105 protein-coding genes and 1 pseudogene (1 of these 106 only partly in view) are annotated in these 112203 nt (G+C 66.8%); 62 read left to right on the forward strand and 44 right to left on the reverse strand.

The window, feature by feature from the left end; all coding sequences use genetic code 11:
* A partial coding sequence (locus EDC31_RS04485; protein ID WP_132126929.1) for an autotransporter strand-loop-strand O-heptosyltransferase occupies positions 1-1147 on the forward strand: 1147 nt, incomplete at its 5' end.
* Between the two features lie 34 nt (positions 1148-1181).
* A complete protein-coding gene (locus EDC31_RS04490; protein ID WP_132126930.1) occupies positions 1182-4427 on the forward strand; it encodes a Hint domain-containing protein in 3246 nt (1081 codons plus the stop codon).
* Between the two features lie 80 nt (positions 4428-4507).
* Here EDC31_RS04490 and mtnK read toward each other — a convergent pair whose 3' ends face one another.
* Positions 4508-5695: an S-methyl-5-thioribose kinase gene (gene mtnK / locus EDC31_RS04495; protein WP_042062066.1), complete on the reverse strand. Its 1188-nt coding sequence runs from the start codon at positions 5693-5695 to the stop codon at positions 4508-4510.
* Positions 5692-6411 (reverse strand): NUDIX hydrolase, encoded by a 720-nt coding sequence (locus tag EDC31_RS04500; protein WP_042062064.1) that lies wholly within the window; start codon positions 6409-6411, stop codon positions 5692-5694. The genes mtnK and EDC31_RS04500 overlap by 4 nt, the downstream gene beginning before the upstream one ends.
* A gap of 304 nt (positions 6412-6715) precedes the next feature.
* Here EDC31_RS04500 and EDC31_RS04505 point away from each other — a divergent pair, with 304 nt between their 5' ends.
* On the forward strand, positions 6716-7774 hold the full coding sequence (locus tag EDC31_RS04505; protein WP_042062061.1) for a zinc-binding metallopeptidase family protein: 1059 nt from the start codon (positions 6716-6718) through the stop codon (positions 7772-7774).
* 18 nt (positions 7775-7792) lie between these two features.
* Here EDC31_RS04505 and EDC31_RS04510 read toward each other — a convergent pair whose 3' ends face one another.
* The 9 genes and pseudogenes from EDC31_RS04510 to aroB form a co-directional block, all read right to left on the reverse strand.
* Positions 7793-8689, reverse strand: coding sequence for an energy transducer TonB (locus EDC31_RS04510; RefSeq protein ID WP_042062060.1), 897 nt, complete (start codon positions 8687-8689; stop codon positions 7793-7795).
* A pseudogene (gene exbD, locus EDC31_RS04515) lies at positions 8686-9139 on the reverse strand (TonB system transport protein ExbD). Before exbD ends, EDC31_RS04510 begins: the two are co-directional and overlap by 4 nt.
* A 22-nt stretch (positions 9140-9161) precedes the next feature.
* Complete coding sequence (exbB, locus tag EDC31_RS04520; protein WP_052512629.1) at positions 9162-9881, reverse strand: tonB-system energizer ExbB; 720 nt, start codon at positions 9879-9881, stop codon at positions 9162-9164.
* A gap of 117 nt (positions 9882-9998) precedes the next feature.
* Positions 9999-10985 carry an endonuclease/exonuclease/phosphatase family protein gene (locus tag EDC31_RS04525; RefSeq protein ID WP_081797924.1) on the reverse strand — a complete coding sequence of 329 codons (987 nt, stop codon included), beginning with the start codon at positions 10983-10985 and terminating at the stop codon, positions 9999-10001.
* Positions 10885-11565, reverse strand: a complete 681-nt coding sequence (locus EDC31_RS04530) for a carbonic anhydrase (RefSeq protein WP_042062056.1) — start codon at positions 11563-11565, stop codon at positions 10885-10887. The genes EDC31_RS04525 and EDC31_RS04530 overlap by 101 nt, the downstream gene beginning before the upstream one ends.
* A gap of 86 nt (positions 11566-11651) precedes the next feature.
* A complete protein-coding gene (gene alaS, locus EDC31_RS04535) occupies positions 11652-14312 on the reverse strand; it encodes an alanine--tRNA ligase (RefSeq protein ID WP_042062085.1) in 2661 nt (886 codons plus the stop codon).
* A gap of 75 nt (positions 14313-14387) precedes the next feature.
* Positions 14388-14792: a GtrA family protein gene (locus tag EDC31_RS04540; RefSeq protein ID WP_052512628.1), complete on the reverse strand. Its 405-nt coding sequence runs from the start codon at positions 14790-14792 to the stop codon at positions 14388-14390.
* Positions 14793-14937: 145 nt separating this feature from the next.
* Entirely contained in the window at positions 14938-16077 is a 1140-nt protein-coding gene (locus EDC31_RS04545) for an OmpA family protein (protein WP_042062054.1), read from the reverse strand.
* 282 nt (positions 16078-16359) lie between these two features.
* Positions 16360-18063, reverse strand: coding sequence for a 3-dehydroquinate synthase (gene aroB / locus EDC31_RS04550; protein ID WP_052512627.1), 1704 nt, complete (start codon positions 18061-18063; stop codon positions 16360-16362).
* Between the two features lie 97 nt (positions 18064-18160).
* Here aroB and EDC31_RS04555 point away from each other — a divergent pair, with 97 nt between their 5' ends.
* From EDC31_RS04555 to EDC31_RS04565, 3 genes are all read left to right on the forward strand, one after another.
* Positions 18161-18412: a hypothetical protein gene (locus EDC31_RS04555; protein ID WP_052512626.1), complete on the forward strand. Its 252-nt coding sequence runs from the start codon at positions 18161-18163 to the stop codon at positions 18410-18412.
* A 21-nt stretch (positions 18413-18433) separates the two neighbouring features.
* Entirely contained in the window at positions 18434-19336 is a 903-nt protein-coding gene (locus EDC31_RS04560; RefSeq protein ID WP_042062053.1) for a tyrosine recombinase, read from the forward strand.
* 85 nt (positions 19337-19421) lie between these two features.
* The gene (locus EDC31_RS04565; protein ID WP_042062051.1) at positions 19422-20381 is read left to right on the forward strand and encodes an acetyl-CoA carboxylase carboxyltransferase subunit alpha; all 960 of its coding nucleotides are present in this window, start codon (positions 19422-19424) and stop codon (positions 20379-20381) included.
* Positions 20382-20406: 25 nt separating this feature from the next.
* On the opposite strand, the gene EDC31_RS04570 is transcribed toward EDC31_RS04565, so the two are convergent.
* Both EDC31_RS04570 and EDC31_RS04575 read right to left on the reverse strand, forming a co-directional pair.
* Entirely contained in the window at positions 20407-21570 is a 1164-nt protein-coding gene (locus EDC31_RS04570) for a serine hydrolase domain-containing protein (protein WP_052512625.1), read from the reverse strand.
* A gap of 139 nt (positions 21571-21709) precedes the next feature.
* Positions 21710-22471, reverse strand: coding sequence for a competence/damage-inducible protein A (locus tag EDC31_RS04575; RefSeq protein WP_042062049.1), 762 nt, complete (start codon positions 22469-22471; stop codon positions 21710-21712).
* Between the two features lie 125 nt (positions 22472-22596).
* On the opposite strand from EDC31_RS04575, the gene EDC31_RS04580 reads away from it, so the two are divergent.
* Positions 22597-23526 (forward strand): SMP-30/gluconolactonase/LRE family protein, encoded by a 930-nt coding sequence (locus EDC31_RS04580; RefSeq protein WP_042062047.1) that lies wholly within the window; start codon positions 22597-22599, stop codon positions 23524-23526.
* A 60-nt stretch (positions 23527-23586) separates the two neighbouring features.
* On the opposite strand, the gene EDC31_RS04585 is transcribed toward EDC31_RS04580, so the two are convergent.
* The 3 genes from EDC31_RS04585 to EDC31_RS04595 all read right to left on the reverse strand — a co-directional run bounded on the left by EDC31_RS04585 (position 23587) and on the right by EDC31_RS04595 (position 26733).
* Positions 23587-24549, reverse strand: a complete 963-nt coding sequence (locus EDC31_RS04585) for a bifunctional GNAT family N-acetyltransferase/(deoxy)nucleoside triphosphate pyrophosphohydrolase (RefSeq protein ID WP_042062046.1) — start codon at positions 24547-24549, stop codon at positions 23587-23589.
* Positions 24546-25682, reverse strand: a complete 1137-nt coding sequence (locus tag EDC31_RS04590) for an aromatic ring-hydroxylating oxygenase subunit alpha (RefSeq protein WP_081797923.1) — start codon at positions 25680-25682, stop codon at positions 24546-24548. Before EDC31_RS04590 ends, EDC31_RS04585 begins: the two co-directional genes overlap by 4 nt.
* Before the next feature lie 178 nt (positions 25683-25860).
* Positions 25861-26733 (reverse strand): ATP-binding protein, encoded by an 873-nt coding sequence (locus EDC31_RS04595; RefSeq protein WP_239641761.1) that lies wholly within the window; start codon positions 26731-26733, stop codon positions 25861-25863.
* A 111-nt stretch (positions 26734-26844) separates the two neighbouring features.
* Here EDC31_RS04595 and yajC point away from each other — a divergent pair, with 111 nt between their 5' ends.
* On the forward strand, positions 26845-27147 hold the full coding sequence (yajC, locus tag EDC31_RS04600; RefSeq protein ID WP_042062045.1) for a preprotein translocase subunit YajC: 303 nt from the start codon (positions 26845-26847) through the stop codon (positions 27145-27147).
* Positions 27148-27223: 76 nt separating this feature from the next.
* On the opposite strand, the gene EDC31_RS04605 is transcribed toward yajC, so the two are convergent.
* The 3 genes from EDC31_RS04605 to EDC31_RS04615 form a co-directional block, all read right to left on the reverse strand.
* Positions 27224-27832 carry a superoxide dismutase gene (locus EDC31_RS04605; RefSeq protein WP_042062044.1) on the reverse strand — a complete coding sequence of 203 codons (609 nt, stop codon included), beginning with the start codon at positions 27830-27832 and terminating at the stop codon, positions 27224-27226.
* 176 nt (positions 27833-28008) lie between these two features.
* Entirely contained in the window at positions 28009-28596 is a 588-nt protein-coding gene (locus EDC31_RS04610) for a uracil-DNA glycosylase family protein (protein WP_132126931.1), read from the reverse strand.
* Positions 28597-28598: 2 nt separating this feature from the next.
* Complete coding sequence (locus EDC31_RS04615; RefSeq protein WP_042062041.1) at positions 28599-29192, reverse strand: LabA-like NYN domain-containing protein; 594 nt, start codon at positions 29190-29192, stop codon at positions 28599-28601.
* A 221-nt stretch (positions 29193-29413) separates the two neighbouring features.
* Between EDC31_RS04615 and rpoZ the strand changes: the two genes are divergently transcribed.
* From rpoZ to gloA, 19 genes are all read left to right on the forward strand, one after another.
* The gene (rpoZ, locus tag EDC31_RS04620; RefSeq protein WP_042062038.1) at positions 29414-29803 is read left to right on the forward strand and encodes a DNA-directed RNA polymerase subunit omega; all 390 of its coding nucleotides are present in this window, start codon (positions 29414-29416) and stop codon (positions 29801-29803) included.
* A 78-nt stretch (positions 29804-29881) separates the two neighbouring features.
* A complete protein-coding gene (locus EDC31_RS04625) occupies positions 29882-32134 on the forward strand; it encodes a RelA/SpoT family protein (protein WP_042062036.1) in 2253 nt (750 codons plus the stop codon).
* Between the two features lie 2 nt (positions 32135-32136).
* On the forward strand, positions 32137-32571 hold the full coding sequence (acpS, locus tag EDC31_RS04630) for a holo-ACP synthase (RefSeq protein ID WP_042062035.1): 435 nt from the start codon (positions 32137-32139) through the stop codon (positions 32569-32571).
* Between the two features lie 34 nt (positions 32572-32605).
* On the forward strand, positions 32606-33418 hold the full coding sequence (gene lepB, locus EDC31_RS04635) for a signal peptidase I (RefSeq protein WP_042062033.1): 813 nt from the start codon (positions 32606-32608) through the stop codon (positions 33416-33418).
* A gap of 16 nt (positions 33419-33434) precedes the next feature.
* A complete protein-coding gene (rnc, locus tag EDC31_RS04640) occupies positions 33435-34244 on the forward strand; it encodes a ribonuclease III (RefSeq protein WP_081797922.1) in 810 nt (269 codons plus the stop codon).
* Positions 34241-35134 (forward strand): GTPase Era, encoded by an 894-nt coding sequence (era, locus tag EDC31_RS04645; protein WP_042062030.1) that lies wholly within the window; start codon positions 34241-34243, stop codon positions 35132-35134. The genes rnc and era overlap by 4 nt, the downstream gene beginning before the upstream one ends.
* Positions 35135-35217: 83 nt before the next feature.
* Complete coding sequence (gene pyrH / locus EDC31_RS04650) at positions 35218-35967, forward strand: UMP kinase (protein WP_042062029.1); 750 nt, start codon at positions 35218-35220, stop codon at positions 35965-35967.
* A 38-nt stretch (positions 35968-36005) separates the two neighbouring features.
* Positions 36006-36572, forward strand: a complete 567-nt coding sequence (gene frr, locus EDC31_RS04655) for a ribosome recycling factor (protein WP_042062027.1) — start codon at positions 36006-36008, stop codon at positions 36570-36572.
* 126 nt (positions 36573-36698) lie between these two features.
* Positions 36699-37367: a polyprenyl diphosphate synthase gene (gene uppS / locus EDC31_RS04660; RefSeq protein ID WP_239641762.1), complete on the forward strand. Its 669-nt coding sequence runs from the start codon at positions 36699-36701 to the stop codon at positions 37365-37367.
* Positions 37368-37392: 25 nt separating this feature from the next.
* Complete coding sequence (locus tag EDC31_RS04665) at positions 37393-38229, forward strand: phosphatidate cytidylyltransferase (protein ID WP_042062023.1); 837 nt, start codon at positions 37393-37395, stop codon at positions 38227-38229.
* A 53-nt stretch (positions 38230-38282) separates the two neighbouring features.
* Positions 38283-39515 carry a 1-deoxy-D-xylulose-5-phosphate reductoisomerase gene (dxr, locus tag EDC31_RS04670; protein ID WP_042062021.1) on the forward strand — a complete coding sequence of 411 codons (1233 nt, stop codon included), beginning with the start codon at positions 38283-38285 and terminating at the stop codon, positions 39513-39515.
* A complete protein-coding gene (gene rseP, locus EDC31_RS04675) occupies positions 39508-40617 on the forward strand; it encodes an RIP metalloprotease RseP (RefSeq protein WP_042062019.1) in 1110 nt (369 codons plus the stop codon). The genes dxr and rseP overlap by 8 nt, the downstream gene beginning before the upstream one ends.
* Before the next feature lie 140 nt (positions 40618-40757).
* Positions 40758-43214 (forward strand): outer membrane protein assembly factor BamA, encoded by a 2457-nt coding sequence (gene bamA, locus EDC31_RS04680; RefSeq protein ID WP_042062017.1) that lies wholly within the window; start codon positions 40758-40760, stop codon positions 43212-43214.
* Positions 43215-43252: 38 nt separating this feature from the next.
* A complete protein-coding gene (locus EDC31_RS04685) occupies positions 43253-44191 on the forward strand; it encodes an OmpH family outer membrane protein (RefSeq protein ID WP_052512624.1) in 939 nt (312 codons plus the stop codon).
* 5 nt (positions 44192-44196) lie between these two features.
* A complete protein-coding gene (lpxD, locus tag EDC31_RS04690; RefSeq protein ID WP_042062014.1) occupies positions 44197-45252 on the forward strand; it encodes a UDP-3-O-(3-hydroxymyristoyl)glucosamine N-acyltransferase in 1056 nt (351 codons plus the stop codon).
* A 153-nt stretch (positions 45253-45405) separates the two neighbouring features.
* Positions 45406-45900, forward strand: coding sequence for a 3-hydroxyacyl-ACP dehydratase FabZ (gene fabZ / locus EDC31_RS04695; RefSeq protein WP_042062012.1), 495 nt, complete (start codon positions 45406-45408; stop codon positions 45898-45900).
* A gap of 12 nt (positions 45901-45912) precedes the next feature.
* Positions 45913-46761, forward strand: coding sequence for an acyl-ACP--UDP-N-acetylglucosamine O-acyltransferase (gene lpxA, locus EDC31_RS04700; RefSeq protein WP_239641760.1), 849 nt, complete (start codon positions 45913-45915; stop codon positions 46759-46761).
* Positions 46762-46784: 23 nt separating this feature from the next.
* Positions 46785-47627: an LpxI family protein gene (locus EDC31_RS04705; protein ID WP_132126938.1), complete on the forward strand. Its 843-nt coding sequence runs from the start codon at positions 46785-46787 to the stop codon at positions 47625-47627.
* Positions 47628-47629: 2 nt separating this feature from the next.
* A complete protein-coding gene (gene gloA / locus EDC31_RS04710) occupies positions 47630-48028 on the forward strand; it encodes a lactoylglutathione lyase (protein WP_042055108.1) in 399 nt (132 codons plus the stop codon).
* Here gloA and EDC31_RS04715 read toward each other — a convergent pair.
* Positions 48022-48225 (reverse strand): hypothetical protein, encoded by a 204-nt coding sequence (locus tag EDC31_RS04715; protein ID WP_042055105.1) that lies wholly within the window; start codon positions 48223-48225, stop codon positions 48022-48024. The two genes, gloA and EDC31_RS04715, sit on opposite strands and share 7 nt — an antisense overlap.
* Positions 48226-48358: 133 nt before the next feature.
* Between EDC31_RS04715 and rpmH the strand changes: the two genes are divergently transcribed.
* From rpmH to argB, 6 genes are all read left to right on the forward strand, one after another.
* A complete protein-coding gene (gene rpmH / locus EDC31_RS04720) occupies positions 48359-48493 on the forward strand; it encodes a 50S ribosomal protein L34 (protein WP_042055104.1) in 135 nt (44 codons plus the stop codon).
* Positions 48494-48519: 26 nt separating this feature from the next.
* The gene (gene rnpA, locus EDC31_RS04725; protein ID WP_042055102.1) at positions 48520-48867 is read left to right on the forward strand and encodes a ribonuclease P protein component; all 348 of its coding nucleotides are present in this window, start codon (positions 48520-48522) and stop codon (positions 48865-48867) included.
* Entirely contained in the window at positions 48864-49091 is a 228-nt protein-coding gene (gene yidD / locus EDC31_RS04730) for a membrane protein insertion efficiency factor YidD (protein ID WP_042055100.1), read from the forward strand. The genes rnpA and yidD overlap by 4 nt, the downstream gene beginning before the upstream one ends.
* 144 nt (positions 49092-49235) lie before the next feature.
* Complete coding sequence (gene yidC / locus EDC31_RS04735; RefSeq protein WP_042055097.1) at positions 49236-50981, forward strand: membrane protein insertase YidC; 1746 nt, start codon at positions 49236-49238, stop codon at positions 50979-50981.
* Positions 50978-51652 carry a ribosome biogenesis GTP-binding protein YihA/YsxC gene (yihA, locus tag EDC31_RS04740; protein WP_042055094.1) on the forward strand — a complete coding sequence of 225 codons (675 nt, stop codon included), beginning with the start codon at positions 50978-50980 and terminating at the stop codon, positions 51650-51652. The genes yidC and yihA overlap by 4 nt, the downstream gene beginning before the upstream one ends.
* Positions 51649-52557, forward strand: a complete 909-nt coding sequence (gene argB / locus EDC31_RS04745; protein WP_042055092.1) for an acetylglutamate kinase — start codon at positions 51649-51651, stop codon at positions 52555-52557. Before yihA ends, argB begins: the two co-directional genes overlap by 4 nt.
* 6 nt (positions 52558-52563) lie before the next feature.
* Here the strand turns inward: argB and EDC31_RS04750 are convergent, their stop codons facing one another.
* A complete protein-coding gene (locus tag EDC31_RS04750) occupies positions 52564-53589 on the reverse strand; it encodes a GGDEF domain-containing protein (protein WP_042055091.1) in 1026 nt (341 codons plus the stop codon).
* 154 nt (positions 53590-53743) lie between these two features.
* On the opposite strand from EDC31_RS04750, the gene dapD reads away from it, so the two are divergent.
* From dapD to EDC31_RS04765, 3 genes are read left to right on the forward strand one after another with little or no spacing between them, the layout of a single operon-like run.
* Positions 53744-54574, forward strand: a complete 831-nt coding sequence (gene dapD / locus EDC31_RS04755) for a 2,3,4,5-tetrahydropyridine-2,6-dicarboxylate N-succinyltransferase (RefSeq protein ID WP_042055089.1) — start codon at positions 53744-53746, stop codon at positions 54572-54574.
* Between the two features lie 8 nt (positions 54575-54582).
* A complete protein-coding gene (gene dapE / locus EDC31_RS04760; RefSeq protein WP_042055088.1) occupies positions 54583-55713 on the forward strand; it encodes a succinyl-diaminopimelate desuccinylase in 1131 nt (376 codons plus the stop codon).
* Positions 55713-56336 (forward strand): hypothetical protein, encoded by a 624-nt coding sequence (locus EDC31_RS04765; RefSeq protein ID WP_052511508.1) that lies wholly within the window; start codon positions 55713-55715, stop codon positions 56334-56336. Before dapE ends, EDC31_RS04765 begins: the two co-directional genes overlap by 1 nt.
* 50 nt (positions 56337-56386) lie before the next feature.
* On the opposite strand, the gene EDC31_RS04770 is transcribed toward EDC31_RS04765, so the two are convergent.
* The 4 genes from EDC31_RS04770 to def all read right to left on the reverse strand — a co-directional run bounded on the left by EDC31_RS04770 (position 56387) and on the right by def (position 59114).
* On the reverse strand, positions 56387-56719 hold the full coding sequence (locus EDC31_RS04770) for a c-type cytochrome (RefSeq protein WP_081797349.1): 333 nt from the start codon (positions 56717-56719) through the stop codon (positions 56387-56389).
* Between the two features lie 126 nt (positions 56720-56845).
* Positions 56846-57640 (reverse strand): tRNA pseudouridine(38-40) synthase TruA, encoded by a 795-nt coding sequence (truA, locus tag EDC31_RS04775; protein WP_042055086.1) that lies wholly within the window; start codon positions 57638-57640, stop codon positions 56846-56848.
* Entirely contained in the window at positions 57630-58541 is a 912-nt protein-coding gene (gene fmt, locus EDC31_RS04780; protein WP_042055084.1) for a methionyl-tRNA formyltransferase, read from the reverse strand. The genes truA and fmt overlap by 11 nt, the downstream gene beginning before the upstream one ends.
* A gap of 24 nt (positions 58542-58565) precedes the next feature.
* On the reverse strand, positions 58566-59114 hold the full coding sequence (def, locus tag EDC31_RS04785; protein WP_042055118.1) for a peptide deformylase: 549 nt from the start codon (positions 59112-59114) through the stop codon (positions 58566-58568).
* A 192-nt stretch (positions 59115-59306) separates the two neighbouring features.
* On the opposite strand from def, the gene EDC31_RS04790 reads away from it, so the two are divergent.
* Positions 59307-59798, forward strand: coding sequence for an Hsp20 family protein (locus EDC31_RS04790; RefSeq protein ID WP_042055081.1), 492 nt, complete (start codon positions 59307-59309; stop codon positions 59796-59798).
* Between the two features lie 63 nt (positions 59799-59861).
* Entirely contained in the window at positions 59862-60104 is a 243-nt protein-coding gene (locus EDC31_RS04795; protein ID WP_042055078.1) for a DUF1150 family protein, read from the forward strand.
* A 42-nt stretch (positions 60105-60146) separates the two neighbouring features.
* Here the strand turns inward: EDC31_RS04795 and EDC31_RS04800 are convergent, their stop codons facing one another.
* From EDC31_RS04800 to EDC31_RS04825, 6 genes are all read right to left on the reverse strand, one after another.
* Entirely contained in the window at positions 60147-61088 is a 942-nt protein-coding gene (locus tag EDC31_RS04800; protein ID WP_042055075.1) for a hypothetical protein, read from the reverse strand.
* Between the two features lie 121 nt (positions 61089-61209).
* Positions 61210-62598 (reverse strand): RNA polymerase factor sigma-54, encoded by a 1389-nt coding sequence (gene rpoN, locus EDC31_RS04805; protein ID WP_042055074.1) that lies wholly within the window; start codon positions 62596-62598, stop codon positions 61210-61212.
* Between the two features lie 8 nt (positions 62599-62606).
* Complete coding sequence (gene lptB, locus EDC31_RS04810) at positions 62607-63395, reverse strand: LPS export ABC transporter ATP-binding protein (protein ID WP_042055071.1); 789 nt, start codon at positions 63393-63395, stop codon at positions 62607-62609.
* Positions 63392-64417, reverse strand: coding sequence for an LptA/OstA family protein (locus EDC31_RS04815; RefSeq protein WP_408735047.1), 1026 nt, complete (start codon positions 64415-64417; stop codon positions 63392-63394). The genes lptB and EDC31_RS04815 overlap by 4 nt, the downstream gene beginning before the upstream one ends.
* The gene (gene lptC, locus EDC31_RS04820; protein WP_042055068.1) at positions 64414-65169 is read right to left on the reverse strand and encodes an LPS export ABC transporter periplasmic protein LptC; all 756 of its coding nucleotides are present in this window, start codon (positions 65167-65169) and stop codon (positions 64414-64416) included. Before lptC ends, EDC31_RS04815 begins: the two co-directional genes overlap by 4 nt.
* The gene (locus EDC31_RS04825) at positions 65166-66200 is read right to left on the reverse strand and encodes a KpsF/GutQ family sugar-phosphate isomerase (RefSeq protein ID WP_042055114.1); all 1035 of its coding nucleotides are present in this window, start codon (positions 66198-66200) and stop codon (positions 65166-65168) included. The genes lptC and EDC31_RS04825 overlap by 4 nt, the downstream gene beginning before the upstream one ends.
* A gap of 483 nt (positions 66201-66683) precedes the next feature.
* Between EDC31_RS04825 and shc the strand changes: the two genes are divergently transcribed.
* From shc to EDC31_RS04840, 3 genes are read left to right on the forward strand one after another with little or no spacing between them, the layout of a single operon-like run.
* Complete coding sequence (shc, locus tag EDC31_RS04830) at positions 66684-68675, forward strand: squalene--hopene cyclase (protein WP_042055066.1); 1992 nt, start codon at positions 66684-66686, stop codon at positions 68673-68675.
* 1 nt (position 68676) lies between these two features.
* A complete protein-coding gene (locus EDC31_RS04835) occupies positions 68677-69336 on the forward strand; it encodes a phosphorylase family protein (RefSeq protein ID WP_042055064.1) in 660 nt (219 codons plus the stop codon).
* Entirely contained in the window at positions 69333-69743 is a 411-nt protein-coding gene (locus EDC31_RS04840; protein ID WP_207912113.1) for an acyl-CoA thioesterase, read from the forward strand. The genes EDC31_RS04835 and EDC31_RS04840 overlap by 4 nt, the downstream gene beginning before the upstream one ends.
* A 46-nt stretch (positions 69744-69789) precedes the next feature.
* On the opposite strand, the gene EDC31_RS04845 is transcribed toward EDC31_RS04840, so the two are convergent.
* A complete protein-coding gene (locus EDC31_RS04845) occupies positions 69790-71223 on the reverse strand; it encodes a sodium:solute symporter family transporter (RefSeq protein WP_042057630.1) in 1434 nt (477 codons plus the stop codon).
* A gap of 254 nt (positions 71224-71477) precedes the next feature.
* On the opposite strand from EDC31_RS04845, the gene EDC31_RS04850 reads away from it, so the two are divergent.
* From EDC31_RS04850 to EDC31_RS04865, 4 genes are all read left to right on the forward strand, one after another.
* On the forward strand, positions 71478-72671 hold the full coding sequence (locus EDC31_RS04850; protein WP_042057629.1) for a serine hydrolase domain-containing protein: 1194 nt from the start codon (positions 71478-71480) through the stop codon (positions 72669-72671).
* A gap of 141 nt (positions 72672-72812) precedes the next feature.
* Positions 72813-73340, forward strand: a complete 528-nt coding sequence (locus EDC31_RS04855; RefSeq protein WP_042057606.1) for a P-loop NTPase family protein — start codon at positions 72813-72815, stop codon at positions 73338-73340.
* Positions 73341-73524: 184 nt separating this feature from the next.
* Positions 73525-73875, forward strand: a complete 351-nt coding sequence (locus tag EDC31_RS04860) for a hypothetical protein (RefSeq protein ID WP_042057604.1) — start codon at positions 73525-73527, stop codon at positions 73873-73875.
* Complete coding sequence (locus tag EDC31_RS04865; protein ID WP_042057602.1) at positions 73875-74354, forward strand: hypothetical protein; 480 nt, start codon at positions 73875-73877, stop codon at positions 74352-74354. Before EDC31_RS04860 ends, EDC31_RS04865 begins: the two co-directional genes overlap by 1 nt.
* A 161-nt stretch (positions 74355-74515) precedes the next feature.
* Here EDC31_RS04865 and EDC31_RS04870 read toward each other — a convergent pair whose 3' ends face one another.
* Complete coding sequence (locus EDC31_RS04870) at positions 74516-76768, reverse strand: primosomal protein N' (RefSeq protein ID WP_042057600.1); 2253 nt, start codon at positions 76766-76768, stop codon at positions 74516-74518.
* Between the two features lie 51 nt (positions 76769-76819).
* Here EDC31_RS04870 and EDC31_RS04875 point away from each other — a divergent pair, with 51 nt between their 5' ends.
* Positions 76820-77773, forward strand: a complete 954-nt coding sequence (locus EDC31_RS04875) for a tyrosine recombinase XerC (protein WP_042057627.1) — start codon at positions 76820-76822, stop codon at positions 77771-77773.
* A complete protein-coding gene (locus tag EDC31_RS04880; RefSeq protein ID WP_052511807.1) occupies positions 77770-78657 on the forward strand; it encodes a pepsin/retropepsin-like aspartic protease family protein in 888 nt (295 codons plus the stop codon). Before EDC31_RS04875 ends, EDC31_RS04880 begins: the two co-directional genes overlap by 4 nt.
* A gap of 134 nt (positions 78658-78791) precedes the next feature.
* Here the strand turns inward: EDC31_RS04880 and EDC31_RS04885 are convergent, their stop codons facing one another.
* The gene (locus EDC31_RS04885; RefSeq protein ID WP_239641611.1) at positions 78792-81677 is read right to left on the reverse strand and encodes a glycosyltransferase; all 2886 of its coding nucleotides are present in this window, start codon (positions 81675-81677) and stop codon (positions 78792-78794) included.
* A 432-nt stretch (positions 81678-82109) separates the two neighbouring features.
* Here EDC31_RS04885 and EDC31_RS04890 point away from each other — a divergent pair, with 432 nt between their 5' ends.
* Positions 82110-83438 (forward strand): beta strand repeat-containing protein, encoded by a 1329-nt coding sequence (locus tag EDC31_RS04890; protein ID WP_042057598.1) that lies wholly within the window; start codon positions 82110-82112, stop codon positions 83436-83438.
* Positions 83439-83462: 24 nt separating this feature from the next.
* On the opposite strand, the gene EDC31_RS18040 is transcribed toward EDC31_RS04890, so the two are convergent.
* Positions 83463-83732, reverse strand: coding sequence for a hypothetical protein (locus EDC31_RS18040; RefSeq protein ID WP_239641610.1), 270 nt, complete (start codon positions 83730-83732; stop codon positions 83463-83465).
* Between the two features lie 3 nt (positions 83733-83735).
* Between EDC31_RS18040 and EDC31_RS04895 the strand changes: the two genes are divergently transcribed.
* Positions 83736-86300 (forward strand): glycosyltransferase, encoded by a 2565-nt coding sequence (locus tag EDC31_RS04895; protein ID WP_239641609.1) that lies wholly within the window; start codon positions 83736-83738, stop codon positions 86298-86300.
* On the opposite strand, the gene EDC31_RS04900 is transcribed toward EDC31_RS04895, so the two are convergent.
* A complete protein-coding gene (locus EDC31_RS04900; RefSeq protein WP_239641608.1) occupies positions 86279-87178 on the reverse strand; it encodes a rhamnan synthesis F family protein in 900 nt (299 codons plus the stop codon). The two genes, EDC31_RS04895 and EDC31_RS04900, sit on opposite strands and share 22 nt — an antisense overlap.
* Positions 87179-87292: 114 nt before the next feature.
* Here EDC31_RS04900 and EDC31_RS04905 point away from each other — a divergent pair, with 114 nt between their 5' ends.
* Entirely contained in the window at positions 87293-87562 is a 270-nt protein-coding gene (locus EDC31_RS04905; RefSeq protein ID WP_042057592.1) for an HU family DNA-binding protein, read from the forward strand.
* Between the two features lie 67 nt (positions 87563-87629).
* On the opposite strand, the gene EDC31_RS04910 is transcribed toward EDC31_RS04905, so the two are convergent.
* Positions 87630-89144 carry a replicative DNA helicase gene (locus EDC31_RS04910; protein ID WP_042057590.1) on the reverse strand — a complete coding sequence of 505 codons (1515 nt, stop codon included), beginning with the start codon at positions 89142-89144 and terminating at the stop codon, positions 87630-87632.
* A 226-nt stretch (positions 89145-89370) separates the two neighbouring features.
* Between EDC31_RS04910 and EDC31_RS04915 the strand changes: the two genes are divergently transcribed.
* The 3 genes from EDC31_RS04915 (at position 89371) to EDC31_RS04925 (ending at position 92201) form a co-directional block, all read left to right on the forward strand.
* Entirely contained in the window at positions 89371-90078 is a 708-nt protein-coding gene (locus EDC31_RS04915; protein WP_204366649.1) for an HAD family hydrolase, read from the forward strand.
* Between the two features lie 127 nt (positions 90079-90205).
* Positions 90206-91093: a UDP-2,3-diacylglucosamine diphosphatase gene (locus EDC31_RS04920; protein ID WP_042057588.1), complete on the forward strand. Its 888-nt coding sequence runs from the start codon at positions 90206-90208 to the stop codon at positions 91091-91093.
* Between the two features lie 25 nt (positions 91094-91118).
* A complete protein-coding gene (locus EDC31_RS04925) occupies positions 91119-92201 on the forward strand; it encodes a glycosyltransferase family 4 protein (RefSeq protein ID WP_081797509.1) in 1083 nt (360 codons plus the stop codon).
* Positions 92202-92208: 7 nt separating this feature from the next.
* Here EDC31_RS04925 and EDC31_RS04930 read toward each other — a convergent pair whose 3' ends face one another.
* Both EDC31_RS04930 and EDC31_RS04935 read right to left on the reverse strand, forming a co-directional pair.
* Complete coding sequence (locus EDC31_RS04930) at positions 92209-93504, reverse strand: NRAMP family divalent metal transporter (protein ID WP_042057586.1); 1296 nt, start codon at positions 93502-93504, stop codon at positions 92209-92211.
* Positions 93501-95177, reverse strand: coding sequence for a SulP family inorganic anion transporter (locus EDC31_RS04935; RefSeq protein WP_042057584.1), 1677 nt, complete (start codon positions 95175-95177; stop codon positions 93501-93503). The genes EDC31_RS04930 and EDC31_RS04935 overlap by 4 nt, the downstream gene beginning before the upstream one ends.
* A gap of 147 nt (positions 95178-95324) precedes the next feature.
* Between EDC31_RS04935 and EDC31_RS04940 the strand changes: the two genes are divergently transcribed.
* Positions 95325-95753: a hypothetical protein gene (locus EDC31_RS04940; RefSeq protein WP_042057582.1), complete on the forward strand. Its 429-nt coding sequence runs from the start codon at positions 95325-95327 to the stop codon at positions 95751-95753.
* A gap of 179 nt (positions 95754-95932) precedes the next feature.
* On the opposite strand, the gene EDC31_RS04945 is transcribed toward EDC31_RS04940, so the two are convergent.
* From EDC31_RS04945 to EDC31_RS04960, 4 genes are all read right to left on the reverse strand, one after another.
* Positions 95933-97156: a DUF1501 domain-containing protein gene (locus tag EDC31_RS04945; protein WP_042057579.1), complete on the reverse strand. Its 1224-nt coding sequence runs from the start codon at positions 97154-97156 to the stop codon at positions 95933-95935.
* 1 nt (position 97157) lies between these two features.
* Positions 97158-98465, reverse strand: a complete 1308-nt coding sequence (locus EDC31_RS04950; protein ID WP_081797508.1) for a DUF1800 domain-containing protein — start codon at positions 98463-98465, stop codon at positions 97158-97160.
* Between the two features lie 224 nt (positions 98466-98689).
* Positions 98690-99790 (reverse strand): glycerophosphodiester phosphodiesterase, encoded by a 1101-nt coding sequence (locus tag EDC31_RS04955; RefSeq protein ID WP_042057577.1) that lies wholly within the window; start codon positions 99788-99790, stop codon positions 98690-98692.
* A gap of 156 nt (positions 99791-99946) precedes the next feature.
* Positions 99947-102412: a TonB-dependent receptor gene (locus EDC31_RS04960; protein ID WP_042057575.1), complete on the reverse strand. Its 2466-nt coding sequence runs from the start codon at positions 102410-102412 to the stop codon at positions 99947-99949.
* A gap of 213 nt (positions 102413-102625) precedes the next feature.
* On the opposite strand from EDC31_RS04960, the gene EDC31_RS04965 reads away from it, so the two are divergent.
* The 6 genes from EDC31_RS04965 (at position 102626) to EDC31_RS04990 (ending at position 109488) form a co-directional block, all read left to right on the forward strand.
* On the forward strand, positions 102626-104173 hold the full coding sequence (locus EDC31_RS04965; RefSeq protein ID WP_042057573.1) for a D-aminopeptidase: 1548 nt from the start codon (positions 102626-102628) through the stop codon (positions 104171-104173).
* A gap of 165 nt (positions 104174-104338) precedes the next feature.
* A complete protein-coding gene (locus EDC31_RS04970; RefSeq protein WP_042057571.1) occupies positions 104339-105532 on the forward strand; it encodes an aspartate aminotransferase family protein in 1194 nt (397 codons plus the stop codon).
* Positions 105529-106536: an ornithine carbamoyltransferase gene (gene argF, locus EDC31_RS04975; RefSeq protein WP_042057569.1), complete on the forward strand. Its 1008-nt coding sequence runs from the start codon at positions 105529-105531 to the stop codon at positions 106534-106536. Before EDC31_RS04970 ends, argF begins: the two co-directional genes overlap by 4 nt.
* Positions 106536-107477 (forward strand): Hsp33 family molecular chaperone HslO, encoded by a 942-nt coding sequence (hslO, locus tag EDC31_RS04980; RefSeq protein WP_042057614.1) that lies wholly within the window; start codon positions 106536-106538, stop codon positions 107475-107477. Before argF ends, hslO begins: the two co-directional genes overlap by 1 nt.
* Before the next feature lie 27 nt (positions 107478-107504).
* Positions 107505-108560, forward strand: a complete 1056-nt coding sequence (locus tag EDC31_RS04985) for a hypothetical protein (protein ID WP_132126932.1) — start codon at positions 107505-107507, stop codon at positions 108558-108560.
* A 55-nt stretch (positions 108561-108615) separates the two neighbouring features.
* Entirely contained in the window at positions 108616-109488 is an 873-nt protein-coding gene (locus tag EDC31_RS04990; protein ID WP_052511803.1) for a hypothetical protein, read from the forward strand.
* Positions 109489-109495: 7 nt separating this feature from the next.
* Here EDC31_RS04990 and EDC31_RS04995 read toward each other — a convergent pair whose 3' ends face one another.
* Positions 109496-110212, reverse strand: a complete 717-nt coding sequence (locus tag EDC31_RS04995; protein ID WP_042057566.1) for an MgtC/SapB family protein — start codon at positions 110210-110212, stop codon at positions 109496-109498.
* 233 nt (positions 110213-110445) lie between these two features.
* Between EDC31_RS04995 and nadA the strand changes: the two genes are divergently transcribed.
* Both nadA and nadC read left to right on the forward strand, forming a co-directional pair.
* The gene (gene nadA, locus EDC31_RS05000; protein WP_042057564.1) at positions 110446-111450 is read left to right on the forward strand and encodes a quinolinate synthase NadA; all 1005 of its coding nucleotides are present in this window, start codon (positions 110446-110448) and stop codon (positions 111448-111450) included.
* Positions 111451-111602: 152 nt separating this feature from the next.
* On the forward strand, positions 111603-112203 hold the 5' portion of the coding sequence (gene nadC / locus EDC31_RS05005; RefSeq protein ID WP_042057563.1) for a carboxylating nicotinate-nucleotide diphosphorylase. It continues 260 nt past the right edge of the window; only the first 601 of its 861 coding nucleotides appear in the window; it begins with the start codon at positions 111603-111605; its stop codon lies off the right edge, out of view.

Here is a 112203-nt window from a genome sequence, read left to right on the forward strand (position 1 = left end):
ACCATGTTCGGAAGAGCAGGCTTCGAACTCCTCAGGGCGCGTGTCCTTCAGCCCGCATAATCAAAAAACATCATCACGAAAAGTGCGGAAGAACCGTGCTGAGGTCGATCAGGGACTGGTCGCTTCATCGAAGAAATATTTCGTCCGTTTTTCGTTGCGGGTCGAGGATGTCGTTCCAGGCGAGCCTGACCGCCTGGTCCATGCCCATGATTATGATCCTACTGGTCGGATTGTCTTGATCCAGCTTCCGGTAGGTACGCTGGGTGACGTGCTGGCGTGGTTTCCCTATGCGGCGAAATTCGCACGGGTCCATCCGGCGCGGGTTGTTTGTGTTTTGTCGGAAGTATTCATTCCGCTTTTTCAGAACGCTTATCCAGACATCACTTTTCGCACGCGTCAGCAGGCTGAAGCGGAAGGATTGCCCCGACGGGCCTATGCCAGTTACCGGCTGGGCTTATTTTTCAACGATACGGCTTGCGATCATCAGCCGACGGATTTTCGTTTCGTCGGTCTACACAAAACGGCGGCCTATATCCTTGGCGTCTCGCAGGACGAAGAACGTCCGCGATTGGTATTTGACGACGAGAGCCGTCCCATCGAGGAGCCTTATGTCTGCATTGCGGCGCAGGCGTCGTCGCAGTGCAAATATTGGAACAACCCGCATGGCTGGCGGGATGTTGTGGCCTTTCTCAAAGGGCGCGGCTACCGGGTGATCTGTATTGACAGGGAGGCGGTGTACGGCAGCGGGATCGTCTGGAATTACATGCCCTGGGGCGTGGAAGACCAGACAGGCAACCGCCCGCTGGCCGAGCGGGCGCGGTGGCTGAAGCACGCCGAGTTCTTCATCGGAGCAAGCTCGGGTCTGGCATGGCTGGCCTGGGCGGCCGGATGCCCGGTGGTGATGATCTCCGGCTTCACACACCCCACCAACGAGTTCCACACGCCGTGGCGGATCATCAACTGGCACACTTGCAATTCGTGCTGGAACGACCCGACGCACCAGTTTGATCATAAGGATTTTCTCTGGTGCCCGCGTCATGCTGGAACGTCACGGCAGTTCGAATGCTCGCGCCTCATCGCCAGCGAGCAAGTCACCCGAATGGTCGAAACCCTCATTCGGGTCAAAGCGGCGGAAGTCGCATCATAACTCATCAAACATCGCTCAGGCGGGAGAATAAGAGATGACGACGACACTTAATGGCGCGTGGAGTGCGGTGAGCACTGCGAGCGGGACTGTCTATGAGAGCGGTTCTGCGGTTGTTAACGGGCCTGTGGCTCTCGCGAACGGGGCGACTCTCAGCGTGATGTCGGGTGCGACGGCTTCCGGCGTCAACACGATTTCTGGCGGGGTTGCCACGGTCATTGTCAGCGGCGGCGGCGAGCTTCTGAGCTCCTATATCCAGAACGGCTATGTTTACGTCAGGTCCGGCGGCCTCACAAGCGGGAATCAGTTCAACTCCGACCCGACCTATATTTACTCCGGTGCGAGCTCTGTTGACGATACGTATTTCAACAGCGGATATGATGATAATGACACCTTTGTTTACAGTGGCGGGACGCTCAACGACGCGACCGTAACTTCCGGCGGCTATGCGGGCGTGCTGCTTGGGGCCTCTGCGGCAGATATTGCCGTTTCCTCGGGAGGTTCCGCAGTCCTGGCGTCTGGTACGACGTCCGGCTATACGGCCTATACGGGTGGAAATGTCACTTCGGGGACGTCGGTTTATTCAGGCCTCGTTCTTCCCACGGCAGATGGCTCGGCGGTTCAGAACACAGTGCCGGTGCTCGGCGGGGTATGGAGCGCGGTGAGCACGGCGAGCGGGACTGTCTATGAGAGCGGCTCTACGGTTGTTAACGGGCCTGTGGCTCTCGGGGCCGCGATTCTTGACGTGATGTCGGGGGCGACGGCTTCGGGCGTCAACACGATTTCTGGCGGGGGTGCCACGGTTGTCGTCAGCAGCGGCGGCGAGCTTCTGAACTCCTATATCCAGAACGGCGCTGTTTACGTCAGCTCCGGCGGTCTCACGAGCGGGAATCAGCTCAACTCCGATCCAACCTATATTTCCGCCGGTGCGAGCTCTGTTGACGATACGTATTTCAACAGCGGCTACGGAACCGATCTCACCTATGTTTACAGTGGCGGGTCGCTCAACGACGCCACCATATCTTCTGGCGGCTATGCCTACGCTTATTCCGGGGCCGCCGTCGCGGATATTGCCGTTTCCTCGGGAGGTTCCGCAGTCCTGGCGTCTGGTACAACGTCCGGTTATACGGCCTATACGGGTGGAAATGTCACTTCGGGGACGTCGGTTTATTCAGGCCTCGTTCTTCCCACGGCAGATGGCTCGGCGGTTCAGAACACAGTGCCGGTGCTCGGCGGGGTATGGAGCGCGGTGAGCACGGCGAGCGGGACTGTCTATGAGAGCGGCTCTACGGTTGTTAACGGGCCTGTGGCTCTCGGGGCCGCGATTCTTGACGTGATGTCGGGGGCGACGGCTTCGGGCGTCAACACGATTTCTGGCGGGGGTGCCACGGTTGTCGTCAGCGGCGGCGGCGAGCTTCTGAACTCCTATATCCAGAACGGCATTGTTTACGTCAGCTCCGGCGGTCTCATCAGCGGGAATCAGCTCAACTCTGACCCGACCTATATTTATTCCGGTGCGAGTTCTGTTGACGATACGTATTTCAACAGCGGATATGGGAATGATGCCACCTATGTTTACAGTGGCGGGACGCTCAACGATGCGACCGTAACTTCCGGCGCGCTCGCCTATGTCTATGCCGGCGCCTCGGCCTCGAATGTTGCCGTTTCCTCGGGAAGCTACGCCTATATCAATGCCCAATATGGCAATGGCTCGGGAGGCTCCCTGACGCTGCCCAGTTCGGCGACGACACTTAAGGGCATATGGAGCGCGGTGAGCACGGCGAGCGGAACCGTCTATGAGAGCGGTTCTGCGGTTGTTAACGGGCCTGTGACTCTCGCTTACGGGGCGACTCTTGACGTGATGTCGGGAGCGACAGCTTCCGGCGTCAATACGATTTCCGGGGGGATTGCCACGGTCGTCGTCAGCAGCGGCGGCGAGCTTCTGAGCTCCTATATCCAGAACGGCTATGTCAGCGTCAATTCCGGCGGCCTCACCAGCGGGAATCAGTTCAACTCCGATCCAACCTATATTTCCGCCGGTGCGAGCTCTGTTGACGATTCATATTTCAACAGCGGCTACGGAACCGACGCCGCCTATGTTTCTAGTGGCGGGACAATCGTAAACCCCTATATCTCTTCCGGCGGCTATGCGGAGGTGCAGTCTGGGGGCACCGTTTCCAGCCCGACCGTGACGCCGGGCGGTATTCTGACGATTGACGCAGGTGGGGCTTTGGAGGTCTGCTTTCTTCCTGGGACGTTGATTCGGACGCCTGTTGGTGAAGAAGCGGTGGAGAATCTCCGGATCGGGGACGAGGTATCGGTTCATGACTACCGGGCTGGCCGTGCGCTCAGCCGCAAGGTGACATGGATCGGGAACCAGAAGGCCGCGATCCGTCCGGGTCTTTCGGATGACGAGGCTGGGTATCCGGTCCGTATTCTGAAGGATGCGATCGGCGAAGGCGTGCCCTTCAAGGACCTGCTGATTACGCCGGAACATTGCCTCTTCTTCGAGGGGCGGTTTGTTCCGGCGCGGATGCTGGTGAACGGACGGTCGATCTTCTATGACAGATCCATCACGTCCTACACTTATTACCACATCGAGACCGAGCCTCATTCGGTGATCTGGGCGGACGGAACGCTGACCGAGAGCTATCTCGACACGGGGAACCGCAAGAACTTCGGCCAGCATGGCGTGGTGGCGACGCTTTCAGGGGTCGTTGCGAAGAACTGGACGGAAGATGCCGGGGCGGCTCTGGAAGTCAGCCGGGATTTTGTCGAGCCGGTTTTCCGGGCGATCGAAGTGCGGGCTGTTGAAGCCGGGCTGAAGAGCCGCGCCGTCGCGCCTGCGCTGACGGAAGAGTCGGACCTGCATCTGGTGACGGATAAGGGCCAACTCATTCGCTTGGTTCGAGAGAGCGAAGGGCATGTCACGTTCATGATCCCGGCGGGTGTGGAGAGCGTCCGGATCGTCTCGCGTGCCAGCCGTCCGAGCGATGTGATCGGCCCGTTCGTGGATGATCGGCGTCTGTTCGGCGTGGCGATCGGGGAAGTGCTGCTTTATGAGGGCGGCAGCCTTCGTGACATCACGGCGCATCTGACGGACGGCGAACTGCAGGGCTGGCAGGCGCTGGAATGGGCGGATACGCGCTGGACTGCCGGCGACGCCCTTCTTCCGCTGGGTGAGCGGCGTGCCAACGCGATAGCGCTCCTGATCCTGCAGATCAAAGCGGCTGGACCGTATGTGGTCGCGGATCACAAGGACCAGGCCGCCTGTGCGATCTGAGAGGGGTGGAGGGTTCGAAAAAAAACAATGACTTGGAGCATGGTGCGATGGGTTGATCCAATGGCGCCATGCTCCAAGCGCTATTGGAAACAGGCTTCGACCGCCTCGTCCATCGTCGCCCCGAGAATCAGGGTGCGTCCGAGCGCCAGCGCGCGGCGGCGCGCTTCGGCCTCGGCGACGCGATCGGGCGTCAGGGCATAATCCGCGACCTGCGCATAGCCGATGGTGCGGCGGATGAGTTCCAGCCCCGCGAAACCGGCGCTGTCGCGGCGGATGGCCCTGAGGGTGGCGGCCTGGGCGCTGCGGCGGGACTCGGGGGACAACAGTGCGCCGACATCGCCCGCTTGCGGATTCTCGTCCCAGAGATCGCGGTAGAGATGCTCCAGACTGCGCCAGAAGAGCGCGATCTCGTCCTGCATCCACTCGCGCCGTTCGGGCCGGGCGCAGGCATGGAGAAGCAGATTGCCGAGATAGAGTCCGCAATCGAAGCCGATCGGCCCCATCAGCGCGAACTCGCCGTCGATGACGCGGACATCGTCGCCATGGACCATGACCGAGCCGGTGTGCAGATCGCCATGCAGCAGCGCCTGCGGGCAGCACAGGAAGCGCTCCTGCAACCGCGAGACGGCGTCGCGCAGCGTGCTGTCGGACTGGAGGGCGGCAACGGTTTCGTCGAGGTCCGGGGACAGCGGGCGATTGCGCGGGCAATCGGGCACGCAGGGGTCCGTCAGCACGAGATCGACGGTGATGCGCGTCAGCGTGGTGTTGCGGGCGAAGCGGGCGACATTCTTCATCACCGCTTCGAAAGGGCGTCCGCGCCATGAGGTATGGAAGGCCGTGCGCCCGACATATTCGCCGATGCGGGCGGAAAAGCCCGCCGCCGCCGTGCCGTCCGCCAGCGCGGTGCGCAGGACGCGATGATGGGTGAGGCCCTCCATCACCAGCAGATGCAGCTCCGCGTCGAACGCGTGGAATTCCGGCATCAGATGGCCGACGAACGGCGAGACGGCGCGCATGTAGCGCGCCTCGAAATCCGTGCGGTCGAGCGGCATCTTCCAGTCCGGATCGACACGGACATGGGGCAGGGACTGCTTGCAGCAGAGCGCGCCGGTCGGCCCCTCGACCAGAAAGACGGTATTCAGGTTGCCGTCGCTGACCTCGCGCAGAACCCAGTCGGCGGGTGCGCCGCCGAGGCGCGCGGCGAGCGTGTTCCGCGCGCCGAGACAGGCGCGCAGGGCTTCGGCGTCGAGAGGGCGATAGGAGGTCATGGGCAGAGGGCTTCGATCATGGCGCGTGTGGTGGGAAGGAGATCGCCGCCGGAAAATGCGTCGCGGGAGGGGGGAAGGAGGATCAGGCGATCGTATTCGTCATTGCCGCGATCGCGCCAGCCCTTCTCGATCATGGCGAAGGAAAGCGGCGTGCGGATCGGCATGGCGACGTCCACGATATGGGTGCCGGGATGCGCACAGGCGAGGAACGGCGCGCCGATGGCGGCATCCGCCGGGTCGAGCCCGAGTTCCTCCCATAGTTCGGCGGCAAGCTGGGCGCGGAGATCGACCGGACCGTCACCCGCCCGGGACTCGACCGTTCCTGCCGGAACGCCCTGCCAGCACCCGGGGAGGTAGAGCGCATGGGCGGAGCGCCGACCGATGACGACGCCGTCCGGCGTGAACAGAAGTCCGGTCACGGCGAGCGGGCACAGGGCAAGCGCATCGAACAGGGCGGGATCGCGCATCTGGGCGAGGCTGAGGCAATATTCCGCCCAGTAGCCGTCGATCCGCTCCGGCGCGATCGTCGTCGCACAGAAGACCCGGCCATTATACAGGCGCGGATGCTGTTCGAGCGCCTCGGCCCAGAGCGCGGCGACGCGGGATTCGACGGCCGCATTCGGCGGTAGCGGCGGCGCGCGGGTCGTGACGACGAGATCGGCCTGAAGGGGAGTGACGCGCCAGTCTTCGGGGCCGGGCGGACGCTTCGCCGTCATGCGGACAAACTCAGCCGGACGCGGCGAAAGAGGTCTTCGCGGCCGATCGCGCGGCTTTGCTTAACGCGCCCGACTTCCCGTTTCATCCTTGGCAGTTTCATGTCCACGAGCGGAGTCCATTTTCACAGTCATAATGACAGTGTCGCGCGACAGGCGCCAGCCGGTCGAAGTCCCGCTGCTGCGCTCCCAAAGTGAAACCGGGGCTCGACCAGAAGACCGATGAGACGCACCGCCGGAAGAAAGCGGGTCTCACCTGCGTGCGGGGGATAGCTGCCCGCCCGGCCTGCTCGTAAAGTGTCCCGTCATGCGTCTGTTTTCCTGCCCCTCCTGTGGTCTGACCGTCTTTTTCGAGAACCGGCACTGCACGCGCTGCGGCATGCGCCTCGGCTATGCGGCGGGGGAAGACAGGGTCGTGGCTCTTGTGGAGGGGGACGGGCCGGTCTGCACGGATGTGGAGCGCGGGGCGCAGTATCGCTTCTGCGCCAATGCGGCCTATGACGCGTGCAACTGGGTCGTTCCGGCGGAAAGTACGGCGCGGTTCTGTCTCGCCTGTCGCCATAACCGCACCGTGCCGACGCTGGACGATCCGGCGAATCTGGCGCGCTGGCAGGTGCTGGAGGAGGCCAAGCACCGCCTGATCTATACGCTGTTGCGGCTGGGCCTGCCGATGGCGGACCGGCGCGAAAGGCCGCTGGACGGGCTGGTTTTCGACTTTCTCGCGGATTTGCCGGATGGTGAGCGGGTGATGACGGGCCATGCGGACGGTGTCGTCACGATCGCGCTGCGCGAGGCGGATGATGTCGAGCGCGAGCGGATGCGGGTCGGAATGGGCGAATATTATCGCACCGTGCTCGGGCATTTCCGTCATGAGACCGGGCATTATTTCTGGGACGTGCTCGTGCGCGACGGCGGGATGCTTGACGACTTCCGCGCCCTGTTCGGCGACGAGCGGGCGGAGTACGGCGCGGCGCTGCGGCGGCATTACGAGGTCGGGCCGCCATACGACTGGCAGGAACGTCATGTCTCCGCCTATGCCACCATGCATCCCTGGGAGGATTTCGCGGAAAGCTGGGCGCATTATCTCCACATGGTCGATACGCTCGAGACCGGTGCCAGCTACGGGCTGTCCACGGCCCCTCATGTGGTGGAACCGCAGGCGCTCAGCGCGGTGCTGGATTTCGATCCCTTCGGCGGCGCGCCGTTCGAGAAACTGTCCGGAGCCTGGCTGGCGATGACTTCGCTGCTCAACAGCCTCAACCGCGCGATGGGCGTGCGTGAGGTCTATCCCTTCGTGCTGACGGCGCCGGTTCTGGGAAAAATGGCCTTCATCCATCGGTTGGTGGGGATGAACCGGCGGCGATGACAGCGGCCCAGGGCTCCGTCAGTTTCGGCTTTCGCCGAGGGAGAATTCGACCGGCACGGTGAGCATGACGGGATCGCCCGCCACGGAATCGGGCGGGGCGGGCAGAGGATCGGCGCGCCGGACCAGCTCCAGCGTCTCCCGGTCCAGCGTCTCGTAGCCGGAACTGCTTTCCAGACTGGCGGAGAGGACATGCCCGGCCCGGTTCATGGCGAAATGCAGCATCGCCGTGCCCTGCTCATGATCCGCCTGAGCGGCGGCGGGATAACGCTTGAAGCGTTCCAGCCGCGCGAGCAGGGCGTCTTGCCACCGCGCCGGTGTAGAGGAGGCGTGTGAGGAGGGCGAGCCGTCGGCAGGGGCGGCGGGATGAGTCGCCGAAACGCTTTCGGCGGAGGGCGGGGCCGTCGTTTCCGTCGCCGGATTCAGCGTCTTGGGGCTTGGCGTCTCCAGCCCCGCCATTTCCGCGCCGGGCCTTCTCGGGACATGTGTTTTCGGCTGGGGAGCAGGTTTCGCCGACTTTCGCGGTTCGGCCCGTTTCTCGATCTTCGCTACCGGCACGGGCGGCAGCGGCACGGGAGACGGCGGTGCGGTGAGTTCCTGTGACGGAGGCGTCGGAGCGGGCGCGGACGCGGCTTGCGCGACGTCATGTTGCGGGCCGACCCTGAGATCCGGTCGCATCGGCTGGGCCGCGACTGGCTCCGGCGCGAGATCGACGGCGATCGCGGCCGGGATTGCCGTCGGCGCGGGCGGAGCGGGAAAGTGGGTGGCCATCCACACCAGCCCGCCTCCTGCCGCCCCGACGGCCAGAAAGGAGCTGCTCCATCGCAGCACGTCCTCGCGCCGCCGCAGGCGCGCGGCGTGACTCCGCCACTGCGCGAAGCCGGACGATGAGGCGTGCCGCGCCGCTGCCTGCCTCATGGCGGCGCGTCCGGAGCCGGAGCGGCGCTCCCTTCCGCCTCACCTTGCAGATTGACCAGCGCGATCCTGAGATAGCCCGCCGCGCGGAGCCTATCCATCACGCCCATCAGCGCGCCGTATTCGACGGTCTTGTCGGCGCGCAGGAAGATGCGCTCGTCCCTGTTCCCCTTGGTCGCGACAGCCAGCGCCGAGGCCAGGCCGCCCATCGTCACATCGTCCTCGCCCAGCGCCAGGGAGTGATCGGCCTTCACCGTCAGGAACACCGGATCGTCCGCGGCGCGGCGCGGGCTTTTCCGTCGACGAGGGCAGGTCCACCGGCACGTTGACCGTGGTCAGCGGGGCTGTGACCATGAAGATCACCAGCAGCACCAGCATCACGTCGATGAACGGCGTGACGTTGATCTCGCTGGCCTCGTGCGGCGTCTCGTCGGCATGGCGCAGGCGGATCATGGAAGTTGGTCCTCCGGGCGATCTACTCGGCCAGCAGCGCGCGCGTGCCGAAGCGCACCACCTGCCCGCCGGGGCTCAGCATCTGCGCGCGGGCGAGGTCGCGTGACAGCAGACGCATGACGCCGGTGGTGAGATCGGCCACCTGCGCCCGGCAGGCCGCGGATTGTCGGACAAGATGGTTGTAGATCACGACCGCCGGAATCGCCGCCACCAGCCCGAGCGCCGTGGCAAGCAGCGCCTCGGCGATGCCCGGCGCGACAACGGCGAGGCTGGTGGCCTTGGCCGCCGCAATGCCGGTGAAGCTCGTCATGACGCCCCAGACCGTGCCGAACAGCCCGACGAAGGGCGCGGTCGCGCCGATCGTCGCCAGCAGTCCCGTGCCGCGCATGAGCCTGCGCCCTTCGGCCGCCTCCAGCCGCTCCAGATGAAGAATGATTCGCTCCTTCACCCCGTCCCGATCGTCCGGGATGTCCTGCGAATGGGTCCGCTCATCCGTGGCGGCCGCGATGAACAGCCCTGTCAGCCCGTCCTGGCCCCGGAGCCGTTCCGATGCCAGATGAAGCGAGGAGGCCTCGGCAAGGATGTGCTCCTCCGCGCGGAGACGGCGTTTGAGGCGAAAGAATTCCACGGATTTCGCAAGAAAGACCGTCCAGCTCATCGCGGAGGCAAGGACGAGCAGGATCATCACCGTCCGGACGACCGGGCCGGTATTGAGAAACATCTCCCAGGGAGAAGACGACATGAACGATCTCCAGGGTCGTGCAGCCGCGCCGACAGGGGAGGTCATGTGATGTGGAGCGTGGCGGGCCTGTTCCGCCATATGACGTATGGTGTCAGAATTTGCAACTGAGAATCGTTATTATTTTTTGGCGGTGTCCGGCAGGGCGAGGCGGATCGAGACGGGGCAATGATCGGAGAGATGCGCGCGGTCCTCGGATGACGCGTCACGATAGATCATGACCCGCAGACTGTCCGGGATGCGCCATGCACGGGCAGCGTTGCCGAGGAGGAGGTGATCGATGAAATAACTGCCGCCCCAGCAGGGGGTGGCATATCCCGAGGTGACGAGATCCAGCGGCGCCTCGGCGGTCATTTCGCGCCAGAACGGGTCGTTGACGGTCAGGCGGCGATTGAAATCGCCAAGCAACGCGAAAGGAACTCCTTCGTCCTGCCGCTGGAGAATCCAGTCGTCGAGCACGGCGATCTGGCGGCGCAGAATGGGGCAGGAATGGCCGCGATCGCCGGGCGGATTGTCCCAGCAGCCGGTCTTGAGATGCACGACGAGCAGGCGGAGCGTGGTTGCGCCGTCATGCAGCGTCACGTCCAGCCCGCCGCGCAGATGGTGCGGGGCGGCGGGGTCGGACACGTCGAGCGCGCGGAGTTCGGGGTTGATCTCGACCGCGAGCGATGTGCGGATCGCCAGCCCGACGCGCTGCGGGACGGGATCGTCCGTCAGGATGATCCTGTAGCGGTCGGGCGGGAAGATCCGCCGGGCGGCCTCGGGCGAATCGACCTCCTGAAGGGCGACGATATCGGCGTCCAGACGGGCGGCGTAAGAGGCGAGGCGGCGGTAATCCGCCGGGCTGCGGCGGATGACGTCGGGCGGGATGGCGGGATCGCCCGGGGGGCGGTCAGTCAGCCAGTCCAGGTTCCATGTGGCGAGCTTGAGCGTATGCGCCGCGGCATGGAAGGGCGCGAGGGCAAGAAACGCCGCCGCGAGCCGTGCCCTGAACCGGGTCGGCGTGTCAGGCGAGCGACGCGCGGAGGGAAGCCAGCGCCTCGCCCACGCTCTGGGTCTTGCGCGTCTGATCGTCGAGCACGATGACCTTGCCGTTGGCGATGTCATAGAACCATCCTGAGAGCGCCAGCTTGCCTTGCGCGATCGCTCCGGCCACGGCGGGGTGAGTGCGCAGATGGGTCAACTGGAGGAAGATGTTCTGCTCCGCCAGAGCCCGGATGGTGGCGGGACCGGCATCCTCGGCCTTCAGGGCGATGGCGGCGGCGCGGGCGGCCTGCGCCGAGCCGAGCCAGCGGCGGACCGTGGGCATGTGCTGGAATTTCGTGTCGTCGTCGATATGCATCAGCGCGTTCATCGCGCCGCAATTCGAGTGGCCGCAGACGACGACGTTGCGGACCCCGAGCGCCAGCACCGCATATTCGATGGCCGAGGACACGCCCCCGAGCATCTCGCCATAGGGCGGCACGATGTTGCCCACGTTGCGGACGATGAAAAGCTCGCCAGGCTCGGTCTGGGTGATGAGGCTCGGGTCGATCCGGCTGTCCGAACAGGTGATGAACAGGGTCTTGGGGAACTGGCTCTCCGCCAGGCTCTCGAAGAGTTCCTGATGCGTGGGGTAGATTTCCCTGTCGAATTTCTGAACGCCTTCGAGCAGTTCGATCATGCTTTCGTTTGGATCGGGTGCCATGCCTGCGCTCCGGGGAGGTCTGAAACGATTAAAATATGTTTTACGTTGTGAATCCTGAAAAGTTCACGGGAAAATTGAATATGCCGTCAAGCGGCCAGCCGGGCGCGGAGCATGTCAAACACGGCCGCCGCATCTGCGTTCGGGCCGCCCGCCTGCGCCATGTCCGGTCGGCCGCCGCCGCCCTTGCCGCCCATGACCTCGCTGGCAGCGCGGACGAGATCGACCGCGCTGAAACGGTCCGTCAGATCCGGCGTGACGGCGATCACCACGCTGCCCTTGCTTTCGGCGCTGGAGACGAGTGCGACCACGCCGGAGCCGATCTGCCTGGCGATCGCCTCGGCCATCGCCTTGAGCTCGCGCGGGGCGACCTCGCCGAGATCCCTCGGCGCGAAGGTGATGCCGTTGACGGATTCAGTGCCCACCGTGCCGTCGCCTGTTGCAAGGCGGCGCTGGAGGTCGGAGACCTGCTTTTCGAGCGTGCGGCGTTCCTCGATCAGCGCGGCGAGACGATCCGGCGCTTCGGCGGGTGTACTCTTGAGCAGGGCGGCCATGCGGTTGAGGCGGTCATCCGCCTCTTTCGTCACCCTGTCCGCCGCGAGTCCGCACACGGCCTCGATCCGGCGCACGCCCGCCGAAACGCCGCTTTCCGCAACGATGCGGAAAGGGCCGATCTCGCCGGTGCGGGCGACATGGGTGCCGCCGCACAGCTCGATCGAATAGGCGGCGCGGCCTTCCTCGCCGCCGCCCATCGCCACCACGCGCACCTCGTCGCCGTATTTCTCGCCGAACAGGGCCATGGCGCCCTCCGCGACCGCTTTTTCCGGCGTCATGATGCGGGTTTCGACGGCGGTGTTCTCGCGGATGCGCGCATTCACCTCGGCCTCGACCGTGGAGAGTTCCTCCGCCGTGATCGGGCGGGGCTGGGACACGTCGAAGCGCAGGCGGTCCGGCGCGTTCAGGCTGCCTTTCTGCGCGACATGGGTGCCGAGATGTCGGCGCAGCGCTTCATGTAGCAGATGGGTGGCGGAGTGATGTCCGCGCACGGCCTGACGGCGCGTATGGTCGATTTCCGCCGTGACCGCGAGGCCGGGGCGGAGCGTGCCTTCCTCGACCGTGCCGTAATGCACGAAGAGATCGCCGTTGCGCTTCTGCGTGTCGGTGATGCGGACGCGCAGGCCGGGCGCGGTGAGCGCGCCGTGATCGCCGACCTGGCCGCCGCTCTCGGCGTAGAACGGCGTCTGGTTGAGCAGGATGGCGACCTCCTGCCCAGGGCTGGCGCTGTCGAGCATGGTGTTGCCATGGGCGATGAGGAGGATCTCGCCGTCGCTCTTCTCGGTGGAATAGCCGAGGAATTCCGTGGGCCCGAAGCGGTCACGCGCGTCGAACCAGACGGTTTCCGCCGCCGCGTCGCCGGACCCGGTCCAGGCGGCGCGGGCGCGGCGGCGCTGCTCACCCATGGCGGCGTCGAACCCCGCCACATCGACCGTCCGGCCCTGTTCGCGCAGCGCGTCCTGTGTGAGATCGAGCGGGAAGCCGAATGTGTCATACAGCTTGAACGCGATCTCGCCGGCAAGCGCCTGCCCGTCGCCGAGCCTGCCGGTTTCCTCGGCCAGCAGATGCATGCCGCGGTCGAGCAGGGCGGTGAAGCGCTCTTCCTCGCCGCGCATGGTTTCGGCGATCAGGGCCTGATGCTGGACCAGCTCCGGATAGGCCGCGCCCATCTTGCCGATCAGGGCGGGGAGCAGCTTGTAGAAGACTGGCTCGCGCGCGCCGAGGCGCTGGAGATGGCGCATGGCGCGGCGCATGATGCGGCGCAGCACATAGCCGCGCCCGTCCTTCGCCGGCATCACGCCGTCGGCGATCAGGAAGGCGGTGGAGCGCAGATGGTCCGCCACCACGCGGTGGCTGGCGCGCAACTCGCCGTCGCAATCCGTGTTCAGCAGGGAACCGGTCGCCTCGACGAGGGTGCGCAGCGTGTCTGTATCGTAGACGTCCTGCTTGCCCTGCATGACGGCGGCGAAGCGTTCCAGCCCCATGCCGGTATCGATCGAGGGGCGGGGGAGCGGCGTGCGCGTGCCCGGCGGGTCCTCGAAGAACTGCATGAAGACGAGGTTCCAGATTTCGACGAAGCGGTCTCCGTCCTCCTCCGGCGAGCCGGGCGGTCCGCCCCAGATATGAGGGCCGTGATCGAAGAAGATCTCGGAGCAAGGGCCGCACGGGCCGGTATCGCCCATGCGCCAGAAATTGTCGGCGGTCGGGATGCGAATGATCTTTTCGTCCGGCAGACCGGCGATCCTGCGCCAGAGGGCGGCGGCGTCTTCGTCCTCCGCATAGACGGTGGCGAGCAGCTTCTCCTTCGGGATGGCGAAATCGCGCGTCAGGAGAGTCCAGGCGAATTCGATCGCCTCGGCCTTGAAGTAATCGCCGAAGGAGAAATTGCCCAGCATTTCGAAAAAGGTCAGGTGGCGCGCGGTATAGCCGACATTGTCGAGATCATTATGCTTGCCGCCCGCGCGAACGACCTTCTGGGCGGTGGTGGCGCGGCTGTAGGGGCGCGTTTCCTGGCCGGTGAAGACGTTCTTGAACGGCACCATGCCCGCATTGGTGAAGAGCAGGGTGGGATCGTTCTGCGGCACGAGCGACGCCGAGGGAACGATGCGGTGCCCGTTCTTCTCGAAATAGCGCAGGAAGGTCGAGCGCAGATCGTTGCTGCCGGCGGGAATTGGGTGCGAGGTCGTATCGGTCATGGAGGCGTGATGGTTCCGGAACACGGGAGTTCCGCCTTCCTAGAGCATCGCGCGGGTAAAGGAAATGTCGCGCCGCTATGGAGCCGGGCGATCACGGAAGACGTGACGGCGGGAGAGGGTGAAATTGGCCCCCAATCCGGCCACCGCACCGGCTGCGAGCGGGAAGACAGGGTTGCGCGCGCAGAAGGGAATGAACAGGCAGAAGGCGAAAACCGTTCCGCGATTGAGGCAGAATCCCGCACTGTTGGCGGCAAGGAAGCGCAGCCATTGCGCGAGGATATGATGCTGGCGACCGAGGCCGCGAAAGGTCCAGACGCGGTGCAGCAGCCAGTTGAGCGTGGCCGCGACGAAATAGCCGCTTAACAGGGCGATTGTCAGACCGGTCAGGGGGCGCAGCAGATAGACCGTCGCCGTATCCCAACCGAATCCGAGTCCGCCGACCAGGCCGAAGCGTAGAAACTGGGCGAAAGAGTGCGGCATGAGGCTGGAACTGCCTGCTGATGAAGAAATGCTCCGGCTGCCGCGGAGGCGGAGAAGCCGGAAAAGCGAAAAGGGCGCCGAAAGGCGCCCTTTTGCATCACCGTCTCTCCTGCCGAGGCAGGAGAGGATCGGATCATCCCTGCGATCAGCGAAGGATGATTTCGACGCGACGGTTCTGCGGCTCGCGGGTGTTCGGGCCCGTCGGCACCAGCGGGTGCGATTCGCCATAGCCGTGGATGTCGATCACCGTGGCGGGAACGCCATCGCGGATCAGCTCGGCCTTGACGGACTGGGCGCGACGGATCGACAGACCCATGTTGTAGCGCTCACCACGCGGACCGGGATGGGCCGCCGAGTTGTCGGTGTAGCCGTTGACCTCGATGCGCGTCGTCTGGACGTGGGTCGAAGCCTGGGCGGCCTGCGCGACGATCTCACGAGCGCGCGGGGTCAGGTTCGACTTGTCCCAGTCGAAGAACACCAGGTAGGTGCGGGCCGGAGCCGGAGCCGGCGGCACGACGACGGGAGCCGGCGGCGGCGGCGGCGGAGCCGTGTTGAACGCGTAACGCAGACCCAGAATGAACTGGTGGCTGAAGTTCTCGTTGATATCGGCATTGCCCTTGTGCACGCCGGTGCTGTTCCACGACGTCGAGTTGTAGGCGCCGTTGTAGAACGTCTGGCCGATCATGCGGTATTCGACTTCGAGAGCCAGGCCCGGCACGTTCGGAATGTCATAGGCCGCACCGACGATGCCCTGATAGGCGAAGCTGCCGTTGGTGCCGCCCATGCGGTTCACGGCACCGTTGGTGTAGGCCGTGGTGAGCGGGCTGTAGTGCTGCCACAGGTAGCCGGCGCCGACGCCGACGAAGGGCGTGACCGGCACGTTGATGCCGAACCGGGCCAGATCGATGTCATAGAGGACGTTCACGAAACCGCCGTAGGAGTCGGAATGGCCGCTCGTCGTGCCATTGCCCCAGGTGGGACGGCGGTGGTTGAAATTGTTGTAGTTATAGACACCCTCGATTTCCACACGCAGGCCGTTGCCGAAGCCCCAGCCGAACGAGCCGAAGCCCGTGAAGCCGTCCTTCGGACGGTAGCGTGACGACGTCCCGCCGTTACCCGTCGAGCCGTCGGCTTCGGTCGTCGGCGAGAAATGGGTGTGCTGCTGCTGGACCAGGTTATAGCCGCCGCCGAGATCGACGTAGGGGCCGGTTATGGTGCTCGCCGAGGCGACCGCCGGAGCGACCGCCAGGGACGTCATCGCAAGAAGTGCAGTGCGGAGACGCATCTATTTTGTCCTCAATAATTCATCCATTCGAGACTGCCGTCATTGTCCCTGGCGGGACGCGGGCAACAGCCTCAGCGTGATGCATAAGTGCGTATAGATCGCCCGGTTCCTCCGGTGAAAGCTGATTGCGGGCCATACGGGTCATTACCTGACGACCCGTGGCCAAACTGCAACAGTTTATTCCGGCGAGAAGACGAACGCCCTATCGGGGCACGCTGTCTCTCTACCCGGAGCCGGTTCGTGACGCCAGTCGAACCGGATGACTATTTGAGAAAATATATTTCAGACGCTGCATCCTTCGGTCCGCAGGAAGGTGCGGACCTGATCCATGGAGATATCGCGGGTGGTAAAACAGTCGCCGATGTCCTGAATAAGGACGAGCGCAAGACGACCGTCGCGCATTTTCTTGTCGCGTCCCATGGCGGCGACCAGCCAGTCCGCGCTCAGTTGGAGAGGGAGCCAGTCCAGTCCCGCGGGCATCCCGTTGTCGCGCAGATGCGAATCCAGGCGCGCCAGTACATGGGGCGGGCAAATGCCGAGCGATACCGAAAACGCGGTGGCGAGGTGCAGGCCGATGGATACGGCCTCGCCATGGAGAAGCCGCCCGTCATAGCCGAACCAGGCTTCCAGCGCGTGGCCGAAGCTGTGGCCGAGATTGAGCAGGGCGCGGCCTCCCTCCGCCGCCTGCTCGTGCTCGTCGGCCTGCACCACGGCGGCCTTGAAGGCGCAGGCGCGGCGCACGGCCTCGATCTGGGCCTCGGGATCGCCCGAGAGAACAGCGGCGCCGTTCGCCTCGCACCAGGAGAAGAACGCCTGCCCGTCGATCAGCCCGGCCTTGACGATCTCGGCATAGCCCGCGAGTCGTTCACGCGGCGGCAGGGTGGCCAGGGCGGAGGTGTCGGCCAGCACCATCCGCGGCTGGTAGAAGGCCCCGATCAAATTCTTGCCCCCCAAGGCGTTGACGCCCGTCTTTCCGCCAACCGAACTGTCCACCTGCGACAGGAGGGTCGTCGGAATCTGTATGAAGGGCACGCCGCGCAGGGCCGTCGCGGCGACGAAACCGGCGAGATCGCCCACCACTCCGCCGCCGAAGCCGATGACGGTCGTGTGGCGCTCGATTCCCTCGCTGACGATCGCATCCACCAGCGCGCCGTAGCGGGCGAGGGACTTGGAGTCCTCCCCGGGCGGAACGACATGGGTCGTCACGGCGACGCCGGTGGCGTCCAGCGACGCGGCGAGACGCGGGAGATGCAGCGCGGCGACATGCTCATCCGTGATGACGACGGCGCGCTTCTGCGGCAGGACGGGCGCGATCAGCGCGCCGGCGCGGGAGATCACGTCCGGCCCGATGATGACGTCATAACGATGCGCGTCGAGTTCCACCGGAACGCGCACGGGATGGTCGTAGCGCGCGAGGGCCTCGAGCACACGCTGGGCGCTGAGGTCCACGCTGTCGTCTCCGCAATTCACGATGATGTCTGCCTCAGCATAGAAGGGATGCCGTTTCGCCTGAAGGTCGGCGAGGATGGTGGCCGGATCGCCCTGGGCGAGCAGAGGCCGGCCGGCGCGCCCGCTAAGGCGCCGGGTGAGCACGTGCAGCGTCGCGCGCAGCCAGAGCGAGCGGGAGCGGCTCCGGATCGCTTCGCGCGTCCGCGCGTCCATATAGGCCCCGCCGCCGGTGGCGAGGACGCAGGGCGGCCCGTTGAGTAGGCGCAGGATGACGCGGCGCTCGCCGTCGCGGAAGGCCGGCTCGCCGAGACGCGCGAAAATCTCGGGAATGGAGCAGCCTGCCGCGTGTTCGATCTCGCTGTCCGCGTCGATGAACGGCAGGCCGAGACGCGCGGCGACGCGGCGGCCGATGGTGGTCTTGCCCGCGCCCATGAGGCCGACCAGCACGAGGATTCCGCTCTGCGGGAGGGCCCTCAGGGCGGCTTCGGTCAGGTGACGCTGCTCGGATGCGGCGGTCGGGGTGACGGGGCGTGACATTCGTCAAGCCTTACCATAGAGGAAATCCGGCTGCCATGTGCGGCATTTGCCTGAACCAGCCCAATTGTCTGAACCAGTCCATTCTTTCGGAGCCGTCATGACTCTCACCCCGCTCAAAGTCGCCGCCGGACTCGGCGCGTTGTTCCTGCTGGTGATCGGCGGCGGCTTCCTGTGGCTCGGCGCGCCCGGAACGCCGCCGGTGCCGCAGATGGTCCATCATGATCTGCCGCCGGAGCGCTTCGTCGCGCCCGCTCAGGCGACTCTGCCTCAGGCGACCCTGCCCGCCCTGCCGTTGCCGCCCGCTCCCGCCGCACAACCTGCCGCCGCGCAACCGGGCGCGGGGCACTGAACGTCTTCAAGACGGCGGGAAATGGACCGGCATGTCGAGGCGTTCCTGGAAATGATGGCGGCGACGCGCAATGCCGCGCCGCGGACGCGCGCCGCCTATGCGGCGGATCTGCGCGCCTTCGCCGCCTATTGCGTGGGGCGCGGGCTTGAGACCGATCACGCGCTGATCCGCGCGGATGCGGGGTGCGTGCAGGGGTATATGGCGCGCTTGGCGGAAGAAGGGGTGTCGGCCCGGACGGCCGCGCGGCGTCTCTCCTGCCTGCGGCAGTTCTATCGCTTTCTTCTGCGCGAGGAACGGCGGTCCGACGATCCGACGGCGCGGGAGCGCGCGCCGAAACTGGCGCCGGCCCTGCCGAAGGTGCTGTCGGAAGCGGAGGTGGCGCGGCTGATCGAGGACGGGTCCGTCGGGCATGAGGATCCGCGTCGCGATCTGGTCGCCCGGGCGGCGATCGAGCTGCTCTATGTGACCGGGCTGCGGATTTCCGAACTGCTGTCCCTGCCGTCCTCGTTGTCCCGCAGCGCCGCGCCGATGGTGCTGGTGCGGGGCAAGGGCGGCCGGGAACGGCTGGTGCCGGTGTCCGACGGCGCGCGGGAGGCGGCGCTGGCGTTGGCGCGGCATGATCGGGGGCTCGGCAGTCCGTGGCTGTTTCCCGGGCGCGATCCGTCGCGGCCGCTGACCCGGCAGGGATTCGACAAGATCCTGCGGCAGGCGGCTCTCCTGGCGGGACTCGATCCGGACCGGGTGACGCCGCACGTCCTGCGTCACTCCTTCGCGAGCCATCTGCTCGATCGGGGGGCGGATCTGCGGGCCTTGCAGATGCTGCTCGGCCATGCGGACATCGCGACGACGCAGATCTACACTCACGTCATGAACGAGCGGCTGCGCCACGCCGTGGCACGTCATCATCCGCTGGGGAACGGGTAGCGTCTCGGTCCGGAAGCCCGGGAGTCACATCGGGAAGACGGGACGGATTGTTGAACGAGGGGAGGGCGTGCTATCTGCGCACCCCATGCGTCAATATCTCGATTTCGAAAAGCCGGTCGCCGAGCTGGAAAACAAGATCGCCGAACTGCGTCAGGTGGGGCAGGACGGTGACGGCATCAACATCGCCGACGAGGTGGCCAAACTTTCGGAAAAGGCCGACAGGCAGCTCCGCGCGGCATATGCGAAGCTGACGGCGGCGCAGAAGGTGCAGGTCGCCCGTCACCCGCAGCGGCCCAAGACGCTGGATTATTTCCGCGAACTGCTGACGGACTACACGCCGCTGGCCGGAGATCGTCTGGGGCATGAGGACCGGGCGGTCGTCGGCGGGCTGGCGCGGTTTCGCGGCACGCCGGTCATGGTCATCGGGACCGAGCGCGGCTTCGACATGGAGTCGCGGCTGAACCATAATTTCGGCATGGCGCGGCCGGAGGGCTATCGCAAGGCGCAACGCCTCGTCCAGCTTGCCGGGCGGTTCGGCCTGCCGGTGCTGACCTTCGTGGACACGGCGGGCGCATGGCCCGGAATCGACGCGGAGGAGCGGGGCCAGGCGGAGGCCATCGCGCGTTCGACGGATACGGTGCTGCGCGCGCCCGTGCCCGTCATCGCCACCATCATCGGCGAGGGCGGCTCGGGCGGCGCGGTGGCGCTTGCGGCGGGCGATCGCGTGTTCATGCTCGAACATTCGATCTACTCGGTGATCTCGCCTGAGGGCGCGGCCTCGATTCTCTGGCGCGATCCCAAGCAGGCGCCGGCCGCGGCCGAGGCTCTGAAGATCACGGCGCAGGATTTGCTGGCGCTCAAGCTGATCGACCGGATCATCCCCGAGCCGGTGGGCGGCGCGCAGCGGCTGCCGCAGGAGGTCATCGCCGCGGTGGGCGACGCGATCGCGGCGGAACTGCCGGATCTGGTCGGGGTGGACGCGTCGGCGCTGGTGATGCGGCGACGCGAGAAGTTCCTGGCGATGGGACGCGACGGGGCGGCCTGACCCCGCCTTCGACGAGAGGCGGCGGTCAGAGGCCGCTCTTGGCGCCTGTGTCGCTTTCGTCGAACGGGACATGGCCGGGCGTCACGATTTGCGCGATGTCCCGCAGGATGGCGTTCGCCACGCCGGGCGCGGGTTTGGCGGCCTGATCCGTCACGAAGACGAGGGCGGTCACGTTGCTTTCAGGGTTGAGCCAGGCCGCGGTGTTATAGCCGGGCAGGCCGCCCGTGTAGCCGAACCAGCCGTTTCCGCAGCCGATCCCGAGGCCGAATCCCAGATCGCCCTGGCCGGTCGGCAGGCATTGCAGTCTCTCCTTCTGGGTGGCTGGGCTGTTGGTCTTGCCCCTCACGTAGAGATCGACCCAGTGACGCATGTCCTCCAGGTCGGAAATCATGTTTCCAGCCGCCTCCATGAGGGAAACGGGGACGGTGTTGCTGACGTCCTTCCATGTTGAATGCGGGGAACCGGCCGCATAGCCGTGCGCCCAGGGCGTGGGCATCTCCATCGTCGCCGGGTAGAAGGTGCGCGCAAGGCCGAATGGCTTGAGCAGGCGATCTTCCACCTCGGATTTGACGCTGTGGCCGGTCACGGACTCGATGACGAGGCCGAGAAGAAGATAATTCGTGTTGCTGTAATGATATCCCTTGCCGGGTGCGAAAACCGGCTTCTGCTGCACGGCCCAGCGGACGAGCTGGCGCGGGTTCCATTGTGAATCCGGCGGTACGTCCTCTTTCAACTGCGGAACGTCATAGACCTCGAACAGGCCGCTGCGCATTTGGCAAAGCTGACGGATCGTCATGTGATCGGCGTCGGGCACCTTCACGCCGATATCGAACCGGCTGAGCGGATCGTCGAGGGACAGCCTGCCTTCGTCGACCAGTTGCAGCAGAACGGTCACGATAAAGGTTTTCGTATTGCTTCCGATGCGCACATAGTCATCGGGGCTGAACGGCGCGCCGGATTTGAGGTCGCTTTTGCCGAATCCCTTGACGAATGAATGGCCGGACCCGTCCCATACGCCGACGAGCACGCCGGGGACCGTTCCGCCCGCGCCATAGACCTGCCTTTCATGGGCGACGGCCTGGATGATGCGCTCGCGCACCGTCTGGTCATTGACGGAAACCGGGGCCGCGACAGCGCCGGGAGTGGTGACGACGAAAAATCCGGCGAGAGCGACGAGCCGCCAGAGCATGGCACATTCCTTTCCCGTACGTTTGCGGAGCTTTCCACTTTTTTACGGGATTGTAATTTGAATCTGGTGGTCCTGACCAGCCCGCGCCGATTCGGGGCGAGGAACACGTATCTCCCGTTCGCGGCGGAACGGGAGATTTCTAAATCGTATCGGCCGGTTCGCCGGAGATCGGCACGTGACCCAGCGTGGCGATGAGGTCGCGGATGCGGTCGGCGGCTGCCGCGACGCGTTGGGCGTCATATCCTTTGGCGACGAGACTGGCGCCGCGCTGGCCGTCGGGGCGTTCGAAAGGATAGGAGCCGAGATCAAGGTCAGGGAATGCGTCCTGAAGAGCGGCGAAACCGTCGGCAAGCGTGCCTTCGCGCAGGCCGACGGCATGCCACGCGGCGGAGACCAGCGGAGCGCCGCCCTTCAATGTCGGGGCCAGCGCGCGGAACATGGCCTGCATGACGCGGGGAATGCCTGCCAGGACGTGGATATTGGCGATGGAAAAACCCGGCGCCACGGAGACCGCGTTCGGAATGGGCGCCGCGCCGCGCGGCAGCATGGCCATGCGCTGGCGGGCGGCGTTGAATTTGTCGCGTCCGATCGCGTCCTGAAGCAGACGGAAGCTTTCTTCATGGATTTCGAGCGGGAGGCCGACCGCCTCGGCCACGCAGGCGGCGGTGATGTCGTCATGGGTGGGGCCGATGCCGCCGGTCGTGAAAACGTGATCGAACCGGGCGCGGCAGTCGACGATGGTGTTGACGATGCGGTCCCGCCGGTCGGGGATCACGCGCACTTCGTCCAGAGCGATGCCGATTTCGCCCAGACCCATGGCCAGAAAGCGGATATTGGCGTCCTGGGTCCGCCCCGAAAGGATTTCGTTGCCGATGACGAGCAGGCAGGCGGTGACGGTCATGATGCGTTGTCCCGGAGCGATGATGGAGCCAGAATGGGGAGGGTAGGCGTCTCCCGCGCGGGGTTCAATCATGCGGCGACGGTGGCATATGGCGACGGCGGGGTCCGGTCGTGAAAGGGTGGTCGATGGTGGAGAACAGGGCTGCGCCGCGTTGCGTGCTTGATCTCAAGGCGGTTCTGGGGGAGGGGCCGGTCTGGCTGCCGCGGGACGGGACGGTCTGGTTCGTCGATATTCCGCAGGCGAGGATTCACCGCTTCGAGCCGGGAAGCGGGGCGCACCGCACATGGAACGCACCGGACCGGGTGGCTTTTCTCCTGCCGTTGGAAGACGGAGCGTTCCTCTGCGGCATGCCGGATGGCCTGCGCCGCTTCGATCCCGTGACGGGTCTGTTTTCCCCGCCACATACCGTGGAAGCCGACCTGCCGGGCAACCGGCTGAATGACGGGACGGTGGATGCGCTCGGGCGTATCTGGTTCGGCTCGATGGATGATGCCGAGCAGGAGGCGTCCGGCGGGATCTACGGCATCGCCGCGAGGGACGGGACGTTGCGCGTCACCCGGTATGATCAGGGCTATGTCGTCTCCAACGGTCCGGCCGTCTCGCCGGACGGGCGGACGCTTTATGCCTGCGATTCGTCCCGTCAGACGATTTACGCCTTCGACATCGCCGATGACGGTCGACTGGTGGAAAAGCGGCTCTTCGCCCGGCTGGAGCAGGGATATCCGGACGGCATCACGGCGGATTCCGAAGGGGGACTGTGGTGCTGCGTCTTCGGCGGCGGCAGGGCGATGCGTTTCGCGCCGGACGGGTCGGTGACGGATGTGGTGCCGTTTCCCTGCACGTATGTCACCAAGCTGGCGCTGGGCGGGGAGGACGGGCGCACCGCCTACGTGACCACGGCGCGGCGCGATCTCACGCCGGAGCAGGCGGCGCGGGAGCCCACGGCCGGAGGCGTGTTCACCTTTCGCGTCACCGTGCCGGGACAGGTGCAGCGCAGCTTCAGCATGCAGGCGGGTCACGGGCTTCCCACGGGCGACCGTCCTTTGGCGGGATAAGGGAGGAGCCCCGCGTCAGGGCACGCTCCTCCCACCCGGAATTCAGGCCGGTCGGGGCTGCTAGAGCAACTCCCGAAGCAGCGGAATCAACGGCTTGTCCGGCTCCGGCATGGGGTAGTCCTCCAATCTGGAGGCGTCTACCCAGGCGAGTTCCTGGCCTTCGCGCGGCTGCGGAACGCCATGCCAGCGGCGGCAGAGATAGAGCGGCATCATCAGGTGAAAGCGACCGCAATCCTGCGAGACGAAGGTGAAGGGAGCCACGCAGTTCGCCGCCAGATCGACGCCGAGTTCCTCGCGGAACTCGCGGATCAGCGCCTGTTCCGGGCTTTCCTGCGCCTCGACCTTGCCGCCGGGAAATTCCCAGAGACCGGCGAGAGGCTTTCCCTCCGGACGGCGGGCGAGAAGGACGCGCTGAGCACTGTCGATCAATGCGGCGGCGACGACGAGCAGGGTGCGGCGCGGCGTCGCCGCCGGCTCCGCGGGGGCGGGTTCCGGCGTGATGGCGTCGCGGGTGGCCGTGAAGAGCGTGACGGGATGATCGCCGCCGCGCGAGAGAAAGGGCTGACGGCCCTGGCCGCTGTCGCTGAAGCCGATCCGGCGCAGGACGGCGGCCGAGGCGGGATTGTCGAATGCCACGAAGGCCGTGAGCCGCTCGATCGGCAGGCTGGCCATGGCCCAGCGCGCGGCGCGCCCGGCGGCGAGCGTCGCCAGCCCCTGCCCCCAATGGTCGCGCCCCAGCCAATAGCCGAGGTTGGCTTCCCGGCGTGACCTGTCGAGGGAGACCCCCACGCAGCCGATCAGCGCGTCGTCGCGGATGACGGCGAAATGGAACGCGCTGCCCTCCCCGGCCTGACGGCGCGTATCGGCGATCCAGGCGTCGGCGAGATCGCGCGGATAGGGGAAGGGCGGGCGGCTGAGCATCCGCACCACGCTCCAGTCGTTGATGAGGCGATGCAGGTCGGCGGCGTCGGTCTCTTGCAATGCGCGCAGGGTGAGGGGGCCGGCGGAGAGGGTCGGGCTCACGGCGTGGCGGCGTCCTCGCGGACAGGGGTGCCGGCCGGAGGAACGCCGCAGCGGCGCAGCAGGGCGCGCAACGTGTTGATGACGGGGAAGACCTCCTGATTCCTGTCTCCGCCCAGTTCGCGCCAGGCCTGTTGCTCAAGCTCGACGATCTCGCGATCCTCGGCGAAGATGCGGTTGGTGAAGCAGATGAAGAGCGGCCAGGCGAGTTCCAGCGCGCCCTTGAGTTTCGGACGGCGGATGGAAAGCAGGCCGAACACGCGGCTGGTGAGTTCCTCCGCGTCCTGCGGGGTATAGACGATCCAGAGATCCATGACCGGCGGGGCGTCGCCGGTGGCGATCCGCAGTGTCTGGTAGGGATATTCCGTGCGGATCGTCATGACGTCGCGGTGCTGGTCCTTCTCCGCCGTGCCGCGCCGTTCGCCGAAGACCAGCGCTTCACCCAGAGGCTGCTTGCCGCCTGTACGGGCGAAGCTGTAGCGCGCCTCGACGAGATCGGGCTCGTCCCTGCCGCCGAGATAGCGCGGCTTCATCATGCCCATCTGCTTGGAGTGCATGAACTGATGGTTCATATCCATCAGGTTCTCATGCATGAAACTGTAGTGACAGCGGACGAGCTTGCCGAAGCGGCGGGTCTTGTATTCCGCGTCGGCGGCGCGGCCGAGCGCGGGCAGGGGCGTGGTTTCCGCCTTCGCCGGATCGCCCGGAAACACGAAGATCAGCCCGTCCTTCTCGCGGCAGGGATAGGTCTTTACACCGTTGGGCAGCTTGCCCTTGCCGAGATAGGGGACGTCGATGCAGCGGCCCGACCGGCCATAGGCCCAGCCGTGATAGCAGCATTTCACCGCCTCGCCCTCGACCACGCCCTTGCTCAGCGGCACCTGCCGATGCGCGCACCGATCCTCCAGCGCGAAGACCGGCCCTTCCTGCGGGCGGACGAGGGCGATGGGATGGCTCGCATAGCGCGTGCCCAGCGTCTTGCCGCGCCGGAGTTCCCGCGACCAGGCGACGGGATACCAGTGATCCGGATTGCTGCGCACGCGCCGCAGGTCGATCCCATGCGAAGACCTGTCGTCTTCCCGCTGCCCGGAGGTGTGGAGCGGATGCACGTTCTCGACGGCAAGGTTCTGGATCATGATCTTCCTTCGCGAAGAACGCCGCCGGAATGGCGGGTTCCGGTCCATTCACGTCCGGTCATGGGGGCCTGTCGAGTGAGTGACGGGCGGCGCTCCCGGAAGCGGGCCCATCAAAGGAGATCGCGGCCTCATGCGCAAGGTCGGGATGGGGGCCGTCTCGCGATATTGCGTCGCCCGGTCACGGTGACGGCGTTTCGACGGCGAGTTCGGCCGTCAGCGCGTCGATGAACTGCGCGGCAACCCGCCCCGAGCGGCTGCCGCGTTCGAGCGCCCACTGCACGGCGCGGCGATGCAGCGTTTCCCGCGCGACGGGCAGGGCCCGCGCCTGGGCATAGGCGTCCACGATCGCGAGATAGATGTCCTGACCCGCGCCGTGCAGGCCGATCCAGAGGCCGAAGCGGTCCGACAGGGAGACTTTCTCCTCGACCGCTTCATGCGGATTCAGCGCGGAGCCGGATTCGTTCTCCACCGCGTCGCGCGGCATGAGATGCCGGCGATTCGATGTGGCGTAGAAGAGCACGTTGGCCGGGCGGCCCATGATCCCGCCATCGAGCACCGATTTCAGTGATTTGTAGTCCGCGTCCTGACTCTCGAAGGAAAGATCGTCGCAGAAGACGAGGAAGCGGCGGTCGGAGGCGCGGAGGAGAGCGAGCAGGCGCGGGAGAGTGGCGAGCTCGTCGCGCTGGATTTCCACCAACACAAGGGCGTGAGGCGTTTCGCGATTGACGGCGTCGTGTGCGGCCTTGACGAGCGAGGATTTGCCCATGCCGCGCGCGCCCCAGATCATGACGTTGTTGGCGGGACGCCCGGCGGCGAAATGGCGCGTGTTCTCCAGCACCAGCCGGGTCTGACGCTCGATGCCGCGCAACAGGCCGAGGGGAACTCCGGCGACCTGAGCGACCGGGACGAGTCCGCCCGAATCGCCCTGCCACACGAAGGCGTCGGCTTGGCTTAGCCATTCCGAGGTCGGGGGCATCGGCGCGATGCGGTCGAGCGCCGCCGCGATGCGCGCGGTATGTTCGGCAAGTTGTTCCATCCAGCCCAGTTCCATTGTGGCGGTCTTCTCCTTGGCTTGACGAGATCGCTGCGGAAATTATGGTCCGCAACCGGTCGGGGCAAGTCGCCCCTCTCCCAACCGTCCCTCACGGGCTGAAAGCGCATCATGAACAGCGGGATTATATCGTTCCTGCCGATGATCCTCGTGTTCGTCGTCTTTTATTTCGTTCTCATCCGCCCGCAACAGAGCAAGCAGCGCGAATTGCGCGCGCAACTCAATGCTCTCCGGCGCGGCGACCGCATCAAGACGTCGGGCGGTCTCATCGGCACCGTCCAGCTCGCCCGCGAGGGCAGCAGCGAGGTGGATGTCGAAATCGCGCCCGGCGTGAAGGTGCAGGTCGCGCGCGACAGTATCGCCAGCGTGCTGTCGAGCAGCGGGAAGGCTCCGGCCGATACCGGCAAGCAGTGAGTCCGGGGGCAGGTGAAGCGCGGGGGCGGTCCTCCCGCGCTTCGGTCCAGATCAGGCCGGCTTGACGGGTGCGGGCTTACGCCGCGGCGAGTTCGGCTTCGGCGAATTCGTAATTCGCGAGCTTGTCCAGATAGTTGGTGATGTAATCCGGGCGGCGGTTCCGGAAATCGAGATAGTAGGCGTGCTCCCACACATCGAGGCCCAGCAGCGCGCGACCCTGACCTTCGGCGAGGGGGTTGGAGCCGTTCGCCGTCTTGGTGACGATCAGCTTGCCCGCAGGGGACAGGACGAGCCAGGCCCAGCCGGAGCCGAACTGCGTGGTGGCGGCCTGTTTGAAGGCGGTCTTGAAGGCGTCGAGGCTGCCGAAATCCTCGTCGATCTTGCTTGCGAGCTTCGTCGGCACCTTGCCGCCCGTGGGCGAAAGATTCTTCCAGAACAGGATATGGTTCCAGTTCTGGCCGGCATTGTTGAAGACCGGGGCCAGGGCGGCGTCACCCTTCACCGAGAGGATGATCTCTTCGAGGCTCTTGCCCTGAAGCTCCGGCTTGCTTTCGACGAAGCCGTTCAGCGCCGTGACATAGGCCTGATGGTGCTTGTCGTGATGCAGTTCGAGCGTTTCCTGGCACATGCCGGCGGCTGCCAGCGCGTTATAGGCGTAAGGGAGGGGAGAAAGTTCGAAGGCCATGGACGCCTCTCCATTTGCTCAATCCGGCGCGCGGCGGGAATGCCGGTGCCTGTCCTCTGGCAGCTATGGATGCGGGCGCGATCCGTCAAGCGCAACCTGCTCCGGGCGTGATAACGTTTGCGGGCCGGCCGCGTTGCACGGCGCGGCGTAAGCCTGGGGCATGGACGCCATCGCGCTCATGCGGTAACGGCGGGCAGAGGGACGTCGCCGGGCAAGGGGTGATCGGGCACGGCGCGGCCGAGCACGGTGGCGATGCGGAGCAGAAGCGGGCGCAGCGCCGCCAGAGCGCGCGGCTGGAGCGGGTGCGGATTGTCGGCGAGGATCAATCCGTCGGGCAGCGTGATCATCCGGCCGGGCCGGAAGGGCACGCGATGCAGCGGCATGCCACACGCCTCCAGCAGTGCCAGATGGGCCGTCACCCCGAGAGCGAGAGCGACTCGCAGATCAGGCATGACGCCGAGCTGACTGCGCAGAAGTGCACGGTCCGGGTCGGGGATGCGCATGGGGATCGGGCGCGCATCCGCCGATGGCGACAGGCTGAGAAGCTCCGTCGGGGCGCCCTTTCCGCCGCAGGCCAGACCGTGCGTCTCCAGCATGTCGAGCAGCGCCTTGTGGCGGCCGGGGGGCAGGCTGCCCAGCGTCACGAGAACGAGTTCCACCCCGCTGGCCTCCTGCGGAAAGGGAGCGTCATGTCCCGAGGGACTGCGCGCGATCCAGGCCGGAGAGGGTGGAGTCGAGGAAAGAGGGGGGGGAGGTTGGGTCACGGTCAACTCGTCTCGTCGCTTTGAAGGTCGGCCGGATGCCGGACGGGGATGGCCCGCGGTCGGGACTCGGGTTGCTGGCGCGTGAAATGACGCGCCACGTCGCCGAGTTCCACGAATCGGTCCACCTGCCGACGGAGCTCGTCCCCGATCATCGGCGGCGAGGCGCGCAGGGATGAGATCGCGGTCACGCGCACGCCCCTTCTCTGCACGGCCTCGACCGCGCGGCGCAGATCGGCGTCGCCGGAAAAGATCACGGCGTGGTCGATTCGCTCCGCGAGTTCGAGCAGGTCAACGGTCAGTTCGACATCCATGTTGCCCTTGATACGCCGACGTCCTGAATAATCCGTAAACTCCCGCGCGGTTTTCGTGACCAGCATATAGCCGTTATAGGCGAGCCAGTCGGTCAGCGGCTTGAGGGGGGAATAGTCCTCCGTTTCCGGCAGGGCCGCGTAATAGCAGGCCCGCAGCAGGCGGCAGCGCTCGCGGAAATACTCCAGCAGCGAGCGATAATCGACATCAAATCCCAGAGCCTTCGCGGCGAAATACAGGCTCGAGCCGTCGATGAAGACGACGGTGCGTTCGTCCTTGTGCAGCATGAAATGTCTTTCAAAATCTTATTTTATGAAATGTTCGAAATGCGAATGACGCAGCCCGGCCCAAACCGCCCGACACATGTCCCGGCGCATGGGAGACGCGACTTTACGCGCGAGGCGCCGAATGTGGAATGAGGCGAGTCGTGTTTGCGCGGACGGGTCTTGTGTGGTACACTCAGCCGCTTATATCCTTTGCTTGTCGAGTTGTGTGGGGGTCGGCCGTCATGGCGCGCGTTACTGTCGAAGATTGCATCCAGAAGGTTCCGAACAGGTTTGAGCTGGTTCTGCTCGCCGCGCAGCGGGCGCGGGGCCTGTCGCGCGGTGAGGAGATGACACTGGATCGCGACAACGACAAGAACCCCGTCGTCGCCCTGCGCGAGATCGCCGAGGAGACGGTGCTGCTGGATAACCTGCGGGACGGGCTGGTGCGTTCGCTCGCCCGTGCGCCGGAGCCGGAGCCGGTGGATGAGGAAGTCATGGACCTGATCCCGACGGATCAGAATATTTTCGGCCTTCAGGACGTCTCCAACGAGGAGGAGCAGGCTCATCTGGCCGATGGGCTGTCGCAGGACGAGATCGAGGCCCTGGCCCATGAGGGGCGCGCGCGGCGCTGATCCGCCTGACGGCGTCCGGCGGCGTGGACTCGACGGCACGGGGAGGCGTCTGAACTGGGTGAGGGAGGTGGCGAGCTGATGTCCGAGACTCTCTCGCCCCGGGATCAGACCTCGGGGGTCTCTATCGCGGGGCTGCTGCGGCGCGTCGAAGCCTATGCGCCGGACGCCGATCTCGATCTCATCCGCCGCGCCTTTGCCGTCGCCGAGGAGGCGCACGGCAAGCAGGAACGCGATAACGGCGATCCCTACATCACGCATCCGGTCGCGGTGGCCAATATCCTCGCGGGTTTCCGGATGGACCCCGCCTCCATCGCCGTCGGCCTGCTGCATGACACGGTCGAGGATACCGGCGTTACGCACCAGCGTCTGCGCGCGGAGTTCGGCGACGACATCGCCGGGCTCGTGGACGGGGTGACGAAGCTGACGCGGCTCGAACTGCAATCGAGCCGCACCAAACAGGCCGAGAATTTCCGCAAGCTCGTTCTGGCGATGTCGCGCGATATCCGCGTGCTCATCGTCAAGCTGGCGGATCGTCTGCACAACATGCGGACACTGCATTATGTCGATCGCGCCGACCGGCGGCAGCGCATCGCCCGCGAGACCATGGACATCTATGCGCCGCTGGCCGAGCGCATCGGCATGGACCGGGTCAAGACCGAGCTTCAGAATCTCTCCTTCGCGCAGCTCGAACCCGAGGCGGATGCGACGATCCGCGCGCGGCTGAACTATCTTCGCGGCCACGGCGCCGACGTGATCGAGGAAATCCGGCGCGAGCTGGCGCATCTGTGCAAGGATGCCGGCATCGAGGTGATGGAAGTCACCGGGCGGGAGAAATCGCCCTATTCGATCTGGGCGAAGATGCAGAAGCGCAATGTCGCCTTTGAACAGCTTTCCGACATCATGGCCTTTCGCGTGCTCGTGCCGTCGCGCGATGCCTGTTACATGGCGCTGGGGGCGATCCACGGCGCCTATCCGATGATCGCCGGGCGGTTCAAGGATTACATCTCCACCCCCAAGGCGAACGGCTATCAAAGTCTTCATACGGGGGTGACGCTGCGTCATCCGCGCAACCAGAAGATCGAGGTGCAGATCCGCACGCCGGAGATGCACGATCTGGCCGAGAACGGCGTGGCGTCGCACTGGGCCTACAAGGATCGTCCAGGCGGCGCGGCGAGCGACAGCGAAGTGGTGGCGCTGGGCCTGCACAAGCTGCGCTGGGTGCAGGATCTGCTCGAAATTCTCGAGGATTCCGACGCGCCGGACGAGTTCCTCGAAAACACCAAGCTGGAACTCTATCAGGACCAGGTCTTCTGCTTCACGCCGAAGGGGCAGTTGATCTCCCTGCCGCGCGGGGCGACGCCGGTCGATTTCGCCTATGCCGTCCACAGCCAGGTCGGCGATACCTGCGTCGGCGCGAAGATCAACGGGCGGCTGATGCCGCTGCGCCACGAGTTGCAGAACGGCGATCAGGTCGAGATCATGACGGCGCGGGGCGGCACGCCCTCGCCGTCCTGGGAGCGGTTCGTCGTGACCGGCAAGGCGCGGGCGCGCATCCGCCGTCATGTGGCGTTGCAGCAGCGCCAGACCAATATCGACAACGGTCGCGCCGCGCTGGCCAAGGCCTTCCGTCAGGAAGGCGTCGATGGCAGCGAGAAGGTTCTGGAGTCGCTCCTCAAGGAACTGCGGCAGCCGACGGTCGAGGATCTCTACGTCGCGGTCGGGAACGGGCAGGTCGGTCCGCGCGACGTCGTCAACGTGGCCTATCCCGAGCTGCGGCAGGCCCCTCGCGCGCCGCGCATGGTGCCGGGCCTGCCGCCGCGTCTGGGAACGGGTTCGCTCGGCACCCGGTCCTCGGGGTCCGGCGGCGCGGGCGCGGTGCTGACCGGCGTCGGGCCGGGGATTGCGACGCATTTCGCCGGGTGCTGCCATCCGCTGCCGGGGGACCCGATCGTCGGCATCATCGCGCAGGGCAAGGGAATCACGATTCATACGAGGGATTGTCATAATCTCGGCAGTTTCGCGGCCAGCCCCGAGCGTTTTCTGGAGATCGACTGGGATTACGAGGTGCTGGCGCGCGACAATGCGGGTGCGCCGCATGTCGGGCGGGTCAGCGTGGTGGCGGTGAACGAGCCTGCCGTGCTGGCGACGCTCACCAACACGGCCTCCAAGCATCACGGCAGCGTGCTGAATCTCAAGATCGTCAACCGTCAGCTCGATTTCATGGAGATTCTCGTCGATCTGGAAGTGCGCGACCTGCGTCATCTGGCCACGCTGATCGCCGCCTTGCGCGCCGCGCAGGGGGTGATGCAGGTGGAGCGGGCGAAGGGCTGATCGTGATTCTCGGCATGGGGTCCGATCTCTGCGACATCAGGCGTATCGAACGCAGCATCGCGCGTTTCGGCGACCGTTTCCTCGAACGCGCCTTCACCCCTGTCGAACGCGCCTATGCGGATCGGCGGAGCGGGATGGCGCGGATCGGAACCTACGCCAAGCGCTGGGCGGCGAAGGAGGCCTGCGCCAAGGCGCTGGGAACCGGCTTCAACAACGGTGTGTTCCTGCGCGACATCGGAGTGCGAAACCGCCCGGGCGGCGCGCCGATGCTGGAACTGACAAACGGGGCGCGGGCGGCGCTCGGGCGGCTGGTGCCCGCGCGGATGCAGGCGAGCATCGTCCTGACCATGACCGACGAAGTGCCCTACGCCATGGCGCAGGTGCTGATTCAGGCGCTCCCGGCGGAGGGCATCGCCACAGGCACGGTGATGGGCTAGAACCCCGATCATCATGAACAGGAGACAGAACGACATGACCGGGCTGCCGGCTGATACGGGCAACGAGGCGTCTTCAAGCAACGACATGGCGCAACGTGAGACGCCCGCCGAACTGGCGCGCTTCATCATCGTCTGGTTGCTGGTGATCGTCTGCGTGCGGTCCTTTCTCATCGCGCCGTTCAACATTCCCTCAGGGTCGATGATCCCCACGCTGCTGGTGGGCGACTATGTCGCGGTCACGAAATTCGACTACGGTTATTCGCGTTTCTCGCTGCCTTTCGGCGTCGATCTCTTTTCCGGGCGCGTTTTCGCGCGGGCTCCGCATCGCGGCGATGTGGCGGTGTTCCGGTTCACCAAGGACAACTCGGTCGATTACATCAAGCGGGTGATCGGGCTGCCCGGCGATCATGTGCAGGTGAAGGCGGGCGAACTCTATCTCAATGGCGAGAAGGTGCCGCGCGTGTCGATGGGCCCCTATGCGGCCTATGACGAGAACCGCACGCGACTGGCGGGAATCCGCTACGAGGAGACGCTGCCGGGGAGCGGCGGCCGCGGGCCGGTGACGCACCAGATCCTCAAGCTGACCGATGACGGGCAGCAGAATGATACGCCGGAATACATCGTGCCGCAGGGCACGTTCTTCGCCATGGGCGATGACCGCGACGACAGCGCGGACAGCCGCTTCCAGGGCGATGATCCGGAAGATCTCGGCTATGTTCCGATGCAGAATCTCGTCGGCAAGGCGCGGTTCGTGTTCATGTCGATCGATGCGCGCCATCCGCTCTGGCAGGTCTGGGAATGGCCGTTCGAGGTGCGATGGACACGGCTCTTCTCGTCCATCCATTGATGGAGCGCGGCTTTTGATGGAGACTGGCGGAACGCTCGATGCCTTGCAGGAGCGGCTGGGGCATCGTTTTCTCCGGCCGGAATTGCTGGAGCATGCGCTGACGCATCGGTCCGCCGTTTCCGCGCGCCATCCGCGCCGGAGCCGGGCGGAGACGGTGCGGATTCGCGACACCGCCTCGAACGAGAGGCTTGAATTCGTGGGCGACCGGGTTCTGGGCCTGCTCGTGGCGGAATGGTTGCTGGAGCATTTTCCGGACGAGCCCGAGGGAGGGCTGGGGCCCCGCCATGCCCATCTCGTCTCGCGCACGGCCCTGGCGGGAATCGCGGAAGAGATCGACCTGCCCGCGGCGCTGAAGATCGCGGCGCATGAGGAGCAGGCGGGCATCCGGCATCTGGCGAACGTGCAGGCCGACGCGCTGGAGGCGGTGCTGGGCGCGCTTTATCTCGATGCGGGGCTGGAGCCGGCGCGGCGCTTCGTGCAGCGATACTGGCGCCCCATGATGGACGGGCAGATCGAGCCGCCCAAGGACCCCAAGACGGCGTTGCAGGAATGGGTTCTGGGGCGCGCGGCCAAGTTGCCGGTCTATGAAACCCTGTCGATGGACGGTCCGTCCCATGCGCCGCATTTTACCGTGGAGGTTTCGGCGATGGGCGAGACCGGGCGGGGCGCGGCGGGCAGCAAGCGGCAGGCGGAGAGTGCCGCGGCCTCGGATCTGCTCGGGCGGTTGCAGGCCGGCTCCGTCGGGCGGGCGACGGCCGGGATGAAACTCCGCCCCCGCCGTCCGCGTCAGGGGATCGCGCCGGTGAAGGAAGGAGAAAAGTCATGACAAGCCGCTGCGGATTTGCCGCGCTCGTCGGTGCGCCGAATGCGGGCAAATCGACGCTGCTCAACCGCATGACGGGGGCGAAGCTCTCCATCGTCAGCCCCAAGGCGCAGACGACGCGCTTTCGCGTGCTGGGCGTGGTGATGCGTGGCGGGAGCCAGATTCTGCTGGTGGATACGCCCGGCATCTTCAAGCCGCGCCGCAAGCTGGATCGCGCCATGGTCGCGGCGGCGTGGACGGGGGCGCAGGACGCGGATATCGCGGTGCTGCTGGTGGACGCCAGGGCTGGTCTGCGCGAGGAGGCGCGGGCGGTGATCGAGGCGCTCGCGGGGCAGAAACGTCGTGTCTGGCTGGTGCTCAACAAGACCGATCTGGTCTCGCCGGACGTGCTGCTGCCGCTGACGCGCGAGATCACCGACATGATCGCGGTGGAGCATGTCTTCATGCTCAGCGCCCGGACGGGGGACGGGGTGGAGGATCTGCTGGAGCGGCTGGCCGAAGCCATGCCGGAAGGGCCGTTCCTCTATCCCGAGGACGATCTGACTGACCTGCCGGACCGTCTTCTGGCCGCCGAGCTGGTGCGGGAGCAGATTTTCTTCCAGACGCAGGAGGAGGTGCCCTATCAGGCCACGGTCGAGACGGAAAGTTTCAAGGAACGTCCCGACGGGTCGGTGCGCGTCGAGGCGACGATCTATGTTTCGCGCGCGGGGCACAAGGCGATTCTGATCGGCGAGGGTGGGAAGCGGATTCGCGCCATCGGCGAAAAGGCGCGGCTGGAACTGGCGCGACTGCTGGACCGGCCCTGCCATCTCTTCCTGAACGTCAAGGAACGCGCGGGATGGGACGAGGAGCGGGCGCGGCTCCGGGCCATCGGCCTCGACGACGAGGGGTAGTGTCTCTTACTTGTGAACTCCCGACGCGGACGATAAGACAGGACAGGATTGCTTCCCTTCATTCCAAGGACCAGACGAGGCCGATGACCGATCCGATTGACGTCGCAGACCCTGCCGCTCACGCGTGTCGCCGTGTTCTGCTCAAGGTGTCCGGGGAGGCGCTGATGGGCACCGGCTCCTTCGGCATCGAGCCCGCCATGGTGGAGATGATCGCACGGGACGTGGCGGAGGTGGCGCAGGCGGGGACGCAGGTCTGCCTCGTGATCGGCGGCGGCAACATCTTCCGGGGCGTGGCCGCGGCCGCGAAGGGGATGGATCGCACGCAGGGCGACTATGCCGGGATGCTCGCGACGGTCATCAACGCGCTGATGATGCAGAACGCGCTGGAGCGCGTCGGCGTGGATACGCGGGTGATGTCCGCCATCCAGATGTCAGCCATCGCCGAGCCCTATATCCGCCGCCGTGCCGTGCGGCACATGGAGAAGGGGCGGGTGGTGATCTTCGCGGCGGGGACAGGTAATCCGTTCTTCACCACCGATACCGCCGCCGCCCTGCGGGCGAGCGAGATGGAGTGCGACACGCTGTTCAAGGGAACGCAGGTGGACGGCGTCTATTCCGCCGATCCGCGCCGCGATCCCGCCGCCACGCGTTATGACAGCCTCACCTATATGGACGTGCTGGCGCGCGATCTGAACGTGATGGATGCCGCGGCAATCTCGCTGGCGCGGGAGAACAAGCTGCCGATCGTCGTCTTCAACATCCACTCTCCCGGCGCCTTTCCGGCGGTGATGCGCGGCGAGGGAGCGTTTACCCGTATCGTCGCAACGGAATAGAACCCCGCGACGGGATGTCAGACTGAGGAGAGCCGGTTATGTCCGCCGATCTGAACGAGTTGCTGCAAGATCTTACGCGTCGCATGGACGGCGCGCTGGAGAGTCTGCGGCGTGATCTGTCCGGCCTGCGCTCGGGCCGGGCGAGCCCGAACCTGCTGGAGCCGGTGCGTGTCGAAGCCTATGGCGGCGAGGTGCCGCTGAGCCAGGTCGGCACCGTGGCCGTGCCGGAGGCGCGGATGCTCACCGTCTCGGTCTGGGACCGGGGGCTGGTCGGCGCGGTGGAGCGGGCGATTCGCGACGCGGGGCTCGGGCTGAATCCCGCCGCGGACGGGCAGACGGTGCGCGTGCCGATTCCGCAACTGACCGAGGAGCGACGCAACGAGCTGGCGCGCGCAGCAGGTCGCTACGCGGAGAACGCGAAGGTCGCGGTGCGCGGCGTGCGGCGTGACGGCATGGATCACGCCAAGGGCTTCGAGAAGAAAAGCGAGATCAGCCAGGACGACATGAAGGCCTGGTCGGACAGCATCCAGAAGCTGACGGATCAATACGTGAAGCGCATCGACGAGATTCTGGCCGACAAGGAAAAGGAAATCCGTCAGGTCTGACCGACCGCGACGGTTTGCCTCATCCTCATGCCCCGCAGTTCATTGCCTGCGCCGTCCCCTGACGGCTCGCCCGAGGAGACGCCGCTTCGCGGTGGCGTGCGCGCGCCCCTGCATGTCGCGATCATCATGGACGGCAACGGACGCTGGGCGAAGGCGCGCGGCCTGCCGGTCTATGCCGGGCATCGCGCGGGCGCGGAGGCCGTGCGCCGCTGCGTGCGCGCGGCCATACAGCATGGGGTGCGTTATGTGACGCTCTATGCGTTCTCGTCCGAGAACTGGCGTCGGGAACCTCAGGAGATCGGCGATCTCACCAATCTCCTGCGCTATTATTTGCGGCACAAGGTGACGGAATTGCACGAGCAGGACGTGCAATTGCGGGTGATCGGCGAGGTCGAGCGTTTCGAGCCCGAATTGCGCGAGGAAATGGCGCGGGCCGAGGCGCTGACGCTGAACAACACGCGGCTGACGCTGGTGCTCGCGCTTTCCTATGGCGGTCGGGCGGATATCGTGCAGGCGGCGCGGCGCATGGCCGAGGCCGGACAACGCGGCGAGATCGACCTGAACGCGGCGGGCGAGGCCGATTTCTCGTGCTACCTGCTGACGGGCGGCATGCCGGATCCTGATCTCGTGGTGCGGACGAGCGGGGAATATCGCCTCTCCAATTTCCTGCTGTGGCAATGCGCCTATGCGGAGCTGGCCTTCCTCGACGTGCTCTGGCCGGATTTCACCGAGCGGCATTTCGCGGCGTTGCTCGCGGATTTCGCGCGGCGCGAGCGTCGGTTCGGCGGCCGGTGAGCGCGATCGAGTTGAGCGCCGGGGAATGAGTGACGGAACGAAATGGAGCGACCTGCGTCTGCGGCTGATGTCGGCGGCGCTGATCGTGCCGGTGGCGCTGTTCTGCATCTGGCGGGGCGGGCTGCTCTACGATGCGATGATCCTGCTCGTTGTGCTGGGTATGACGCATGAGGCGCTGAACCTCACGCGCGGCGCTCTTTCTCGTTGGCGCGCCGGATTGTTCCACGCCTGGCCGCTTGCGGCGCTCGCGGCGGCGTTCAAAGGAGCGTGGGGCCCGGCGATCTGGATCGCGGGGGTGGGATTCGTGTTCGGCCCGGCGCGCTGGGCGGCTCTGGCCGTGGTGATCGCGGGCGGCTTGTCGCTGGTGTGGTTGCGTCATCTGCCGGAGGTGGGGCTCGCCTCGGTGCTGTTCGTGATCGTCGTGGTGATGGTCAGCGACACAGGGGCGTATGCGACGGGACGGATTTTCGGCGGCCCGAAGCTCGCGCCGCGCATTTCGCCGGGCAAAACGCGGTCGGGGGCGATCGGCGGCCTTGTTTGCGCGGCGCTGGCGGGCGGCGCGATGGCGCGGCTGGCCGCGCCCTGGGATTGGGTGGGCGGTCTGGTCTGGGGGGCGGTGCTGGGGATCGCGGCGCAGGCGGGCGATCTGGCCGAAAGTGCGGCGAAGCGGCAGGCGGGCGTCAAGGATTCCGGCTCGCTGATTCCCGGGCATGGCGGATTGCTGGACCGTTTCGACGCCTTGCTGGTGGCCGGGCCTCTGGCGGCGCTGGTGTCGCTGGCGGTGGCCGGGCGGCCCTTCTGGAGCGCGGGGCTGGGTGATCTTGCGCGGAGTCTCTTCTCCAGCCCGGCGGGGCTGGGCTGAGGGGGCCGGTTGGGTTATTGCAGAACGATGATATTGCCGGAGCATCATTTTTCATGAGCCAGATCTCGCAGGCCGCCGCGCCGCGCCCTTCCGCGCCACGAAGCGTCACCATCCTCGGCAGCACGGGCAGCATCGGCACCTCGACGATCGACCTGCTTCTGGCCGCTCCCGACCGCTTCAGCGTCCGGGCGCTGGTGGGCGGGCGGAACGTCGCGCTGCTGGCGGAGCAGGCCAAGGCGTTGCGGGCGGAACTCGCCGTCATCAACGACGAGGCGCAGGGTGAGGCGCTGAAGGATCTGCTCAAGGGCACCGGCATACGCTGCGCGGCGGGGCGTTCGGCGGTCATCGAGGCGGCGGCGCTGCCGGCGGACTGGACCATGGCGGCGATCACGGGCGCGGCCGGGCTGGAGCCGACGCTGGCCGCGACGCGCAACGGGCGGTTCATCGCGCTGGCCAACAAGGAGGCGCTGGTCTGCGCGGGCGATGTGATGTTGCGCGCGGTGCGTGAGGCGGGCGCCACGCTGCTGCCGGTCGATTCCGAGCATAACGCGATTTTCCAGAGCCTGGCGGGTGCGTCGGCCTCCAGCATCGAGAAGATCATTCTGACGGCGTCGGGTGGTCCTTTCCGCACCGCCTCGATCGAGACGATGCGGGCGGCGACGGTCGAGATGGCGTTGAAACACCCCACCTGGTCGATGGGCGCGAAGATCACCATCGATTCCGCGTCCATGGCCAACAAGGGGCTGGAGGTGATCGAGGCGGCGCGGATCTTCGGGCTCGACGAGCCGCAGATCGAGGTGCTGGTGCATCCACAATCGGTGGTGCATGGGCTGGTGCAGTACAGGGACGGCAGCGTCATCACCCAGCTCGGCGCGGCTGATATGCGGATACCGATCGCCAATACGCTGGCCTGGCCGGAGCGGATGGAGACGCGTGCGCCGCGCCTCTGCCTGGCCACGCTCGGCAAGCTCGATTTCGAGGCGCCGGACGAGGTGCGCTTTCCGGCGCTGCGTCTGGCGCGCGTGGCCTTGCGCGCGGGCGGCGCGGCCCCCACTATTTTCTCGGCGGCCAATGAAGTCGCGGTGGAGGCGTTCCTGCGTCGGCGTATCGGTTTCCTCGGGATCGGGGAGGTCATCGCCGCCGCCATGGAGGCGCTGGGCGCGCCGGCGGCGGATGATCTGGACGCTGTGATTCACTGGGACGCCGAAGGCCGCCGGACGGCCGAGGCATTCATCGCGCGCGCCCCGCGCGTCGCCATCGAGGGAGCCACTCTGGCCCATGCATGATCTCATCCGCACGATTCTGGCCTTTGCCCTCGTCATGGGGCTGTTGGTGTTCGTGCATGAGTTTGGCCATTACCTTGGCGCGCGCTGGCGCGGGGTGAAGGTCGATGTCTTTTCCATCGGATTTGGTCCGGCGCTTTATCGCTGGCATGACCGCGCCGGGACGGAATGGCGTCTGAGCGCGTTTCCTCTGGGCGGGTATGTGAAGCCGCACGGGTTCGATGATCCGGAGGACGCCTCGCCGGAACAGAAGGCGGCGTGGATTCCCGGCCGGACGTTCCACGACAAGCCGGTTCTCTCCCGCGCGATCGTGATTGCTGCGGGTCCGCTGTTCAATTTTGGTTTCGCGATATTGCTCTTCACCCTGTTGTTCATGGTGGCGGGGAAGCCGGAGCTGAAGAACGAGATCGCGCAGGTCATGCCCGGCAGCCCGGCGGAAAAGGCCGGGCTGAAGCCGGGGGACGTGGTGACGCGCTTCGGCAGTCTCGCGATCTTCAACTACGCCGATTTGCAGCAGCAGGCACTGCATCATCCGGGCGAGACGACCACTCTGGAGGTGCGGCGCGACGGGCATGATCTGACGCTTCCGGTGACGCTGGCGAGCGTGCCGGGCGCGAAACCGGGCGCGCCGCCGACGGGGCGACTGGGCGTGGCGGCGCTCGCGGTGCCGGGCAAACCGATGGCCTTCATCCAGGCGGCGCGTGCCGGCGTCGAGGAAACCTGGACGGTTTCCGTGGAAACCTTGCAGGGGCTGGGGCAGATCCTGACGGGGCAGCGCAGCGCGAAGGAACTGGGCGGGACGATCCGCATCGCGCAGATGTCCGGGCAGGTGGCCGCGTACGGGTTTGCGAGCATCATCTCCTTCATGGCGCTGCTGTCGGTCAATCTCGGGCTCATCAACCTGTTGCCGGTGCCGATCCTGGATGGCGGCAGGCTGGCGTTCTACGCGATCGAGGCGGCGCGCGGGCGTCCGGTCTCGCGTCGGGTGCAGGAGATCAGCTTCCAGGCGGGGTTCGCCGTCATCGCGGGCGTGTTCCTGTTCTCCACGGTCAATGACCTGAGCAATCTGGGGCTCTTTCATTGGCTGGCCCATACGACCGGCTGAATGTTTTTCGGTGAGGGGGATGTCGGGGGGCGCTTGCGCGAGCCCTTCAAATTCGGATACCTCCGCAAGGGATGCACGCGCCTTGGAACCGCCTCCCTTGCGTCTCGGGAGTGAGGGCGCAAAGTGTCACGCCACATTGGATGAAGTGGGGAACGCCCGTCTTGTCAGGTAAACGTCTCGTACTGCTGACTTCCGTCTGCCTTCTGCGCGTTCTGAACGGCACCCCGGCCGAAGCTCGGACCAGCCATGCGGGTCGTTCGCCCCAGCCTGCCGCGAAGGCGATGGGGAATGTGATCGAATCCATCCAGGTTCACGGCAACGCGCGCATCGAGACCAGCACGGTGCTGTCCTACATGGTCGTGCAGCCGGGGGATTCCTTCGCGCAGGACGATCTGGACCGCTCCCTGAAGACGCTTTACGCGACCGGACTTTTCAAGGATGTGACGCTGCGGCGGGACGGCAATACGCTGGTGGTCGATCTGGTCGAGAATCCGGTCGTCAATCGCATCGCTTTCGAGGGCAACAGCGCGATCAAGGACGAGGATCTCCGCAAGGAGATCACCATGCGCCCGCGCGCCGTGTTCTCCGAGCAGGCGGCCGCGGCGGACCGGCAGAAGCTGCTCAATCTCTATGCCTCCAAATCGCGCTTCGGCGCGACGGTGACGCCGCAGATCATCCATCTGTCGCATAACCGGGTGGATGTGATCTTCAAGATCAGCGAATCGCATGTGACGGTGATCGACAAGGTCGTCTTCGTCGGCAACAAGTCCTTCAGTGAAGCGCGGCTGGCGCAGGTGATCTCGTCGAAAGAATCTGCGTGGTATCGCTTCTTTTCTTCCGCCGACGAGTACAACCCCGAACGCGTGAAATATGACGCCGAACTGCTGCGGCGCTTCTACCTGCATAACGGTTATGTCGACTTCCACGTCATCAACGCGACCGGCGAACTCGCGCCGGATCGCAAGATGTTCTACATCACCTTCACGATCAGCGAAGGGCCGCGCTATCGCATCGGCAAGATGGATGTGCGTTCCAATCTGCGGCATGTCGATGCGAACTCGCTCAAGAAATATATCGAGCTGTTCCCCAATCAATGGTACGACGGCACCGCGGTGCAGAACAACGCGACCAACATGCAGGAGCGTCTGCAGGCCCAGGGGCATCCTTTCGCGATGGTCCGCTCGGATATCGCGCGCAATCCCGAGAAGAAGGTCGTCGATCTGCTGTTCGACGTGACGCAGGGGCCGCGGGTCTATGTGGAGCGGATCGACATCAACGGCAACACCATCACCGAGGACAAGGTGATCCGCCGCCAGTTGCCCATGGCGGAAGGCGATCCGTACACGCCGTTCGACCGGAAATATTCCAAGGCGATCCTGCAGGATCTGGGTTTTTTCAAAACCGTCTCGGTGGACCAGAGTCAGGGCTCCGCGCCGGACCGCGTCAATGTCGCGGTCAACGTTCTGGAGAAGCCGACGGGTGAGTTCTCGCTGGGTGGCGGCTATTCGACCAACGTGGGCATCATCGGCAATGCCTCGGTCAAACAGAACAACCTGCTGGGAACGGGCGTGAACGCCGGTATTTCCGCGACGCTCGCCTACTATCAGAAACAGGCCGACCTCTCGATCAGCGACCCGTATTTCCTCAACCGCAACGTTGTCGCGGGGGTCGATTTCTACGGTATCCAGAACAACTACATGACGTATCAGAGCTATAAGGAAGGGCGGTACGGCATGACCCTGCGGTTCGGCTATTCCTTCAACCGTTATCTTTCGCAGTCCTGGAGCTATTCGCTCGTCGATCGTGACGTCGGCAGTTTCTACTCGCTGTCGGAGGCCTCGATCTATGGCTATCAGTATGTGCCCTCGATCTACATCCAGCAGTCGCGCGGCTGGTCGCTGCTGTCGCAGTTGAGCACGACGCTGGCCTATGACCGGCGTGACAGCCGCATGCGGCCCCGCTCCGGGTATCTGATCCAGATCGCCGGAGATTTCGCCGGACTCGGCGGCAATACGCGATATGTGCGCGCCAAGATCGACGGGGCCTATTACCTCCCGCTCGATTCCCTCACGGGCAGCCATGACTGGGGCCTCCAGTTCAAGGGGGGCACCGGCTACATGACCGATTGGGGCAATGGCGTCGTCAACGTCATCGACAACTTCTATCTCGGCGGCCAGAACCTGCGCGGCTTCCTCCAGGGCGGCGCTGGTCCGCGTTCCGCCCATTATGTGGCGAACGGGCAGGTCCTGCCGTTGCAGGGACAGGAAGATCTCATCGGAGGCAAGTTCATCTATACGGCCTCGGCCCAGCTCAACTTCCCGTTGCCGATGGGCGATGATGTGGGTATTTCCGGCCGGTATTTTGTCGATGCGGGTTCGCTGGCTGGTATTCGCGTGCGGCAGAACCATACGAATCCCAACGATCCGAACTTCACCCCCATCAGCGGCGACACACTTTCGCCGCGTGTCTCGACGGGATTCGGTATTTCGTGGAAGAGTCCGTTCGGTCTCGTCAACATCGATGCCGGCGTGCCCATCATCAAGTCGAGCAGGGACCGCCTGTACCCCATCCGTTTCGGTTTCGGCCAGCAATTCTGATCTTGCTCCCTCGTCCCTGTCTTCCGTTAGAGGTTTCGATGTCCATCTTCTTCGGTGCGCGCCGCGCCGCGACCGCATTGTCTTTTTCCCTTCTGCCCCTCTCGCTCCTGGCGGGCGGGACGCCGGCTCTGGCTCAATCAGCGGCTCAGCCTGCGGGAAGCGCGTCTTCGGGAGGGGGGTGGTTCGTGCCCAAGCAGCCGGCGCCCGCCGCCCCGGCTGCCGCGCCGCGTGTCGTGCGCCGCGCCGTTCCCGTGCCGCAGGACCCGTCCCAGGAGGCGCCGGATGAAGGGGGCGCGCAAAACGAGGCCGCCCCCGTTTTGCCGCTGCCGCCGATCCCGGATTCGCCTAACCTGCCCAAGGAAGCGCCGCCCCCCGCCGCGGTGATCGGCGTCATCAGCGTGCCGTCGGTCATGCGCCTGTCCACCGCCGCCGACGAAGCGCAGCGTGTTCTCGGGGCGCGGCGCGACAAGCTGGCCGCGGCGGCGCAGAGGGAGCAGGCCGGCTGGCGCGACGAGCAGCAGAAGCTCCAGAACGACGCGCGGAAGCTCACGGCCGAGCAGGTGCAGTTGCGGGAGCGGCACCTCCAGGAGCGCCGCGCCCATGCCCAGCGTGATTTCTCCAACCGCGCGCGGATCATCCAGGAGGCGGCGAACGTCTCGCTCAACCAGATCGAGCGCGAGTTGGTGCGCATCGTGCGTCAGGTGGCGCAGGCGCATGGCATGAATCTGGTGATGCATAGCGAGCAGGTGGCGCTGCACGTTCCCGAGCAGGACATCACGCAGGAAGTGGCGGACCAGCTCAACAAGATACTGCCCCATGTATTCATTCCCGATGAGAACGTGGACCCGGAGGTGCTGGCCAAATCCGGCAAGTTCCCGACGACGGCGAACCCGCAGGCGGCGGAGGATCAGGTGCCGGCATCCGCGCCCGCGCCGAAATTGCCGCCCGCGCAGTCTATCCTGCGGCGGCAGCACTGATCGCCATGGATGTGGCCTCCCTGCCGGGCGATCCGCGCTTCTTCACCCGGCTCGGACCGTTCCCCGCCTCCCGCCTCGCGGAGGTGGCGGAGGCGGAGCTCGTGTGCGGCGCTGGCGGATCGCCGGAGACCCCGTTCCGGGGCGTGGCGCCGTTGCAGGCGGCGACGGCTGCGGAGGTCAGTTTTCTTGACAACCGGCGCTATCTTCCGCAACTCGGCGAGACGCGCGCGGGAGCGGTGATTCTCTCCCCTGCCTTTCGGGAGCGTCTGCCGGACGGCGTGATGGGGCTGATCACGAAATCGCCCTATCTCGCCTGGGCGCGGGTGGCATCGCTCTTTCATCCTCCCGTCCCGGTGCGGCCGGGGCTGCATCCGAGCGCCGTGATCGGCGAGGGGGCGGAGCTGGGGGAGAGTGTGGAGATCGGCCCGTTCGTGGTGATCGGCGCGGGCGCGCGGATCGGCGCGGGGACGGCGGTGGCGGCGCATGCCGTGGTCGGCGAGGGCGTGGTGATCGGCGAGCGCTGCCGGATCGGCGCGCATGTCAGCATCTCGCATGCGGTGATCGGCGATCGGGTGACGCTCCATCCGGGCGTGCGGATCGGGCAGGACGGGTTCGGCTTCGCGGTAGGTCCCGCGGGGTTCGAGACCGTGCCGCAACTGGGGCGCGTCGTGATCGAGAGTGACGTGGAGATCGGCGCGAACAGCACGATCGACCGCGGTTCGATGCGCGATACGGTGATCGGCGCGGGCACGCGGATCGACAATCTGGTGCAGATCGGACACAATGCCAAGCTGGGGCGGTGCTGCATCGTGGTGTCGCAGGCGGGAATTTCCGGCTCGACGGAACTCGGCGACTTCGTGACCATCGCGGCGCAGGCCGGATTGATCGGGCATATCAAGATCGGTGAAAAGGCGCGGGTGGGCGCGCAGTGCGGCGTCATGTCCGATGTCGAGGCCGGAGCGGATGTGATCGGCAGCCCGGCCATGCCGTTCCGCGAGTTTTTCCGGAACGTGGCGGTGTTGCGGAAGCTGGCGAAGAGGCCGGACAAAGAAACGGGGTGATCCGGCATGGCAACATCGGGAGGGCTTTGCTAAAGGGATGGCGCGATTGACGGGACCGGGATTGCGCGCGTTCGCGGGCGGTCATCCGGGATCAACAGGGAGGAGCCTGCGAGGCGTGGGGGCCTTGCAGGCGGGAGCGGGAGTTCAGGGCAGATGGAGTCGACGGCGCAGCAGGTAACGGCGAACGAGGCGGCGAACGCGCCCGTCACCATCGAGTCCATCGACGTCATACGGATCATGGCGGCCATTCCGCATCGCTATCCCTTCCTCATGATCGATCGCATGACGGATATCGTCCTCGGCGAATCGGCGATCGGGGTGAAGAACGTCACCATCAACGAGCCTTTCTTCCAGGGACATTTCCCGGCCCAGCCGGTGATGCCGGGCGTGCTCATCATCGAGGCGATGGCGCAGACGGCGGCGGCGCTCGTGGTGCTGACGCTGGGCGAGGCCTTCGAGGGCAAGCTCGTCTATTTCATGACCATCGAGAACGCGAAGTTCCGCCGTCCCGTCGGGCCGGGCGACCGCCTGACGCTGCATGTGGAGAAGGAACGCGCGCGTGCCAATGTCTGGCGCTTCAAGGGCGTGGGCAAGGTGGACGGCGTCGCCGTCGCCGAGGCCAGCTTCAGCGCGATGATCATGGGCTGAACGGGGTTGACCGTGACGACGCAACCGCCGCCTTCCCTTCATCCGACGGCCATCGTCGATCCGCTCGCGCAGATCGGGCCGGGTTGCGTCATCGGGCCATGGTGCCTGATCGGCCCGGATGTGGTGCTGCATGAGGGGGTGAAGCTGCATTCCCATGTGGTGCTGGACGGGCAGACGACTCTCGCCAGCGGGGTCGAGGTCTATCCGTTCGTCACGATCGGCATGGCGCCGCAGGATCTCAAATACAGGAACGAGCCGACGCGTTGCGAGATCGGCGAGCGGACGGTGATCCGCGAGCACGTCACCATTCATCGCGGTACGGCGCAGGGCCACGGTTTGACGCGGGTCGGCGCGCATTGTCTCATCATGTGCAACGCGCATGTGGCGCATGACTGCGAGATCGGCGACGGTGTCATCATCGTGAACAACGTGGTCATGGGCGGGCATGTCGAGATCGGCGACGGCGCGCGCATCATGGGGGCGGCGGCGCTGCATCAGTTTGTCCGGATCGGGCGCGGCGCGCTGGTCGGCGGCGTCTGCGGCGTCGAGGCGGATGTGATCCCCTATGGCAGCGTGCTCGGCAACCGCGCGCGGCTGGTCGGGCTGCACTGGATCTGGCTGAAGCGGCAGGGCGTGCCGGCGGAGGAGGTTCAGGCCATGCGCCGGGCCTTCCGGCATCTTTATCCGCGCCGTTCGGACGGGCGGTACGTGCTGGAGGATCGTCTCGCCGAGGTGCGGCGGGATTTCGCGGATCATCCGCGCGTGATGGAGATCGTCGCCTTCATGGAAGCGCCGAGCCGTCGCGGCCTGGTACGGGGCGCGCATCTCTCCAGCGGTGCGGTTGAGACGGAAGGCGCGTGACGTCGGCGCGCGAGGCGCTGCTGATGGAGAGGCCGGTCGGGATTCTCGCCGGCGGCGGTCCGCTGCCGGCGCAGGTGGCCGAGGCGGTGACGGCGCGGGGCGGTCAGGTTTTCATCGTCGGATTTCAGGATTTCGTCGATCTGCCGCGTATCGCGCACTGGCCGCACAAGGTGGCGCGGCTGGCGGCGGCGGGGGAGATTCTTGCCGCCTTGCGCGAGGCCGGATGCCGCGATCTGGTGCTGATCGGCCCGGTGCGGCGGCCGGCCCTGCGCGATCTGCGGCCGGATGCGGAGGGCGCGCGGCTGCTGGCGCGGATCGGGCGGGCGCTGTTCGGCGGGGATGACGGGTTGCTCGGCGCGGTAGTGCGCGTGCTGGGGGAGGAAGGGTTCCGCATTCGCGGAGCGCATGAATTTCTCGACCGTTCGACGGGCCGTGTCGGGACGATGGGCCGGGTCGCGCCGGATGCGCTGGCCATGAGCGATATCGCGCGCGGGATCGCGGTGGTGAGGGCGCTCGGGGCGCTGGATGTCGGGCAAGGCTGCGTCGTGCAGGACAATCTGGTGCTGGCGGTCGAGGCGCTGGAGGGAACGGACGCGATGCTCGCCCGCTGCTCGGCGTTGCGTCAGCCGGGACCGGGGGGTGTGCTGGTGAAGACGCTCAAGCCCGGCCAGGAAAAGCGCGCGGACATGCCGACCATCGGGCCGCGCACGATCGAAAATACCGCGGCAACCGGGCTGCGCGGCGTTGCGTTCGAAGCTGGTGGAACATTATTGACCGATCCTGATGCCTGTGTGGCGCGCGCCGACGCGCTGGGGGTGTTCCTCTACGGGATCGGGCCGGAAATGATGGCGATTAAAGGAAGCTGAGGATGGGAACTTATCTGCATACCATGGTGCGCGTGCGTGATCTGGATCGCTCCATCACGTTCTACAAGGTGCTCGGCATGAAGGAACTGCGTCGCCGCGAGGTTCCGGATGGCAAATACACGCTGGTCTTCATGGGATTCGAGGATAATGCCCATGGACAGGCGGAAATCGAGCTGACCCATAACTGGGATCAGGAGACGCCCTACGAGATCGGCACGGGATTCGGCCATTTCGCCCTGGGTTATGAGGATATCGCGGCGGTGGTCGAAAAGGTGCGCGCCGCGGGTGGAAAGGTCACGCGCGAGGCGGGGCCGGTGAAGTTCGGCACGACGGTGATCGCCTTCGTCGAGGACCCGGACGGCTACAAGATTGAGTTCATCCAGCGTGGGTCAGCCTATTGACCGTCCTGTTTAACCCCCTGTGACGCCTGCCGGAGCCGCGCGGTCGCCGTCTCGATGGCGGTTGCGATGGTCTCGGCCTGTTTCCTGACGGACGGGTCCGCATGGCCGGCGAGGATGTCCGCCGTCAGCAGGGCCGGAGAGAGGATGTTGCGCAGATCGTGGCGGAGGCGGTGCAGCGGTTCATCCGAATCGGGCATGGCGGTCCTGTCCTTGCGGGTTCCGATTGACAGGGCGGGATCGGCCCCGTAAAAGCCCGCGCTTTAGATGACGGCGCGTGGCGTGCCGGTTCTTCGCCGCACAAGCCACGCTCGCCATATAAGGGATTTTGTCATGAAGCGCACCTATCAGCCCTCCAAGCTCGTCCGCAAGCGGCGCCACGGCTTCCGCACCCGCATGGCGACCGTGGGCGGCCGCAAGGTTATCGCGAATCGCCGCGCCAAGGGCCGTCACAAGCTCTCCGCCTGATCGCGCCGCCCGGCGGGGAGGTAAGTGTGTCAGCCCAGCCGGGTAAACTGAAGACCCGCCCGCAATTCCTGCACGTGGCGGGGCGGGGCCGCAAGGTCGCGGTTCCGGGACTTGTCTTGCAGGTTCTGGATCAGGAACAGGGCGCCACGCCGCGCGCCGGTTTCACCGTGACCAAGAAGGTCGGGAACGCGGTGGTGCGCAACCGCACGCGCCGCATCCTGCGCGAGGCGCTCCGCGCCGTGGCGCACAAGGAAGATCTCGCCGCCGTCGATATCGTGCTGATCGGGCGGGACGGCACTCGCACACGCGGATTCGCCAATGTTGTGGAGGATCTCCGCCGCGCCCTGCGCAAGGGCGGCGCGCTCAGGCCGTGACCGCCGGTCGGCTCGTCACTTCGGCCCTGCTCGGAGTCATCCGCTTCTATCAGCGTTATATCAGCCCGCAACTGGGTCTGAACTGCCGCTTCACTCCGACATGCAGCGCCTATGCCGCTGAAGCTATTCGGCGTTATGGGCCGCTGCGCGGCGGCTGGCTTGCCGTGAAGCGGGTCGGGCGGTGTCATCCCTATGCGCGCGGCGGCGTCGATCCCGTGCCCTGAAGCCACGCGGACATTTCCGGACGTGATATTTTTCTTGCGCCTATTGTTTTGCGTGACGATTTCGGCCACTTGAGCGCGTGATCGCGGTGCGCCGTCCGGCTGCGCCTGTTTCTTGTATCCTAGAGAAAGACCGGCGTTCGGCTGATGGAAATCAAGCGCATCATTTTGGCGACAGTGATCTCCGCCCTGATTCTGCTCGGGTTCGATTATTTCGTGCCGCAGCATCCCAAGGATGCGGACAAGGCGGCGCAGAAGATCGAACAGGCTCAGACTCCCGCGGGCGTGCCGGGGCCGGGGGCGCCTGCCGATGTCGCGGCGGCGGCGCCCACCTCGCCGGAGATGCGGATTCCCATTCGCGATCCGGACACGACGGGGTCGATCGACCTGCGTGGGGCGCGGCTGGACGATCTGGTTCTGACGAAATACCACGAGACTCTGGCCAAGGACTCGCCCTTCGTCCGGCTGCTGGAGAAGCGTGACGGGCCGCAGCCCTCCTTCGTGACCTTCGGCTGGCTGAACGCGGCAGGGGCGGCTCTGCGCCTTCCCGACGCGACGACGGACTGGACGGCGGAGGGCGACGCGCTCTCGCCCGGCCATCCGGTAACGCTACGCTGGGATAACGGGCAGGGACTCGTCTTCTCGATCAGGATCGCCTTCGATCGCAACTATCTCTTCGACGTCACGCAGAGTGTCGAGAACAAATCCGGCCGACAGGTTTCGCTGATTCCCTATCAGGCGGTCGAGCGCGACTATCTTCCGGCGGATGCGGGCAGCACGTTCCTCGAGATCGTCCATCAGGGGCCGCTTTCGGTCATGAATGACCGGCTCTACGAGGATTCCTACAAATCCATGCGCAAGGGCGGCGCGATGCCCGGCGGGCAGTCATGGGGTGCGAACGGCGACGGCGGCTGGGGCGGCATTACCGACAAATACTGGTTGACGGCCGTGGTGGCGGACGCCGCAAGCCCGGTGAGCCTGCATTACCTCTATACCCCAGAGGGCGGATATCGGGTCGAGTTCACGGCGCAGGCGCCGCTTCCCGTCGCAAACGACGCGACGCTGACCACGCCGAGCCGCGTCTTCGCCGGGGCGAAGGAAGTCGAACTGCTCGACACCTATACGAACGAGCTTCACATTCCCGCTTTCTACAAGGCGGTGGATTTCGGCTGGTTCGCTTTCCTGACGCGGCCGATGTTCCATGTGCTGCACTGGCTCTACGGCATTCTGGGGAATTTCGGTCTCGCGCTGATGGCGCTCACACTGATCGTCAAGCTGATCCTCTACCCGCTCGCGACGAAATCCTTCTCCTCCATGGCGAAGATGCGCACGCTCCAGCCGCGGGTCCAGGCGCTCCGCGAGGCGAACAAGGGCGATCCGATGGCGATGAACCAGCAGATGATGGCGCTGTATCGCGAGGAGGGCGTCAACCCGGCGGGCGGCTGCCTGCCGCTGCTGATCCAGGCGCCGGTCGCGTTCTGTCTCTACAAGGTGCTGAACATCACCATCGAGATGCGTCACGCGCCGTTCTTCGGCTGGATTCACGATCTTTCCGCCCCTGACCCGACCAATATCTTCACGCTGTTCGGGCTGATCCCCTGGGACCCGACGACGCTCTCGCCGCTCCTCCATATCGGCATCTGGCCGATCCTGTTCGGCGGCACGATCTGGCTGATGCAGCGTCAGAGCACGGTTTCGCTCGATCCGGCCCAGGCGCGGGTGATGCAGTTCATGCCGCTGTTCTACGTTTTCTTTCTGGGACGCCTCTCGGCGGGCATCGTGGTCTACTATACGTGGAACAACGTGCTGACGGCGTTGCAGCAGCATGTGATCCAGCGCCGGGCGAACGCGCTCGCGACATCGGGGCGGAAAGTGGCGGCGCGCAAGTCGTGAGCGAGGCCGAGCTTCCCGACAGGTTGACGCCAGAGGAGATCGAGGCGGGTCGGCTGCTTTTCGCCGCGCCCTGCGCGTTCTTTTTCGGGGCGCAGCATGTGGACCAGTTGCCGCCGCCCGATCGGCCGGAGATCGCCTTCGCGGGGCGCTCCAATGTCGGCAAGTCGAGCCTGATCAACGCCTTGACCGGGCGGACCCGTCTGGCGCGCTCGTCCTCCGAGCCGGGGCGGACGAAGCAGCTCAATTTCTTCGATCTCGGCGGTCGCGTCACGCTGGTGGACATGCCGGGATACGGCTTCGCCAAGGCGGCGAAGGCGGTGAAGGAGGACTGGCAGCAGACGATGTTCGCCTATCTGCGCGGGCGTCCGACGCTGGCGCGGGTTCTGCTGCTTCTGGATGCGCGGATCGAGCTGAAAGCCTCCGATCGTGAGGTCATGGAGTTGCTGGATCGCGCCGCCGTGGTCTTCCAGGTGGTGCTGACCAAGTGCGACGCGGTCAAGCCGGGCGCTCTGGCGGCCAAGAACCGCGAAGTTTCCGCCGAAATCGGCAAGCACCCGGCCGCCTATCCTGTTATCGTCGAGACCAGCAACGAGACGGGGCTCGGGGTCGATATCCTGCGCGCCAGCATCGCGCGGGTCATTGCGGAAGCGCCATCAGGAGAATCGTCATGAGCGGAATTTCCGACGAAAGTCCCGAAGCGGCCCAGCTACAGGCCGCGATTCTTGCGGGCGCCCTGCCGTTCCTGCGGCGCTATGCGGGCGATACGATCGTCGTGAAATATGGCGGCCACGCCATGGGCTCCGACATGCTGTCCAACGCCTTCGGCCGCGATATCGCCCTGTTGAAGCTGGTCGGGATCAATCCGATCATCGTGCATGGCGGCGGTCCGCAGATCAGCGCCATGCTGGAGCGTCTGCAACTTCGCTCCGCCTTTGTCGACGGATTGCGCGTCACCGATGCGGCGATGGTCGAGGTCATCGAGATGGTGCTGTCCGGCAGCGTCAACAAACAGGTGGCCGAACTCATCAACCGGGCGGGCGCGTTGGCGGTCGGACTTTCGGGCAAGGATGGCGGCCTGATCCGCGCGCGCAAGCTGATGCGGAGCGTGCGTGATCCGGACAGCCAGATCGAGGAGGTGCTCGATCTCGGCTTCGTGGGCGAGCCGGACCGGATCGACCCCCGCGTGCTTTACGCGCTGCTCGGCTCGGGGCTGATTCCCGTCATCGCGCCTGTCGGGGTCGGGGCGAACGGCGAAACCTACAATATCAACGCCGATATGGCGGCGGGTGCGATCGCCTCGGCGGTGAGCGCCACGCGGCTGCTGATGCTGACCGACGTGCCGGGCGTGCTGGACGAGAACGGGAAGCTCATTCCCGAACTGACGGCGGAGGATGCGCGGCGGCACATCGAATCGGGGCAGATCAGCGGCGGGATGATCCCGAAGGTCGAGACCTGCCTGCAGGCCGTGCGCGACGGGGCGAAAGCCGCCGTGATTCTCGATGGTCGCGTGCCGCATGCCTGCCTGCTCGAACTCTTCACCAAGAGAGGTTCCGGCACGCTGATCCGGGCGGACTGATCCCGGTCAGGCCGGACTGCGGTCGAACATCCACTTCCGGCCTGTCGCCTCAGCGTCGAGCAGGGCGGCCTCTGCGCGGGCGATCAGTTCGTCCACGCTGGTCGTGCTGTTCGGCTCACGCTCGGCGAGCCCGATGCGAAGGCCGAGAAGACGCGGCCTGGCCAGAAGGAGGGGCAGTTGGTGCGTGGTGATACGTTCCGCCCGCTCCGAGGCCGCGAAGCGGTCGCAGCCGTCCAGCCAGATGGCGAAATGGTCATGCGCGATCCGCCCGAACACGTCGGTCGGCCGGGCGGAACGTCGCAGCAGGGCCGCCGCATGCTCCATGGCGGCCAGCGCCTCGGTCTGGGACAGGCCATGCAGCACGTCGTTCAATTCCGCGCATCGGATGACGAGCAGGGTGGCGGAAAGATCCTGCCAGTCGAGTCGGCCCAGCCGCCGCGTCACCTCGTCCTGGAAGCCGTGCGCGTTCAGGAATTGCGTCACGGGGTCGTAGGGCAGACGATCGAGAACGTGACGATGCATTTCGTCCCTTTCCAGAATCGCCGTGAGAATGCGCAGGGCGAGGGCGACGATGTCTCCGCTGCGCTGGCCCAGCCGTCCGGCCGGTCCGAGACCGTGGAGCAGGAGGCCGACCCGGCCGAAGAGATGCATCCGCTCGCTGACCCAGAGGCAGTCCATGCCGCGATGGGAGAATGCATGCCGCGCCGGCGCCGTATCCGACCCCATGGGCGTCTCCCCGACAATATCGTCATCGGGAAAAGGATCGGTGCTGCTGCGTCCGCAACTATGGACGAGGCGCCACTGGCCCATGTCGGGGAGGGAGGGCCTGTGTGTGGAGTCGCGGTAGAGCAGGGCCATCCGCGCGTCGGTTCCGGCGCGCAGAACCTCCATGGCGGCCCTGATCCCGATCTGTGGCGAGACGGCTTGCCGCATCGCGCTGAGGACGTCGTCGAGCAGGACGGAAAGAGGGGTTTCGTCCTGTTCCGGCGGTTGGACGGTGTCGCGGTCCGGATGGTTCTCTGCGGTCGGCATGGCTACATGCCTAATCCCGAATGGTTAATATTTCGTTTACGATCGTGTTACACCTTGTTTCGGAGTCCCTTTCAACGATCATGCGTTGACTTCGCCCTGCGTCCTTCGCATGGTCCGGGCCTCTTTTTATCATCCCGCACCCGGAATTTCAGCCATGTCCCACGAAGCCCTTCGCACCACCATCGATTCGCTCTGGGAACGCCGTGACACGCTCGACGCCTCGACCGGAGGTGCTGCGCGCCATGCGGTGGAAACCGCGCTGACGCTGCTCGATGACGGCGTGCTGCGTGTGGCCGAACCCGGCGCACGGGGGTGGACGGTCAACGAGTGGTTGAAAAAGGCCGTTCTGCTCTCCTTCCGTCTCAATGACAGTTCCGTGATGGAGGGCGCCTGCGCCACCGCGCCGGCTTTCGACAAGGTGCCGCTGAAATGCGCGGGCTGGGACCAGGCGCGCTTCGCCGCCGCCGGATTCCGCGCCGTGCCGGGCGCCGTGGTGCGCCGTTCCGCGCATATCGAGCCGGGCGTCGTGCTGATGCCGAGCTTCGTCAATGTCGGCGCGCGGGTGGCGAGCGGGGCGATGATCGACACCTGGGCCACGGTCGGCTCCTGCGCGCAGATCGGGCGGAACGTGCATCTGTCCGGCGGGGCGGGGATCGGCGGCGTGCTGGAGCCGTTGCAGGCCGCGCCGGTCATCATCGAGGATGACTGTTTCATCGGCGCGCGGTCGGAAGTGGCGGAAGGCGTGATCGTGGAACGCGGGTCCGTGCTTTCCATGGGCGTGTTCATCGGCGCCTCCACCAAGATCGTCGATCGCGTGACGGGCGAGGTGCATATGGGCCGGGTTCCGGCCTATTCCGTCGTGGTGCCGGGGACGCTGCCGGGGCGGACGCCGGATGCGCCGCATCTCGCCTGTGCGGTGATCGTCAAGCGTGTGGATGAGCGGACGCGCTCCAAGACTTCGATCAACGAGCTGCTGCGCGACTGAACGCGGCGATGGGGTTCGATCTTCCCGCTTTCACGCAGACCCTGCTGCGCCGCGCCTCGGTGACGCCGGCCGATGACGGGGCGCTGGGGGCGCTGGGCGACGCGTTGCGGGCGTTGGGCTTCATGGTCACGCCGCTTGCCTTCGGCCCGGAGGACGCGCCGACGCCCAATCTTTTCGCGCGGCTGGGCGAGGCGGGGCCGCATCTCGGTTTCGCCGGGCATACGGATGTCGTGCCGCCGGGGCCGGGCTGGGATCATGAGCCGTTCGGCGGGGAGATCGCCGGGGGACGGATCTGGGGACGCGGCGCGGCGGACATGAAGGGCGGGATCGCGGCCTTCGTCGCGGCCCTTGCCGATCTGCTGGCCGCGCGCCCGCTGAAAGGCTCCGTCAGCCTGCTGATCACCGGGGACGAGGAAGGCTCCGCGCGTCACGGCACCCGCGACATGCTGCCCTGGATGGCGGCGCGCGGGCATATCCCGGATTTCTGCCTGGTGGGCGAGCCGACCAATCCGTCGGCGCTGGGCGAGGTCATCAAGATCGGGCGGCGGGGGAGCCTGAATGCCGCGATCACGGTGCGGGGCGTGCAGGGGCATTCCGCCTATCCGCAGCGGGCGGACAATCCCGTGCATCGTCTGGTCGATCTCCTGCATGAACTGCAGCGTCACCGTCTCGACGAGGGGAATGAGGTGTTCGAGCCGTCCTGCCTGCAGATCACGAGCGTCGATGTCGGCAATCCCGCGACCAATGTCATTCCCGCCGAGGCGGCGGCGCGGCTGAATATCCGCTTCAACGACCTGCATACCGGCGCGGGACTTGAGGCGTGGCTGCGGGAGGTCGTCGCGCGCCATGCCTCCGACGCGACGGTGGAGGTGCAGATCAGCGGCGAGGCGTTCCGCACCGCGCCCGGCGGGGCGGTGACGCTGCTGGCCGATGCCGTGGAGCACGTGACCGGGCAGCGTCCGGCGCTGGATACGGGCGGCGGGACGTCGGATGCGCGGTTCATTGCGTGCTATTGCCCGGTTGCGGAATTCGGGCTGGTGGGAGCGACCATGCACAAGGCGGACGAGCATGTCGCCCTCGCCGATCTGGAAGCGCTGCGGGCGATCTATCGCGATTTCATGGAGGCGTTCGGCGTCTGATGGCAATGACGCGACCGGATTCGCCGCCGCGCGGCCCTGTCCTTTCCATCCTGCGCGGAGTCTGGCGTCTCGGCCGCGGCGATGCGGAGGGGTTCAACGATTTCCGCTCCGGACCGGACGCCGTGCTGGCGGCGATGGCCCCGAGTCTGGCGCTCTATCTGATCGTATTCGTCGGACAACTGGTGCACGGGCCGTCGGTGCTGGTTCTGACCAATCTTCTCGTGCTGCTGGCGGCGCTGCTGGCGCGGCTGATCGTGACCCATGGGCTGGCCGTGCGCTGGTCGCGGCAGGGTCTCTGGATGCGCTATGCGGCGGCTTCGCTCTGGTGCGACTGGCTGCCGGGTCTGCTGTCCCTGCTGATGTCGGTGCTGTTGCACCTCATGCTGCCCTCCGTGGGGGATACGCCGGGCGGGACGCTGGGGATCTTTCTCGCCATCGAGGGCTATGATCTCTGGCTGAGCTGGTTCGTCGCCCGTGCCGGTCTGGCGTTGACGCGCGGGCAGGCCGTGCTGCTCGTCGCGGCCGTGCTGGCCGTGACGTTGGCGTTTTACGGCGTCGCCGCGTTGCTTCCGCCGCATTACGTTCTCTGGGCGGAACTGGCGAAACCGCTCTTCGGCAAATAGCCGCCGGTCGGGAAAGGCGTGGCCTTCCCGGGCCGACAGACAAGGTCAGATCACTTCAGACCGAGAATCCACTGGACGATCTGTTTGGTTTGGGCAGGCGTCAGATTGGGGTGGGGCGGCATCGGGATGTTGCCCCAGGTTCCCGAATGTCCCTTGTCGATCGCGTCGACGAGCGTCGCTTCCGCCGACGAATCGCCGGCGAATTTCTTGGCGACGTCCTTGAAGGCCGGCCCCACGACCTTGGCGTCCACGGAGTGACAGGAGAAGCAGTCGCTTCCTTTTGCGATGGACTCGCCCTCCGACTGGGCGTGCGCCGGGGGAACGATGAATGCGGCGGCGCAGAGTGCGAGGGGCGCGATCAGAACGGTCAGACGCTTGTTCATATCCCGCTTTCCTTTCCTTTTTTGCAGGCAGGAGGCGAACATGCGGGGCGAGGACGAGTTGCGTCTCGTCATCTGCGCGTGATCGCCGCGCACAACTGTATCAGGCGCTCAGGTCAATCGGGCGGATCAGGGGCCGAACGGGTCTTCCGGGTACCCGACGCCGGTCAGACACAGGCCTTCGGGCGGCGCCGTCGGCCCTGCTACGCGGCGGTCGCGGGCGGCCAGGACGGTGCCGAGATGCCCGGGCGTCCACTGGCCGCTCCCGACGAGCTGGAGCGATCCGGCGAGATTGCGCACCTGATGATGGAGAAAGGAGCGGGCTTTCGCGTCGATCGTGACATATTCGCCGTCCCGCCGCACGTCGAGCAGGTCGAGAGTGCGGACGGGGCCGCTGGCCTGACAGGAGGCGGCGCGGAAGGACGAGAAATCATGCCGCCCGATCAGGAGCGCCGCGCCCGCGCGCATCGCCTCCACATCCAGCGGACGTTTGACGTGCCAGACATGGTCGTGGTCGAGCACGGGGCGCGTCGGGCGGTTGAGGATGGTGTAGCGGTAGCTCCGCCAGAGGGCCGAGAAGCGTGCGTGCCAGCCGGGCGGCGCGAGGGCGGCGCGGCGGATGGCGACGAGATGCGGCTTGAGGTGGAAACTCAGCCCGTCCCGCACGTGATGCGCGCCGAGTTCCGCCGCCTCGGGGAGATCGAGCTGAACCACCATGGCGGCGGCGTGGACTCCCGCATCGGTGCGCCCGGCGGTGGCGCTGGCGACGGGGAGGCCCGAGACCAGACGCATGGCGGCGGTTTCGAGCAGTTCCTGCACGGAGAGACCGTTCTCCTGACGCTGCCAGCCGCACAGGCCGGTGCCGTCATATTCGATTTCCAGCGCCCAGCGGCGGAAACCGGGAGCGGGCCCGTCAGTCGCCAAGGCGCGTGCCCGCAGGAAGGCTCTGCCCGCGCAGGAACGCTTCGGCCTCCATCATGGTCCGGCCGGGGCGCTGGAGGCGGGTGAGGCGCAGCGCGCCGACGCCGCACCGCACCGTCAGGCGATCGTCGACGATCTCGCCAGGCACGCCGACGGTCGTTTCCGCCGGAAGGGCCGCGCCGATCTTGAGCGTCTCGCCGTCGAGCGTCGTGAACGCGCCGGGCCAGGGCGTGAGGCCGCGAATCTGCCGGTCGATCTCATCGGCGGGGCGCGTCCAGTCGATGCGGCCGCTCTCGCGCGTCAGGCGTTCGGCATAGGTGACGCCGTTTTCCGGCTGGGGCGTCGGGGTGAGCGGGCGTTCCAGCGTCTCGACCAGCAGCGACGCGCCGAGCAGGGCGAGACGGTCGTGCAGCGTGCTGGCGGTCTCGTCCGGCGCGATGTCCACCGCCGCCTCGGCCAGGACCGGTCCGGTGTCGAGCCCTTCCTCCATCTGCATGATGGACACGCCCGTCCGCGCGTCGTTCGCCAGCAGGGCGGACTGGATGGGCGATGCGCCCCGCCAGCGCGGCAGGAGGCTGGCATGGACGTTCAGGCAGCCGAGGCGCGGGGCGTCGAGCATGGCGGGGGGAAGGATCAGCCCGTAGGCCGCGACGATCGCGGCGTCCGCGCCCAGCGCGGCGAACGCCTCGTGTTCCGCCGTTTCGCGTCGCAGGCGGCTGGGCGTGCGGATTTCGAAACCGCGGGCGAGCGCGGCGTCATGAACGGGAGAGCGGCGCACCTGCCGGCCCCGTCCGGCGGGGCGGGGCGGCTGGGTATAGACGGCGGCGATCTCATGCCCTGCGTCCACCAGCGCTTCGAGCGAGGGCACGGCGAAATCCGGCGTGCCCATGAATATCAGCTTCATGGGAGGATCATTCCGTCTTCGGGATCAGCGCCTCGCCTTCTGCTCCTTGGCGAGACGGCGCATGATCATGTTGCGCTTCAGCGTCGAGAGGTGATCGACGAAGAGAATGCCGTCGAGATGGTCCATCTCGTGCTGGATGCAGGTGGCCAGCAGCTCGTCCACGTCGCGCTCCTCTTCCGCGCCGTCCACCGTCCGGTAGCGCACGCGGACGGCATGGGGGCGGATCACGTCCGCATACTGGTTGGGCAGGGAGAGGCAGCCTTCCTCGCGCACCGCCATCTCCTCGGACTCGCTGACGATCTCGGGGTTGATGAGCACGATCGGGTTGCGCTGGTCCTCCTCCGAAATATCCACCAGCGCGAAACGCAGTCCGATCCCGACCTGTGGCGCGGCCAGGCCGATGCCGGGCGCCGCGTACATGGCGGAGAACATGCCGGGCAGGGCGGCGCGCAGGGCGTCCATGTCCTCCGGACGGACGGGGCGCGCGACCTGACGCAGGACGGGGTGCGGCGCGATCAGGATGGGCGTCGGCGGGACGGCGTCGAGGCCGTCGAGAAAATCGAAGCTGCTCATGGCCTGCGATGTAGCGAGGCGCGGCGGGAAAAGCCAGATCGCCGTTATGGCGCGGTCATTCGGCCTGCCGCCGCTGGGGCCTCTTTCCTCCATGCCTTGCGCGGGCGGCGGGTCGGGGCCATATTCGGAGGGTTCCGTTGTGCCGCAAGGCGGGCAGCGGGCTCACGTCTCGCTCAAGGAGGAGGCTGCACTTTGTCCGGCAGACTTTTTGCCTCGCCGATGTTCCTGGGGTTCGATCATCTCGAGCAGATGCTCGAGCGCGCCGCCAAGACCGCATCGGACGGGTATCCGCCCTATAATATCGAACAGCTCAGCCAGACGACGCTGCGCATCACCCTCGCCGTGGCGGGGTTCGTCATGGACGATCTCCAGATCACTCAGGAGGACAACCAGCTCGTCATTCGCGGCCGTCAGACGGACGATACGCAGGGGCGCGCATTCCTGCATCGCGGCATCGCGGCGCGGCAGTTCCAGAAGGCCTTCGTTCTGGCGGAAGGAATCGAGGTGGGCGATGCGTGGCTGGATAACGGCCTGCTGCATATCGACCTGCATCGGCCCCAGCCCGAAATCCGGGTGAAGCATATCGCGATTTCGCAAGGACGGCGCGAGACGCCGGTGCCGGCGCCGATCGACCTGCCGAAGACACGCCGGACTCGTCCCGTGCGGGAAATCGACGAGGAGTAGGAAAACCTTAACCGATCCTGCGCATCATGGTCTGGGGTGCGCGATCGCAGGGGGTATGAAAGCATGACCGACCGTATTCAGAACGAACAGGGTACCCGTTTCCTCGATCCGCGCCGCATGACCGGGCGGGAACTGCGCGAACTGGGCGTGAGCAAGCTCGCGTATGTGAAGGCCGTCATTCATGACGGCGAGGATGTCTTTGCCATTCATGCGGCCGACGGCACGCCGATGGCGCTCGCCGATGATTTTCATAGCGCCGTCGAGGCGATCATCGAGCACGAGCTGATTCCGGCCTGGGTGCATTGACGTGAACCTCCCGCTCCTTCGGCCGTTCGAGCGGGACCTGACCTAGCCGTCGCATTGCTCGTCGAGACATTCGCTGGCGTAGGTCGCTGCCTGGAGGTGAACCATCGGCGCGGCGGTTTCCGCCAGTTCCGGCGCGCCGGCCTCGGTGAACAGCGCTTCGACGCTCATGCCGGTCCGGCGGGAGGCGGCGGTGATCTCATGGGCGAGACGCCCGGCGATATGGGCGAATTCCATCCGCCCGAACGTCGTGCGGCAGGACGAAGCCTGGGCGCAGGCCTCCACATAGGCTTTCACGGCCATCGCGTCACCGGGACGGCAGAAATGGCGCTGGTGCCAGAGCCGCGCCCAGCTATGTTCGCGCTCGCTCAGCAGGCGTTGGCGCAGGTCCTCGCTGTCCAGCATTTCCCGTGCGTGGCAGGTCCGGCCAGCGAGCCATGCGCCGGCAAAGTCGCGATAGCCGGGCCTGGCCCATTCCAGATGGACCGCGCCGATCTTGTCGGAGGGGAGGCTGAAGCGGAATTCCCGTCCCGCATCGAGCCCGAAATAGAGGGGGGCGTCCTGCGGGCTTTCCGAATCATGCCCGAGAACGAGCACCTGATCGCGGTCGCCGGGTCTTGTATGGGCCTGCCAGGTCAGCAGGTCGAAAAACGCCTCGTCTTCGGGCGAGCGGGCCGCATGGGCCTTCACATAGCCGAGAAAATCCGGATTCCGCACGCCGGTCGCCGCGCGGGGGCAGAAGGCGAAATCCCACCAGCAGGACATTTTCACCAGATGAAACGCCAGCGCGTCGCGGAGCGCGAGCAGGTCGTCGGGCGCGCCGCCGCTTTCGCACAGGGCATGGACGGCGCGGAAGCGGGCGGTGAGCCGGTTGGTCTGGCGGGGAAAGGCGATGCGCGGATTGAAATAGTCGAGCAGGAAAGCCGGTGTCGAACAGGTGAGGTGCCACGCGGCGGAGCGTGACGCGGAACAGGCGAGTTCGGGCATGGTCGGCGGCCTCGGTCAGGTCGGAATTGCCGTCACTATATGATAGTCATTCGCATTTGCAAGTCTATTGTCGCGCTGGGTGGGCAGGCCGGGTAGGGTCCGCGTCGAGATTCGATCGCCGTCACAGCCCGGCCTTTTTCATGCGCCGTCTGTGGGCCGAGTTCGGGATGTCGAGGCTCTCGCGATATTTCGCGACGGTGCGCCGCATGATCGTGATGCCTTCGGCCTGAAGCGTTACGGTCAGCGCATCGTCGGAGAGCACGGCGTCCGGCGCTTCGGCGGCGATCAGGGCGCGGATGCGATGGCGGATGGCCTCGGCGCTATGGGTCTCGCCGTCGCCGTTTTCCGCCGCAAGAGCGGTGGAGAAGAAGGCGCGCATGGGGAGAACGCCGCGCGACGTGCCGATGAAACGCTGCGAGGTGACGCGGCTGACCGTGCTTTCGTGCAGCCCGGTGGCCTCGGCGATCTGGCGCAGGGTCAGGGGGCGCAGGCCCTGGACGCCACGATCGAGGAAATCATGCTGGCGGGCGACGATGGCGCGGGAAACGGCGAGGATCGAGCGGGATCGCTGGGTGAGTGCCCTGGCGAGAAATTCGGCATGGGAGAGACGCTCGCGCCCATAGCCGCGCGTGGCGGGTCGGCCGGAGAGCGCGGCGGCGAGGGTGCGGTCGATGCGCAGGCGCGGAAGGGTGTCGTCGTTGAGATCGACGCGCCATCCCGCGCCGTCGCGCCGGACGAGCACGTCGGGCAGGGCGGGCGCGCCGGCCGTCTCCGGCTCGAAGCCCGGCTTGGGATCGAGCGCGCGCAGCTCGGTCAGCATGTCGGCGAAATCTTCCTCGTCCACGCCGCAGCGGGCGCGCAGGCGGACGAGATCGCCCGTCGCGAGGAGATCGAGATGGTCGAGCAACGCCTGCATGGCGGGATCGAGCCGGTTGCGGGCGCGAAGCTGGGCGGCGAGGCATTCGGCGAGGCTGCACGCGAAGCAGCCCGGCGGGTCGAAGAGCATCATCGCGGCCCGGATGCGTTCGACCTCGCTGAGCGCCACGCCGAGCGCGGCCGCGAGTTCGGCGGGCGTGCCGTCCAGGCGTCCGGCCGGGTCGAGCATCGCCAGAAGGGCGGCGCCGATCAGCGTTCCGGCGGGGCCGAAGGCGGAGAGGCGGAGCTGCTCGTCCAGCCTTTCGCGCAGGGAGGGAGTCCGGGCGCGCTCGAACGGGCCGTCCCCGTCCTCGGGGATGATTCCGCCGCTGTCCTCGTCATGACGCAGCGTGTCGAGGGGAGCATCGCCAAGCCAGTCCTCGAGGCGGTCGGCCACGCCGTCGGGCGTGTCGGCGGGATCGACGGCGACGCTGCCGAAGCCGTCGAGTTCCACCAGCGGATTGGTCTCAACCTCCTGAATCAGCCATTCCGCCGTCTCCAGGTTGCTTCGCTGGAGCAGGGCGATGGATTGCTGGAGGCGCGGCGTCATCGCGAGCGCCCCAGTTTGCCGCTGAAGGAAGCCGGGCGCCTGCATGGAGGGGGCTAGAGCGAGAAATTTTCCCCGAGATAGACGCGCCGCACGTCCTCGTTGGCGACGATCTCCTCGGGCGTGCCTTCCATCAGCACCTGTCCGCCATGCATGATGTAGGCGCGGTCGATGACTTCGAGCGTCTCGCGGACATTGTGGTCCGTGATGAGCACGCCGATGCCGCGATCCTTCAGATGCGAGACGAGATCGCGGATCTCGCCCACGGCGATCGGGTCGATGCCCGCCAGCGGCTCGTCCAGCAGGATGTAGTTCGGCTGGCTGGCGAGCGCGCGGGCGATCTCCAGCCTGCGCCGCTCGCCGCCGGAGAGCGCGAGCGACGGGGAGCGGCGGAGATGGGAGATGCCGAATTCCGCCAGCAATCCGTCCAGCATGGTTTCGCGCCGGGCGAAATCGGGCTCGACCACTTCCAGCGCGGCGAGGATGTTCTGCTCGACGTTCAGGCCGCGGAAGATGCTGGCTTCCTGCGGCAGGTAGCCGATGCCCAGCCGCGCGCGGCGATACATGGGCAACTGGGTGATGTCCGCGCCGTCCAGCGTGATCGCTCCGGTATCCGGCTGAACGAGGCCGACGATCATGTAGAAGCTGGTGGTCTTTCCCGCGCCGTTGGGACCCAGGAGGCCGACCGCCTCGCCGCGCTGGACGGAGAGCGAGACGTTCCGCACCACCGGGCGCTTCTTGTAGCTCTTGCCGATGCCGTGGGCGACCAGTCCGGGCAGGCTGGGGGCGGGCTGGGCGGTCAGGGTCTCCGCCTCGGGGTGGAGAATGGTCTCGATGTCGCTCATGGCGTGGCGCTCTTGCCGGTGCCCGCGCTTTTACCCGTGCGCGGGGGGGCGCTGCTGCCGGCCTCGTTGGGGATGACCAGGCCCTCGATGCGCTGGCCGGCGGGCGGATTCATGACGGCCACGCCTGTCTTCATGTTCACGATCGCGGAGGCGCCGTTGTTCTGGTTCTGCCCGCTGGTGACATGGACATGGCCGATGAGCCGCGCGATCTGGGTCTTGAACATATAGACGCCGCGATCCCCCGTGGCGATCTCGTTGGGGGTGCGGAGCAGGACATGGCCCCAGCCATAGGCGCGGTCCAGCTTGGAGGTGCTTCCCAGCGGACCGTTATTATCGCCTCCCCCTTCCGCGCCGCCGCCCTTCGGCGCGGATGCGGGCGAGTCCGGCTCGCTGAAGGCGACCAGCACGTCGGCGCGGACGCGCTTGCCGTCATTGGTGGTGACGGTGGCGTCGCCGCGTCCGACGGACATGTGTTCCTTCGAGTGATATTCCAGCACGTCGCGGGCGGTCATCACGTCGTTGGGCGTGGTGATCTTCAGCCCCTTGCCGGTCATGACCATGACGCCCTGATCCATGTCGTAGAGCGCCTTGTCGCCCCAGGCCTGATCGGTCGTCGTATAGATATGGACATGGCCGAGCGCCTCGATGCGGTACAGCTCCATGTTGCCGCCCATCGTGCCGTTGCCGCCAGAATCCTGTTGAGAGTCTTGCTGGGCGTCCTGTTGAGTGTCCGGCTTGGGGGGCGCGTCGCCGGGGGCGGGGGCCTTCTTGCGCAGGAAGCCGATCAACTGATCCGCATCCACCGTGACGTCGCCGCGCACCGCGCGGGCGTGGTCGAGCATGGTGACGGTCTGGGCGTTGCGGTCATAGGTCTGCGGCCCGGCGGAACTCAGGAAGATCTGCTGGCCGTGGGACTGGTCCGCCGCCCCGGCGGGCGTCGCGGTTCCCGCCGGGGCGGCCAGAACCGCCGGAGCGGCGAGAAGCGGGAGGGCGGCAAGTAAGGCGTGGCTCCGGCGCATCATGGCGTGTGGGATTTCGGCGTGCGGGAGCCGGAATCGGCGCTGTCGTCGTTGCGTATCACCCGTTGCGGTCCCGTGAACTGGAGAATGCCTGCATGCTGATCGAGAAAATAGCCTTGCGCGTCCAGAATGCCAAACGGTCCTTCGGCATGGACGCCGTCATCCGACGCGACGACACTGCGCTTGAGGTCGATATCGGCGGTCGAGCCGTTCATCAGCGTGCCGTCATCGCGATAGAGCACGACATGGCCCCAGAGATTGAGCGTCTGTTCATGCTGCATGTACACGCCGTGATCGGCGCGGATATCGGCCCAGCCCGAGGCGCCGAGGAAGATATCGGCCTCGGGATCGGTGAGATCGACGCGGTCGGGCCCGGTCTGGTGCGTGAGGCGGGCGGTGATCATGTACGGTCGGCCATGCGTGTCCACCCCGCGATAGACCGCGCCCTCCATGTTCCCGCTTTCCACTTTCGTCCGTGCCATTTCCCGCAGGGCGGCGCGATTCTCGTTCATCAGCCGGGAGAGTTCCGGCCAGACGGCGATGGAGCCGAGCAGGAGCAGCGCAAGCCCGGGCAGCACCCATTTCGCCGCGTCGAGCAGCGAGCGGCGGCGGGCGAGATCGGCGGCGCTGGGCACGGGGCGGCTGTGCGCCCGCTCCTGAATCGCCTCGCGGATGGCGGCGAGGCGGGCGGGATCGCGCGCGAAATCCTCGCGTTGCGGCCGGGGCGGTGGCGCGTGGTCCCCGCCGTCCGTCACGTCACGCCCGCGCGCAGGAGGTCGTGGATGTGCAGGATGCCGAGGGGGCGGCCCGACTCGTCGAGCACGAACAGGCTCGTGACGGGGCGGGGGCGGGCGTTCATGACGCGCAGGGCCTCCTGCGCCAGCATGTCCGGGCCGATGGTCAGGGGATGCGGGTTCATCACCGCATCGGCGCGCGTGGTGGCGAGATCGCGATGCAGGGCGGGGCGGAGGTCGCCGTCGGAGATGAGCCCGACCATGCGTCCCGCCTCGTCCACCACGCCCATGCAGCCGAACGCCTTGCGCGTCATCTCCAGGATGACGCTGGAAAGGGGGGTCGCCAGACCGCCCAGCGGCATCGCATCGCCCGCATGCATCAGTGTGTGGACCGGGCGGAGCAGCTGGCCGAGGCGGCCGCCGGGATGGAAGATGCCGAAATCATTCGCCGTGAAGCCGCGCTGTTCGAGCAGGGCGACGGCGAGCGCGTCGCCGAGCGCCATCTGCATGAGCGTGCTGGTGGTCGGGGCGAGGCCCATCGGGCAGGCTTCCGGCGCGCGCGGCAGGACCAGCGTGATGCGGCTGGCGCGGGCGAGGGTCGACTCGGGCGCGGCGGTGAGACCGATCACGGCGAGATCGTGCCGGGCGGCATATTCGAGCAGCGCGACGAGTTCGCTCGTCTCGCCGGAATGGGAGAGCACGATCAGCACGTCATCCGGGCCGATCATGCCGAGATCGCCATGCGCCGCCTCGGCGGGGTGGATATAGAGGCTCGGCGTGCCGGTGGAGGCCAGCGTGGCCTGGATCTTGCGCGCGACATGGCCGGACTTGCCGATGCCCGTCAGAATGACGCGGCCCCGGCAATGCAGCACGCGCTCGACCACGGCGACGAAGGCATGGCCCAGCGGCGTCTTCTCCGCCAGCGCTTCCGTCAGCGCGCCAAGCCCGTGTCGCTCGGCGGCCAGGGCGCGCGCCGCGCTGGCGAGAATTCCGGCGGCATGAGGCGTCGGACCGCTGGAGGGGCAAGAGGCAGGCGGCGTCAACTCGGTCATGCCGGTGTCATCCCGCTTTATGACCGTGCGGTCAATCATTTGCGGCACTGGCATTTGCGATACGGGCATTTGTGGCACGGGAGATTTCTTCTTTTTCCGAAGTTGCCCAGCGGCTCGCGAAGAAACGGGCCCTGTCGTGCGGGGGGATGCCACTTGCGGCTTCCTGGCGGCCCGGATGCAGGGCCTTAATACCGCCTCGCCGCTCATCTGCGGGGCGTCGGACGTGCGGTGAAACTCCATGGCGCGCGGAACCCGGCGTTACGCGAGCATTATTTTCCCGCAATGTCGGGTCCTGCGTCGGTGCGAAGCGTGTCGGGTTCTGCCCCGGACCCGCAGGATTCTGGACCTCACCCGTTGAAAGTCAAGGGTTTCAAGGGGGCGAGTCGCCGGGGCACGATCATCGGCGACACAAGGATGACGCTTTCATGGCAATCGCCTATACTCCGAAGATTCGGGCAACTTCGCAGGGAAACTCACACGCCGATGTTGATCTATTCCGATGTTCTGGATCAGCCTGCCGCGTCGACGCCGCCAGATCCGGCGGCGGCTGACGCGTCGCGGGTGGCGCGGGCGGTGGACTCAGCCCATGCCGCTCTGGCCCGGCGCCAGAATGAGGATGGGCACTGGGTCTTCGAGCTCGAGGCGGACGCGACCATTCCCGCGGAATATGTGTTGCTGGAGCATTATCTGGACCGGATCGAGGATGCGCTGGAGCAGCGGATCGGCGTCTATCTGCGGCGGATTCAGGGCGATCACGGCGGCTGGCCGCTCTATCACGGCGGCGGTTTCGACATGTCGGCCTCGGTGAAGGCGTATTTCGCGCTCAAGGCGATCGGCGACGATATCGACGCGCCGCATATGAAGCGGGCGCGCGAGGCGATTCTGGATCGTGGGGGGGCGGCGCGGACGAACGTGTTCACCCGCATCCAGTTGGCGCTGTTCGGCGAGGTGCCATGGCGGGCGGTGCCGGTCATGCCGGTCGAGCTGATGCTGATGCCCAAGGCGGCGTTCTTCTCGATGTGGAACATGTCCTACTGGTCGCGCACGGTGGTGGCTCCGCTGCTGGTGCTGCGCGCCATGGAGCCGCGGGCGATCAACCCGCGCGGCGTTCATGTCCGGGAGCTTTTCGTGACGCCGCCCGAGGAGGTGACGGACTGGATTCGTGGACCCTATCGCTCGGTCTGGGGGCGGGTGTTCAAGCATCTGGACACGGTCCTGCGTCCGATCGAGCCGCATTTCCCCAAGGCTGTGCGGGAGAGAGCCATCAGGACGGCGATCGAGTTCATCGAGCCGCGCCTGAGCGAGGGCGGACTCGGCGCGATCTATCCCGCCATGGCCAATGTCGTGATGATGTATCGGGCGCTGGGCGTGCCGGATGACGATCCGCGCGCGGCGCAGGCCTGGCGGGGGGTCCGGGATCTGCTCGTGCATAATGGCGACGAGACCTATTGCCAGCCCTGCGTCTCTCCCGTCTGGGACACGGGACTGTCCGGTCTGGCCATGGCGGAGGCGTCCTCCGGCCCGGCGGGAACGGCGCGGGAGGAGACGCGGGCGATGCTGCGCAAGAGCATGGCGTGGCTGCGCGACCGGCAGATTCTCGACGTGAAGGGCGACTGGGCGATCAACTGCCCGGATGTGCGTCCCGGCGGCTGGGCGTTCCAGTACGAGAACGATCATTACCCGGACGTGGACGATACGGCGGTGGTCGGGATGCTGATGCATCGCGAGGACCCGGAGGGCAACGCCGAGGCGATCGAGCGGGCGCGCGAATGGGTCATCGGCATGCAGAGCCGTGGCGGCGGCTGGGGCGCGTTCGATATCGACAACGATCTGGAGGCGCTGAACCACATCCCCTTCGCCGATCACGGGGCGTTGCTCGATCCGCCGACGGCGGACGTGTCGGCGCGGTGCGTGTCCTTCCTCGCGCAGCTCGGGCGTCCCGAGGATCGTCCGGTGATCGAGCGCGGGCTGGAATATCTGCGCCGGGAACAGGAGCCGGAGGGATGCTGGTTCGGACGCTGGGGGACGAATTACATCTACGGCACCTGGTCCGTGCTGTGCGCGTTCAATGTGGCAGGGGTGCCGCATGACGATCCGGCGGTGAAGCGCGCGGTCGCCTGGCTGGAGGAGACGCAGCGGGCGGATGGCGGCTGGGGCGAGGATTGCGCCTCCTATGAAGGGGCCGATCCGGGGGTGTACAAGGAGAGTCTGCCGTCCCAGACGGCCTGGGCGGTGCTCGGGCTGATGGCGGTCGGCCGGCGCGACACCGAGGCGGTCCGCCGGGGGATCGCCTATCTCGTCACCATGCAGGACGAGGTGGGGGAATGGCATGAGCAACCCTATAACGCCGTCGGATTCCCGAAGGTCTTCTATCTCCGCTACCACGGGTACAAGCAGTTTTTCCCGCTGATGGCGCTTTCGCGCTATCGCAATCTGGGGCTGAGCAATACCGGCCGCGTCGAACACGGTTTCTGAGATGCTGGGTGCGCTGGTCGGGCTGACCGCGGAAGCGAAGATTCTCCGGGACGTCTTTCCCGCCATGCCGGTCGCCGTCAGCGGCGCGACGGAGGCGGGTGCGCGGAAAGGGGTCGCGGCGCTGCGGCGCAACGGGGCGACGGCGTTGCTGTCGTTCGGCTGCGCGGCGGGGTTGAAGCCGGAGCTGGGACCGGGCGCGATTCTCGTGCCGGAATGGGTGGAGAGCGGCGGGCGTCGCCATGAGGCCGATCCCGGGCTGCGGCGGCGCTTCGGGGCGGGACGGCCCGGCGTCGTTGGCGGCGGGATGGTGCATAGTCCGGTGATCGTCGCGACCGCCGCGGAAAAGGCGGCGCTGGCGCTGCGGTCCGGTGGCGCGGCCGTCGATATGGAGAGCGGCGTGGTGGCGGAGAGCGGACTGCCTTTCGGCGTGTTGCGCGTGGTCTGCGACGATGCGGCGCGCGATCTGCCGCCTGTCGCGCGCGACGTGCTGGCGGGCGGGCGGATCTCGCCTTGGCGGCTGATGGCCGGGCTGGCGCGTGCGCCGGGGCAGATCGGCGGCCTGATCGCCCTGGGCCGCGACGCCGCGAGGGCGCGGCGGGAGATCGCGCGGTTTCTGCGGTCCGTCGAGATGGATTCAAATCGGGATATTGCTGGAGGATGAGCGGGATGTCGGAACAGGAGCCAGGTCAGCGGACAGTGCCGGAGGGGATATTGTCCCTGCGGACCATGGCGATGCCGGGTGACACGAATGCCCATGGCACGATTTTCGGCGGCTGGATTCTGGCGCGGATGGATCAGGCGGCCAGCATCGCGGGGTCTCAGCGCGCGCGGGGCCGCTGCATGACGGTGGCGCTGAACGACATGCGGTTCATCAGGACGGTGCATGTCGGGAACGATGTCGAGATCTATTGTTCCCTGCTGAAGGTCGGACGGAGCTCGATGCAGTTCCACACCGCGCTTTGGGTGCATGCGCAGCAGGACGACACCCATGTGCTCTGCGCGGAAGGCGTGTTCGTGATGGTCGCGATCGACGAGGACGGGCAGCCCCGTCCCGTTCCGGAGGTTTAAAGACCGCCCGCCGCCGGCGAACCGATACGCGGAATGTCTCGCGGGGTCAGGGTCTAAGGCGCTTCCGGCGGAAATCTGTGAGCGCCCCTGCCGCGAGGCCGCCCAGCGCTCCGGCCGGGACGAGCCATGAGAAGGCGATCGGGCGGCCACCGAGTCGCACCATGGACAGGCAGGCGAGCAGGAGGATCGCGCACCAGAAACCGAGCCGCGCCGCGCGGGAGGTGGCGTGGGGGCGTGTCATCGCGAGCAGGAAGACGCCCAGCACAGCGCCGTAGCTGTAGGCCGTGATGGAGAAGGCGAAGAGCACGGCGGAACGGTTCGAGCCGCTGAAGGCGAGGGTCGCGCCCGTCAGCGCGCAGGCCCAGAAGCCGGTCACGATTCGGGAAAGAACGCGCGGGGAGAGGCGCGAGCGGGCGAGGATCGGCGCGAAATCGCCCATCACCGCGCCGGTCATCGCGTTCAGCGCGCTGGAGAGGGAGCCCATGGTGGCGGCGAGGATTCCCGCCACGAGGAGGCCCGAGAGGGCGGGCGGCAAGGTCAGGATGAAATCGGGGAAGAGGCGGTCCGGCGCGGCGAGGGGGGCGTCATGGTCGCGGGCGGCGAGCAGGACGCCGATCGCGGAAAGGCTCGCGAACAGCACGCCGACGAGCAGGGCGCTGCCGATCATCGCCGCCTGTGCGCCGCGCAGGGAGCGGGCGGCGAGGCAACGCTGGATCATGAGCTGGTCCGTGCCGTGGGAGGCGAGGGTGAGCAGCGCGCCACCGATCACGGCGGCGGCGAAGGTGAACGGGTCGGTGAAGGCCGGCTTGCCGCTGCTGAAGAGATGGGCATGGGCGAAGGCGGCGTGGAGCGTCGCGGGGGGAAGCCGGTGGAGCAGTGTTGCGATGCAGGCGAACGCGCCGGTCAGATAGAGCACGAGCTGGATCGAGTCCGACCAGATCACGGCGCGCAGGCCGCCGATGACGGTGTAGCTCAGCGTCAGCGCCATGAGGATTGCGAGAAGCAGGAGGCGTCCCGCCGGGCTTGCGATGTCCGGCAGGAAGCTGGCGGCGCAGAGGGCGGTGATGGGCAGCAGGCCCGCGAAGAGGCGCACCGCTTCCGCCAGCAGGCGCGAGATCAGGAAGGTGGCGGAGACGATGCGCTGGACGCCGGAGCCGAAGCGTCTCCCGAGGATTTCGTAGGCGCTGACGATGCTCCGGTCGCGGAACAGCGGGAGGAAGGCGGCGGCGACGATGACGCGACCGAGCAGATAGCCGCAGGCGAGGCCGACGAAGACGAAGGACTGGCCATAGGCGACGCCGGGGACGCTGACGACGGTCAGGGTCGAGGTCTCGGTGGCGACGATCGACAGGCAGATCGCCCAGGCGGGAAGATCGTGATGAGGGGCCGCGGGATCGCCGCCCTGGCGCCGGGAAAGGGCGATCGACACGAGCGGCAGCAGGAGGAGATAGGCAAGGATGACGGCGAAGGCGATCGGCATGAAGCATGGGTAGCGCGACGCGCGGAAGGTGAAAACGGCTGTCGTTCCCGGTGCCAGGCTCCGACGCTCTTTTTTGGGAAAAAAACGTCGATCCGGCAGCGACGTATCCCGACGAGACACCGCCGTTAAAGTATCAAAAGTCTTTTTGCTTCTTTTTCTTCAGAAAAAGAAGAAGACCCACCCTGGTTGCAGGACAAGGCCAGGAGTGCCCGAGCCTATTGTTTCCATGCACGGATCGTTTCAGAATGGAACGCATGAGTGTTGATCGGATGTGGCCGGGCCGCCGGGCCGTTCTGGCGGGGTTGCCTCTCCTGGTCGCGGGATGCGCGGCGCGGGGGCGGGAGGATCGGTTCGCGGCGATCGGCGCGCGGGTGCGGCGCGCCGTGGCCGAGGGGAAGACGCCGGGCGCGGTGGTCGCGGTGGGGCATGGCGGCGCACTGGTCTATCAGGGGGCGTTCGGCTCGCGCGCGCTGGTGCCCGAGCGGTTGCCGATGCGCTGGGACACGGAATTCGACATGGCGTCGCTGACCAAGGTGCTTGTCACCGCGCCCTGCGTGATGCGCCTGTGGGAGGAAGGGTTCTTCCGGCTGGACGATCCTGTGGCGCGCTACTGGCCGGAATTCGGGGCGAACGGCAAGAGCGGCGTCACCATCCGGATGCTGCTGACGCATTATTCCGGGCTGCCGCCGGATCTCGATCTGAAGGAGGCGTGGTCGGGGAAGGCGGCGGCGCTGGACCGCGTGGCGGCGTCAGGGCTCGATCACGCCCCCGGCACGCGCTTCGTCTACAGCGACATCAATTTCATCACGCTCGGCGTGCTGGTGGAGCGGTTCAGCGGCCAGCCCTTGCAGGACTATGCGCGCGAAATGCTCTTCGCGCCGATGAGACTGAGCCGGACACGCTTCCTGCCTCCCGATGCGTGGAAGCCGACGATCGCGCCGACGCAATATGACGAGCGGGGCGTGCTGTTGCAGGGCGTGGTGCATGATCCGACGGCGCGGCGCATGGGCGGGGTGGCCGGTCATGCGGGGCTGTTCTCGGACATGCACGATGTCTGCGTGTATGCGCAGGCGCTACTGGACCGGCTGGCGGGGCGGCCTTCGCCATATCCTTTGCGGCAGGCCACGCTGAAGCTCATGACGACGCCGCAGCAGCCTCTGGCCGGGGCGCAGGATCTGCGCGGGCTCGGCTGGGACATCGCCACCCATTATTCCTCGCCGCGCGGGACGGTGTTTCCGGTAGGGTCGTTCGGCCATACCGGCTTTACCGGGACGTCGCTGTGGTTCGATCCCGGCTCGGGGAGTTTCGTTGCGATCCTGACCAATCGCGTGCATCCGGACGGGAAGGGCAATGTGATCGCCCTGCGGCGGGACGTGGCGACGCTGGCGGGCGAGGCGTTGAGGGAGTCGGAGGCCGGCGTTTCCAGGCCCGAAGCGCTGGACAGGTGACTGAAGCAGGACGATCTTGCGGATCCTGACCCTATGAGATAGGGCATCGGTTCGGAGTTCTGCCCGAGTCCTTTGCCCGGGTCCGTTAAGTGATTTCGTGGCATTGTGCCTTCTGGCGCGGCCGATCTGGATCTCCGCTCAATGCCTCTTGAAGACCTCGCGCCACGTATCTGCATCATGGGGCCGTCCAATAGCGGCAAATCCACGCTGGCCGACGCCATCGGCCGCGCGCGCGGCTTGCCGATCATACATCTCGATCAGCTTTTTCATCGGCCGGGCACCGATTGGCAACCCCGCCCGGCGCCTGAGTTCATCGCGCTGCATGACGAGGCGATCAAGGGGGAGCGGTGGGTGATGGAGGGCAACTACTCGCGCTGCCTGCCGCAGCGACTGCAACGTGCAACGGGCTTCATCCTTCTCGACGTTCCCACCATGACGAGCCTTTTTCGCTATTTTCGTCGGTCATGGTTCGAATCGGACCGGCGAGGGGCGCTCGACGGGGGGCGCGACAGTGTGAAATGGGAGATGATCCGCCATATTGCGGTCGCCACGCGTGCAAATCGGCGACGCTATCAGGAGATGTTCGATCACCTTGACCTGCCCAAGGTCAAGCTGACGACGGTGCGGGAGCAGGCACGCTTTTACCGCGCGGCCGGTCTCCGCCGTTAGCCTCGACCTTGCCTCGCGCGAGGAGGCCGGTTGCCGGACGGCACTATTTTGCTCCGGTGGTTTTTTGTTCTTCAGAAAAGGAGAGGCTTGCATCGGGGTCTGGTTTGATCTAGGTTTATGGCATATTGCCACTGACGGGCGTCCGGATTTTTCCGGGCGCTTTTTTTATGCGGAACGTGATTTGATGACGGCTGAATCCATGATTGCCATCGGTGAGCCCGAGACCGGCGCGCGGCCCATGATCCGCCAGCTCGAGGATCGTGTGCTGCGGCTGGAGACGCTGGCGCGCATGCTGGGCGAACAGCAGGAGGCCCTTCGGGCGGAGATGCGTCAGGAGACGCTGTGCCTGCGCGACCAGATGAAGGCGCTGGAGAACAAGGTCGACGACTGGAACCGGCTGGTGAACACCAAGCTGGACCGGCTGATCGGCGGACGGACGGTCGTGACGGGGCTGATCACGCTCGTCACCTCGATTCTGGGAACGGGAATGGTGCATGTGGTGCTGTCGCTCGGCGCGGCGGGAGGGCCGCACTGATGGCCGGACTCGATATCGGGCAGCTCAAGCATATGGTGGTGGCGCCGATGCTCGCTTCCATGGGCCTGGACGGCGCGGCCGCGGTGAATCTGCTCACCGGAACGGCGCTCGTGGAGAGCGGGGCGATGTGGCTGCGGCAGAAGGCGGGTGGTCCGGCGCTTGGGCTCTGGCAGATGGAGCCCGCGACGCATGACGATTGCTGGGTCAATTTCCTCGACTGGCGGCGCGGTTCGCATCTGTATGAGGCGGTTCTCGCGTCGCTGGGCGGCGATATCGCCCGGTGCGGGCAGTTGGTGAGCAATCTGCGTTATGCCTGCGCGATGGCGCGGGTGAAATATTACCGTGCGCCGCCGCCGCTGCCCCAATGGGATGATCCGGTCGGGCAGGCGCTGTATCACAAGAGCTGGTACAATACGGCCCTCGGCGCGGCGGATGCGACGGCGAATGTGCCGCTGTTCCTCCAGGCGATCCGGGCCTGACGGCGGGGGCTGACCATGAGGAATGGTGAGCGGCGCCGGGGACTTGTTGCATCACGCTCCCGGCACCGCTCGGACTGTTAACGCGGGATTTGCGTCAAAATAGAGGCGGAGGCCTGAACTTGATGGATATTCATCTATGAACAAGGCCGGGAAACGGGCGGTCAGAGAAAGGAGACGGGGTCGATGTCGATCTCCACGCGCTCCTGTGCGCCGAGGCGCAACCCGGTGAGCCAGTGCCGCAGGATCGGCTGGAGCGCGATGGCGCGTGGGGCGCGGAGCAGCAGGCGGCGGCGATGGCGGCCGCGCAGCAGGGCGAGCGGAGCGGGAGCGGGACCGAGGATCTCCACGCCGGGCAGATGTGGGGCGTGAGCGCCGATGGCGCGCGCCAGCGCGTCGGCGGCCTCGGCGGTGTTCGCGCTGATGATCAGCGCCGCCAGACGGCCATAGGGTGGCCAGAAACCGGGGCGGCGCTGGGCGGCTTCCCGCGCCATGAAGGCGCGGTAATCGCCCGAGACGAGTGCTTGCATCACCGGGTGCTCGCCCACATAGGATTGCAGCAGCACCGTGCCCGGCGCATCCGCGCGTCCGGCGCGTCCGGCGACCTGATGGAGAAGCTGGACGGTGCGCTCGGCGGCGCGCAGGTCGCCGCCGCCCAGGCCCAGATCGGCGTCCACCACCCCGACCAGCGTGAGATGGGGGAAATGCCAGCCCTTCGCGACGATCTGCGTGCCGATGATGAGATCGACCTCGCGATGCGAGATGCGGCGGACGGCGTCGGCGGTGGCCTGCGGCGAACCCAGCGTGTCCGAGGCCATGACGAGGAGTCGCGCCTCGGGGAAGCGCGCGCGGCATTCCTCGAAGATGCGCTCGATGCCCGGCCCGATGGGCACGAGGCTCGAGTCCGCGCCGCAATGCGGGCAACTCGGCGGAATCGGCTCCGTATGACCGCAATGATGGCAGGCCAGTTCCTTCCGGGCGCGATGCTCCACCAGCCAGGCGGTGCAGTTCGGGCATTCCATGCGGAAGCCGCAGGCGCGGCAGAGCGTCAGGGGCGCATAGCCGCGGCGGTTGAGGAAGAGCATGACCTGCTCGCCGCGCGCGAACCGTTCTTCCATGGCCTCGGTGAGCAGTGGGGAGAGAAACAGCCCGCGCTCCGGCGGATGGGCGCGCATGTCGATCAGCGCGACATGGGGCAGCGTCGCCGCGCCGTGCCGCGCCGCGAGGGTCAGGTGGCCGTAGCGCCCGGCCTCGACATTGGCCAGGGTTTCGAGGCTTGGCGTGGCGGAGACGAGGACGACCGGAGCCCCGGCGATGCGGGCGCGGAGCACCGCCATGTCACGGCCATGATAGGTGACGCCGTCCTCCTGCTTGAAGGCAGTGTCGTGCTCCTCGTCGACGATGCAAAGGCCGAGATCGGGAAAGGGCAGGAACAGCGCCGAGCGCGCGCCCACCACGACGCGCGCCTGCCCGTCCAGCACGGCGCGCCAGGTGATCTTGCGGCGTTTCGAGCCGAGGGCGGAATGCCAGATGGCGGCCTGCGCGCCGAAGCGGCGGGCGAATCGCTCCGTCCATTGCGCGGACAGCGCGATCTCCGGCAGCAGCACCAGAACCTGACGCCCGAGGCGCAGCGCCTCGGCGACCGCCTCCAGATACACCTCCGTCTTGCCCGATCCGGTGACGCCTTCGAGCAGCGTGGCGCTGTAGGCACGGGCGCGGACGGCGGCGCGCAGGGTCTCGGCGGCGTGGTCCTGCTCGTCCGACAGGGTCACGCGGTGGAAATCGGGGTCCAGCGTGGCGAAGGGGGTCTCGGCGGGAATCGGAGCCGCCTCCAGCAGCCCGGCATCGGCCATGGCGCGGATCACGGCGGGGCTCGCGCCTGAGGCGGCGGAGAGATCGGCGGTGCCGTGCGGCGCGTTGCCGAGGGCGGCGAGCACGCGCAGCCGGGCGGGCGTCATGCGCAGGGATGCTGTGTCGGCGGAGCCGCGAACCCAGCCCAGGGCGGGTTTGCGTGGCTCGGTCCCGGCCGCGCGCAGGGCCATGGCGAGGACGAGGCCGGGCGGCGTCAGCGTATAGGCGGCGAGCCAGTCGATGAAGCGGCGCAGCGTGACCGGCAGCGGCGGGAGGTCGAGCGCGCCGCGCACCGGCCGGAGGCGCGCGGATGCGACGGGCGATTCCGGCGGCGGCGCGAAATCCGCCGGAACCGTGCTGTCGCGGTCCCAGACGCAACCGATTTCCTCCCGCCGCCCGAGGGGGACGCGCACGAGCTGGCCGGGCGGCGGCGTTTCCGGCGGCGGGGGGGCGAGATAGTCGAGCGGGCCGGGGAAAGGCAGGGTCAGGAGCACCGGGAGGCGAGCGCGATCGTCCCGCGCGGTCTCGCTTTCGCCATCAGGAACGTCTAGCGTCGGTTCGGCCATGATCCCTGCCGAATGCCCCCTCCCTTGCCGCAAGTCCAGCCCGTGCGTGTCATGAGCGCGCGGGAGGCGGCGGCCCGCTGGCTCGACTGGCTGGCGAAGGAGCGCCGGGCCAGCCCGCGCACGGTCGCCGCCTATGGCGCGGATCTGGGTCTGGCGCTCGATTTCCTGACCGATCATCTGGGCGGCCCGCCCGATCTGGCGGCGCTGTCCGCGTTGACCCTGGCGGATTTCCGGGCGTGGCTGGCGCATGAAACGCGACGGGCGGAGATCAAGGCCGAGCGGGGGGGGCGCGGAGATCATGACGGGCGGGCGCGCTCGCGGGCGCGTCGCGTTTCCGCCCTGCGGTCCTTTTTCCGCTATCTCGCCGAGCGGGAGGGGGTGGAGACGCCGGTCCCGGCGCTGCTCGTCGCCCCGCGAGTGAAAAAGAAGTTGCCGCGTCCCCTTGCGCGCGATCAGGCTGTGGCCGCGCCGGAGGAGATCGGCGCGCTGGCGCGTGACGGCATGGCGGAGGCGCGGGATGTTGCGCTGTTCACCCTGCTTTACGGCGCGGGACTGCGAATCGGCGAGGCGCTGGCGCTGGATGTCCGCGATGTGGGGACGGGCGGCGGCATGCTGCGCGTGACGGGCAAGGGCGGGCGAAGTCGGATGGTGCCGCTGCTTCCCGTCGTATCCGAGGCGCTCGCGCGCTGGACGCGGGTGCATCCCGCGCCCGCGCCGGACGCGCCGCTCTTCGTCGGCATGCGCGGCGGGCGGCTGGACGCGGCGGTGGCGCGGCGCTCCATTCGCCTCTGGCGCGAGTTGAGCGGCCTGCCCGACAGCGTCACGCCGCATGCGCTGCGCCATTCCTTCGCGACGCACATGCTGGAAGGCGGCGCCGATCTGCGCACGATCCAGGAATTGCTGGGGCATGCCAGCCTCTCCACCACCCAGACCTACACGCTGGCGAACGAGCGGCATTTGCTGGCAGTCTGGACGGCCGCCCATCCACGAGCCGGAACATCGTGAGCCGTCTGTTTTTCCTCATCCTCCTTCTGTTCTCGACCGTGGCCCGGGCCGAGACCTGTCGGCCCCATCTCGTGATGGAGGCGCCGTTGCGGCTGGACGCCCTGTTCTTCTCCGTGCCGGTGATGCTTGACGGGCATGAGGCGAGCATGCTGCTCGACACCGGCTCCGAAGGCAGTCTCGTCACGCCGGAGGGGGCGGGATTGTTGAAGCTGCCGCAGGATCGGCGGCATCTGACCATGCTCGAAGGCGGCAGCGGTCGCGGAACGCTTTCGCCCAATCTGATCGTCTCGTCCTTGCGGATCGGAACGCTTGATCTCGGCGCGCAGAGCATGCCGCTGGGGGCGTTGCCGGGTCTTCCGCTCATCACGCCGCCCATTCTGGGATTGCTGGGCGGGAATATCTGGCGGGGGTTGGACCTCGAACTCGATGCGCCGCATCATGTCGTGCGATTCTGGTCCACTCCGGCCGGGTGTGCGGACGCGCCGGACTGGGCGGGGGCTTTCACCACTCTTCCGGCGCGCCGGATCGGGGACCGGCTGCTGGTTCCGTTCGTGCTGGACGGGGTGCGGGGGATGGCGCTGGTGGATAGCGGCGCGCGGTCGCACATCGTTTCGCGCGATTTCGCCCATCGGCTGGGCGTATCGGACGCCGTGCTGGCGCGCGATCCCGGCGGCGTGACGAGTGGTGTCGATCTTCATGCGCGGCTCTATGCCTGGCATCGATTCGGCCAGTTGCGGCTCGGGAACGAGGTCTGGGACAAGCCCGTATTGACCGTCTCCATGATCCAGGACGGCGTGGACATGTTGCTGGGCGCGGACTGGTTCGCCCGGCGCGACGTATGGCTCGCCTATGCATCCGGGCGTGTTTTTGTGCGCGGCGAATGACGAAGATCCGGCTCGTCGAGGATATTGACCGCTGCGCTTTGGAGGCTCGCGAAGAGACTCCATCGCCAAGTCGAGAAGAGTCTGTGGTTCTTTCTTTCAAGTAAAGAACGCGCCGACCGCCATGCAGTATGACCTTATGTACGTTGACGCGCTTCCGTGGCGACGAGGCGAATCCAGGGATGGCGTTGCGTGACAAGCTCCACGACGCGCGCCTTGTGGCGGGCGCGTTCGGTCAGGCTGTTGGTCATCGAATCGTGGTGCGTGCGATAGTCGGCGAGGATTTCGGGGATGTGACGCCCGGTGATGCCCAGCTCCGCGAGGCTGCACCAGAGATCGTAATCCTCCCACCCCATGGCGTCGCGCGCGACGTAATAGCCCCCGGCGGCGGCCCAGGCCCATTTGGCGAGCATGGCCATGGCATCGACATGGTTGCCGCCGAGCAGCCGGGCGGGAGCGAAGGGGATATCGCCCAGCAGGGCGGGCTTCGTCGCGCCGTCGGGGTCGTCCGAGGTTGCCTTGCCCATGAGCGGGCCGTCCGCGCCGATCATGTGCAGAATCGGATAGGAGTAGCCGGTCTGATCGTCCGCCATCGCGTCCAGCAGCCGCGCGCAGGCTTCGGGCCTGAGGCGGTTATCGGCGTCGAGCTGCATGACGAAGGGCGTCTCGGCCGCGTCCATTCCGACATTCCGCGCGCCGCCGAGTCCGGCATTCTCCGCCGTCCGCAGCAGGATCAGCCGGTTGAAGCGATCGGCATGGCGCTCCATCCAGAGACGGGCGAGCGGGACGGACTCGTCGGTGGACCCGTCATCGACGACGATCAGATCCAGCGTGTCCAGCGTCTGGTCGCGCACCGAGTCCAGCGCGTCGAGAATATAGGCTGCATAATTATAGAGCGTGACGACGACCGTGACGCGCGCCGCGTCGAACCGATCCTGATGGAAGAGCGTCGTGCTGGCGGGAATGACGGGCAGGTCGCGGGGGCGGCGCGCCGCGCGGGCCAGGGCGGTTTCGGTGGAGAGCGCAGCCTGGATCTCGCGGTCCGGGCCGATGCCGTCGAGAATGCGCCGCAGACGGTGCGCCTGCGCCTGGGGACCGAAAGGCCAGAGCACGTCGTGATACGCGTCCCGCGCCATGATGCGGCGGCGTTCGGGATCGTCGATGAGGGCGAGCAGCGCGGCGCGCCACTCGTCCCGTGTCCCGGCCAGCAGCCCCGTGACGCCATGACGTACCACGCGGCGGAACGGAGCGGTCGGGGAGGCGATGCAGGCGGCTCCGGCGAGGGCGGGCTCGATATATTTGATTTCCGACTTCGCCTCGCAGAAGACATTCCCGGTTTCCAGCGGGGCGATCGAGATGTCGAATCGTGCGAATTCGTCCGGCAGCCGGTCGAGCGGCACCATGTCGCGCCATTCGATCTGCGCAGCGACGGGGGCGAGTTCGGGAAATTCTTCCATCAGCAGCACCGGGCGCTTGTTGCCGGCTTCCCGGAACAGGACGAGTCGCAGGGCCGGGCGGCTGAGCAGGAGTTCCGCGACGATCGGGCTGATCAGGGCGAAATCCCGCTGATGCGTGCGCGATCCGGTCGCGTAGCCGATGCGGATCAGGCCGTCCTGCTCCGCCGTCCATCGTCGCCGGGCAAGCCGGGCGCGGGCGAGGCTTGCGCTGTCGTAACTGTTGGGGACGAGTTCGGTATGGGTGAGCGTGACGCGCATGGCGTCGGCGAGTTCGAGCGTCGTGGCGAAGCCGAGATCGCAGCGCAGCATGGTGCGGCGCATGTCGGCGAAGGTGCGTTCGATGCGGTCTTCCGTCGCGCCGATGGAGCGGATGCCGTCGATGATGTCGGTTCGCGCCAGATGCGGGATGAAGACGAGATCATCCGCGTCGAAGATCAGCGTCGCGTTCTTCTCCTTGGCGAGGCGTATGAGAATATCGACATGCCCGCTGAATTCGACGCGCCAGAGATGCAGGATATCCGCCCACATCACGTCGTCGCCGCCGATCGCCGCGCAGGGCATCACGCGCGCCTCGTAGCCTGCGGCGCGGGCGGCGTCGGCGAGGCGGGTGCAGCGATACGCCATGCCGGGCGTCTCGGGCTCGCCCGCCACGAAGAGGATTCGGCGGGCGACGGGCGCTTCCGCCGGGACGCTACCGGATGCTTCGTTTGACGGCGCGTCTGGGACGTGAGGCGTCGCCGCCGGGAGGAGAGGCTGTTGCGGCCTGAAGAAGAGGCGTCGACCGATACGGTAGACCAGCCCGGGGCGGAGGGCGGCGAATCGTGCGGCGAGCGCGTCACGTGCCGCGGCGGCTTCGGCGAGGCTGCGCGCCAGGGCGTCGCGTTCCGCCGTGATGTCCGCCAGTTCCTGCGTACGGGCGCTCAGCGCGTGGGCGAGGGAGCTGTATTCATCGCGTTTCCGTTGCAGCTTCGCACTGAGATCCCGCAGGTCGAGCGTGGTGCGCCGCCCGGCTTCGAGCGCGCGTCGGGCCGTCTGGAGGTCGCGCCGCGCGGCGAAGGCAGCGTCGGCTTCACGCAGCCTGTCGCGAAAGACCTGACGCAGCAGGGTCTCCGCCGGGTCGAAGACGGCCTCCAGCACGCCCGTCGCGGCGGAATGCGGAGTGGCGAGCCAGCGTGTGGCGTCGAGGGGGAAGAGATGGGCCCCGTCAATGGCCGGAGCAAACTGGGCGCCGGCAAGGCCGAGCGTGAGACAGGCGGTTTCCCCGCCGCGCCGGAAACGGAGTCGCGCGCGGTGATCGGGCGTTGCGTCCGTCTGGACGTCGATCTCTCCGCCCGGCAAGTGCGCTCCCGCGAGCAGCAGCCGGGTGGGCCCGAGGAGCATGTGCAGGCGCTCGGGCAGCGTCACGGTCAAGGGGGCGTTGTCGCCCGCGCGGCCCAGCAGGCGGGCGAGGTAGAGGACGAGAGGCAGCGTGTCGGCGTCCGGCAGGGAAATCAAGGCGGAGGGCAGATCCGTCGAGCAATCTGTCACGGCATCTGTCGCCATCTCTCTGGCGTCGGGGTCAGTCATGGAGGTCGGCGCTTCGCAAGAATTCTGGACACGACTCCGTTGTCATGGAGCGGCACGTGGTTATCTATGCGCCCTGGCAATGAAACGGGATAGAGGCGAAATGGACGCAGGAACAGGGTTGTTATTAAATGTGTTATATATAACAATAGAAGTAATTATGGCTAAAAACGATCAACACTCTGAACGTTGATGATAATTTAACGTATTTTTAACGATAAAATGAATGTTCTCTCTTAGAAAACATAATTCTGTGGTATAGGCGCGTGAACTACATGACGACGGGATGAATAAATCTGTCTTGATTGATCGAATCCGATGAAAATCTGTTGCTATCCCGTCCAAGTATTAATATAGCTCATTGTGACAAGAGGCGGTGTGACGCCATGTCGTCTCATACGGGGTCTGTTCGGCAGACGAAGAGGAGCTTGGTTTATGGCGATCATCACGGTTGTCGGCGCATCGGGTGTTGCCGTTCAGGTTACGGTCGATGGCGGGACGTCGCAGCGTTTCGCTGAGGCGTATCAAAGCAGCGTGCTTTCCAGCTACAAGGGCGGCAATCTGACCGGGCTCACGCTGACCCCGGGCAGCAATGATGTGCCGAGCAGCGTCGCGGGGACGGTCCAGGGGATCGTAACCGTCGGCGGCGCATATTCCGTCACCGGAAGCATGTCGAACATCGTGGTGGGCTCGCTCGATACCGCCTCGTCCAGCGGCACTCCGCTCAACGCGCAGGTCACGGTCAACGCGGCGGGCAACACGGCCACCAACCTCTCGATCCTGAACGGCAATGCCGGCTCCAGCACCTTCGCCTTCGACACGGCGTCGGGCCAGTATATCGCGACGGCCGGCAGCAGCACGGCGGACGGGTCCAAGACCAGCGGGGAATGGAACTACGTCACCGGCTACAGCACCGCCAACGTGCTTGAGCTCGGGTCGGGCACCAACTACGTCGTGTCCGAGGGGCAGGACACCATTTCCGGCCTTTCGGGCACCGACACCGTCACCCTTCTCGGCGCCAGTTCGATGGCGACGCTCGGCTATGGCGCGGTGGTGGTGGATCTCGGTTCCACCAACGCCATTACCGTGGGCGACCAGAGCACGGTGTTCGGCGGCAATGGCAGCCAGGTGTCGTACGGTTCCGGCGCAGGCACGATCGTCGGCTCCCTGAGCGACACCATCTCCGCAGCCGGCAACCTCCAGGTCGTTCACGGCACGAGCAACGATATCGCGGCCAGCGGCGCCCTCACCTTCCTCAACGGCACGGGCACCACGACGATTTCCGCCGGTCAGGCGACGATCTTCGGCGCGGCCGGGCTGAATGCGATCGTTTCCACTTCTTCCGATACGGCTCTCGTGGTCGCGGGCGGCGGAGCCGAGACCATCAACGGCGCCTCGGCGTCCCAGGCGCTGCATGTCTTCGCCGGCACGGGTAACGACACCATTATCGGCGGCAGCGCGGCCAACACGCTGGTCGGCGGTACGGGCAACGCGACGCTGGTCGGCGGTTCCGGGGCGTCCAATCTCTTCGCGATCACCGATGGCGTCGCCGGCGGCAACTATACCATCGAGAATTTCGGCAGTGCGGCGGGCAACGTCATGGCTCTGTATGGCTATGGCTTGCAGAACAGCAGCGGCCTCCAGAACGTGCTGGACAACGCGACGGTGAGCGGCGGCAACACGACCATCGCGCTCAATGACGGGTCCAAGATCACTTTCGTCGGCGTGACCGATCTGAATCCGTCGAATTTCAATCTGAGCTGACACGACGTCCCGTCGTTCCGATTGTCATTTCAGAAAAGGCCGGTTCATTGAACCGGCCTTTTCTTTCTTCCCCCTGAGAGAAAGCGCTTTTGCTCTTTGACGGGCGAGTGATTTGGTCGGCGGCGAATTGGGTGAATTGCCCCAGGCATGAAGCGTTTCAGCACTCGTCCCGAAGATGATGGCCGCCGCTCTGTCGTCGAAAGCGGCGATCTCGACGCCAGCTATCGCGCCGGTTCGATTATGGCGGGATTGCGCACGGCAGGTCTCCGTGCCGAAATCGACGATCTGCGCCATTTGATGATGTTGCGTGAGCGTTCCCTGTCCTGGCGGATCACCGCGCCGTTGCGATGGGTCCGTTCCGCCAGCCTGGGGCGTCTGCCATCGGGCCGTCCCTTGCGCGAAGCGCCTTCCCGCCTGGTGGCCCTGCTGCGGCAAGGCGGAATCGCGGCGCTCCCCGGTCTGCGGCATTTCAGGGGGCGGGCGAAGAGACGCCTCGCCGCCTCGACCGAAGATCTGACGACACGTCTCTATGGCGCCGCGGTCGCGCCACAAAAGTCGCTGCTCTCGCCGCATGTCGTCATCATCGCGGAACTCAGCCTGCCGCAATGCGCGAAATATCGCGTCTGGCAAAAGCGCGATTTTCTCGAATCGCTCGGCTGGCGGGTCTCGGTGGTCGATTGGCGGCAGATGGATGTCGGCTGGGCCGCACTGCAATGCGCGACGGAGGTGGTGTTCTACCGGACGCCCGCCTTCGATTCGGTCGCGATGTTGGTGGCGGAGGCGCATCGGCTCGGGTTACGGCCCCGCTGGGAGGTCGATGATCTCATCTTCGACGCAAGCGAGTATCGGCAGAACGGGAATATCGCCTCCCTGCCGGACGAGGAGCGCGATCTTCTTCTCTTCGGCGTGCGGCTCTTCCGTGCATGCCTGCTCGCCTGTGGACGTGGCATCGCCTCGACTCCCGCTCTGGCGGACGCCATGCGGGCGGAAGGCGTCGTCGACGTCGCGGTGATCGAGAACGCACTGGACGGTCAGACCATAGATTTCGCCGAAGAGGCACGCCGCGCCGCACGCAGGGACGGCGGCGTGGACCGCGATCGGGTCTGGGTCTGTTACGGCTCGGGGACCAATACGCATGACGCGGATTTCCTCCAGGCGGTTCCGGGGTTGCTGGAGGCGATGGCGCATCATCCGGCATTGTGCCTGCGCGTCTTCGGCGAGGTCACCGTGCCCGCCGCTTTCGAGAGATTCGGCGACCGGGTCGAACGGCGGACCGGACTCGATTACCGCCGTTATCTTCACGCCCTGGCCGAAACGGATATCGCCATTGCGCCGCTCGAAGCGACGACATTCAACGACGCGAAGAGCAATATCAAATATCTCGAAGCCTCTATTCTCGGCCTGCCGTCCGTCTGCTCGCCGCGCGCTGCATTCCGCGTCATCCTGACGCATGAGGAAAACGGATATTTCGCGGAGACCGATCGGGATTGGGCCAAGGCTCTGGGACGCCTCGCCGTAGACGCCGACCTGCGCCGCTCCATGGGCGAGCGGGCGCGTCGGGACGTTCTCGCCCGCTATGCGCCGGACGCCGTGGCGGCGCGGCAGGTGCTCCCCGTCTTCGGGCCGCCCGGCGTGTTTCCGCCGGAGCCGGAGCGGCTGCGCGTCGCGATGGTAAACGTCTATTTCAAGCCGCGATCCTTCGGCGGCGCGACCATTATCGTCGAGGAGATGAGCCGCCGCCTGCGCGACCGGAGCGTGACTCTCGCGGTGTTCACCGCCGCCGCGTCCGGGAGGGATGGCGAGACGAGGCCGTGCCGGTATCGTGTTGACGGCATCGACGTCATGGCCGTCCCCGCCGCGCCGGATCGTGATGCACTCGGGGAACTCGACAACCCCGACGCGGCGAACGCCTTCGCCGAATGGGTGGAGGCGTTCCGTCCGGATCTGGTGCATCTCCATGCGGCGCAGGGGTTGGGCGCGGGCCTGTTGCGCGTGTGCGAGGAGCGCGGCATCCCGTATGTGGTGACGGTGCATGACGCCTGGTGGCTATGCGACCGGCAGTTCATGGTGCGTGCGGATGGGCGGTATTGCTTCCAGACAACCATCGACCCGCGCATCTGCCAGCAATGCGAGCCTTTCGCGCGCCATCTGACGCAGCGGGCGGCCATCATGGGCCATGCCCTGCGGCGGGCGGCGCTGATTCTCAGCCCGTCCGAAACGCACCGGCAGCTTTATCTCGCGAATGGCGTGCCGCCGGAAAGGATCGTGGTCAACCGCAACGGTTTCCGCTGGCCGGAACGGGTGCGCGCGCCACGCCCTTTGGGCGCGCCGCTGCGCTTCGGCTTCGTCGGCGGGACGGAGAACATCAAGGGATACCAGTTCCTGCGTCAGGCGGTCGCGCGTCTCGACCGTGCCGACTGGTCGTTGGCGATCGTCGATAACAAGCTCAATCTCGGCATCCGGTCGATCGACCCCGGGGACTGGCGGATCAGCGGAACATTGCAGGTTCTTCCCGCCTATACGCAGGAAACGATGGACGATTTTTACGACGGCATCGACGTGCTGCTCTTTCCGTCGCAATGGAAGGAGAGCTTCGGCCTGACGGTGCGCGAGGCGCTGGCGCGCGATGTCTGGGTGATCGCCACCGCGCCGGGCGGGCAGGCGGAGCCGATCGAGGACGGGGTGAACGGCACGCTGATCCCGCTCGATGCGTCGCCCGAGGCGCTGACGGCGGCGATGACGGCGCTTCTGGAGCAGGCCGCGCGGTTCGAACACTATCGCAACCCGCTGAAGGACCGGCTCTCCGATTATGAGACACAAGCGGATGAGTTGCTGGAGATCTATCGCCGCATCCTGAACTGACCGGCCGCGAGCCGCGTCAGGGCGAAGACGCGGTCCTCCGAGGCCAGCGCCTGCACCAGCTTGCCCCGCCAGGTGGCGCGGCGTGCGGACGGGCGGCTCGGATGGGCTGCGAGATACGCTTCGATCCAGTCGGGATCGAAGAATGCCGGATCGGGGATCATCGCGCGCCAGCCCTCGACCCCCTGGATGGCGCTCGGATTGTCGCGCAGCAACTCGGTCTTGATGAAGGGCGCGTGACCGGAGCGCAGCACGCTCCGCCAGTCCGTATGCATGGGATTGGTTGCGATCAGCCGGGCGAAGCCGCGCGTGCCTGACCAGCTCGCGCCCTTTCTCAGCCCGGCGGCGGTGATCGCCAGCCCCAGCCCGAGTTCGCCATGCAGGACGATTTCATCCTTGCTCATCGCGTTGAATGGCTGGGCGAAGATCCGGATGATGGCGGGATGACGGAAGGCGGCGCCGGTGAAGTTGACGAACCAGGACTGGAGATGGTCCACCACCGCGCGGGAATGAACCATGCCCCAGACATCGTAATCGCCGCCGCGCATGTGTTGCACGATCGGCGCGAGCGGCTGGAGCGGGCCGAACACGCTGTCATTGGCGAGCAGGATTTCATCGGCCGTGTCTGTGATGCCCCGCATGACGAGGAATTGCCAGGCGCCGAAATCGAGGCCGCCATTCGGGCGTGCGTGGAACTGGACGGGCAGGTTTTCGATTCCCGCGCGCAGTTGGGTAAGGGTGGCGACATCCGGCGTCTCGCGTCCGGACAGGGCGACGTGGATGGTGTAGCCGCAGGCGGCGAGTTGACGCAGATAATGGCGCGTCTGGGGCGGCAGGCCCGGAGCGGGATCGTATTGTGCGAAAAGGCAGATGCGTTTCACGATGCGCGCCGTGCGAAAAGATGTTTTATTCTGATTTCATAACAGATCGAACGATCCGTTGTGATCCGCCGGTGCGTCGGCGGAAAGAAGCACATGATCTGCACGGGAGTTTTCATGAGCAAGGCTTTCATCGCGTCTGTCATCCAGGAATCCATGCACTGCACCGGGGTGGCGGCCAATCGGGCCGCTGGCGATCTGATCGCCGCGATTGTGGCGGAATTGAAGAGGGAAGGCGGGTTCACCCTTCCCTCATTCGGCACGTTCACGGTTCACAAGCTGAAGGCGCGCAAGGCGTTGAATCCGCGCACCGGCGAGCCGGTGAAGGTCAAGGCGAGAAAGACCGTTCGCTTCAAGGCGAGCCCGAACCTGCGGAAATCCGTCTGACTTTCATGTCGCGTCCGGGCGTGATTTTCGAGCGCGGTCCGGGCCCGCAAGCCCCGCATGGCGATTGTCAGACGTCGTGGACGGTGTCGAGATCGCCGAAGCGGGTGAACTCGCCCTCGAAATACAGCGGAATGGTGCCGGTGGGCCCGTGACGCTGCTTTTCGAGGATCAGCTCGGCCTTGTTATGGACGAGCGCCATCTTGCGGTGCCATTCCTCCAGCGCGGTCTGGTATTTGTCCATGCTGTCAAAGGCGCTGTCCTTGGGCATGCGCTGCTGGAGATAATATTCGTCTCGATAGACGAACATTACGGCATCGGCATCCTGTTCGATCGAGCCCGATTCGCGCAGATCCGACAGCATCGGGCGCTTGTCCTCGCGGCTCTCGACCTGGCGGGAAAGCTGCGACAGCGCAATGACCGGCACTTCGAATTCCTTGGCGATCGCCTTCAGCCCCTGCGTGATCATGGAGATTTCCAGCACGCGGCTTTCCGGACGGGTGCCGAGCGCGGGGCGCATGAGCTGGAGATAGTCCACCACCACCAGCGCGAGCCCCCGCGTGCGTTTGAGCCGGCGGCAGCGCGTCCGCATGGCGGAGAGGGAGAGGGCGGGGGTGTCGTCGATATGCAGTGGCAGCGTCGCGAGTTCGCGCGAGACGCGGACGAAGCGGTCGAACTCCTTCTGCCCGATATCGCCACGGCGGATTCGCTCGCCGGAGACCTCGGCCTGTTCGGAGAGGATACGGGTGGCGAGCTGCTCTGCGGACATTTCGAGCGAGAAGATCGCGACCGCCCCGCGCGGCTTCTCGCCCTTTTCCCCCGCCTCGCGCTGGATCGCGCGGGCGGCGGAGAAGGCGATCTTCGTGGCCAGCGCCGTCTTGCCCATGGCGGGACGTCCGGCGAGGATCAGCAGGTCGGACGGATGCAGCCCGCCGGTCTTCTTGTCGAAATCGCGCAGGCCGGAGGTCAGGCCGCTGACCTCGCCCGTGCGGTGGAACGCCTGCTCGGCGACTTCCAGCGCGCCGGTCAGGGCCTGTTCGAAGGTGACGAAGCCGCCATCCTGCCCCTTGTCGGTGGCCAGCCTGAACAGGGTCTCCTCGGCGAGGCTGATCTGGGTCGGGCCGTCGGTGCCGTCCGCCATGCCGTAGGCGTTGTTGACGATAGTCTCGCCGATCTCGATGAGCTGGCGGCGCACCCAGGCGTCATGGATCGCGCGGCCGTAATCGCCCGCATTGACGATGCCCACCATCGCGGTGAGCAGGCGCACCAGATATTCGGTGCCGCCCAGCTCGTCGAGCAGGCCGGTATGCTCGAATTCCGCGCGCATGGTCACGGGATCGGCCAGCATGCCGCGATCGATCCGGCGGGCGATGGCTTCGTAGATCCGTCCGTTGAGCGGGCTGGCGAAATGGGCGGGACTCAGGAAGTCCGAGACGCGCTCATAGGCCTTGTTGTTGGTCAGCAGCGCGCCCAGCAGCGCCTGCTCCGCCTCGCTGTTGGCGGGAGGGCTCCGCCGCAGCAGGGCAGTCAGCGCGCCGCCCTCTTCCGGAGGGGCGGCGGAGGCAGGGGAGGAAAGATCGTTCATGGTCACGTCGCCTCCCTATCACGCCGCGGGGCGGCTTGAGAACAGAGCGAATGGGTCCAGCCGTTCATCCGACCCCGCGATCGCCAGAGCGCGGCCACTTTCAGACGGGCGCAGGGCGGAACACGGCGACACGGCGATGAAAAGACGCAAGCTGACACGTGCGACGGTTGCGCGGGCGGGCGGCTTTGGGCAGGGTGAAGGTCCTCAAAGCCCGGAGCCTGAACGCGTGATCCCCGAGCCCGACCATTCCGTTCTCTCGCCTCTTCTGCTGCAGGGCCGCCATTTCGACGCGTTCCTGTTCGATATGGACGGCACGATTCTGACCTCCATCATCGCCGCCGAGCGCGTCTGGGGCGCGTGGGCGCGCCGTCATGGCCTCGATGTCGAGCGCTTCCTGCCCACCATCCACGGCGTGCGCACCGAGGAAACCATCCGCCGCAACCGCCCCGATCTGGATGCCGGGGCGGAGGCGCGCTGGATCACGGAGCGGGAGATCGAGGATGTGGAAGGGATCGACGAGATTCCCGGCGCGGTACGCCTGCTGCGCGCCCTGCCGCCCGAACGCTGGGCCATCGTCACCTCCGCGCCCCGCGCCCTGGCCGAGCGCCGCATCGCGGTCGCGGGCCTGCCGATGCCGCGCATTCTGATCGCGGCGGAGGATGTCAGCCGTGGCAAACCCGCGCCCGACCCGTTTCTGCTCGCCGCGCGGAAGCTTGGCGTGGACCCCGCGCGCTGCCTGGTGTTCGAGGACGCCCCGGCGGGTGTCGCCAGCGCCGAGGCCGCCGGCGCGACGGTGGTGGTCGTGACCCATACGCACCAGCATCCGATTCATATCCTGAGCGGCGCGGACCACGCCTCCATCCCGCATTACCGGGATCTCGACGTCGTGGTGAGCGCGGATGGCACGCTGGGGCTCGAGGCGCGCACTCCATGACCCGCGTGTCATAAAACTTCGCCAGAAGTTACATCAAACTATCACACCGTTCATGAAGCCGATCCTCTAGAAACGGCCTGTATCCTTCCGATCACGGGTTTTCACCGACGATCACGAGGCCGGCACCATGGACTACGAGCCTTCCGCTTCCGGTGTGACACGCTACCGCGCCCTGTTCATCTCCGACGTGCATCTGGGAACGCGCGACAGCAAGGCGGCGCTGTTGCGCGACTTCCTCGCCAGTTCACGCTGCGAGACTCTCTACCTCGTGGGAGACATCATCGACGGCTGGCGTCTGCGGCGGTCCTGGTTCTGGAACGACGATCATGACTCTCTGCTGCGGCTGATCCTCCAGATGGCGGCGTCCGGCACCGAGGTCATCTATATTCCCGGCAATCACGACGAGATGTTCCGCTCCTGGCTGCCGCTGGGGCTGAAAATCGCCTCCATCCGCATGCAGGAACGGGCGATCCATGAAGCAGCGGACGGCCGGCGCTTCGTCGTGCTGCATGGCGATGAATTCGACAGCGTGGTGCGCTGCGCGCCGATGCTGGCCCATCTCGGCGACTGGGCCTACGCGCTGGCCCTGTGGCTCAACCGCTATCTCGCCGCGATCCGCCGCCGCCTCGGCCTGCCCTATCGCTCCTTCTCCGCCTGGGCGAAGCGCCATGTGAAGGAGGCCGTCAAGGCCGTGGACCGCTTCGAGGAGGCCCTGGCGCAGGAAGCGAAGCGCTGCGGCGCGGCGGGCGTTATCTGCGGTCATATCCACACGCCGGAGATCAGGACGATCGACGGCAGCCTCTACATGAACACGGGCGACTGGGTGGAAAGCTGCTCCGGCCTCGCCGAGACCATGGACGGGCGCTTCATCCTCGTCAGCGGGCTGGAGGAGCAGCGTCATCCCGGCGCGCTTCCCTTCCGCCGCGCGCCGCGCTCCCGTTCCGGCGAAGCGTTCGCCGATGAGTCCGTTCCCGGCGATCCCTGGCCCCGCCCGGCCCTGACGCCCGCGGCCTGATCCTTCTCCGGAGTCCAGGGTTTCGATGCTTCCATCCTCGTCGCGCCGCATCCTCATCGCCACCGACGCGTGGCTGCCTCAGGTCAACGGCGTGGTCAGGACCATGACGACCGTCATCGACGGGCTGCGCCGTCGCGGTCATGACGTCCGCCTCGTGCATCCGGGCGATTTCCGCTCCGTGCCGTGCCCCGGCTATAGCGAGATCCGCCTCGCCTATGATGCCGCCTTCCGTTTCGCCCGCCTCGCCGACGCGTTCGATCCCGAGATCGTCCATATCGTGACGGAAGGCCCGGTCGGCATGGCCGCGCGACGCTGGGCGCGCAAACGCGGCTATCCGTTCACCACCTCCTATCACACGCGCTTCCCCGAATATCTGCACACGCGCACGCGCCTGCCGCTCTCCCTGTCCTATGGCGTGCTGCGCCGCTTCCACAACGCGTCCGTCGGCACGATGGCGGCGACGCAGACGCTGATGGACGATCTGCGCGGGCGCGGCTTCCGCCATGTCATTCCCTGGACGCGCGGCGTGGACATCAGCCGCTTCTCGCCCGGCGCGCGCCGCGACCTGACGGCGGAACTCGGCGTCGAAGGGCCGATCTGGATGAATGTGGGGCGCGTGGCGGTCGAGAAGAATCTGGAGGCGTTCCTCTCGCTCGATCTGCCGGGCACCAAGGTCGTGGTGGGGGACGGACCGCATCTGCCGCATCTCAAGGCCCGATTTCCGGCAGCCGTGTTTCTCGGCCGCCTGGACGACCGCGATCTCGGCCGCACCTATGCGGCGGCCGACGTGTTCGTCTTCCCCAGCCTGACGGACACGTTCGGGCTGGTGATCCTCGAAGCGCTGGCCAGCGGAGTGCCGGTGGCCGCCTATGACGTGATGGGGCCGCGCGACATCCTGGCGGGCGTCGAGGGCGTCGTCGGGGCGACGGGGCGGGATCTGCGCGCTGCCTGCCTGTCGGCGTTCGGGGCCGACCGCGCCGCCTGTCGCGCCCATGCGGAGCGCTTCACCTGGGAAGCCTGCATCGACATGTTCGAGCGCGCGCTCGTGCCGGCCAAGGATAGCCCGAGCCTGCCGGCCGAGCGGGCGAATCGCGCCGACGCGGCCTGACGCCGCATCAGCCCATCAGCAGCATCGCGCCCGCCACGAGCGCCATCAGCGCCGTTCCGCCCCAGCCGAGCGCGAGCAGCCAGCCGCGAATGGCGAACGACCCCATCACCTTGCGGCTCGCGGCCAGACCCACCACGAGCGCCATGATCGGCACGGCGAGCACGCCGTTGATGACCGCGCTGAGATAGAGCGCCCTTACCGGCGAGACGGGCAGCACGTTCATCACCAGGCCCGCGAGAGTGGCGGCGACGATCATGCCATAGAAGGCACGCGCCTCGCGGGGACGCCGGTCCAGCCCCGTCGGCCAGCGCCGCATCTCCCCGACGGCATAGGCCGCCGATCCGGCCAGAACGGGCACGGCCAGCAGCCCGGTGCCGATGATGCCGAGCGCGAAGGCCGCGGAAGCGAAGCGACCCGCGAAGGGACGCAGGGCCGAAGCCGCCTCGGCGGAGGTCCGGATGTCGGTGACGCCATGCACATGGAGCGTGGCGGCGGCGGTGACGAGGATGGCCAGCGCGGTGAGATTGGAGAACCCCATGCCCATCATGGTGTCGATCCCGATCCGGCGGAGCGCGCGCGGCCCCTGGGCCGGGGCGTCCAGCAGATCGGCGCGGCGGGGAAAGACGTGCAGGTCCTCCACCTCTTCCGACGCCTGCCAGAAGAACATGTAGGGGCTGATCGTGGTGCCGAACACTGCCACGACGGCCGTCACCCGCCCCATGTCCCATGGCCCCGCCGGCCAGAGGAGGCCGGTCAGCAGCGTGCGCCAGTCGATCGGGACGCAGAACAGCACGCCCGCGTAGATCAGCAGCACGGCGGCGAGCCATTTCAGCACGGAGACGTAGCGCGCATAGGCGATGCAGAGTTGCATCAGCACGCAGAGCAGCGCCAGGACCACCACGACCGGCGCGCGCGGGACGGGAAGGAGCAGGCCGACGGCGTCGGCCATGGCGCCGAGATCCGCGCCGAGATTGATGGTGTTGGCGACGAGCAGCAGCGCCACCGCGCCGCCGCCGACCCATGGCGGCGCGTAGTCCGCCAGCGTTCCGGCGACGCCGCGGCCCGTCGTGCGTCCGATCCGGGCGGAAATCTCCTGGATCGCCACCATGAACGGGAAGGTCAGCAGCAGCGTCCAGCCCAGCCCGTAGCCGAATTGCGCGCCGACCTGCGCGTAGGTCGCGATGCCGCTCGGATCGTCGTCCGACGCTCCGGTGATCAGCCCCGGTCCCAGCACGCGCAGAAGACGCGGACGGGACGGTCCGACGACGGGACTCGGTTCCTCGGGGTCCGCCTGAAGGGTCATGTCCGGCTCCGGAGACTGGTTTCCGCCGCCGCGATGGCGACGTGCAGCGCGTCGTACAGCGACTCGTCTCCCAGAACCGGAAGAATGCGGTGGCGCTGCATGTCCGCCCGCAGCCAGACGCTCACCCGCCCGAAATACAGCACGATGCCGTTGTCCCGCAGGCGCGAGACGAGTTCCCTGAGCATGACGGCGGCGCTGTAGTCGAGATCGGTGATCGCGCTCGCATCGACCACGACCGCGCGCACGGGATGCGGGGCGGAGGCGATCAGCGAGGTCAGATCGGCCTCGAACCTGTCGCAATTCGCATAGAAGAGATCGGCGCCGAAGCGGTAGATGATCAGCCCCGGCGCGGTGTCCGTCCCGGGCCGGCAGTTCATCGCCTCGTAGCCAAGATGCGGGCCGCGCGGGACCAGTACCGCCGTATGCGGACGATAGCTGTGCCGCACATGGCGGAAGAGCGACAGCATGATCGCGACCAGCACCCCCTGCTGCACGCCCACGCCGACGACGACGGCGGCCGTCACGAGCGCGAGCGCGCACTCGCCGGGGCTCTCGCGCCGGATCGCCAGGAGGCTGCGCAGGTCGATCATGTCCAGGCCGATGACGAAGACGATGCCCGCCAGCACGGCGCGCGGGATGAAATGCAGCGGGGCGGTGGCGAAGAGCAGCACCAGGGCGGTGACGAGCGCGAAGACGATCTGCGCCCGCTGGCTGCGCGCGCCGGCGCGCAGGGCGACGGAGGTCTTGGTCGGGCTGCCGTTGACGATGAAGGCCCCGCTGAACGCCGCCGCCGCATTGGCGCAGGCGAGGCCCAGCAGGTCGGCATCCTCGTCCAGCGTCTCGTGGAAACGCTGGGCGTAGGCGCGGGCCGTCGCCGCGCTCTGGGCGATGACGACGAAGACGCAGGAGGCGGCCACGGGGGCGATGGCCAGCGCGTCCTTCCAGGAGACCAGCGGCAGGACCGGGCGGGGCAAGCCGCCCGCGACCGGGCCGATGGTCTCGATCCCGCGCGCCGAAAGACCAAACTGCGCCTCCGCCACGATCCCGCCGATCACCAGCAACAGCCCGGCGGGGACGCGCGGCGCATACCGCCCGGCCAGAAGCAGCAGGACAACGGTGCCGCCGGCCAGCGCGGCGCTCGGCCCGTGCGCCTGCGGGGCATGCATCAGCGCGTCCCGGAGTTGACTCAGCGAGGCGTTGCTCGTCTGCGGCAGGCGGAGCATGTCATGCAGCATGGCGATGGCCACCTGCACCCCGACCCCGCTCAGGAAGCCGACGAGCACCGTGACGGACAGGAAATCCGCCAGGAATCCGAGGCGGAACAGCCGCGCGATCAACAGGGACGCGGCGGCCATCACCGTCGTCGCGGCGACCAGTTCGATATAATGCGCGCTCGCCGGCGGGGCGAAGGGCGCGAGACCGCTGGCGAGAATCGCGGCCGTCGCCGAATCCGCCGCCACCACGAGGTGACGCGAGGAGCCCACGCAGGCGAAGACGACGAGCGGGAAAAGGGCGGTATAGAGCCCGGTCACGGCGGGCATGGCCGCGATGCGGCTGTTGCCCACCACCGCCGGCAGATTCATCGAGGCTTCGGAAACGCCGGCGAGAGTTTCGCGCCACCACGAAGCGCGGGGCGAATCGGGCGTTCCGGCAGGCGTGGCCGTGTCGGTCATGCACTGCTCATAGCGCAGACTCCGCCTGTCCTGTCATCCCGCCGCGACGCGAATAAAATTTTCCTCATTCCCGAAGAACCGCAAACCCCGCGCTCTTCCATGTCGTTGATGCAACGGTGCACCCAGAGTTGGACATGAGGAGGTTTCATGCGCAGGACAGTGACTATCAGTGCGGTGGTGGCGCTCGCCGCCCTTGCGGGCTGCGAATCGACGCGGGCGCTCGTCACGGAGAAGGAGGACCATCTCGCGGCGGCGGGCTTCATGGTGCAACTCGCCAACACGCCGCAGCGCGCCGCCATGCTGAGCCGCCTGCCCGCCCATCACTTCCTGCGGCGCGTGCATGGAAACGATCTGCATTATGTCTATGCCGATCCGACCGTCTGCGACTGCCTGTATGTCGGCACCCAGGCGGCCTATGACCGCTATCGCCAGTATCAGCAGCAACATGCCCTCGCCAGCGAGGAGCAGATGGCGGCGTCGGATTATCAGGATGCGTCGTGGAACTGGGGCATGTGGGGGCCGTGGGGACCGGGCGACGGCTTCGGCTATGGTCCGGGCTGGGGAATGGGCTGGTAAATCATCGACCTGCCACGGTGCCTCCCGAATCTCGACACATTCCGGGGCGACTCTCCGGTCGCTCCGAGAATGGGGAGGGATGACAGATGCGACCGACTGCCTATGCGATCGTCACCATCAGTTGGCTCATTGCCATGGCGATCTTCTGAGAGAGAGAGTTTCGGGCGCGGGTGAGGCGATCACCCGCGCATAAGTCCGGCTTCCGGCGACGAGCGGAAGCCGGGAAAGACCTGCGCCAGCGCCGTGCGGCCCAGGCCCAGATGATCGCGCAGCACGCCGCATGCGATCGCGCGCAGGTCCGTGGTGGGGGCGAGATCCCGGTTCTCGAAAAGCTGCCCCTGCCGCAAACCCGGCCAGGTGCCGCCGACCCGCCCGCCCGCGACGGAGCCGCCCAGCAGGAAGGCGATCGTCGCGGTGCCGTGATCCGTGCCGCCCGTGCCGTTCATCCGGACCGTGCGGCCGAATTCCGTCATCACGAGCACCACGCTACGTTTCCAGACCGGGCCCAGCGCGTCGCGGAGTGCGGTGATGCCGGAATCGAGCTGGGACAAGGGCCCGTTCAGCCGCCCCTTCTGTCCCGCATGCGTGTCCCAGCCGCCGATTTCCAGCGCCGCGACGCGCGGACCCTTCGGATCGGCCAGCAGCCCGCCCGCCGCATGGGCGAGAATCTCGAAGCTCCCCGGCTTGCGGTTCTTCTGATCGCCCTCCATGCCGGGAAGCGGCGGAACGCCCGCCAGCGTCGCGTCCGAGAATCCCCGCGCCTTGAGGCCGTTGCGAATCGCCGGGCCGGTCAGCGGGTCGGCGGCGTTGAGTGCTGCGATCCGGGCATAGAGCGCCTCGTCGGGATGACGCCCGCCGGCAGGCGCGTAACTGCCCACCCGCGTCGGGCCGCGCAGCAGCAGGGGCACCGTCAGCCCCATGGCGAGGCCGACGCCGTCCGGCCGTCCGGCGTCGCGTCCCGCACTCGGCATCGCCTGCACGGCGCGATTCAGCCAGCCGCTGGTCAGCCGCTCATCGGCGCCGCTTTCCAGATAATCCTGCGCCTCGAAATGCGAACGGCTGCGGTAATGCCCCGCCACGGCGTGGATCGGCAGCATCTCGCCCGCGGCATAAAGCCGATGCAGCCCCGGGAGCGCGGGGTGAAGGCCGTAGAACCCGCCGAGATCGAGCAGGCCGCCTTCGCGTCCCGGCTCGGGCGACAGCAGGCCCTGCCGCCATCCCGCGAGAGCGGGATCACCATAGGGCACCACCGCCGCCATTCCGTCCAGCGCTCCACGCAGGATGACGGCGACGAAACGCGGATCGTCGGGACCGGACCCGCGGGTTCCGAGCGCGAGGCTCGACCGTCCGAGCATCCAGCTCGCGGTCAGTCCGAGAAAGGCGGTACGGCGACGGATCAGCATGTCAGCGCCTCTGGAATTCGGGTGAGGTGAAGAGCAGGGTCAGCGCCTCGCGGCGCGACCCCGCATGACGGATCGCTTCAAGCGTGGGCCTGCGCAGGGCCGGCCCCAGCACGTCGCGCGCCAGTTCCGGCGGATCGACCTCGGGGGCGATCGCGGCCAGCCGATAGGCCCAGTCCACCCGCGCGATCATGTCGGCCGGCGCGGTCCAGTCCGCCGCCTTGTCGCTCCAGCCATTGGGCAGCGGCGCGGCCCAGAGCGGCTGGCCGAGCGAGGACAGGACGTTGGCGAAGAGCTTCGGCGGCGCGTGCCCGTTCTCCGGCGCGATCGGGCCGAAGCCGAGATCGAGCGCGCGCAGGGTCGCCGCGCCGTACTCCATCGGCGAACGGAATTTCCGCCCCGGACGCCGCGCCGCCGGCAGATCCCCCAGCGCCAGCGAGGCCGCCTTCAGATCGCCGCCCGTCTCGTGGAGCACGGCCGTGATTCGCGCCACGTCGGACGGTGCGGGCTCGTCCGCGATGAAATGCGTGACCAGCTTCAGCGCGATGTGGCGGTAGGTCGCCGGATGGGTGCCGAGGAACTCAAGCGCCATCAGCCCGCCTTCCTCGCCCTCCGGAAAGCTGCGGCCCATCAGCATCTTCTCCCCCGGCTCATGGGCGTTGGCGCGGAAGACGAAGCCCGGCCGCGCCGCTTTCATGTCCACGCCCCAGCCGGTGAGAATCGCGGCGAAGCGCGTGACATCCGCCTGGCTGTATCCGGCGGCGGGCGAGACCGTGTGCAGTTCCAGGCATTCCCGCGCGAGATTCTCGTTCAGCCCTTTGCGGCGCCGGAGCCCGGCGCGGCTGTCCGGCCCGATGGAGCCCGTATTGTCGAGATACATGAGCATGGCGGGGTGGCGCATGACGGCGCGCAGCATGTCCGCGAAGCGCCCCGTGACGTGCGGGCGGATCGCCTCGCGCATATAGGCGCCGATGACGGCCCGCGTCCCGCCCTGCCGGATGCTGACGGTGAAATGGTTCATCCAGAACCAGCACAGGCGGTCGCGGAAGGGCTGGTCGGTGGTCAGGACGTGGCCGAGCTGACTGGCCACCTCCGCCTGGAAGACCGGCTTGACCAGCGGATCGCCCTGCATCTTCTCCATGCGCTGCGTCCGCAGGGCGATCAGCCCGTCCGCCGAATCGCCGAGCCCCGGGAAGCGCGCGCCGTCAGGGGCGGCAAGCTGGTCGGCCAGCCACTGGCGCGGGTCGTCGGGCAATCTCTCGCCCCCGCGGCGGCCCCATCCGAAACCCGCGACAAAGGGTGCACCCAGCATGGTTTCATCTCCCCGCCTGTCGTCATGGGGGATGATAGGGTCGCAAAGGCGGCGGAAGAGGGGCGGAATTGTATCCGAGTTTCGGGAAGTGTCTCGCACTGACTTCCGGCGCTCTGCGCCGCATCCGCCAGAGGGCGGTCGCCCTTGGGGAAACCCGCGACGTCAGACAGGCGAGGCCCGGGAGCCTCAGGCTCCCGGCGGGTTCGGGCGGAGCCGGAACGTCGTTACACGCCGTCGATGGCCTGCCGGCCCAGCGCCGGGTCGTCGGTGAAGAATCCGTCCAGCCCCATATCGAGATAGCGGCGGATCTCGGCGATCATGCCTGCCGGATTGCGCGCCGCCGGGTCGTCCCCGTTGCGCAACTGGGCCGGCAGGAAATAATTCTCCGGCCGTGCCGTCCAGGAATGAACCAGCAGCCCCGCCGCATGGGCGTCGGTGATCAGGCGGGTCGGCTCCAGCCACGCGCCGTTCGCATCGCGCGGGATGAGGCTCGTATTGGCGGGGCCGATGACGTCGGCGAAGCGGCGCACCTCCGCCAGCCCCTTCGGCGTCATGAAATCGCCGAAGGTCGTTGCCTGTCCGGCGGCGGCCAGATCCGGCACGGGCCAGCGCGCTTCGCCCATCAGGAAGAGCAGCCGGGCCTGCGGGTTGATCGCCAGAATCTTCTCGCGGATGGCGCGCAGGTTGCTCGCCTCGAAGGACTGCACCTCCAGCGGGGCCTGCCGCGTGTGCTCGTGCGCGGCGATGGTGCGGAGAAAGAGCGCCTCCGGGTCGAAACCCAGACGGTGGAAATGGGTGGAGTTCTTGATCTCCGGGATCAGGCCGAAGACCTTGCCGCGCGCCGCGGATTCAGCGGCCGCGAAGTCGATGACCTCCTCGAAGGTCGGAACGTCGAAATGCCCGTCATAGCGCGTGTTCTGCGGGCGCAGACGCGCCAGACGTTCCTTCGCGCGCAGGGTCTTGATCTCGGCTAGGGTGAAGTCGGTGGTGAACCAGCCCGTCTCCGGCCGTCCGTCGATCGTCATGGTGCGGCGGCGGGCGGCGAATTCGGGATGATCGGCCACATCCGTCGTGTCCGCGATGTTGCTTTCATGGCGGACGATGAGCACGCCGTCTTTCGTCGGCACCAGATCGGGCTCGATGAAATCCGCGCCGTCCGCCATGGCCTTGGCGTAGGAGGCGAGCGTGTGCTCCGGTCGCAGGGCGGAGGCCCCGCGATGGGCGAAGAGGAGCGGGCGCGGCGCGAGCGAGGGCGCCGCTCGTCCGGTGCAGGGCGCGGCGAGCATCGCGCCGCCTAGACCCATTGCAAGGCGTCGTGTCAACATTCGCATGTCCTCGGGCGTGTTCCGGTTTGAATTTGACTGCCGAGGGACGACTGTCCCCCGGAGACCTCCTGTCCTGAAAAAGCGAGGTCCGGGAGCGTGCGGCTCCGGACGGGTTCGGGCGGAAGACGGAAATCGAACCGGGACATGATATTCTCTTTACCAGCTCGCGCCCAGGGTGAGGAAGAACATGCGCGGGGCGATCGGAAAGGCGGAGAACTGGCCGGAGTTCTGCGTCGTGCTGACGGTGGACCAGCCCTTCTCGTCCGTCAGGTTGGTGATGTTGCCCTGGACGTGCAGCGCCGGAATATGCGGGATGCCGTGGATCGTGTAGCCCGCGTTCACGCTGAACAGGGTGTAGGGGTTCGCCCACATGTCGTTGGTGTAAGTGGTGTAGCGCTTGCCGTACGTCTGGCCGATGAACTGCGCGGTGAAATCGCCCCAATAGGTCGAGCCGACGAATTTCTCCGTCCAGTCCGGCGTGCCGGTGACGTTCATGCCCGCCGTGTGGACGACACTCGAGCCGCTGGCGTAATTGTCGTTATAGATCGACTTGTTATACGAGAGCGCGTTGTAGAACGAGAAATGCGGGCCGAACTGCATGGTGAAGGAGAAATCCATGCCGTCCGTCGAGACCGAGCCCACATTTGCCAGCGTCGTCGCCGAGCCGACGATCCAGGAGAGCGTCTTGGTGGTCGCGATGGCGATCAGGCGGTTCGAGAAATGGACATGGTAATATTCGATCTGCCCCTGAATGTCGGTGAGCGGGCCGAAATGCAGGTGGTGATGCGAGCGCAATCCGGTCTCGTAGGTCCATGAGGTCTCGGGCTTGCCGGTCTTCGCGAAGAGGTCGAAGGCCGCCTGGCTCGTGGCGCCCCAGGGCGTGGCATTGCCATACCCCGTCGCCTGGAAGGCGCGCATGTTCTCCTGGATATTGGCGAACCATTGCTCGTTCGGCGTGATGTTCCACAGCGCGCCGAAGGACGGGAGGAAGGGCCGCACGGCCGCCACCGTTCCGCCCGGCACGGTCACGGCGCTCTTGGGCGAGAGCGAACCGGGCTTGCCCGCGACGGGCAGCGTGCCGTTCGTATAGACGAGTTCGGACTTGAACCCGGCGGAGAGGGTGAAATTCTTCGAGACTTTCCAGCTGTCCTGGAGATGCGTCACCCAGGTATTCGTATAGAAATTATTGGTGTACTGGTCGATCAGCGCATTCTGCTGGCGGTCATAGGGCGTCGTGGGGTCGCTGAAGCTGAACGGATACCACCGCCGCGCCTGCGTGTTGTTGTTGCGCTCGTACCAGCCGCCCAGTTCGAGATGATGGTTGCCGAGTTCGTAGCGCAGGGTGGAGATCACGCCGCCCCGGTTGTCCCAGTATTCCGTCGTGCGGGTCGCGAGATTGGAGCCGCCGAAGACCTGGTTGAGATTCTGGTTCGGGAAATAGGCCGAGAACAGCGTCGGCAGTCCGGCCGCCGTGATCGGACCGGCCACCACGCCCTCGCCGAGATCGTGGTGATAGTAGAATCTGTTGTCCCAGTGCAGATGGCTGGAGAAATCATGATTCCAGGAGAGATAGGTGAGGTAATCCTCGCGTTGCGCCGCGCTGTAATAGTTCCGGTAGTTGAGGCCGGACGCGATATAGGCACTTGAGTTGTTGTAATAGCTCTTGGCATAGTTCACGTCCGGATACACGAAGGGACGGACATACGTGCCGTAGCCGTTCGGCAGAACGATGGAATCTTCATTGGGTTCGACCTTGTTCGACCAGTCGAAGAACCATGTCAGCTTGTCATGGCTGGTCTGGTGCACGAATTTGGCGTTGACCTGGTTTCCGCCCTGATGCCCGGCGAAATCCCAGGCCCGCGCATCCTGTCGCGCCCATGAGATGTAGGCCGAGTTGCCGTTGCCGAAATCGCCGGTATCGACCCGCGCGAAGGTGCGGAAGGTGGACCAGCTTCCGAAGGTCTGCGCCAGTTGGCCGCCCATCTTGTGCTTGGGGTCGCCGGATTCGAACTGGAGCGTGCCGCCGAGATTGGAGGTCGAGGCCGTGCCCAGCGCGCCCGCGCCGGTCGCGACGGAGGCCGAGGCGACGTTCTCGCTGATGATCGCGCGCTGCGGCGTCAGGCCGTTGTAGTTGCCGTAGGCCTGATCGCCGAGCGGGATGCCGTCCAGCGTGAAACCGAGCTGGTTCTGGTTGAAGCCGTGGATGAAGAGCGAGGCGTTCTGCTCGTTGTTGCCCCAGGGATCGGCGTCGTTATAGACGACGCCGGGCAGGATCGAGAGCGCCTTGATCGGGTTGATGCCGGGCAGGATGCGCTGCATTTCCGCATGGCCGACGCTCTGCTCCGAGCGCGTGCGGCGGGCGGTGGCGATGATCTGTTCGCCGTCGCCGCTGGCTTCCACCGCATCGACGCGACGGCGCTGCGACGCCGTGCCCGGCCGGGACGCCGCCGGCAGGGCTGTCGCCGGGCGGTTGGAGGCGGTCGGCGTCTGCCGCGCCGCGGTTCCCGACGCATGGGGTTTGTGATGGCGCGTCGCGGCGACACCCTGCGCGACGAGCATCAGCGTGACGACGGGAGCGGTGGAAAGCAGAAGGGCGGCGCGGCGTTTGGTGGGAGGGATCATTGGCGCGTCGGGTTCCATATGTCGGGTTCGAAATGAGAAACCGGAAACTAGGGGCGCGCCTCCCTGTTGTGTGTGAAGCTTGAATGAAACAAATAATTCGTTTTCGTTGCAAAAGAGGGGCCGCGAAACGGGAACTGGAGGCACGGGTTTGACGTGTCGCGCCGGAGTGCGCTCTGATCGGCGGATGTCAATCTCCACAGGAACGAAACGCTTATGACCGCGCTTGACGCCGCCCTCGCCAGCCTTCCCGAACGGTATCCCGGACCCGGCGGCGCGGCGGCGGTCATCCATGAGGGCCATGTGATCGAGGCGCGGTGCTGGGGTTACGCCAATGCGGAAACGCGCCGTCCCTTCACGCGCGGCACGCTGTTCCGCATGTGCTCGATCACCAAACAGTTCACCTGCACCCTGCTGCTGGATGCGCTGGACGATCCCGCCGTGCTGGACCCGCTGATCGCCGCGCGGCTGCCCCTGCTGCGCGAGCCGCCGCCGACCACGCTGCATCTGGCGCATAACCAGTCCGGCCTGCGCGATTACTGGGGGGTGGCGATGCTGCACGGCGCGCCTGCCGAATCCGCTTTCGGCGATGTGGAGGCGCGGCGTGTGATCGCGGGCACGCGGACGCTCCAGTTCCGTCCCGGCACGAGCTATTCCTACGTCAACCAGAATTTCCGCCTGATTTCCGACGCGCTGGAGGAGAAGCTGGGCCGGAGCTTCGGCGAACTCCTGCGGGCGCGGATCTTCGATCGTTTCGGCATGGCGACGGCGTTCCTCGCCGCCGAGACCCGCGCGATGCCGGATTCGACGGAAGGCTATGAAGGAAGCGAGGCGACAGGCTTCCGTCCCGCCGTGAACAATGTGTACTGGACGGGCGATGCCGGGCTGGGCGCGAGCCTCGACGACATGATCGCCTGGGAACAGGCCATCGACGCGCAGCGCGACGATCCGGAAGGGTTCTACAACCGCCTCAGCGCGCCGACCGTCTTCGCGGAGGGCGCTCCGGCGCCGTACGGCTTCGGTCTCGTCCATTCCCGCCTCTTCGAACGGGAGGCGACCAGCCATGGCGGCGCGCTGCGCGGCTGGAGGAGCCACCGGCTGCACATCCCTTCCGAACGTCTCTCGGTCGTGGTGCTGTTCAACCATATGAGCGAGGCCCATAGCGCGGCGCTCAAGCTCGCCGCCGCCTTTCTCGATGCGTCGCGCCCCGCCGTCGCCCCGTCTCCCGCCGAGTCCCGGCTGACCGGGACGTTCCTCGAAGAGGAGACCGGCCTCGCCGTGCGCGTCACGCGCGGCGCGCGCGGGGTGTCGGTTTCCTATCTGTACGGCGCGGAAACGCTGGAGGAGATCGGACCGGACGAGGCGGGACGCGACGCGACCCGGCTGACCCTGGCCGACGGCGTGGTACGGATGCATCGCCCGCAGGAAAACCGCACCAGCCTGCTGCGCCGCCTGCCCGACGCGCCGAACGCTCGCGACATCGCGGGAGTCTATCGCTGCGCCGAACTGGAGGCGGATCTGGCCGTCACCGATGCGGGCGGCGCGCTCTATGGCGGATTCTCGGGCATGCTCGGGCTCGGCCGCATGGAGCGGCTGCAACCGCTGGGCGGCGATGTCTGGCTGTTGCCCTGCCTGCGCGCGCTGGATCACTCCCCGCCGGGACACTGGACGCTCGCCTTCAACCGCGATGCGTCCGGCGTGGTGACGGGCGCGCGGGTCGGCTGCTGGATCGCCCGGAACCTGCTCTTTGAACGGAGCCCGTGACAGGCGCGGCGCGTGCAATGATTTGACGGGACCGCCCGAAATTTCGCATCATGCCGGTGCGGACTCTCACACCCCGCCTGCACCTCCGGCCCATGCGTCCGGCGGACGGCAGCGCGGGGTGTTCGCGTTTCGCGTCGCTGCAACTTCTTTCCGGGCCTTGATGCCATGATTCCCGTCCTGATGCCGACCTTCAAACGCGCCGACCTCGCCTTCGAGCGGGGCGAGGGCGCCTGGCTGTTCGCGGCGGACGGGCGACGATTCCTGGATTTCGGCGCGGGGATCGCCGTCTCCTCGCTCGGCCATGCCCATCCGGGGCTGATCGCCGCCATCGCGGAGCAGGCGGGGCGCGTCATGCATGTCTCCAACCTCTACCGCATTCCGCAGGCGGAGGAGCTGGCGGCCAAGCTCGTCGCGCATTCCTTCGCCGACAGCGTGTTCTTCTGCAATTCCGGCGCGGAAGCCAATGAGGGCATGGTGAAGATGATCCGCCGGGACCAGGCCATGCGCGGCCATCCCGAGCGCACGCGGATCATCTGCTGTGACGGCGCGTTCCACGGGCGCACGCTGGCGATGCTCGCCGCCACCGGCAATCCGGCCTATCTGGAGGGATTCGGCGAACCCGTGCCGGGATTCGACCATGTGCCGTTCAACAATCTCAACACGCTGCGCGCCGCGATCACGCCGGAGACGGCGGGGATCATGGTGGAGCCCGTGCAGGGGGAGAGCGGCATCAAGGTCGCCGACCGGCATTTCATGCAGGGGCTGCGGCAGGTCTGCGACGAGTTCGGCCTCGTTCTCGGCTTCGACGAGGTGCAGACCGGCATGGGCCGCACGGGCAGGCTCTTCGCGCATGAATGGTACGACGTGAAGCCGGACATCATCTCCGTCGCCAAGGGAATCGCGGGCGGTTTCCCGATGGGCGCGATCCTCGCCACGGAGGAGGTCGCTTCCCACATGACGCCCGGCACGCATGGCACGACGTTCGGCGGCAATCCGCTGGCCTGCGCGGCGGGCAACGTGGTGATGGACGAGCTGCTGAGCCCCGGCTTCATGGAGCATGTGCGCCGAACCGGCGAGGCGCTGGGCGGGATGCTGGAGCAACTGGTGCGGGACTGGCCGGAGGTCTTCTCCGATGCGCGCGGCATCGGGCTGATGCGCGGCCTGCGCTGCGTGCCGCCGCTGGCCGACGTCATGCAGGCCGCGCTGCATGAGGGGCTGCTCGCCGTCTCGGCGGGCGACAACGTGCTGCGGCTCGTCCCGCCGCTGATCGTCACCGAGGACGAGTGCCGCGACGCCTGCGCCCGCCTCGCCCGCGCCGCCGCGGCGCTGGCGGACAAGGCGGGAGGCATGGCCGCATGAGCGCGGCAGCGAAACGCCCCTCCGCCGGCACAAGGGCGGGAGAGCCGATCCGTCATTTTCTGGAAATGCGGGATATCGACGCGCGGACGTTGCGAGAGATCATCGATGTCGGCGCGGCCGTGAAGCGGATGCAGCACGGGCGCGCCCATCCGCTGCATCCCGCCCGCCCGCTGGCCGGGCGCGCGCTGGGCGTCATGCTCTCGAAACCCTCGACGCGCACGCGCCTCTCTTTCGAGATCGGGATGAAGCAGCTCGGCGGCGAGGTGGCCGTGCTCTCGCCGGGGGAGATGCAGCTCGGGCGCGGGGAGAGCCTCGCCGACACGGCGCGCGTGCTGTCGCGTTTCCTGGACGCGCTGGTGATCCGCACGGGCGACGCGGCGCAGATGAGCGAACTGGCGCGCTGGAGCACGATCCCCGTGATCAACGGGCTGACCCCGCGCTCCCATCCGGTGCAGATTCTCGCCGATGTCATGACCTATGAGCAGCATCGCGGCCCGGTGGCGGGCACGCGCTGGGCCTGGGCCGGAGACGGCAACAATGTCGCCGCCTCGCTGATCGAGGCCGCCGCGCGCTTCGGTTTCGCGCTCACGCTCGCCACGCCGGAATCGATGACGCCCGATCCGCAGGTGCTGGCCTGGGCGCGGGCGCAAGGCGCCGACATTGAGGTCGTGCGCGATCCGAAACGCGCGGTGACGGATGCTGACTGCGTGGTGACGGATACCTGGACCAGCATGTCGGATCAGGAATCCGAAGCCCGGCTGGACGCGCTGCGCCCCTATCAGGTGAACGCGGCGCTGATGCGGCTTGCCCGCCCCGACGCGCTGTTCATGCATTGCCTGCCCGCCCATATCGGGGAGGAAGTGACGGAAGACGTGTTCGAGGGCCCGGCGTCCGTCGTGTTCGACGAGGCGGAAAACCGCCTGCACGCGCAGAAGGGACTCCTGCTCTGGGCGCTCGGCGGCGAGGACTGGAAAGCCGCGGCGCGCGAGCCGCGGCAGGGATGATGATCGAGACGCCCGCCTTTCTGGACACCAGCCGCCCGGACGTGCCGGATCTCGTCGTCTCGCGCGGCGTCATTCCCTTCCATCTGGCGGGAAGCCCGGTGCGCGGGCGGCTGATCCGCCTCGGGCCGCTCGCCGACGCGCTGCTGTCGCGTCACGATGCGCCTCAGGCCGCGCTGGCCCTCGCGGGCAAGGCGCTGACCCTGATCGCCGGGATGAGCACGGCGCTGAAATTCCAGGGCTCCTATTCCTTGCAGATCAAGGGGGATGGCCCCGTGTCCCAGCTCGTCGCCGACTGCACGGAGCGCGGCGATCTGCGCGTGTATCTGCGCGCGGAGGGGGAGGCGCCGTCCTCCGCCCCGGACGCCGCTCTCGTGGGCGCGGGCTATCTCGCCTTCACGCTGGATCAGGGGGCGGAGACGGAACGGCATCAGGGCATCGTCGCCATTACGGGTGAGTCGCTGGCCGAGATGGCCATGCATTATTACGAGACGAGCGAGCAGCATCCCTGCTGGATTGCGCTCCACGCCGCCCGGCGCGACGAGGGGTGGCAGGCGGGCGGTCTGGTGATCGAGCGCATCGCCGGCGAAGGCGGTCTCACACCGGCCGCCGACGCCGCGCAGGCGGAGGACGACTGGGCCACCGCGCGGATTCTCGCCGCCACCGTGACGCAGGATGAAATCCTCGACCCCGCCCTGGACGGCATGACGCTCATCAACCGTCTCTTCGGCACGATGGACCCGCGGATCGACCGGCCGCGCGCGCTCGCGTTCGGCTGCCGCTGCTCCCGCGCCCGGCTCTCCGCCCTGCTGGCCACCTTTCCGCGCGACGATCTCGACCATATGGCGGAAGAGGGAACCATCGTCATGACGTGCGAGTTCTGCAACGTGCACTTCCGCTTCTCGCGCGACGAGGTTGCGGGCGCGCCCGGCCCTGCCGCGTGACCCGTGAACGGCAGCATGGAGTCGTCGATGACCGCATCCGGCCCCGGAGATGTCCCCTGGGCCCTCCTTGAGGGCGTCACGCGGGACGGCAAGCCCGTCGCGCGGCTGTACGACCAGTGGGAGCCCGGGCTGGCCGTCCGGATTTCGGGGGAGGCGCTGGGGCTGATTCTCCGCGACCGGGACTCCGGCCGGGAGACCGTCTGGTATCTCGACGAGACCCGCGCCGTCCGGGGCTGTCATATCGAGGCCCTGGAGGGGATGAGTCTCGACACCGCGATGGGGCCGATCGCCGCCTCGCTGGCGGAGCTTGCAGTGCACAGCCTCGCGGGCACGCCGCGCCCGCCGCCGCTTTTCCTGCCGGAAGCCGCGACCTGCCTTGCGTCGCAGATCGCCGCCGCATGGAGCGTGCGTCACTTCGCCGGCATGACGCTGCGCTCCGTCGCCGAGGCGCGGAGCAGTGACGGGCTCGCCGCCTCCGGCCCCGCTCTCGACACGTCCGCCGTCCGGCGCCTGCTGGAGACGCGGCCCGGCGCCGCCGCGCGCGTGCTGCTCTCGCCCTTCGACGACACGCCCTTGCGCGCCCAGATCACGATCGCGGTCGAAGGGTTTTCCGTCCATCGCTTCCATGCCGAGGCGCAGGACGCCGCCTTCTATCTGGCGTGGCCCGAACGCGAGACGGCGCAGCCGTCCGGGCTCGCTCCCGTTTTTTTCTGCCCCGCCGCCCGGCTGGTCATCGCGGATCACCCCGATGCGGTCATGCTGCCGGGGCGGCTGCTGGGCTGGTATCTGACCCACCCGGCCCATGTCCGGTCGATCGCGGAAGCCGCGAGCTTCGACGCCAGGGAATACGGGCTCGGCCACGCCTCCGCGCTGGCCTCGCCGCCTTCTCCCGTCGAGGCCGGTCTCTCCGCCGAGGCGAACGGCCCCTCGCCGATGCAATCGCGCTCCGCCGCGTGGGATTTCCTGCACGAAACCGGCCTTGCCGCCCCGGTCCCCGATTCCGCGATGCCCTCGCCGTCTCGCCTCGGCCCAACCGGCGTCATGGGCAGGTTGCGCGGGATTTTCAAACGACGACACGACTGACAGAAGCCGCCTTCAGCCCCCGAACCGCACGCCACGACAGAGAAGCCCGAGACCCATGCCAGCCCTCACCTTCGCTCCCGCCTTCGTCCGCCGCTGCCGCTTCCTCGTCGCGTGTTGCGCGCTGCTTCTGCCGCTGGGCCTCGCCTCCTGCGCGGATGACGAGGCGGAGCAGAATTTCCCGCCTCTCACCTATACCTATCTCTCCCAGCTTCATCTCAATGTCGGGCGGATCGGCATCGTCGACCAGTCGCCGCCCGGCACGGTCCCCGGCGATATTTCCGCCAAGTCGCCGGTCCCGCCGCAACAGGCGCTGGAGGAGATGGCGCGTGACCGGCTGATCGCGAGCGGCGTGGAAGGGAGCGCCACCTTCACCATCACCCGCGCCTCCATCCTCCATGAACCCGGCGGCACGCTTCAGGGCGATCTCAACGTGCAGGTCTCCATCCTGACCCCGACGGGCGCGCCTGCCGGCTATGCCGAGGCCCATGTCAGCCGCACCATGAATCCGGGCGACCGCGATCCCGAATCACGCGCCGTTCTCTATGATTTCACGTCGCAGATGATGCAGGACATGAATGTCGAGCTGGAATACCAGATCAAGAAGACCCTGCATGACTGGCTGGTGGACGCCACCGGCGCGCCGCTGGACCAGACCATCCAGCAACAATCCCTGACCTCCTCGACCCGGGACGCGGCCGGCGCTTCTCCTGCCGGCGAAACGGCGGCTCCGGTCCCGGCCATGCCCGAGGCGACGCCTGCCGAGACCGCCAGACCGGCGGCTTCAGCGCTGCCGGATGCGGTCTTCCCGACCGGCGCGCCCGAAGCCGCCCCGTCCCCGTCCGACCAGTCCGCGACACAAGATGCGGCGTCCCAGACCGTCGCGCACTCCCCGAAACCCGGTACGCTCGCGCTCCCCGCATCGCATTGACGGCGTCTCACCCGTCCGCATTCAGCCGCCAGTCGGCCTCCTTCACGGCGTCGTCGGCGATCAGCATGGCCAGCAGCCGGTCCAGCCCGGCGGGACCGCCTTCGCGGGGCAGAAGGGTGGTGCGCAGGGTGCAGTCCATCTCGTCCCGCGTGGTGATGCTGGAGCGCTCCACCTGATGGCCATGCTGGCGCATGGTCGTTTCCACGAGGGCTGCGATCCGCAGGGCGGCGTCGCGGGTGACGGTGGCGGTGATGAGATAGCCGCTGTCCATGGTCTTCGTCTGGACCGGCAGCCGGTTGATGAAACGCACCACCGGGCGCAGGAGCGTGTTGCCCGCGATGACGAAGAAGGTCAGCAGCGTGGCTTCCGCCACCATGTCGCTGCCGGTGCAGGCGCCGACGGCGGCGGAGCACCAGAGGGTCGCGGCGGTGTTCATGCCGCGCACGTTGACCCCTTCCTTGATGATCGCCCCCGCGCCGAGGAAGCCGATGCCCGACACGACATAGGCGATGACGCGCAGCGATTCGACATCGCCCGCCAGACGCTGGGCGAGATCGACGAAAGCCGCCCCGCCTAGAGCGACCAGAGCGTTCGTCCGCACGCCGGCGGTGCGCTGGCGGTACTGGCGTTCCGCGCCGATCAGCGTGCCGAAAAGCAGCGCCGTGAACAGACTGACGCAGCTGTCAGCAAAGGAGTGGGGATCGAACGTTTCGATGAAGCGCATGAGCGCCTCCCTTCTTGCCGTCGGGAGCAGGGCGGGGTGCGGGGCTTGTCCTTAGCGGCTCGGGTCAACTCTGCCAATTCGATTTTCGGGCCCTGCGGACTCCGCCGGGCAGGGCGGCGTCCCGCATCAAAACCCCCGCTCCGGAGCCGCCGCCCCTTGACATATGCGCGCCGGGGCTCAACTCCTGCGCAGGATCAGCGATCTGGTTCCCGTGAAGCTGAAGGGATGCGGCAATGGACCGTTTTGCACCCGTCGAACTCCCGTCGCGGGACGCGCTTTATGCGCCCGTGGCGTCGATCATGGCGCGGGAGGACTGGGAAGAGCGGTTCGCGGCCGATATCGAGGCGATCCTGCGCCTGAAATGCGAGCGTAACGCGGTGATCCTGGCGCATAACTACCAGACGCCGGAAATCTTCCATTGCGTGTCCGACATGCGCGGCGACAGTCTGGCGCTGGCCCGCGAGGCGCAGGACACGGAAGCCTCGGTGATCGTCATGGCCGGGGTGGAATTCATGGCCGAGACGGCCAAGCTGATGAATCCCGGCAAGACGGTGCTGATCCCCGACGACCGGGCGGGCTGTTCGCTGGCGGATTCCATCACGGCGGAGAACGTGCGCGCGCTGAAGGCGGCGCATCCGGGCGTTCCCGTCATCACCTATGTCAATTCCTCGGCGGCCGTGAAGGCGGAGACGGATGTGTGCTGCACCTCCGGCAATGCGCGCAAGGTCGTCGAGACCGTGGCGCGGGAGTGGGGCGTGGATCGCGTCATCATGATTCCGGACGAGTTTCTGGCGCGCAACGTCCGCAACGAGACCGGGATCGAGATGATCACCTGGCCGGGTCATTGCGAGGTGCATGAGAAGTTCACGCCGCAGGAGATCCGGCAATACCGCCGGATGCATCCGGGCGTCGTGGTGCTGGCCCATCCCGAATGCCCGCCCGAGGTGGTCGCCGAGGCCGATTATTCCGGCTCGACGGCGGGCATGATGCAGTTCGTGGCGGAGAAACGGCCCGGCAAGGCGCTGCTGGTCACGGAATGCTCCATGAGCGACAATCTCGCCGCGTTGTTCCCGGCCACGCAGTTCGTGCGACCCTGCAATCTCTGCCCGCATATGAAGCGCATCACCCTGCCCGCCATCCGGAACGCACTGGAAACCATGACGCGGGCAGTCGAGATTCCGGACGCCCTGATCCCGGCGGCCCGGCGATCCGTCGAGCGGATGCTGGACATCCGGTGACGGGCGCGTGGGCGGGGCCGGGTCTTCTGCTTTTTCCGAGGAAGAACGACCGGAGCGCAGGGCAAAAAAGACTTCCGATCATGTGACGGCGGGGCCTCACAAGGAAACGCCGCGCGCTTTCAGTGGCACGATACACACAAAGGACATCCCCAATGACTTTCGCTCCGTTGCCCGATCTTCTCTGGGAACCGATCGTCCGCACCGGGCTGCTGGAAGATCTCGGCACGGGCGGGGATGTGACGACACAGGCGCTGGCGCCGCCCGACGCGACGCTGCGGGCGATGTTCCGCGTGCGGCGGGACGGCGTGTTGGCCGGGCTGGCGGCGGCGCGGCTCTCCTTCGCCCTGCTGGAGCCGGAGGCGCGGTTCGAGGCGTTCGCTGCCGATGGCGACGTGGTGACGGCCGGGCAGGCGATCGCGGTGGTGGAGGCGCGGGCGGAAACCGTGCTGGCCGGGGAGCGCACGGCGCTGAACCTGCTGTCCCATCTGAGCGGAATCGCCACCGCGACGCGGGAGGTGGTAACGGCGGTGGCGGGCACGCAGGCGCGGGTGTGCTGCACGCGCAAGACGCTGCCGGGGCTCCGCGCGGCGCAGAAATACGCCGTCCGCGCGGGGGGCGGGAGCAATCACCGCTACCGGCTGGACGACGCGATTCTCATCAAGGACAACCACATCGCCCTGTGCGGCGGCGTGCATGCCGCGCTGGCGGCGGCGCGGGCGCGGGCGGGGCATCTGATGGCGGTGGAGCTGGAGG

Origin of the sequence: Acidomonas methanolica (assembly GCF_004346035.1) — a bacterium.
Classification (GTDB): Bacteria; Pseudomonadota; Alphaproteobacteria; order Acetobacterales; family Acetobacteraceae; genus Acidomonas; species Acidomonas methanolica.

Excerpts from the sequence above, each read along its gene's own strand:
- dapD (WP_042055089.1), top strand. The coding sequence starts at position 53,744 with ATGTCCCACGAAGCCCTTCGCACCACCATCGATTCGCTCTGGGAACGC.
- EDC31_RS04935 (WP_042057584.1), bottom strand. The coding sequence starts at position 95,177 with ATGACCGACACGGCCACGCCTGCCGGAACGCCCGATTCGCCCCGCGCT.
- EDC31_RS04590 (WP_081797923.1), bottom strand. The coding sequence starts at position 25,682 with ATGATCCAGAACCTTGCCGTCGAGAACGTGCATCCGCTCCACACCTCC.
- yajC (WP_042062045.1), top strand. The coding sequence starts at position 26,845 with ATGAACAGCGGGATTATATCGTTCCTGCCGATGATCCTCGTGTTCGTC.
- uppS (WP_239641762.1), top strand. The coding sequence starts at position 36,699 with ATGGACGGCAACGGACGCTGGGCGAAGGCGCGCGGCCTGCCGGTCTAT.
- EDC31_RS04825 (WP_042055114.1), bottom strand. The coding sequence starts at position 66,200 with ATGACCGAGTTGACGCCGCCTGCCTCTTGCCCCTCCAGCGGTCCGACG.
- lpxD (WP_042062014.1), top strand. The coding sequence starts at position 44,197 with ATGGATGTGGCCTCCCTGCCGGGCGATCCGCGCTTCTTCACCCGGCTC.
- EDC31_RS04950 (WP_081797508.1), bottom strand. The coding sequence starts at position 98,465 with ATGCTGGGTGCACCCTTTGTCGCGGGTTTCGGATGGGGCCGCCGCGGG.
- EDC31_RS04615 (WP_042062041.1), bottom strand. The coding sequence starts at position 29,192 with ATGCTGCACAAGGACGAACGCACCGTCGTCTTCATCGACGGCTCGAGC.
- dapE (WP_042055088.1), top strand. The coding sequence starts at position 54,583 with ATGGGGTTCGATCTTCCCGCTTTCACGCAGACCCTGCTGCGCCGCGCC.
- EDC31_RS04920 (WP_042057588.1), top strand. The coding sequence starts at position 90,206 with ATGGACTACGAGCCTTCCGCTTCCGGTGTGACACGCTACCGCGCCCTG.
- rpoN (WP_042055074.1), bottom strand. The coding sequence starts at position 62,598 with ATGCAGGCGCCCGGCTTCCTTCAGCGGCAAACTGGGGCGCTCGCGATG.
- EDC31_RS04570 (WP_052512625.1), bottom strand. The coding sequence starts at position 21,570 with ATGCTCTGGCGGCTCGTCGCTCTCGCCGGATTTTTCGTCGTCACCACT.
- shc (WP_042055066.1), top strand. The coding sequence starts at position 66,684 with ATGTTGATCTATTCCGATGTTCTGGATCAGCCTGCCGCGTCGACGCCG.
- def (WP_042055118.1), bottom strand. The coding sequence starts at position 59,114 with ATGAGCAGCTTCGATTTTCTCGACGGCCTCGACGCCGTCCCGCCGACG.
- yidC (WP_042055097.1), top strand. The coding sequence starts at position 49,236 with ATGGAAATCAAGCGCATCATTTTGGCGACAGTGATCTCCGCCCTGATT.
- EDC31_RS04850 (WP_042057629.1), top strand. The coding sequence starts at position 71,478 with ATGAGTGTTGATCGGATGTGGCCGGGCCGCCGGGCCGTTCTGGCGGGG.
- EDC31_RS04540 (WP_052512628.1), bottom strand. The coding sequence starts at position 14,792 with ATGCCGCACTCTTTCGCCCAGTTTCTACGCTTCGGCCTGGTCGGCGGA.
- era (WP_042062030.1), top strand. The coding sequence starts at position 34,241 with ATGACAAGCCGCTGCGGATTTGCCGCGCTCGTCGGTGCGCCGAATGCG.
- dxr (WP_042062021.1), top strand. The coding sequence starts at position 38,283 with ATGAGCCAGATCTCGCAGGCCGCCGCGCCGCGCCCTTCCGCGCCACGA.
- EDC31_RS04500 (WP_042062064.1), bottom strand. The coding sequence starts at position 6,411 with ATGACGGCGAAGCGTCCGCCCGGCCCCGAAGACTGGCGCGTCACTCCC.
- EDC31_RS04930 (WP_042057586.1), bottom strand. The coding sequence starts at position 93,504 with ATGACCCTTCAGGCGGACCCCGAGGAACCGAGTCCCGTCGTCGGACCG.
- pyrH (WP_042062029.1), top strand. The coding sequence starts at position 35,218 with ATGACCGATCCGATTGACGTCGCAGACCCTGCCGCTCACGCGTGTCGC.
- EDC31_RS04855 (WP_042057606.1), top strand. The coding sequence starts at position 72,813 with ATGCCTCTTGAAGACCTCGCGCCACGTATCTGCATCATGGGGCCGTCC.
- exbB (WP_052512629.1), bottom strand. The coding sequence starts at position 9,881 with ATGTCGTCTTCTCCCTGGGAGATGTTTCTCAATACCGGCCCGGTCGTC.
- EDC31_RS04505 (WP_042062061.1), top strand. The coding sequence starts at position 6,716 with ATGCGTCTGTTTTCCTGCCCCTCCTGTGGTCTGACCGTCTTTTTCGAG.
- EDC31_RS04895 (WP_239641609.1), top strand. The coding sequence starts at position 83,736 with ATGATGTTGCGTGAGCGTTCCCTGTCCTGGCGGATCACCGCGCCGTTG.
- EDC31_RS04595 (WP_239641761.1), bottom strand. The coding sequence starts at position 26,733 with ATGGAACTGGGCTGGATGGAACAACTTGCCGAACATACCGCGCGCATC.
- EDC31_RS04770 (WP_081797349.1), bottom strand. The coding sequence starts at position 56,719 with ATGAACAAGCGTCTGACCGTTCTGATCGCGCCCCTCGCACTCTGCGCC.
- EDC31_RS04970 (WP_042057571.1), top strand. The coding sequence starts at position 104,339 with ATGATTCCCGTCCTGATGCCGACCTTCAAACGCGCCGACCTCGCCTTC.
- EDC31_RS04605 (WP_042062044.1), bottom strand. The coding sequence starts at position 27,832 with ATGGCCTTCGAACTTTCTCCCCTCCCTTACGCCTATAACGCGCTGGCA.
- fmt (WP_042055084.1), bottom strand. The coding sequence starts at position 58,541 with ATGAAGCTGATATTCATGGGCACGCCGGATTTCGCCGTGCCCTCGCTC.
- EDC31_RS04890 (WP_042057598.1), top strand. The coding sequence starts at position 82,110 with ATGGCGATCATCACGGTTGTCGGCGCATCGGGTGTTGCCGTTCAGGTT.
- frr (WP_042062027.1), top strand. The coding sequence starts at position 36,006 with ATGTCCGCCGATCTGAACGAGTTGCTGCAAGATCTTACGCGTCGCATG.
- nadA (WP_042057564.1), top strand. The coding sequence starts at position 110,446 with ATGGACCGTTTTGCACCCGTCGAACTCCCGTCGCGGGACGCGCTTTAT.
- rpoZ (WP_042062038.1), top strand. The coding sequence starts at position 29,414 with ATGGCGCGCGTTACTGTCGAAGATTGCATCCAGAAGGTTCCGAACAGG.
- EDC31_RS04845 (WP_042057630.1), bottom strand. The coding sequence starts at position 71,223 with ATGCCGATCGCCTTCGCCGTCATCCTTGCCTATCTCCTCCTGCTGCCG.
- EDC31_RS04835 (WP_042055064.1), top strand. The coding sequence starts at position 68,677 with ATGCTGGGTGCGCTGGTCGGGCTGACCGCGGAAGCGAAGATTCTCCGG.
- EDC31_RS04910 (WP_042057590.1), bottom strand. The coding sequence starts at position 89,144 with ATGAACGATCTTTCCTCCCCTGCCTCCGCCGCCCCTCCGGAAGAGGGC.
- aroB (WP_052512627.1), bottom strand. The coding sequence starts at position 18,063 with ATGTCACGCCCCGTCACCCCGACCGCCGCATCCGAGCAGCGTCACCTG.
- argB (WP_042055092.1), top strand. The coding sequence starts at position 51,649 with ATGAGCGGAATTTCCGACGAAAGTCCCGAAGCGGCCCAGCTACAGGCC.
- EDC31_RS04905 (WP_042057592.1), top strand. The coding sequence starts at position 87,293 with ATGAGCAAGGCTTTCATCGCGTCTGTCATCCAGGAATCCATGCACTGC.
- EDC31_RS04840 (WP_207912113.1), top strand. The coding sequence starts at position 69,333 with ATGAGCGGGATGTCGGAACAGGAGCCAGGTCAGCGGACAGTGCCGGAG.
- EDC31_RS04575 (WP_042062049.1), bottom strand. The coding sequence starts at position 22,471 with ATGACCGTCACCGCCTGCCTGCTCGTCATCGGCAACGAAATCCTTTCG.
- EDC31_RS04510 (WP_042062060.1), bottom strand. The coding sequence starts at position 8,689 with ATGAGGCAGGCAGCGGCGCGGCACGCCTCATCGTCCGGCTTCGCGCAG.
- EDC31_RS04925 (WP_081797509.1), top strand. The coding sequence starts at position 91,119 with ATGCTTCCATCCTCGTCGCGCCGCATCCTCATCGCCACCGACGCGTGG.
- rpmH (WP_042055104.1), top strand. The coding sequence starts at position 48,359 with ATGAAGCGCACCTATCAGCCCTCCAAGCTCGTCCGCAAGCGGCGCCAC.
- lptB (WP_042055071.1), bottom strand. The coding sequence starts at position 63,395 with ATGAGCGACATCGAGACCATTCTCCACCCCGAGGCGGAGACCCTGACC.
- EDC31_RS04995 (WP_042057566.1), bottom strand. The coding sequence starts at position 110,212 with ATGCGCTTCATCGAAACGTTCGATCCCCACTCCTTTGCTGACAGCTGC.
- EDC31_RS04860 (WP_042057604.1), top strand. The coding sequence starts at position 73,525 with ATGACGGCTGAATCCATGATTGCCATCGGTGAGCCCGAGACCGGCGCG.
- fabZ (WP_042062012.1), top strand. The coding sequence starts at position 45,406 with ATGGAGTCGACGGCGCAGCAGGTAACGGCGAACGAGGCGGCGAACGCG.
- gloA (WP_042055108.1), top strand. The coding sequence starts at position 47,630 with ATGGGAACTTATCTGCATACCATGGTGCGCGTGCGTGATCTGGATCGC.
- EDC31_RS04955 (WP_042057577.1), bottom strand. The coding sequence starts at position 99,790 with ATGTTGACACGACGCCTTGCAATGGGTCTAGGCGGCGCGATGCTCGCC.
- EDC31_RS04960 (WP_042057575.1), bottom strand. The coding sequence starts at position 102,412 with ATGATCCCTCCCACCAAACGCCGCGCCGCCCTTCTGCTTTCCACCGCT.
- EDC31_RS04815 (WP_408735047.1), bottom strand. The coding sequence starts at position 64,417 with ATGATGCGCCGGAGCCACGCCTTACTTGCCGCCCTCCCGCTTCTCGCC.
- EDC31_RS04765 (WP_052511508.1), top strand. The coding sequence starts at position 55,713 with ATGGCAATGACGCGACCGGATTCGCCGCCGCGCGGCCCTGTCCTTTCC.
- EDC31_RS04665 (WP_042062023.1), top strand. The coding sequence starts at position 37,393 with ATGAGTGACGGAACGAAATGGAGCGACCTGCGTCTGCGGCTGATGTCG.
- EDC31_RS04965 (WP_042057573.1), top strand. The coding sequence starts at position 102,626 with ATGACCGCGCTTGACGCCGCCCTCGCCAGCCTTCCCGAACGGTATCCC.
- lepB (WP_042062033.1), top strand. The coding sequence starts at position 32,606 with ATGACCGGGCTGCCGGCTGATACGGGCAACGAGGCGTCTTCAAGCAAC.
- EDC31_RS04530 (WP_042062056.1), bottom strand. The coding sequence starts at position 11,565 with ATGGCACCCGATCCAAACGAAAGCATGATCGAACTGCTCGAAGGCGTT.
- EDC31_RS04565 (WP_042062051.1), top strand. The coding sequence starts at position 19,422 with ATGCGTCAATATCTCGATTTCGAAAAGCCGGTCGCCGAGCTGGAAAAC.
- EDC31_RS04715 (WP_042055105.1), bottom strand. The coding sequence starts at position 48,225 with ATGCCCGATTCGGATGAACCGCTGCACCGCCTCCGCCACGATCTGCGC.
- EDC31_RS04555 (WP_052512626.1), top strand. The coding sequence starts at position 18,161 with ATGACTCTCACCCCGCTCAAAGTCGCCGCCGGACTCGGCGCGTTGTTC.
- argF (WP_042057569.1), top strand. The coding sequence starts at position 105,529 with ATGAGCGCGGCAGCGAAACGCCCCTCCGCCGGCACAAGGGCGGGAGAG.
- EDC31_RS04870 (WP_042057600.1), bottom strand. The coding sequence starts at position 76,768 with ATGGCCGAACCGACGCTAGACGTTCCTGATGGCGAAAGCGAGACCGCG.
- rseP (WP_042062019.1), top strand. The coding sequence starts at position 39,508 with ATGCATGATCTCATCCGCACGATTCTGGCCTTTGCCCTCGTCATGGGG.
- EDC31_RS04875 (WP_042057627.1), top strand. The coding sequence starts at position 76,820 with ATGAGCGCGCGGGAGGCGGCGGCCCGCTGGCTCGACTGGCTGGCGAAG.
- EDC31_RS04800 (WP_042055075.1), bottom strand. The coding sequence starts at position 61,088 with ATGCCCGAACTCGCCTGTTCCGCGTCACGCTCCGCCGCGTGGCACCTC.
- EDC31_RS04885 (WP_239641611.1), bottom strand. The coding sequence starts at position 81,677 with ATGACTGACCCCGACGCCAGAGAGATGGCGACAGATGCCGTGACAGAT.
- bamA (WP_042062017.1), top strand. The coding sequence starts at position 40,758 with ATGAAGTGGGGAACGCCCGTCTTGTCAGGTAAACGTCTCGTACTGCTG.
- rnc (WP_081797922.1), top strand. The coding sequence starts at position 33,435 with ATGGAGACTGGCGGAACGCTCGATGCCTTGCAGGAGCGGCTGGGGCAT.
- mtnK (WP_042062066.1), bottom strand. The coding sequence starts at position 5,695 with ATGACCTCCTATCGCCCTCTCGACGCCGAAGCCCTGCGCGCCTGTCTC.
- EDC31_RS04580 (WP_042062047.1), top strand. The coding sequence starts at position 22,597 with ATGGTGGAGAACAGGGCTGCGCCGCGTTGCGTGCTTGATCTCAAGGCG.
- EDC31_RS04490 (WP_132126930.1), top strand. The coding sequence starts at position 1,182 with ATGACGACGACACTTAATGGCGCGTGGAGTGCGGTGAGCACTGCGAGC.
- EDC31_RS04525 (WP_081797924.1), bottom strand. The coding sequence starts at position 10,985 with ATGACATCGCCAACGGCAAGGTCATCGTGCTCGACGATCAGACGCGCA.
- EDC31_RS04545 (WP_042062054.1), bottom strand. The coding sequence starts at position 16,077 with ATGCGTCTCCGCACTGCACTTCTTGCGATGACGTCCCTGGCGGTCGCT.
- alaS (WP_042062085.1), bottom strand. The coding sequence starts at position 14,312 with ATGACCGATACGACCTCGCACCCAATTCCCGCCGGCAGCAACGATCTG.
- EDC31_RS04685 (WP_052512624.1), top strand. The coding sequence starts at position 43,253 with ATGTCCATCTTCTTCGGTGCGCGCCGCGCCGCGACCGCATTGTCTTTT.
- EDC31_RS04625 (WP_042062036.1), top strand. The coding sequence starts at position 29,882 with ATGTCCGAGACTCTCTCGCCCCGGGATCAGACCTCGGGGGTCTCTATC.
- hslO (WP_042057614.1), top strand. The coding sequence starts at position 106,536 with ATGATCGAGACGCCCGCCTTTCTGGACACCAGCCGCCCGGACGTGCCG.
- EDC31_RS04705 (WP_132126938.1), top strand. The coding sequence starts at position 46,785 with ATGGAGAGGCCGGTCGGGATTCTCGCCGGCGGCGGTCCGCTGCCGGCG.
- EDC31_RS04865 (WP_042057602.1), top strand. The coding sequence starts at position 73,875 with ATGGCCGGACTCGATATCGGGCAGCTCAAGCATATGGTGGTGGCGCCG.
- EDC31_RS18040 (WP_239641610.1), bottom strand. The coding sequence starts at position 83,732 with ATGGCGCAGATCGTCGATTTCGGCACGGAGACCTGCCGTGCGCAATCC.
- EDC31_RS04985 (WP_132126932.1), top strand. The coding sequence starts at position 107,505 with ATGACCGCATCCGGCCCCGGAGATGTCCCCTGGGCCCTCCTTGAGGGC.
- EDC31_RS04940 (WP_042057582.1), top strand. The coding sequence starts at position 95,325 with ATGCGCAGGACAGTGACTATCAGTGCGGTGGTGGCGCTCGCCGCCCTT.
- EDC31_RS04560 (WP_042062053.1), top strand. The coding sequence starts at position 18,434 with ATGGACCGGCATGTCGAGGCGTTCCTGGAAATGATGGCGGCGACGCGC.
- EDC31_RS04990 (WP_052511803.1), top strand. The coding sequence starts at position 108,616 with ATGCCAGCCCTCACCTTCGCTCCCGCCTTCGTCCGCCGCTGCCGCTTC.
- EDC31_RS04750 (WP_042055091.1), bottom strand. The coding sequence starts at position 53,589 with ATGCCGACCGCAGAGAACCATCCGGACCGCGACACCGTCCAACCGCCG.
- EDC31_RS04795 (WP_042055078.1), top strand. The coding sequence starts at position 59,862 with ATGACCGACCGTATTCAGAACGAACAGGGTACCCGTTTCCTCGATCCG.
- EDC31_RS04945 (WP_042057579.1), bottom strand. The coding sequence starts at position 97,156 with ATGCTGATCCGTCGCCGTACCGCCTTTCTCGGACTGACCGCGAGCTGG.